The sequence below is a fragment of the Microbacterium sp. genome, from assembly GCF_044340635.1.
In the GTDB taxonomy this organism is placed as follows: domain Bacteria; phylum Actinomycetota; class Actinomycetes; order Actinomycetales; family Microbacteriaceae; genus Microbacterium.
In genome coordinates this window covers 1-111,484 of the sequence record NZ_JBIITF010000007.1, presented here as the reverse complement: position 1 = coordinate 111,484, position 111,484 = coordinate 1, and the positions used below count along the sequence as shown (strand labels likewise).

The window sequence follows — 111,484 nt, the reverse complement described above, 5'->3', positions numbered from 1 at the left end:
GTGGCGGGTCCTCCGTCGCGCGGCGCGGTCAAGAAGACCGGCTTCGGCGACGGCGGACAGTTCAGGGCGCACACCGTGCCCGCGTCCCCGAGCGTCGCGAACTGGATGTGGGGCAGCGCGGCGGCGTTGCGCCCCACGAGTGTCGAGAGCAGGTCGCGCAACCAGAGCTCGAACCGGTCGTGGTCGGGTGACCGGAGGGTCGCGAGGTCCCGTTCCAGGCCCCGCGCGACGCCGTCGTCGCTCGCGCCGATGACGAGCACCCCGCCGTTGCTGTTCAGGAATGCGGCGACGGTCTTCGCGATCGCGAGCTCCATCCGCGGATCCTTCTTGTTCTCACGGACGTTCCATCGCGCGGTCTCTTTGAACTCCACGTGGTCGGACTCGCCCGCGACCAGCAACGCAGCCACATCGACGTCGCCGTAGTTCGGCCGGATGAGCGCCGCGATCGACGCCGCGACGAATGCGAGCCCGACGCTCGATCCGAAGGCGAGCAGCAGCGTCGTGGGCATCCAGAGGTACTGGCCGTAGAAGAGCAACCCCGCAAGCAGGAGCCCGACGCTGATCCCGAGCAGCGAGATCACGGCCATCGTCGTGAGGCTCAGGCGCAGTCGACGACCGAACAGTCTGCGCACGACCCACGCGACGGCGTACGCGACGGCGAGCGCGATGGGCAGGGCGATCGCGAACTCGACCAGGAGGGGACTTGCCGGCATCCGCTCGGTCCCCGCCTCAGCGCAGGGCGCCGACGCTCGCCAGCGCGAGGCGGACGAGCGTGCCGCGGCCGCCCTCCATCTCGGCGGCGAGCGCATCGGACGCTGCCTCTTCGGGCGACATCCACGTGACCTCGAGCGCATCCTGGCGGGGCTCGCACGTCCCGGTCACCGGCACCACGAATGCGAGCGACACCGCGTGCTGACGATCGTCGTGGAAGGCGGTGATGCCGGGAATCGGGAGATACTCGGCGACCGTGAAAGGCGTCACCTGAGGGGGCAGCAGGGGGAACGCCATCGGCCCGAGATCGTTCTCGAGGTGACGGAAAAGGGCGTCCCGCACCGTCTCGCCATGCCGCACCCGGCCGCTCACGAGAGAACGGGTGATCTCTCCCACCGGTGTGGCGCGCAGCAGGATGCCGACCTCGGTCACGGAGCCCACGCCATCCGTCCGCACGGGCACCGCCTCGACGTAGAGCATCGGCAGCCGACGCCGAGCCTCGGCCAGTTCGACCTCGCTCAGCCAGCCGGGGTTCGTCGCGCTTCCCGTGGTCGGTGAACCGAAGGAACCGTCGTCGCGCGGATCGCTCGAGCGTCCGTACGACGCTCCCATACCGCTCAACCGATCGCGCCCCTCGGGGCCGTCGTCTTCGGAGGGATCGGGGTCAGGTGTGCGCACCGGCATGTCTCTTGTATACCTCAGCCTTCCGCGCGACCCCGTACATGCGAGAGGAACGGTGGGACGGATGTGTCGGATGTGGCGCTCGCGGAGCCTCTCCAGCCCCGTGGGCCACAGCAGTCCTTCGAGATGTCCGCTCACGTGGTGTCGGCGGGGTTTGCGAGGATGGGAGTCATGTCGCCCGAGTCGCCGCCACCCGAGTCGCCCCAGCCACCCGAGCCCACCACCCCGCCTGCGCTCGATCCGCCGCACCTCGATGCCGATGCCGCGCTCTGGTCGGATGCTCCGGCCGGGCATCCCCTGCTGGTGCTGCTGCACGGCTACGGGTCGGACGAACGCGACCTCTTCGGTCTGGTGCCGCATCTCCCGCCCGCCTTCGTGTTCGCGGCGCCCCGCGCGCCCCTGACCCCGCCGTGGCCGGCGCCCGGGTACTCGTGGTACCCCCTCGACGGTCTGAACGGTCGAGACGCTGCGACCGTCACGCGGGCGGCCGAACGACTCTGCGCCTGGCTCGACGAGCACGCGGTCGGTGCGACCTCGATCGGTCTGCTCGGGTTCTCCCAAGGTGCCGCGATAGCCCTGCAAGCGCTGCGACTGCAGCCCGAACGGTTCGCCTTCGCGGTCAACCTCAGCGGATACGCCAGCGCCGGGACGCTCCCGGGCGACGAAATGCTCGCCGCCACCAAGCCCCCGGTCTTCTGGGGTCGCGGAACACACGACGACGTCATCCCCGAACCGCTCATCGCGCAGACGACCGCCTGGCTCCCCGAGCACAGCACGCTCAGCGGATCGGTTTACCCGGGCCTGACGCACAGCGTCTCGCAGACCGAGCTCGACGATGTGACGGCCTTTCTCGAGGCACGCCTGAAGCAGCTCGCGGCCTGACCGGCGCCGCGCGGGAGCTCGGCGGGGATGTTCAGCCGCGCCGAGCCGCATGACGCCGCGCGATGAGCACGAGCGCGAGGCCCCCGGCGATCAGCGACACGGGAATCGGCCACGGCAGGGCGCCGCCGCCCGTGTCCGGAAGCGATGACGGGGTGGGGGGCGCGGTCGGCGACGGCACGGGCACGGGGGTCGGCGTGGGTGTGGGGCCGGGCACGGCGAAGCTCTGCGTGACCACGATCGTCGCGGTCGCCTGATCCGTGATCGTGACGGAAGCCGGAACCGTCGTGGAGCTCGCAAGCGCAGCGGACGCATTCGCACCGCTCGATGTCGTCGACACGGTGCATGTCGTGCCCGCAGCGAGCGGGCTCACGGTGATCACCGGGTAGCTTGCGGCGGCGCTTTCCGCGGGCACGGTTCCCGTCCCCGTCGTGATCGTCCCGCCCGTATCGCAACGGGCTTCGACGGTGACGGCCGATTGTCGCCCGGCTGCGGCCCCGCCGATCGCGATGTCGACCTGCAGGGTGCCGGCTGCGAGGGGCGTGATCGCGGCAGCCGCCCGCACGGGCACGTTCGCCTGCACGGCGAGGATCAGTTTTTGCGCGCTGGTTCGCCCCGGATTGCCGCCGTCGTAGAGGAACACGTTTCCTCCGACGACGGACTCGACGGCCGAGAGCGCAAAACCTTCGCTCGCGGTCGGCGAAACGTGTCGGGCCCAGAGCTCTGCGCCCTGGGCGACGCTGTCGCCGGGCGAGATCGGGATCGTGCCGTCCGCGTCGGCGAAGACCTCGACGCCCGACGTACTGAGGGTCGAGGACGCGACGTTGCCCCCGACGGCGAACGGACCGACGAGTTGGCCGGTGGTCGGCGCATCCGCAGCATCCGGGGTCAGTGTGAGCGTCGGCGGGATGGGAGCCGGAGCGGGCGCCGGCGGCGGGCCGTTCACCGCCGTGAGGGCCTCGTCGACGATCGCCTTGATCGCATTGTGCTCGGACGGGTAGGACGTCGGCACGACGAAGCTGTCGGTGAAATACCAGATCGCACCCTGGACCGCCTGGACCTTCTCGACAGCCGTGCCCGTCGACGGCGCCCCGGGCACCGCCGGGTAGTAGTTCTCGAGGATGTGCGTGACGTACGCCAGGTTCGGGACGTTCGCGTCCGTCCAGTCGCCGAGTTCGTAGTGCACGCCGATCTCGGTCTCCGTGGCGAGGTCGATGCAGTACGTCAACAGGTCCTGGCGCCCGGGTGCACCGGGGTCATCGAGCACGATCTGCGCCGTCTCGACCGGTCGGAAGTTCGTGATGCCGGTCGTCGGGTAGGGGGTTGCTGCGGGATCGACCGCGACGTCCCCGCCGTACAGCCCGCCCTGGTGCAGCATCTCGACGATGGTCGCTTCCGTCGAGGGACCCGGCGGATCCGTGACACCGACGCCGCCCGCGTCGGGAACGGCCAGCGCGGGACCGGCAACGGTTCCGGTCAGCACGAGTGCGATCAGGACGGATGCCGCAACCGTGACTCGGGCGGGTAGACGGAACGCGAACATGACACTCCTGAACGAGACGCTCCCGAACCCGACGCTCCTGAGCCCGCGAAGACAGCGGCCGGACAGCTCCGGCGACCTACCGCTTCACTCTTCCAGCGATATACCGGCTCCGTGGCACGACGCACCGCGAATCGTCGTTCAGCGCAAGAGCCGCGCCGATGTCGGTGCGGGGGACGAAGATGTATGGATGGCCGATGTCTGGGCGAAGTTCGGTCCTGCCACGCAGGACTGGTTTCGTGGCGCCTTCCTCGAGCCGACTCCCGCACAGGTCGGTGCGTGGGATGCGATCTCGGCGGGGCGGCACGCGCTCGTCGTGGCGCCGACCGGTTCAGGCAAGACCCTGTCCGCTTTCCTCTGGGCGATCGACCGGGTCTTCCGCGAGAAGCCGCTCGAGGCGGAGCCCCGCGCGGGCGGACGAAGAAAACGGGCGGATGCCCCGCAGCCGACCACCGGCATCCTGTACATCTCTCCGCTGAAGGCGCTCGGCGTCGATGTCGAGCGCAACCTGCGGTCGCCGCTCGTGGGCATCGCCCAGTCGGCGCGTCGGCTGGGTATCGCGCTGCCCGACGTCACGGTGGGAGTGCGCTCGGGCGACACCCCGTCGAACGAGCGGCGACGACTGGTGCAGGATCCGCCCGACATCCTGATCACGACGCCCGAGTCGCTGTACCTGATGCTGACGAGCCAAGCGGGCGAGACCCTGCGGGGTGTGCACACCGTGATCGTCGACGAGGTCCACGCCGTAGCGGCCACCAAACGCGGAGCGCATCTGGCTGTCAGCCTCGAGCGACTCGACGCGATGCTCGAGCATCCGGCGCAGCGCATCGGACTGTCGGCGACCGTGCGGCCGATCGACGAGGTCGCGCGCTTCCTCGGCGGCGCGGCGCCCGTCGACATCGTGGCGCCACCCGCGTCGAAAACCTTCGATCTGCGCGTGACCGTGCCGATCGACGACATGCTCAATCCCCCGCCCCCGCCCGGTTCGGGTGCGCCCGGCTCCGGGGGTCCGGATGGCAGAACGGATGCCTCGGGTTCCCCGCGCGCAGGGGCCAGCGCCGCGGATACGGGCGACGGGCATACCGGCAACGGCGACGGCGACGGCGGCGACGGCGACGGCGACGGCGACGGCGACGGACCGGAGTGGTACGCCGCCGACAGTCGCCTGCGTCCCGAGGCGACGGAGATGACGGGGTCGGTCTGGCCGCATGTCGAAGAGGCGATCGTCGACCGCATCCTCGAGAATCGCTCGACGATCGTGTTCTCGAACTCGCGCCGACTGGCCGAGCGCCTGACCGGGCGGCTCAACGAGATCTACGCCGAGAGACTCAGGCTCGAACTCCCCGACCCCGCGGTTCCGGCTGCTCTCATGGCGCAGGCGGGCTCGACCGGCGGCGCCGACCCGGTGCTCGCCCGCGCGCACCACGGTTCGGTGTCGAAGGAGCAGCGCGCTCAGGTCGAAGAAGAGCTGAAGGCCGGTCGCCTGCGCTGCGTCGTCGCGACAAGCAGCCTCGAACTCGGAATCGACATGGGCGCGGTCGACCTCGTGATCCAGGTCGAATCTCCCCCGTCTGCCGCGAGCGGACTGCAGCGGATCGGACGCGCCGGCCACCAGGTCGGCGAGGTCAGCCGCGCGTTCCTCTTCCCCAAGCACCGCGCCGATGTGCTGCACACCGCGATCGTGACCGAGCGCATGCTCGCCGGGCGCATCGAGTCGATCTCCGTGCCGCAGAATCCGCTCGACATCCTGGCACAGCAGACCGTTGCGGCATGCGCGCTCGGAGCGATCGACGTCGAGGACTGGTACGACGCGGTGCGCAAGAGCGCCCCTTTCCGCACGCTGCCGCGCTCGGCCTACGAGGCGACGCTCGACCTGCTGGCCGGGCGTTACCCCTCGGACGAGTTCGCCGAACTCCGGCCCCGCGTCGTCTGGGACCGCGACGCCGGCACGCTGACGGGACGCCCCGGCGCCCAGCGCCTCGCGGTGACGAGCGGCGGGACGATCCCCGACCGCGGTCTGTTCGGCGTCTTCGTCGCGGGCGAATCACGCGGGGGTCGCGTGGGCGAGCTCGACGAAGAGATGGTCTACGAGTCACGCGTCAACGACGTCTTCACCCTCGGCACGACGAGCTGGCGAATCGTCGAGATCACCCACGATCGCGTCAATGTCGTGCCGGCCTTCGGGCAGCCGGGCAAGCTGCCGTTCTGGCACGGTGATGGACTGGGACGCCCCGCCGAGCTCGGCGAGGCGCTCGGAAAGTTCTCGAAGGACGTGTCCGAGGCGACACCCGACGCGGCCCGCGAACGGCTGCGCGACGGGGGTCTCGACGAGCGCGCCAGCGATAACCTTCTCGCCTACCTGGCGGAGCAGCGTGAGGCGACGGGCACGCTGCCGACCGACACGACCTTCACCGTCGAGCGCGGGCGCGACGAGGTCGGCGACTGGCGAATCATCCTGCATTCCCCGTACGGCATGAGTGTGCACGCACCGTGGGCGCTCGCGGTCAACGCGCGCATCCGCGAACGCCTCGGCGTCGAGGGATCCGCGGTCGCGAGTGACGACGGCATCATCGCGCGGGTGCCGGATGCCGCGGCCGAACCGCCCGGCGCCGAACTCTTCGTCTTCGAGGCGGACGAGCTCGAGCAGATCGTCGCCGACGAGGTGGGCGGGTCGGCGCTGTTCGCGTCCCGCTTCCGCGAGTGCGCCGCACGCGCGCTGCTCATGCCCCGCGTCAACCCCAACAAGCGCAGCCCTCTCTGGCAGCAGCGCCAGCGATCGGCACAATTGCTCGAGGTCGCGCGCAGGCATCCGACGTTCCCGATCATCCTCGAGACGCTCCGGGAAGTGCTGCAGGACGTCTACGACCTGCCCGCTCTGCTCGCGCTCGCACGGGGGATCGCCGAGCGACGCATCCGCCTGATCGAGACGACGACGACCCAGCCCTCGCCGTTCGCACGAGACCTGCTCTTCGGATATGTCGGCGCGTTCATGTACGAGGGCGACTCGCCCCTCGCCGAACGCCGCGCGGCGGCCCTGTCGGTCGATCCCGCGCTTCTCTCGGAGTTGCTCGGTCGGATCGAGATGCGCGAACTGCTCGACCCCGACGTCATCGCGCAGTTCGAGCGCGAGGCGCAGCGGCTCGATCCCACGCGCCGCGTCAACGGCCTCGAGGGCGTAGCGGATCTGCTGCGGATGCTGGGACCCCTGGACGCCGCGGAGGTCGCCGCGCGCCTCATCCCGGCCGATGTCGACGGTTCGGTCGTGCGCGCGTTGCGGGCGGATCCGGCCGACCCCGATGCTGATGCGCCGACGGAGGATGCGGCACCGGCGCTGCCCGATGCGACAGCAGCCGAGGCATCCGCTCTCCTGACCGCGCTCGTCGACGCCCGGCGCGCGATCCCCATCACGATCGGAGGCACGCACCGCATCGCCGCGATCGAGGACGCCGGTCGCCTGCGCGACGCGCTCGGTGCGGCGTTGCCCGTCGGCATCCCGCTGGCGTTCCTCGAGCCGACCGAGGACCCGCTCGGCGATCTCGTCGCTCGTTACGCCCGCACGCACGCTCCGTTCACCGTGGATGCGCTCGCCGAAAGGCTCGGGATCGGTTCCGCCGTGGCACGTCATACGCTTCTGCGACTGGAGTCGCAGGGGCGCGTGACGAGCGGATTCTTCCTTCCCGCCGGTGTCGACCGGCGCGACGAGACGGAGTGGTGCGACGCCGAGGTGCTGCGCCGCCTACGCATGCGTTCGCTCGCGGCCATTCGCGGGAGCGTCGAGCCCGTCCCGCCCGAGGCCTTCGCGCGGTTCCTGCCCGTGTGGCAGCACGTCGCCCGGCCGCTGTCGGGGATCGATGGCGTGGTGGCGGCGATCGACCAGCTCGCGGGAGTACCGCTGCCGGCGAGCGCGTGGGAGTCGCTCGTGCTGCCCTCGCGCGTGTCCGACTACCACCCCGGGTTGCTCGACGAGTTGACGGCGGCCGGCGAGGTCATCTGGTCGGGTCAGGGCTCGCTGCCCGGTCGTGACGGGTGGGTGGCTCTGCACCCCGCGGATGCCGCGCCGTACACGCTGGCCCCGCCCGAGGGCGAGCCCGCCGCAGACTCGCTCGATCGGCGTGTGCTCGATGCGCTGGCGGTCGGGGGTGCCTACTTCGCCTCTCAGCTGCGCCATGCGGCCGGGGCCGAGAACGAGCAGTCCGTGACGGATGCCCTGTGGCGCCTGACCTGGTCGGGTCATGTCACGAACGACACGTTCGCGCCGCTCCGTGCCCTGACGGCCGGGGGATCGCAGGCGCACCGTACGACGCGGCGCCCACCCCGCGCGCGCCTCTTCCGTGGCGCCGCTCTGCCCCGCCCGGCCGCTCCCCCTCGTCCCACAGGGGTCGGCGGGCGCTGGTCACTGCTGCCCGAACCGGAATCGGATGCCTCGGCTCGGGCAACGGCATCCGCGGCGCTGCTGCTCGACCGCTACGGCGTCGTCACGCGCGGGTCCGTCCAGGCCGAGGGCATGCCCGGCGGTTTCGCGCAGGCCTACCGGGTGCTCGCGGGCTTCGAGCAGGCCGGTCACTGCCGCCGGGGCTACCTCATCGAAGGGTTGGGCGCGGCACAGTTCGCGGCATCCGCCACGATCGACCGACTCCGGGAATTCGCGGCGCTGCCCGATCCCGCACCCTTTCGTGCCGTCACTCTCGCCGCAACCGACCCCGCGAATCCGTACGGCGCAGCCCTCCCCTGGCCCGTGATCGACGGGGTCACCCACCGACCGGGACGCAAGGCCGGCGGCATCGTCGTGCTGGTCGACGGGGCGTTGGCCGTATACCTCGAGCGGGGCGGCAAGAGCGCGCTCGTCTTCACGGAGAACGACGATGTGCTCGCGGCGGCCGCTCTGGATCTGGCGACGACCGCGCGGGCACGACGCCTCGACACGCTCACGGTCGAGCAGGTCAACGGCGCTTTCGTCTACGGCTCTTCGACCGCTCGCGCCCTCCGTGACGCGGGCTTCGTCGAGTCGCCCCGCGGCCTGACGCTGCGGCGGACGACCGCGGGTGACGCGATCCGAGCGGGCGCTCGTGCCTGAGGGCGACACCGTCTTCCGCGCGGCGCGACGGCTGTCCGAGGCTCTTGCGGGTTCGGTCGTGACGCGATTCGACATCCGAGTGCCCGGCAGCGCGACCGCCGACCTGCGGGGCGAGACCGTGCACGACGTCGTTCCGCGGGGCAAACACCTGTTGCACCGGATCGGTGACTTCTCGCTGCACTCGCACCTCAAGATGGAGGGCGAGTGGCACGTCTACCGCCGGGGTGAGAAGTGGCGAAAACCGGCGTTCAAGGCGCGCGCGATCGTCGGCAACGCGGACTGGGATGCCGTGGGTTTCGACCTGGCGATGGTCGAGGTGCTGCCCACCAGCGATGAGGAGCGCGTCGTCGGGCACCTGGGTCCCGACCCCCTCGCCGACGATTGGGATCCGGTCGAAGCCGCGCGGGTGCTCGCGGCCGACCCTCGAGCGATACACGTCGCGCTGCTGGATCAGCGCACCGTGGCGGGTTTCGGCAACGAGTACGCGAACGAAATCCTGTTCGTGCGAGGCATCCTGCCCTCGCGTCCGGCGACCAAGGTCGACACCGCCGCCGTGATCGATGTGGGCGCACGGATGCTCCGCGCCAACCGCGACCGCACGCCACGAACGTTCACGGGAGATGCGCGAGCGGGTCGCACGACGTGGGTGTACGGGCGGGCACGACGGCCGTGCCGGCGGTGCGGCACGGCTATCCGCGAGGGGTCGCTCGGGGCTACGGCGACGTCCGAGCGCAACGTTTTCTGGTGCCCGAACTGCCAGCGCTGACCTCAGGCATCACGGTTGTCAGTGGCCGACGTAGCGACCGGGCCGGTGGTTGAGCGCGAGCACGAGGCTCAGGAGCACCGCCCCGGCGGCCGAGAGCAACACGAGCGGCCAGGGAACGACCCAGAGAGCGGCGACGATGATCGCGACATCGAAGATCATCTGCACCCAGCCGGCACGGAATCCCCACCGCTCCTGGACGATCAGCGCGATGATCGTGATGCCGCCGAGGCTCGCGCGATGCCGGAAGAGGATGAGAAGTCCGATGCCGACGAGCAGGTTACCCCCGAAGGTGCCGTAGACGGGATCGATCTGCGGGATCGGGAACGCCAGGTTGTGCAGCACAGAGAACGCCGAGACGAGACCGATCGACACGGCCGTCCGGAGCGTGAAGTCCAGCCCCTTCTTCCAGAGCGCGAGCACGGCGAACGGGAGGTTGACGATCGCGAAGAGCGCCCAGAAGGGCAGCGACGTCGCGTAGTCGAGCAGCAGGGCAACGCCTGCGGTGCCGCCCGTGACCGCGCCGCTCGCTTGCAGCAGGTGGAGGCCGAGCGAAGCGGTGAACGTTCCCGTCAGCAATCCCAGGATGTCTTCGGGCACGGTGTGCGCCAGGGCCTGGTCGCCGAAGACCGGGTCGGCCGGGGCGGCCTCGTCGCCGGAGGGGGTGGCGTGTGCGTGTGTCACGGGGTCCTTCGTGAGGTTCGTGGGTCTGGACAGGAGGGGTCATCCGTCCGAACTCATCTTCGCAAACCCGGCGTCCTCCGAAAACGGCACCCTCGCGGACCCGAACGGGCACCCTCGCGCAAAAAAGTTCAGGATCGGCCCATCCGGAATACGCATGCCTACGAATGAGTTATATCCGGTGACTTCGGCTTTATATACCGCCGTAGGAGGGAATCGTGGGTAAGAACTACGTGGACATCGAACGCGATAACGGAGAGACCCTTCGTTACCGCAAGCACGTCAATGGTCGCGGACTGATCGCGCACGGCGCGAAGGTACACGCGAGCGCGCTGATCGAAGCGGGCGCATACGTCGAACCCGGGGCACAGGTTGCCGCCGGAGCTCGTGTGCTTCGTGGCGCGTGGATCGAGGCGGACGCCGTGATCGGACCCGACGCCATCATCGAGGAGCACGCGCACATCGGCGCGGGTGCAGCGATCGGTTCCGCCGCACGCATCGGCGTCCGCGCGTCCGTGGGTGACCGCGCACGTGTCGCGGGCGGTGCGAAGATCCGCGACGACGAAATCGTTGCGGACGGCCAGATCATTGCTACCGACAAGCGCGGATTGCGCTTGGCGGCGTAAGACACTCAAGCGCGGATTGCGCTTGGCGGCGTAAGACACTCAAGCGCGGGCTACGCTGGCCGGATGGCGAAGGGTGGCGGGGTTCCGAGACGCCCGCGCCGCCCTGTGCGTGCGGCATCCATCCGTCCCGCGACTCCGAAGAAGGCGGCACGCTCGAAGCCGGCGCCTCCGGTAGAAGAACCGACCGGTCCCGTTCTGGTCGGTCCGCTTCGGCTGGGCGTGTTCCCGGGTGCAGCGCCCGGGATCTGGGTCGATCGTTGGCGGGAGCGTCTGCCCGACGTACCCCTCGAGCTCGTCCCGACCGAGGCGGCGAATCAGGAGCATGCGCTCCGTGCGGGTGAGATCGACGCGGCGCTGGTCCGACTTCCCGTCGAGCGCGACGGGTTGCACGTCATCCCCCTCTACGAAGAGACGACGGTTGTGGCGTTCGGCTCGGATTCGTCGCTCGGCGCCGCGGAAGAACTGGCATTCGATGACCTGGCGGGCGAAATCGTCTTCGTTCCCGACGACGATGTGCTGGGTCCGCTCACGATCCCCGACGTCGTCCCGGCTCGCGGGCCGCAGCTTGCGACCACGGCCGACGCGTTGGAGACGGTCGCCGCGGGCGTGGGAATCGTGATCCTGCCGCTGTCGCTCGTGCGTCTGCACCAGCGCCGCGATGTGGCGCACCGCCCGCTCGCGGGTGCCCCGACATCCGCCGTCGCGCTGGCATGGCTCGCTGAGAGCACGAGCCCCGAGATCGAGGCGCTGGTCGGCATCGTTCGGGGCCGCACGGCTCGCTCGTCGCGGGGTTGACCGTGCCCGCCGATTACACTCGGGCAACATGACCTATGCCGGCACGGGGACCGATGGCGCCCGACCCCTGCTGTACCTGTGCGTGCGTCCCCAGGCCGGTGCCGCCGAGGGCGAATACCGCTCGTTCCGCGAGGCGGCGCACCTCGACGAGGACCGCCTGCACGCCCACGATCTGGTGCGTGAGCCCCTGCCGGCCGACGCTCTCGACACGTACGCGGGATTCCTCGTGGGCGGCAGCCCGTTCAACGTCGCCGACCCCACGGGTACGAAGACCGACGTGCAGCGCCGCCTCGAGGCGGACCTCGAACGGATCGCGGGTGCCGCGGCATCCGGTGTCACGTCGGGGTTATTCACCTGCTACGGCATCGGTATCGTGACGCGCATGCTCGGTGGTGAGGTCACCCGGGCCTACCCCGAAGACACGGGGCCTGCGACCATCAGCCTCACCGACGCTGCAGCGCAGGACCCGCTCTTCGGGATGCTCCCCACGCACTTCTCGGCCCTCACCGCGCACAAAGAGGGAGCGGCCACGCCGCCTCCGGGCGCCGAGCTCCTCGCCACCAACGATGACTGCCCCGTGCAGGCGTACCGCGTGGGCAACACCCTGTACGCCACGCAGTTCCATCCCGAACCGACGGGCCGCGCGTTCACCGAGCGGATGGTCGTCTACCGCAACGACGGATACTTCGATGCCCGCGCGTTCGACGAGATCGCTGCTCGCGTGCTCGGTGCGTCGATCAGCGAGCCCTCGCGCATCGTCCGCGCATTCGCGGCACGTCTCGCCTGAGGGCCGCGGGTCGCCCGCCCTGAGGGTCAGTCGCCCTGCGGCCGGAGGGACCGGAGCCCCGCCGTGGCGAGGGGCGCTCCCACGACGAGCACAGCCGCGACGATCGCGGCGATGCCGATCGCCTCGCTGCGCGGCTGGTCGGCCAGGCGCCCGACGGCGATCCAGACGAGTCCCCACCCGAGGGCGAGGCCGGGCGCGACGCGCCATCCGCTCGCCCAGGCGATCACGAGACCGATGACCGCGACGACGACGATGACTGCGATGCCCCACGCCTCCGCATGATCCGCCCAGCCGGTCGGGCCGATGGCGGTCAACCAGGCCGTGACGTTGGCCACGGAAGCGACGGCGACCCAGCCGAGATGCAGCCCCGTCACTCCGTCGATCAGCAGCGAGTCACGGATCCCGCCGCGAGGAAGACGCGTCACCACGGCGCGCTGGAAGGTGATGCAGAGCGCGGCCAGCAGCACGAAGATCGCCAGTGTCGTGCCCCAGAGCGTGAACACCTGTACCGTGACGATCCACAGGCCGTTCAGCACCATCGTCAGCGCTATCCACCAACCCATGGCCCGTTGGCGCATCGAGGCGCGCTGCGCGGGCAGGGCCTGCCAGAGCGTGTAGGCCGCGAGTCCTGTGTAGATGACCGACCAGATCGAGAACGCGGGCGTGGCCGGCGCCAGCAGGGTCGCATCCGCCGCGAGCGCGCCCCCCTGGGCCTCGGCGATCGGTGTTCCACCGAAAACCCCGACACCCACCATCGCGGCGATGAGCATGAAGACGAGCGACGAGATCACGACGATCTGGCGCACCAGATCGAGGCTCTGCGGCTTGGTCGGCCGTCCGGGAATGGTCATCTCCTCAGCCTATGCCGGGCCTGGCGGCGAGGCACGGTGGGGCGGCACGGTTGACAATTCAGTCTGCGCGGTGCTTCGACGGGGGACGGCGCGCGGAAAAACCGCGGGCCGGACGGGGGCCCGACCCCGCACAGACTGAGTTGTGAACCGGCAAAACGCCTCAGCGGAGCGGACCCACGACCACGGCGGCCTCGCTCGGCACGACGGCCTCGCCGTCGGCGACGAGCGCCGTCGCATCCGTTGTCAGCAGGATGCCGCGGCCGGACGCCACATCCCACGACACGGCCTCGCCCGTGAGGTTGACGAGCACCGACAGGTCGCCACGTCCCAGTGCGAAGGCGCGCGCCCCGACCTCGCCCGCAGCGCCCTCCGCCGATGCCGCACGCACCGCCGCGAACGACGGGTCGGTGAGTTCTGGCCACTCTCTGCGCAGGGCCGCGAGGTCGCGATAGAGCTGCAGCAGACGCTCATGATCGCCCTCGGATGCCTCGGCCCAGTCGAGCTTCGACCGTTCGAACGTCTCGGGATCCTGCGGGTTCGGCACGACGGACTCGTCCCAGCCCATGCGGGTGAACTCCTCGAGTCGGCCCTTCGCCGTCGCCTCGCCGAGCTCGGGCTCGGGGTGCGAGGTGAAGAACTGCCAGGGCGTCGAGGCGCCCCACTCCTCGCCCATGAAGAGCATCGGGGTGCCGGGCGCGGTCAGGGTCAACACCGCGGTCACGGCGAGGCGCCCGTATGACAGCGACTGCGAGAGCCGGTCGCCGGCAGCGCGGTTTCCGATCTGGTCGTGGTCCTGAGCGAACGTCACGAGGCGCCAGGTCGGCACCTCCGCCGGTATCGGGAAGCCGTGCTCCCGCTCGCGGAAAGACGAGTAGGTTCCGTTGTGGAAGAACCCGTCGGTCCAGACCTTCGGCAGTGCATCAAGCGCGCCGAAGTCCTCGTAGTAGCCGACGGTCTCGCCGGTCACGGCGACGTGCGTGGCATGGTGCCAGTCGTCGCTCCACTGCGCGGTCAGCCCGTATCCGCCTGCCTCGCGCGGCAGGATGAGCTTCGGGTCGTTCATGTCCGATTCGGCGATGAGCGTCAGCGGACGACCCAGGTGTGCCGAGAGGGCGTCGGATGCCTCGGCCAACTCCTGCAGGATGTGCTTGTCGCCGCTGTCGAGCAACGCGTGCACGGCATCCAGGCGCAGCCCGTCGACGTGGTAGTCGCGCAGCCACATCAGGGCGTTGTCGACGATGTACGACCGCACGGCGGACTCGTCGAGGTTGAGGGAATCGCCCCACGTGTTCCGTTCACCGGTGCGCAGATAGGGTCCGAACTCGGGCAGGTAGTTGCCGCTCGGTCCGAGGTGGTTGTAGACGACGTCCTGGATGACCGCGAGCCCGACGGCATGGGCGGCATCGACGAAGCGCTGGTAGGCGCGCGGGCCCCCGTACGCCTCGTGGACGGTGTACCAGAGCACCCCGTCGTACCCCCAGTTGTGCACGCCGTTGAAGCCGTTGACGGGCAGCAACTCGATGTGCGTCACGCCCAGTTCGATCAGGTGCGGGAAGCGCTCGGTCGCGGCATCCAGCGTCCCCTCCGGCGTGAAGGTTCCGATGTGGAGTTCGTAGATCAGTCCCCCCGCGAGCTGGCGACCCGTCCAGTCGGCGTCGGTCCACCCGAAGTCGCTCAGATCGACGTGCGCGGATGCCTCGTGCACGCCCCGCGGTTGGCGCTTGGAGCGCGGGTCGGGCCGGAGCGACCCGCCGTCGATCACGAAGCCGTACTCCTCACCGTCGGCGAGGTCGGCATCGCTCGACCACCATCCGCCGGTACCGCTTTCGAGGTCGAGTTCGCTCGCGTCCCCGCGACGGAGTCGGACCTGGCGTGCGTTCGGTGCCCAAACCTCGATGCTCATGTTCCCAGCCTGTCATCCGGACCGGAATCATCCCACCTCTTGACGCGCCGCTCCGCGGTCAGTAGCGACCTCGCGCGCCGCGCCAGGCTGCTCGGGCCGGCGAGAGGACGCAACATGCCGTGTACGTCTGGCCCGACACGGCATGTTGCGTCCGTTCGCTGCGGCTCGAGTGCACATTTCACGAGATCGATACATCCCGGAAAATCGCGGGGCGGTTTGCGTCGACAACATGGGTTTCTATCGCCTGACAGAAACCCACCGACCTCACCACAACGTTCTCGAAAGGGAGTCGCCATGATCATCTTCGGAGTCGCACTGACCGTGCTCGTGATTCTCGTCGTCGGGATCGTCGTGGCCCGGCGAATAGACGGCGATAGTGCCAACTTCCTCGTCGCGGGTCGTCGCCTCGGCGTTCCCCTCGTGGCGGCGTCGCTCACCGCCGCCGCCGTCGACGCGAACGCCACCGTCGGCAACACCGATCTCACCGCCGACTTCGGGTTCTGGTCGGGCGCGTCTCTCGCCCTCGGCTTGGCGATCTGCCTGACCCTCGTGGGCCTGTTCCTCGCGAAACCCCTCAACGCGATGAAGCTCTTCACGCTCGGCGATTACTTCCGCATCCGCTATGGACGCACGAACGAGGTCTTCGCGAGCGTGATCATGGTCATCGCCTTCACGATCCTGCTCGCGGGAAACCTCGTCGCCTGCGGGTACCTCATGGAACGCTTCGCCCGCATCCCCTACGCGTGGGGCGTCATCATCGCGGTCGTGCTGGTGCTGTCGTACACGATCGCCGGCGGGCTCGTCTCGGACGCCTACACGGGCGCCATCCAGACCACCATCACGGTCGTGGCCTCGGTCGCGCTGTTGATCTGGACGGCCTTCAGTTTCGGCATCATCATCCCCGAGGGCATGGGGCCCTTCGACTTCGAACAGCTCACCAGCGCCGAGTTCGGTGCTCCGATCAACTGGGCCACCCTGATCGCCCTCGGCATCGGCGACATCGTCGCGATCGACTTCATGCAGCGCATCTTCGGGGCGCGGAACCCCCAGGTGGCGCGCCGCGCCTGCCTGAGCGCCGCCGCCTTGACCGCCGGCGTCGGCATCATCTTCGCCCTGGTCGCGCTCACGGCATCCGCCGCTCTCGGTCTCACCGCCGCCGACGGTCCCGTGCTCTACCAGCTGCTGGATGGCTGGGCTCCCCCGCTGCTCTCGATCCTGGTGCTCTCGGGCATCGTCGCGGCCTCGTTCTCGACCGCGTCCGGCGCGATCCTCGCGACCTCGGCCGTGACGGTGCGCAACATCTTCCGCGTGCGTCGCCCGGCGGACTCCGAGCGCGACCCGCTCCTGCGATGGACGCGCGTGGCGATGTTCCCGGTCGTCATCATCGGCTCGCTCCTGGCGATCCAGACCAGCCAGACCGCGATCCTGCTGACCCTCGCCTTCGACCTGATGCTCGCGTGCCTCGCCGGTCCGTTCATCATCGGCATTTTCTGGAACCGTCCGGGCCGCAATGCGCTGTTCATCTCGGCCGCCGTCGGTCTGGTGGTCCGGATCGCGCTGCTCGGCGTGCAGCCGACGCTCTACGGGCTCGAGAACAACATCTTCTACATCCCGAACACCCTGTTCGACACGAGCATCGACGGGTGGGCGACACTCATCGCCTTCGCCGTGAGCCTCTCGGTGTTCTTCCTCGTCTCGTGGCTTTCGCCGCGGACCGAGGCCGAACTCGGCGACGAACGCGACGCCGTCGAGGCCCTGCGCCTCGAGCAGAGTGACGTCCTGGGTCTGCCCGCAGGCGCGGCGGGCGCCGCATCCGACGATCCCGTGCGGGCCTGATCACGGCCCGCGGCGGTCTGCCTCAGCCTGCGTCTTCGACCAGGGCGCCTTCGACCAGGCGCAGGCAGGCCGCCGCGATGCGGTCGGGCAGGTCGTCGGGTACCGCGCCCTCCTGACGGAACCGCACGACGACATCGACCAGCTGGATGCAGCACGTGCCGAGGAACAGGGCATCCGCGTCCGGGTTGATGCGCGTCGCGAGCTCACCGTAGATCCGGATCAGCTCGTCGCGAGCCGCGCGAAATGGTGCGAAGGCGTCGCCGGCGATCTCGGGAGAGAGGTACATCGTGCCGATGTTGTGCGGTTCGGCGAGCAGGGTCTCGACGTCGGCGCGGGCAAGGGCGTAGAGCGCGCGGCGCGCGTCCGGTTCGGCCAGATACTCGGCCGCGCGATCGAGAGTCGGATCGATGGATGCCTGGAGCAGCTCGAGCAGGATCTCTTCTTTGCCCGCGAAGTAGTAGTACATGCTGGCCTGTCGCATGCCGGCTCGCTCGGCGATGCGTCGGGTGCTCGTCGCCGCGTACCCCCGTTCGGCGAAGAGGGACGCCGCGGCATCAACGAGCTGCTGGCGGGACTCGACGCCGGGCTCGCCCGGCTGGAGGCGCGGACGGCCCGGCATCGACGTCGTCATCCGTCTATTCTGCGCTCTGATCACGGCCGAGGTAGGCCACCCATCCGCCGTGCTCGCTGATGTCGGGCGCGCCCTCGAGGGCAACGGGCTCGGCGAGGAATCCGGCCACACTGCTGCCATCCTCGAGCGTGACGCGGCCGATGGTCATGGGCTGCGGCAGCGCCGCGACGAACGAGCCGAAGCCGTGCGCGGGGAGCGTCCAGACCTCGCCCGCGATCGCGAAGCCGTCCTGGTCGACTCGTCGCATCCCTGGCTTGGCCGGAACCGTCGGCAGGGCGTGCAGACGATACGACGGCGCCGTTCGCACGCTCCGCGAGAAACGCCCACCGGCAGAGACGAGTTGATGGTTGAGCGGCTGGCCGCCGAGGTGCGCCCCGACGACCAGGATGTCGAGCTCGGCGTCCACGATCCGCCCGGCCAACTCGGCCAGGCGCCGGTCGGCGAAGGCCGGAGCGGTGAGCATGACGCCGAACGGGAAACCATCGACCGCGCCCGCAGGTACGGCGAGCGAGGCGTAATCGAGCAGGTTGGCGAAGTTCGTGTAGCGCCCCATGCGCGCGTTGGCGCCGATCGGGTCGGCCGCGACCTCGGCCAGCGTGGGGTGCCACGTCGTCGTCGGCGTCAGCAGCGCCGCGGTGCCCTCGAGCAGGCGCGCTCCCGCGAGACCCAGACGACGCAGGCGCTCGCGGTCGCGGAAGGCGTCGACCGCGGAGAACCGCTCGCCGCCCCCGACGATCGTCGCGACCGTCGGGTCGATATCACTACCGATCAGGTCGGCGTTCTCCCTGATGAAGTCCCCCACGGCCGCGGTGCGTTCCGCGACGAACGCCCCGCCGTAGAGCAGTGCGGCGGCCTCGAGCAGGGGCGCGATGTCGACCTCGACGATCTCGACTCCGGATGCCGCCAGCCGATCGACGACCCCGCGGAACGCGTCGACCCAACCGGGCGCCAGCCCTTCGAGGTGCTCGGCGGTCGGAATGGCGACGCGAGGTGCGGGCTCGAGACCGGGGAGGGGATCGGCGACCCGGATGAGCGGGTCGATCCCGTCCGCACCCTCCATCGTCTCGGCGGCGAGGCGTCCGAGCCCGAGGTCGCGCGCGAAGACCGTGACGACATCGATCGACCAGCACGCCGGCACGACCCCCGTCGTGGGCACGAGACCGACGGTCGGTTTGATGCCGAAGACGCCGTTCAGCGCCGCGGGAACACGTCCGGAACCGGCGGTGTCGGTGCCCAGGGCGATGTCGACGAAGCTCAGGGCGACCGCGACGGCGGATCCCGAGCTCGATCCCCCGGAGATTCGGTCGGGCTGCCACGCGTTGCGGACGGCGCCGTACGGGCTCCGCGTACCGACCAGGCCGGTCGCGAACTGGTCGAGGTTGGTCTTGCCGAGCACGATCGCGCCCGCGGCGCGCAGCCGGGCCACGGATGGCGCATCCACCTCGGGCGCGTACGCGAATGCGGGGCATCCGGCCGTCGTCGAAAGCCCTGCGACATCGATGTTGTCCTTCACGGCGACCAGCACACCGGCGAGCGGCAGGCGCTCACCCGAGGCGACGCGCGCGTCGAGGTCGCCGGCCTCGGTGAGCACCTCGGACTCGTCGCGCAGGGCGATCCAGACCTCGGGGCGGTCGGCAGCGGCGATCCGCTCGTACGCCCGCTGAACCTTGAGAACGGCACTCATCACGAAACCTCCACTGCTGCCAGAACCTGACCGGCGACGACACGCTCGCCGGGTGAGACATAGACGGCGGCGACGCGACCCGCCGCCGGGGTCAGGACGGGCGACTCCATCTTCATCGCCTCCAGGACGACGACTCGGTCGTCGACGGCGACACGGGACCCCTGCTCGACGTCAACACGCCACACGCTCGCCGCGAAGGGAGCCGTCACGGCTTCGCATCCGTCGGGTACGACGATGTCGGGGGCCGGAGCGGAGGGAGCGTCGTAGGTGCGCTCGAACTCACCCGATGCGCGCCACGCATCCTTCTCGGCCGCGAACGCAGCTTGCTGGGTCGCCCGGAACGCCTCGATCGAGTCGGCCTCGGCCGTAAGGAACTGCTCGTACTCGGCGAGCGCGAACCGGCCCTCTTCCGTCCGGAAGTCGCCGCGCCCGGCATCCACTTCGGCGCGCAGGTCGAGCAGTTCCTCGGCGGAGACCGGGTACCACTTGATGCGGTCGAAGGGCCGCAGCGCCCAGGGGTTCTGATCGAAGAGCCCCCCGCGTCGGAAGCGATTCCAGATCTGCACCGTGCGGCCGACGAACTGGTATCCGCCGGGGCCCTCCATGCCGTAGATGCACATGTACGCGCCGCCGATTCCGACCGAGTTCTCGGCGGTCCACGTGCGGGCCGGGTTGTATTTCGTCGTCACGAGACGGTGCCGCGGATCGACGGGCGTCGCGACGGGCGCACCCAGGTAGACATCACCGAGCCCGAGCACGAGGTAGTCCGCCTCGAAGACGATGCGCTTGACGTCGTCGACGCTGTCGAGCCCGTTCACCCGCCGGATGAATTCGATGTTCGACGGCGTCCAGGGGGCGTCGTCGCGCACGCTCGACATGTACCGGTCGATCGCGAGCTGCGTCGCCGGGTCATCCCACGACAGTGGCAGATGGACGATTCGCGAGGGCACGGTCAGCTCGCGGGTCGCCGGGAGGGCGGCCTCGATGCTCTGCAATTCGCCGAGCAGCTGCGACGCGCGGAGCACCAGCGGATCGGTCTGGATCTGCAGCGAACGGATGCCCGGGGTGACATCTCGCACGCCCGCTATGCCGCGAGCCAGCACGGCCTCTTCCAGAGCGTGCACCCGCATCCGAAGCCCCAGATCCAGCACGTTGTCGCCGTACTCGATGAGGATGTTGGCGTCTCCGTCACGCCGGTAGGTCACAGCCGGAGCGAGAAGGTCATCGCCCTCGGTGATCGCGGCACGCCGGGCGAGGATGCCGTCATCTCCGTCTCCGCCGCCTGAACCGGCCGTCGCGGCGAGCGGCGCGGCGAACGCCATCGCGTCTTCCTCACGGATGGCGACGAAGCGGACCGTGTCGCCGGGGCGGAGCTGCCCGACCTTCCAGAACTCGCCGCTGGCGACGACGGCGGGGCAGACGAATCCCCCGAGGCTCGGGCCGTCGAGCCCCAGGATGATCGGGGTGTCGCCCGTGAAGTCGAGAGCCCCGACGGCGTACGGGGTGTCGTGGATGTTGGAGGGATGCAGGCCCGCCTCTCCGCCGTCCTCGCGCGCCCACTGCGGCTTCGGCCCGCGCAGCCGCACACCGGTGCGGGCGGATTGCACATCGACCTCGTAGACCGCCCGGTACAGCTCGTCGATGTCGTCGCGCGTGAAGAACTCCGGAGCGGCGTGCGGCCCCTCGAGCACCCCGATGACCCATTCGTGCGTCAGGCGAGGCCGCCGCTCGAGCGGAGTCGATATCGGATCGGCGATCCGCTCGCTGGCTCCCGGTCGCAGGACGTCCCCGGCGATCAGGGCGCGACCTCCGTGTCCCCCGAACCCGCCGAGCGTGAACGTCGAGGCGCTACCGAGATAGGACGGCACGTCGAACCCGCCGCGTACCGCGAGATAGGCGCGCATGCCGAGGGTCATCGCCCCGACCGCCACGACCCCACCGGCGGGTACGTCGAACGGTTCCCACGCCGCAACCGCACGGCCATCGACCGTCACCGGGGCGTCGGCGCCCGTGACGCACACCACACCGGGCGAGGAGAACCGCAGGCGCGGTCCCGACATCGTGATCTCGAGCGCCGGGGCATCCGCGTCGTTCCCGACGGCGAGGTTGGCCTCACGGAACGACACCGGATCCATGGGCCCCGAGGGCGGCACGCCGACATTCCAGAGCCCGACCCGACCCGGCAGATCCTGCACGGTCGTCATCAGGCCCGGTGTCAGCACATCGATGCGGGGTCGCGGGTCGTCCGGGTCACCGAGGGTGCCGGTGTCATGGGCCACGGCGCGCACCACGGGATCGTTGCACAGCGCCTCGAGCATCCCGATCCCGGTCACGATGCCATCGATCCGGGTCTCGGCGAGGGCGTCGCCGAGCAGGTCGAGGGCCGCGTCGCGGTCCTCCGCGTGCACGATGACCTTCGCGAGCATGGGGTCGTAGTCGGGGGTGACCTCGAGCCCCGTCTCGATCCAGGCGTCGACGCGGATGCCGTCGCCCGCGGGAAACGATGCGTTCGTCACGAGCCCGGGCGACGGGGCGAACCCGCGCGCGGGGTCCTCGGCGTACACACGGGCCTCGAAGGCGTGACCGCTCGGTTCGTGGGCGGCCTCGAACACCGCGTCGTCGATCGCGCCCGCGCCTCCCTGCCCGAGCGTCAGCATGAGCGCGACGAGGTCGATGCCGAAGACCGCCTCGGTGACCGGATGCTCGACCTGCAGGCGCGTGTTGACCTCGAGGAAGGCCGCCTCCTCGCGCACCGGGTCGTAGATGAACTCGACGGTTCCCGCGGAGCGATAGTTGACGGATGCCGCGAGCCGGCGTGCGGCGTCGTGCATCTGCCGTCGGACCGAATCGGGGAGGTTCGGCGCCGGGGCCTCCTCGATCACCTTCTGGTTGCGGCGCTGCAGCGAGCAGTCGCGGTCGCCGAAGACGGCCACGCGCCCCTCGCCGTCACCGAAGACCTGCACCTCGACGTGGCGCGCGTTCGTGACCAGGCGCTCGAGGAACACCCCGCCCGCCCCGAAGCTGCGCGCGGCGATCGCGGCGACCGCCGCGTACCCCTCGCGCACCTCGTCGGCGCTGGAGCAGACGCGCATCCCGATCCCGCCGCCCCCGCCCGTCGCCTTGAGCATGACGGGCAGGCCGATGCGCTCAACCTCTGCCACCGCCTCCTCGGCGGAGGACAGCAGGCCCGTTCCGGCCAGCATCGGCACCCCGGCCGCCTCGGCGTGCTCACGGGCGGTGTGCTTGAGACCGAACGTCTCGATCTGCTCGGGCGTCGGGCCGATCCAGACGAGCCCCGCCGCCTCGGCTGCGCGTGCCGCCTCGACTTTCTCGGACAGGAAGCCGTAGCCCGGATGAATCGCCCCGGCGCCGTGCTCGAGGGCCGCGGCGATGATCGCATCGGCGCGCAGGTACGACTCAGCGGCCGGCGCGGGCCCCAGGCGCACGGCGACATCGGCCTCACGCACGTGGGGAGCTGCCCGGTCGGCGTCCGAGTAGACGGCGACGGTGTGAAGGCCGAGTTCTTTCGCGGAACGGATGATGCGGCGTGCGATCTCGCCGCGGTTCGCGACGAGCAGGGTGTCGAAAGACATCGGAGGCCTCAGGGCTGGGTGATGGGCTCGGTAACGATGGCCCGCAGCGGCGTGACGTTGAAGTCGTTGCACGGGTTGTTCATCTGCGGGCAGTTGGAGATGACGACGATGACGTCCTTCTCGGCGCAGCAGGCGACGCGTCGGCCGGGAGCCGACATCCCGTCGACGATCCCGAGCGCGCCGTCCTGTTCGACCGGCACGTTCATGAACCAGTTCAGGTTCGACACGAGGTCGCGCGCCCCGAGTCCCCACTTCGTGCCCTCGAAGAGGAAGTTCTCGCGGCACGCGTGCTGGTACGCGGTGTGGTGGCCGTACCGCAGCGTGTTGGATTCCTTGCTGCAGGCGCCGCCGATCGTGTCCTGGCGCTCGATCTCGTTGCCCACGACGCTCATGAGGGGCTCACCGAGGTTCGAGCGCAGAACCGTTCCGACGTCGACGTAGGCGTTGCCCTGCCAAGCCAGGGTGTCGGGCACGCTGTAGCGCTCGGAAGTGTCATCGAGGGCGAAGATCAGGCAGTCGCCCGACTGGTTGCCCCCGACATCCACGAGCGTGAACACCTGACCGGCGCGGACGACGGCGGACCAGGATGCGCGGGGCGCGATGACGTCGTCGACGACGTTCTCACCGGGGATGAAGGCCTCGGACCAGTCGAGCAGGCTGCCCTCGGCGAAGACGGGGCGCGGGGGGACGGTCGTCTGAACGGTCGTGTCAACCATGAGGTACTTCCCTTCAGAGCCCGGCGAGGCCGGCGTAGGCGATGGAGTTGGCGTACGCGCGCTGACGCTCCGGGGTGGCGTCGACGTGCGCGTCGCCGCTCCGGCTCGCCCGCTCGGCCCACGCATGCACGCGCAGGGGCGAGACGATGTAGTCGGTTCGGGGATCCCGCGGGTGCGGCGCGTTCGCGATCAGGACGATCAGCGGCAGCTCGGCCAGCAGATCGACCCGCGTGCCCGCGCCGGCGGACCCGCGCCACTCCAGCGTGCCGTCCTCGAGCACGTGCACGCCCTGGAAGAACGACACGGCCGGGGGGATGTCGCGCCGGTCGAGCCCGTGCTTCGATCCCGCCATGCGCAGCAGAGCATGGCCCGACGGTGTCGGGCCCTCGGGCGTCGCATCGCCGTACTTGTGCACGTTCCAGGCGTCGCCCGAGGCGCCGCAGAACGCGTCATGGTGACTCGACGTGTCTTCGAGGATCGTCGCGAGCACGCGCCCGTCGCCGGAGAGCAGCGGATGCTCGGCGCCGAGGTAGGCCTGCCAGGGGATCTTCTGGGTGTCGGCGACGTTCAGCCGCTCGCCGGTGTGGGCCGCGTTGAAGAGGACGACGCTCGCCGAGGCATCCCCTTCGGGATCCTCGAGACGGATGCGTGTGCCCCGCGCCACCCGCAGGTGCGTGTATCCGCCGGGGGCAACGGTCTCGGACCACAGGAGTGCCGCCGTGTCGATCCCCTCGGGAGGCGTGGGGGTCGTGCTCGCGGGAACGTGCGGCATCCACTTCGACTGCGTCGCTCGGCCGCGCGCATCCGCACGCGCCTGCTCCACGCTGCCCAGGGCGTCCGTGCGGCCCATGTTGTCCAGCCCGGTGTTGTCGCTCGCCACGATCGGACCCCTTTTCTATCGACTGACAGAAATGGAACCAGATCTACGTTTCGCCCACGTTTCGCAGCTCGCCGGGGCCCACGATATTGTCGGATCGGGCCCGTCAGACACGCCCCGAACGGACGCAACTCGCCGCGCGTACGCAAACCGAACGGCGTGTTGGGTCCGTTCGACGAGAAGCGCCGCGCTAGTCGTTGGCGAGCAGGGCGACCGGGTAGGTCTCGAGCAGCGCCGCGAGCGGCACCTCGCCACCCTCGTATCGGCGACCGGTCAACAGGTCGATCGCGGGTACCGACGGACGCAACAGGATCGTGTCCCGCCATCCGCCGAGAGCCTCCAGCCCCACGGGCAGGCGCGTCGCGACGGTCTGAACGCCGCCCCGATCGAACCCGATCGCGTGCTGAGCAGCGGGTCCGATGAACGTCAGGGGGGTGTAGCGGGTGAAGAGCTCCGGCCGGTAGCGACGCGTGCGAAGCGCACGAGAGGTCACGAGCAACTTGGCGGCGCCCGAGGCATCCACCGCCGGCAATTCGCCCGCCTCGAACCCGGCATCGATCCCCGCGAGCATCTCGGCGCGCGCACCGAAGTCCACGGCGCGGCGGTTGTCGGGGTCGACGAGACTCGTCTCCCACAATTCCGACCCCTGATACACGTCGGGCACGCCGGGCGCGGTCAGCTGCAGCAGCTTCGCCGAGAGCGAGTTCGACCACCCGTAGGGCGCGATCTCGGCGACGAGAGCCTCCAGGATCGCGGATGCCTCGGCGTTGTCGAACGCGGCATCCACCACCGTGTGCATCCGGGCTTCGAAGGCCTCGTCATGGTCCCACCAGCCGGTCGATTCGGAAGCCTCGCGGGCCGCCTTCTCGGCATACGCATGAAGGCGCTCGCGCGAGGCGGGCCAGGCACCGACGATCGCCTGCCAGAGCAGGTTGTCGAAGCCGCCATGCCCGGTCGAGGCGATGGCGCGGAGCGCAGTGAGCGACTCGAGCCACCGTGCGGGGAGCTCAGAGAGCACCGACAGGCGAGCACGCACGTCCTCGCCGCGCTTCGTGTCGTGCGTCGAGAGGGTCGTCATGGCGTGCGGCCAGGATGCCTCGCGCGCGACCTGTGCGGCATGGAACCCGGCCACGTCGAGCGCGAACTCGGACGGGTCGGCGCCGACCTCGGTCAGGGTGCCGAGACGCGAGGCGCGGTAGAACGCGGTGTCTTCGACACCCTTCGCCATCACGGGCCCGGTCGTCTGCTCGAATCGTCGTGCCACTTCGAGCGAGGCATCCGCCAGCTGCGGCAGCACCCGGTCGAATGCGCCGGCGAGGTCGGGCCGCCGACGCATGGCCTCTCCGGCGGCGTCGTCGAACGCTTCGCGACCGGCGGGAAGGTACGAGCGGTACACGGGGAAGCAGGCCAGCAGCTCGGCGATCGCTTCGGCGGCTCCCGTGACCGGTTCGTCGAGCAGTCGCACCAGGCGCGCCACCTCGGCGCCCTGGATCGTCTCGGCGATCGTGCGCTTGGTGTCGTGGATGAGATCGCCCCACGACGACTGCGGTTCCAGGCCGTCCTCGGCGCGGACCGCGGCATCGATCGCATCCAGCGCACCTTCGCCCGCGGGGTCGATGAGCGCCCGGTCGATCACGGCGAGCGCGTCGTACCCGGTCGTCCCATCGGTCCGCCACCAGCTGGGGAGGGTCTCGCCGTGCTCGAGGATCTTCTCCACGAGCACGTACACGCCCCCGGTCGCCTCGGCGAGCCGGTCGAGGTAGGCGCCGGGATCGAGCAGGCCGTCCGGGTGGTCGACCCGGATCCCGTCCACGAGTCCTTCGTGCACCCAGCGGAGGATCTCGGCGTGGGACTCGTCGAACACCCACGGCACCTCGACGCGCACGCCGGCCAATGTCGTCACGGCGAAGAAGCGCCGGTAATTCAACTCGGCCGCCTCGCGCCGCCAGAACATCAGCTCGTAGTGCTGGCGGTCCACGATCGCGCGCACGACCTCGGGGTTTCCGAGATCGGCGGCCTCGTTACCCTGCACCGAGTCCGGCGCGAGCGGCAGGACGTTGTCGAAGTAGTGCAGCGTGCCGTGCGGGGCCGCCTCCGTCGCCGCCGCATCGATGCGGATGTCGCCCGCGCCGATGATGTCGTCGAGATCGCCACCCAGCACCGGGATACGAACACGGCCGCCGCCGAACTCCCAGTCCACGTCGAACGCCTCGGCGTAGCGCGAGTCGCGCCCGTAGGTCAGCAGGTCCCACCACCACGGGTTCTGCGACGGAACCGCGACCCCCATGTGGTTGGGGACCGTGTCGACCAGGATGCCGAGTCCCGCATCGCGGGCGGATGCGGCAAACCGGTCGAGTCCCTCGGCTCCCCCGCGGGCGGGGTCGACGAGGCTGGGGTCGACGACGTCGTAGCCGTGATCCGATCCCTCGGTCGCCTTCAGCAGCGGTGACAGGTAGGCCCAGTCGACCCCGAGGTTACGGAGATATGCCGTCACGGATGCCGCGGCATCCAGGTCGAAGGAGGCACGGATCTGCAACCGGTACGTGGACAGGGGTCGTTGGGTCACTGCAACTCCGAGCGGATCGGGTCACCCGAAGTCTCGTCGACCTGACTCTGAGCCAAGACGGACAGGGACGCGGCGACGGAGTGGTCGCTTTCCGGCTCGGGCACGGTGTGGGCGCGCAACACGACAAGCGAAGTCGCGGCGAGGTTCAGCACGCCACCGGGTTCGACCGGCTCGCTGTCGGCGAGCACGCCCGCCGTGTCGACGATGATGTCCCACTTCGGCGAGTAGGCCACGTCGGGGATCTGGAAGTCGACGACCTCATCACTGGCGTTGAAGAGGATCAGGAAGTGCTTGTCCACGATGGGTTCGCCGCGACGATCGCGCTCGCGGATGCCCCCACCGTTGAGGAACACGCCCACCGCGCGCCCGAACCCGGAGTCCCAGTCCTCGGGCTGCATGGCGGATCCGTCGGGACGCATCCACACGATGTCGGGGATCGGCGCCCCCTCCTCCATCTTCACCGGGCGTCCGTCGAAGAAGCGGCTGCGGCGGAAGGTCGGGTGGTCCTTCCGCAGGCGCACGAGGGCGGCGGTGAACTCCAGCAGGGGCTGGTCGACGGCGGCCCAATCGATCCAGGTCAGCTCGTTGTCCTGCGCGTAGCCGTTGTTGTTGCCCTGCTGCGTACGACCCAGTTCGTCGCCGTGCAGCAGCATGGGCACACCCTGCGAGAGCAGCAGGGTCGCGATGAAGTTGCGCTGCTGGCGGGCACGCAGAGTCAGCACTTCGGGATCATCCGTCGGCCCTTCCACGCCGAAGTTGGATGACCTGTTGTGCGACTCGCCGTCGTTGTTGTCTTCGCCGTTCGCCTCGTTGTGCTTCTCGTTGTAGCTGACGAGATCGCGCAGGGTGAACCCGTCGTGGGCCGTCACGAAGTTGATGGACGCCACCGGCCGGCGACCCGAGTGCTCGTACAGGTCGGCGGATCCCGTCAGGCGCGAGGCGAACTCGCCCAGGGCCTGCGGCTCTCCGCGCCAGAAATCGCGCACCGTGTCGCGGTACTTGCCGTTCCACTCGGTCCACTGGGGCGGGAAGTTGCCGACCTGGTAGCCGCCGGGCCCGATGTCCCACGGCTCGGCGATCAGCTTCACCTGCGAAACCACCGGATCCTGCTGCACGAGCTCGAAGAACGTCGCGAGACGGTCGACCTCGTAGAACTCACGCGCCAGCGTGGAGGCGAGGTCGAACCGGAAGCCGTCGACGTGCATCTCGAGCACCCAGTAGCGCAGCGAATCCATGATCAGCTGCAGCGTGTGGGGGTTGCCGACATTCATGCTGTTGCCGGTGCCGGTGTAGTCGGTGTAGTACCGCTTGTCGTCGTCCTCGAGGCGGTAGTACGCGTTGTTGTCGATCCCCCGCATCGAGAGCATCGGGCCCATGTGATTGCCCTCGGCCGTGTGGTTGTAGACGACGTCCAGAATGACCTCGATGCCCGCCGCGTGGAGCGAGCGCACCATCCCCTTGAACTCCTGCACCTGCTGCCCGAGGTCGCCCTGGGACGCATAGGTGTTCTGCGGCGCCAGGAACGCGATCGTGTTGTAACCCCAGTAGTTCGAGAGTCCGTTCTCCTGGAGCGTGCTGTCATTGACGAACTGGTGCACCGGCATGAGTTCGATGGCCGTGACCCCGAGCTTGATGAGGTGGTCGATCATCGCCGGGTGGCCGATGGCACTGTAGGTGCCGCGAATCTCTTCGGGGATGCCCGGGTGCTTCATCGTCAGCCCCTTGACGTGGCCCTCGTAGATGAAGGTGGACGCGTAGGGCGTCTTGGGCTGGCGGTCACCGGCCCAGTCGAAGAAGGGATTGACCACGACGCCCATCATCATGTCGGCGGCCGAATCCTCGTCGTTGCGAGAATCGGGATCGCCGAAGTTGTAGCCGAAAACCGATTGGCCCCAGTTCACCTGCCCGGCGACCGCCTTGGCGTAGGGATCGAGGAGCAGCTTGTTCGGGTTGAACCGGTGCCCTTCCTCGACATCGCTCGGGCCGTGCACGCGGTAGCCGTAGCGCTGACCGGGCCCGACCTGCGGAAGGTAGGCGTGCCAGACGAAGGCATCGAGGTCGATGAGCTCGACGCGCGTTTCGGTTCCGTCCTCCTCGAAGAGGCAGAGCTCTACGCGCTCCGCCGCCTCACTGAACAACGCGAAATTCGTGCCGTTCCCGTCATATGTCGCACCGAGTGGGTAGGTCGAGCCAGGCCATGTTTGCACTGCCAAAGACTACCCATCGACGCACGATGGCGCTGTGGCTTGCGCAACGCCAGCGGGTGCCCTATAGCGGTGCCGAGGGTCCTCAGCTGAGTTCCGTGGCCGCGTCCCAGGCACGGGAATGGGGACCGCGTGGCAAGAGTTCGCCCTCGACGATCTCGTAATCGATGCCCCCGTCGAAGAAGTCCTGGGGCAGGCTCGTCGAAGATCGGTTCGCGCCCATCGGATTCTTGCCGGTCATTTAGCACCCCTGACTTGTCCCGCCCTGCTGACCTGTCCAGCTCTTACTGTGCGGCACGGGTCGCGATAGCGGAACCCGATTGACTTCGCGGCGACAGACGCGTACGGAGAAACCCGTCGGTATGGCAGCAGACAACGATTAGTCTGATGGGGTGGGCACCATTTACTACGGCGGGGACGCTTCCGCCATCGACATCGAAGACCGTGCGCTGGCGCACCTCAAGGTCGTCATCGCGACCAAGCTGCGCCGCGGCGAGAGCTTCACGCTCACGTGGCGCCACCCCGAAGACCAGCCGCGCGGGCGCAGCACCGTATGGCTCAGCCCGTCGATCCCTCTGCGGTTCGTCTTCGACGACCCCGAGCCCGCGGTCCTGAGCCGGGAGTGGATGGAAGAGCTCGCTCAGTCGGCCAACTCGTCGGGCGGCATCATGCTCGTCGCTGAGCACTTCGACGTGGATCCTTCCGAGAATGAGTCGACGATCGAGGTCGGCGCGATCGTCGCGAAAGAAGTGGACGTCGAGAACGCCACGGTCGGTTCCGTTCAGCAGGAGGCTCGGGCGAAGGCGAAGTCCAAAGCAAAGGTCGACGCCGGCGACTGATCAGCCGACTCTCCCCCGCGCCTCCGTCAGGAGTCGAACGGCATTTCTTCTTGCGGCTCTGAGACCACGAAAAGGCCGTTGGGGCTGCTCGCCGACACCATGAGCGATTCGATCCACAGACGGTTGAGTCGCGGTTCACGGCTGCCGTGGAACGCGAACTGCATCGGAACGGACGGATGCATCCAGAAGCTCCGTCGCGAGATGCCCTCGCTGTCGAGGTCCACCGTGAACATGAACGACTCCGAGCGGCGCAGCTTGTTCATGATCACGATCCGCAGGTGGGCGAGGGTGCGGTCCTCGATGTCGATCGAGTTGTTCAGCGTGTCGTAAATGAAGCGGCCCATGCCTTGAGCCTAATGGCGTCCACGGGCCCGCAATAACGTGATCACGTCCCCGGCGGCGGCTGCAGGAGAAGCGCTATTCGTTCGTCGAGGTAGCCGGCCAGCGGCACGTGTGCGGCAGCCGGACTCCAGCGGACGCTGGGGGTTCCGTCCACGAGGGCGAGCGGTCCCGCCGTTTCGCCTCGTCCCAATGCGGCGAGGTCGAGCACTTTCCAATCCAGATGCACGGTTTCGCCGTCACCGAAGCCGCCACGGGTCGCGGCAGCTGCCACGTCTGCGCGGGCGCGTGCCGCATCCGAGGCGAACCCGCGGCGGCCGGGGTCGCCGGCGCGCACCACATTTCCGGCCCCGTACACGGCGCTCTCGCCGATCAGTAGGACACCCAGGCGCCAGGCGTCGCCCCGGGGCACGATCTTCGGCGAGCGGAGCCCCGCCAGGACCCGCGGCCGCACGACCTCACCCAGTCGCTCGCGCGGCGCGTCGGCGGCCGCGAGGCGAGCGCGGGCCGCATCCAGGAGAGTCGCCGCGTCATCCGTCACAACATGCCTCAGCCGAGGCCGGCGCGGTCCTCGTGGCCGTCGTCCGGCAGCACGTGACCCGCGACCGGCTTGCGCGAGAGGCCGACCGCTCCGGCCTCCGGGCCCTTCGCGGTTGCGGCGGCGACGGCGACGGACTCGTCGACGTCGATGTAGCGCGGGCGTAGCTGCACGGCCTGGAGCCGCTTCTGCTCGCGCTTGGCCTTGCGTGACGAGTACGTGAGGTTGAGCGCCTCGACCAGGATCGCGAACGCCATCGGTGCGTAGATCAGGGCCTTGTCGATCGAGACGCCGAAGCCTTCGGCGATCAGGAACACACCGATCAGCAACAGGAACGACAGCGCCAGCATCTTCACCGTCGGGTGCTTGTTCACGAACGTGAAGATGAACCGTGCGGCGAACAGCATGATGCCGAACGACAGCACGACGACCGTGATGATCACGAGCAGGTTCTCGGTCATCCCGACTGCCGTGATGACCGAGTCGAGCGAGAAGACGATATCGAGCAGCAGGATCTGCGTTAGCACCGACGCGAACGTGATGGTCTTCGGGCCCACGCCGCCGTGCTCTTCTTCGGCACCCTCGAGCTTGTGGTGGATCTCGGTGACGGCCTTGTAGACCAGGAACAGACCACCGGCGATCAGGATGAAGTCCTTCACCGAGAAGCCCATGCCGAAGAGCACGACCACGTCGTCCTTCAGGGTGATGATCCAGCCGGCGAAGAACACCAGGACGACGCGGATCACCATCGCCAGCGTCAGGCCGAGGTTGCGGGCCTTGGCCTGCTGCTCGACCGGCAGCTTCGACGCAAGGATCGAGATGAAGATGACGTTGTCGACACCGAGAACGATCTCGAGAACGAACAGGGTCAGGAAGACGGCGATCAGGTCGGGCGTCAGGTCCAGGGAGAAGTCCACTCGCTCATGTTAGGCGGATGCCTCGACCGATCTCAGCCGACATCCTCATCGACCACGTCCCGGTCGACGGTGATCGCGCCGCGCAGCATCGTTCCCATGAGCGGATACAGCAGCACGGAGAGCATCCCGGCGCCCACGAGCGCCGCGGCGAGGCCCGGCGAAAGCAGCTCCTCCGACATCCCGATATTCGTGACGGCGACGATGACGGGCAGCCCCGTCGCGCCGAGGAAGGCCAGTGCCAGGCGGTCGCGGGGTGTCGATCGCGCGGGGGCCGACAGCATGGACGGCAGGCCGCGGATGATGAGCAGCAGCACCAGGAACACGGGGACGAGCGCGACCGTCGCGCCGTCCTCGAGCAGGGCGTCGAGGTCAAACGTGACGCCGGTGTAGATGAAGAAGATGGGGACGAGCAGGCCGAACGCGACGGCCTCGACCTTCGATTCGACCTGCGCCCGGTCCTCGGCCGGCGCGTTGCGCATGATCAGCTGCCAGATGACCCCGGCGACGAATGCGCCGAGCAGCATGTCGAGGTCGAGCAGCAGACTCAGCGCGACCAGCAACGCGAGGATCAGCACGATCATGCGCACGGCGAACTGACCCGACGTGTGCAGCGTCGCCGTCACGATGCGGTGCAGGCGTCCGTGCGGCATCCGCGAGGCGAGAAACACGGATGTCGCCGCGACCACGACGAAGAAGAAGAGAACGATCGACGCGACGCCGAAATCGCGTCCGCCGAGAAACAGCGAGATCGCCACGAGCGGGCCGAACTCCCCCACCGCACCGACACCCATGACCGCACGCCCGAATGGCGTCGGAAGCATCCCCGCGTCGCGCATGATCGGCAGCAGCATCCCCAACGCGGTCGAGCACAGGGCGATGCCGATCACGACCGCAGCCTCGCCCGGCGCGATCACGAAGCCCACAGCGACGCCGGCGATCAGCCCGATCAGCCAGCCGCCGACGGCGCGAGCACCATTCCGGCCGCGGAGCACACGGAAGTCGATCTCATTGCCGGCCATGAAGAACAACAGTGCGAGGCCGAAGTCCGCGAGGCGCTCCGTGATCGGCCCCTCCTGGATCCAGCCGAGCACGCTCGGCCCGGCGATGATGCCCAGTACGAGCTCGAACACCACGATCGGAATCCGCAGGCGGGTCGAGAGCCCGCGGACGATCAGCGGGGCGATGACCGCGATCGCCGCGATGACAACGAAGTCGAGATCGCTGAGCTGCACGGCCTCACGCTATCGTCTGCGGCTCCCCGACAACGCGGCCCCCAGGCGACACCCACACACGACACCGCCGCGGCACGGCCACGACACAGCCGCGACCCGAGACCGGAGTCAGCGCCAGACGTCGTCCGCGATGGCCACGACCTCGCGGATCTTCGCCCACTGCTCGTCCTCGGTCAGCACGTTGCCCTCTTCGGTCGAGGCGAATCCGCACTGCGGGCTCAGAGCGAGCTGGCCGAGCGGGGCGAAGACGGATGCCTCGTCGATCCGGTTCTTGATCGCGTCGACGTCTTCCAACTCGCCCGATTTCGACGTGATGAGGCCGAGCACCACCGTCTGGTCGCCCTCGGGCAGGAAGCGCAGCGGCTCGAAGCCACCGGCACGTTCGCTGTCGTACTCCAAGAAGAACCCGTCGTAGGCGACCTCACCGAGGAGTTGCTCGGCGACGGGTTCGTAGCCGCCGGACGAGATCCAGGTCGAGCGGAAGTTGCCGCGACAGACGTGTGTCGTGATGACCATGTCATCGGGCTTCGCCTCGAGAACGCGGTTCAGCAGGCCGGCGTATCGCTCAGCGAGTCCGTCCGTCCGGATGCCGCGGTCCCGCGCCTTCGTCAGTTCCTCGTCCGAGCAGAGGTACGCCCAGGCGGTGTCGTCGAACTGGAGGTAGCGGCAGCCGGCGTCGTAGAACGCGGTCACGGCGTCGCGGTACGCCTGCACCAGATCGTCCACGATGTCGTCACGACCGGTGTACACGTTCGGGTCGATGTGGTCAGGCTCGAGCCGGAAGTCCAGGACGGTGGGTGCCGGGATGGTCGCCTTCGCCAACGCACCGGTACCGGCCGTCAGCGCCTGCAGCGAACGGTAGTGCTCGAGGAACGGATGCGTGTCGGAGAACCCGACCGGCCCGCTCAGGTGCAGGCCGCGGGGACGCGTCTGCACACCCCGGAACTGGATGCCATGGTCGAGTTCGACGACGTCGACCCCGTCGAGCATCCCGAAGAAATCGAAGTGCCACCACGAACGGCGGAACTCGCCGTCCGTCGCGACCCGCAGGCCGTTGTCGGCCTCTTTGCCCACGAGGTCGGCGATCTCGGCGTCCTCGACTGCGCGAAGCGCATCCGCGTCGATCTGACCGGCGGCGTGGGCGGCACGCGCGCGTTTGAGTGCTTCGGGACGCAGGAAGGAGCCGACGATATCGGCACGATAGGGCGGGTTGATGCTCACCCCGACACTTTATCGACGCGCCCGCCGCGTCGCTCCCCGCGCGTCATACGGCGAAGCACTCCACGCCGGAGCATCGGCCTGTCAGCGCTTCCGCGCGGGCGGGGTCTCGCGCGGCACACGCACCGCCGCTCCCGCGACGGCGAACAGCGCGGCGACACCCAGGTGCGCGACGATCCACCACGGTCCCTCGGTCGGCACGGGAAAGACCGGGTTCCAGACGATCGCGACGGCGAAGAACACGAGCGTCCACCACCACTGCGCACCCTGGAGCGCGTACCAGGCGATGATCAGCGCCATGATCGCGACGATGAAGCGGATCAGCAGGTACCAGTCCGCCTCGAGCAGCGGGATTCCCGAGAGCAGTGCCGCGGCGGCGATCAGGCTCGGGATGAACGCGGGACGGTATGTCTCGCTCTTCGGGGGTGTGGCGGCCATGGGTCCATCCTCACAGACCCACGTGCTCGTCGAGCCAGGCCATCAGTCCCGACAGCGAGAAGTAGGCGATCGTCGCGTGTGTCGCGTTCGGAACCTCGGACAGCGTCACGTCCATGCCGAGGGATGCCTCGCGCTTCGCGAATTCTCGGGTGTCGTCGGGATGGATGAGTGTGTCCTCGAGGCCCTGCGCGATGTAGAGCGGGGCGTCGAAGGCGACGCTCCCGGCGGAATTCTGGGTGAGAAGGTCATCCCACGGCGGCGTGGTCGTCGGGTCGCTCACCACGAAGTTCCCGACGAGCGGCTGGCCGATCGCGTGCAATTCTTTCGTGTGCGTCAGCAGGCACAGTTCGTTCATCTCGGGTGCGGCCGCGACCGCCGCGGGGGTCAGGATGTCTGCGAGTTGCGCTCCGGGCACCGTATCGCCGTAGACCCCCGCGTAGGCCGTGAACGCATACGAGCCGATCGTGACGCCCGAGATGTCGTCGATGTCCGCGTCGAGCAGGGCCGTCAGGTCTGCCGCAGGTGCGGCGACCACGACCGCCCGCACGTCCAGTTCGGGCGCGTAGTCCGCGGCGCGCTCGGCGGCGAAGAGGACGGCCTGGCCACCTTGCGAGTGTCCCCAGAGAACGACGGACGCACCCGCATCCGCCGCGGGGATCGACTGTGCAGCTCGGACGGCGTCGAGCACATTGTTGCCCTCGGTTGCGCCCACCAGATACGAGTCCGGGCCGGGATAGCCCATGCCTGCGTAGTCCGTCGCGACGACGACATAGCCGCGATCGATCATCAGCCGCAGCCCCTCGATGTCGACGAAGGGGTCGGCGGCGAGCGACGGTGCGCAATCGCGCGCGGAGCCCGTCGTCGGGTGACCCCACGACAGCACCGTCCGCCCCCCGGCGGGCGCGGGACCGAGCGGCGCGACGACGATGCCCGAGACGATCAGCGGTTCGCCGTTGAGGTCGGTCGAGCGGTACAGGATCCGCCACGCCCGCGTGTCGAAAGGCAGGCCGATGAGGTCTTCCGAGCGGACGATCTCGCCCGGAGCGCCCGAGCTCTCGGGTACGGGGTCGAGATAGAACTCCTCGAGTCCCGGCCGCTCGAGCAGGTCGCCGACGATGCGAGCCTCGAGCACCGCGACACCGCCGCCGATGAGCGTCAGGACGGCGGCGCAGAACGGAATCACCCAGCGCATCCGATAGCGACGCGTACGTCCGGGGCTCGGACGCTCTGCTGTCACACGGCTACGGTCTCACGGCGGCGGGGGACGGCGCTAGACGTCGACCGGAGTCGCGCCCGCACGCTCTCCGCCGTGGACTTCCCCGCCGTGGACTTCACGGTGCAGGCGCTCCATCCGCTCATCGAGCTCGGCGGCCGTCTCGGCGGCATCGCGCAACGAATCGAGCAGCGGCGAGGGCACCTGCTTGTCGTACTTGTAGTAGATCTTGTGCTCGAGGCTCGCCCAGAAGTCCATCGCGATCGTCCGGAACTGCACCTCGACGGGCACATCGACGCGCCCGCTGGAGAGGAATACCGGCACCTCGACGATCGCGTGCAGGCTCTTGTAGCCGTTGTCCTTCGGCACGGCGATGTAATCCTTGACGGCACGCACCGTGATGTCGTCCTGCGTCGTCAGCAGATCGAACAGGCGGTACGCGTCCGCGACGAAGCTGCAGGTGACACGGATGCCGGCGACGTCGGTGATGTGCTGCCGGATCGTCGGGAAGTCCGGTTCGATGCCCCGTCGCGCGACCTTCTCGGCGAGGCTGTCGGGCGTCTTGACCCGGCTCGAGACGTGCTCGATGGGATTGTAATCGTGCATCAGCTGGAATTCATCCCGCAGGATCGTGATCTTCGTCTCGACCTCCTGCAGACCGAAGCGGTACTCGAGCAGGAAGCGCTGGAACTCGTCGCGCATCGCCCTCATCTCGGCGAGTGTCGCGGTGAAGGGTTGCTCGCCAGTGGGCATACTCATGGCTCCACGGTAGGACGCGGGACTATGAGGGCCCCGTGAGTCGCGCCGCCTCCCGGTTCGCCGTGTGCAGGCGCTCAGCGCTGGCATCGCGCGCGCGCTCGGCCTCTTCGCGTTCGGCGGTCGCGGCATCGGCGTCGGCACGAATCCGCGCGAGTTCGCTCTCGAGGGCTTCGACCCGCTCTTGCAACAGCGCTTCACGCTCTCGCGCGGTGGCCATCCGTGCCTCGGCGCGCGCGGCTTCCCGCTCGGCATCCGCCGCCTCACGCCGTACCGCGGCGGCAGCGCGTTCGGCATCACGGCGAGCGCGACGCTCGGCGAGATCATCGCGCCCGCGGGCGGGCACGGGCGCCGCCGCGACGGGCGCGTCACCCGCGACGGCGTCCGTCAGATCGACGGGGTCGACGCCGGATGCTTCCAGCGGACGCAGCAATCGGCCGGTCCGGACGGCGGATGCCGCGGCCTCATCCCGCGCTGCGGCCCCGAGCGTGCGCTCGACCTCGGCCACGATGCCCGCCCCGGTCGCGACGCCCTCGCGCTCGGCGAGGTCCGTCGCGGTGCGGACGAGCTCGGCCACGAGCATCCGCCGCTCTTTGTTGAGGGACGTCAGACGGGCCGCGTCGCGATCATCCTGCGCCTCGCGCATCTCGGCCGCGAGGGTGGACAGCTTGCCGACGTCATCTGCCGCGCGCCGAGAGAGCAGGTTGACGACCCACACCGAGGTCGGGGGCTTGCGAAGGCCCCGGATCCGCGCCGCTGTCTCGCGATCCGGCGCGGCGGCCGCCAGCGTCTTCCGTGCCGCGATGAAATCGGCCGGCGCGAGCCCGTACAGCTCTTCGGCTGCTTCCTCGAACGTCTTGTCCGCCATCCGGCCATTCTGACTGATCGCCGTCGGTAGCAGCCCGGACGCTCCCCGGCAACCCCTGCCGCCCGCCGGGGCAGCGGCCATAGCGTGGATCCGTTCGAAAGGACCAGCGGCCTCCGGCCGCTCGAAAGGAGAAGTCCGATGGCTAACGCATCGACCAAGACCGCCACACAGGACAAGGCGCAGGCCACCACGCGAGGACGCCGCCGGCCCGCGAAGGCTGACGCCGGGGCCGCGCTGACCGACGAGCAGAACGCCGAGAGCGGCTTCCAGGCATCGAAGGAACTCAGCGACAACCTGCAGAAGGTGCTCGTCGATCTGCTCGAGCTGCAGCTGCAGGGCAAGCAGGCCCACTGGAACGTCGTGGGAACGAACTTCCGCGACACCCACCGCCAGCTCGACGAGATCATCGAGGCAGCGCGCGGGTTCAGCGACACGGTGGCCGAGCGGATGCGGGCGCTTCACGCCGTTCCCGACGGTCGCTCCGACACGGTGGCCGAGACCACGACCCTGCCCGAGTTCCCGCACGGCGAGGTCGACACCACCGAAACGATCGACCTGATCACCGAGCGCCTCGAGGCGACGATCTCGACCGTGCGCGAGGTGCACGACCCCGTCGACGACGAAGACCCGACGAGCGCCGACATCCTGCACGCCGTTCTCGAGAGCCTCGAGCAGTTCGCCTGGATGGTCAGCGCCGAGAACCGCACGCCCGCCAGATGACAGGACCTCTGGTCGCCACCGACGCCGACCTCGCGGTACCGCTCGAGGACGGCGAGGCGGGGGCGGCTGCGCACAGAGCGGAGGCGACCCTTCGGTCGGTCGTCGCGTTCGGCACCCACGTCGATGCGACGCTCGACTGGGCCGTCGAACTCGGGAGCGCGGTGCCCGTGCCCGGACGCGGTCGCACGCGCGAACGTTGGGAAGCGCTCGCGACGGCGGCACGGGCGGATGTCGCGGGCGCGCGTGTTCTCGAACCGCACCTGGACGCGATCGCGATCCTGGCCGAAGCCTCGGCGCAGGGCTGGGTGACACCGGCCGATCTCGTTCGGATGGGCGTCGACGCGAACTCATCGTGGGGCGTATTCGCCGCCGAGAGTGCCGGCGTCCGCGTGGAGGCGCGCCAGGCCGAGGACGGGTCGTGGACGCTCAACGGCGTCAAGCCGTGGTGCTCGCTCGCCGACTGCGTGTCGCACGCGCTCGTCACCGCGTGGACGGGTCGTGACGAACGTCGCCTGTTCGTGGTGGCGATGCGGGACCCGGCAGTTCGGCCGCAGCGCGACACCTGGGTCTCTCGCGGCCTCGCACAGATCAGAAGCACCCCGGTCGAGTTCGACGACGCGGTCGCTCTGCCGGTCGGCGACGACGGCTGGTACCTGCGACGCGAGGGCTTCTGGTGGGGTGGCGTCGGCGTTGCCGCGTGCTGGTGGGGCGGCGCGCTTCCCCTGCTCGATGCCCTCGCCCTCGCGTCCGCGCGGCCCGACGCGGATCAGCTCGCACACACCTACTACGGCACCGCGGACGCGCGCCTGTGGGCTGCGCGTCTCGCTCTCGCGGACGCCGCACGGCTCGCGGATCATATGGATCCGGTGGCCGCACGGGTAATCAGCGAACGCGTGCGTGCGATCGTGGCCGACGCCGTCGAGACCGTTCTGACGATCGCCGACCGAGCTCTCGGCCCGGCACCCCTGGCATCCGACGAGGCGCACGCCCGCCGCGTCGGCGACCTGCGCATCTACCTGCGCCAACATCACGCCGAGCGGGACCTGGCTCGGCTCGGTCGCGCGCTGGCGCACTCCGATGCGTCCCCGCGAACGACGTGAGCGTCGCGTTCGACCACCGGGAACCGGGCACACCCGAGTCGGAGTGGCAGAGGGCGCGTCCGTGGGCGGCGGCGCGGGCGCTTGATCACGACGTCGATCTCGATATCGACGTATTGATCGTGCTGGCCGCGCACCCCGACGACGAAACTCTGGGCGCGGGCGGCCTCATGGCGACGGCGGCGGCCCGGGGAATCCGCGTCGTCGTCGTGGTCGCGACGGACGGTGACGCCTCGCACCCCGATTCCCCGACGTGGCCTCGACAGGCGCTCGCGCGCGAGCGCCGCGTCGAGCTCGCGCGGGCGGTTGATTCGCTCGCGCCGGGTAGCGCCCTCAGCTTCCTCGGCCTGCCGGACGGCCAGCTCCGGGAGCGAAGGAAGAACCTGACCCGACGCGTTCGCTCCGCGATCCTCGACGAAACGGGGGAAGACCCGCCGCGCGCCCTGGTCGTCGCGCCCTGGAGCGGGGATGGGCATCGCGATCACCGCATTCTTGGCGAGGTCGCCGAGGATCTCTCCGCCGAACTCGGCCATCGGGCCCTGGGATATCCGATCTGGTTCTGGCATTGGGCGCATCCGTCCGAAATCGACACCAAGGCCTGGGCCGTGCTGACGCTCGAGCCGACCGCGCTGGCGGCGAAACGCCGGGCGCTCCACGAGCATGCGACACAGGTGCGTCCGCTCTCCCCCGCACCCGGCGACGAGGCACTCATCCACGAAGACATGCGCGCGCACTTCGAACGCGACGTCGAGGTGTTCGTGGTTCCCGCGTCGGGCGGGGGCGGCGGCGAGAGCCTTGCGCCCTCATTCTTCGAGGATTTCTATGCGCGCCACGACGACCCGTGGGGGTTCGACACGCGCTGGTACGAGGAGCGCAAGCGAGCGCTCGTGATGGCTGTTCTGCCGCGGGCGCGCTTCCGCGACGTCGTCGAGCTCGGCTGCGCGACCGGAGCGCTGACGGTCGAGCTGGCAACGCGTGCCGATCGCGTACTCGGGCTCGACGCATCCGACGAAGCCCTCGCCCGCGCCCGCCAGCGCCTCGAGCGGCAGGGCAACGCGGAACACGTCACGCTCGAGCGCGCCACCCTGCCCGCCGAGTGGCCCGAGGGCACGTTCGACCTGATCGTGATGTCCGAGATCGGCTACTACTGGAGCCGGCCGGACCTGCTCGATGCCGCGCGGCGAACTCTCGCGGGCCTGTCGCCCGACGGCGTTCTGGTCGTCTGCCACTGGCGCCACCTCGTCGCCGAGTATCCCGGCACCGCCCACGACGTGCACGCGGTCCTCCGCGCGCTGCCGGGTCTCCGGCTGCTTGCGCGCCACGAAGAAGAAGACTTCTTCCTCAACGTTCTGGTGCGAAGCGATGCCCCGTCCGTGGCTCGTGCCGCCGGACTCGTCCGATGACGGGCCCCACCGCGATGGCGGTCGTGATCCCCGCGCACGAGGAGGAAGAGCTGATCGGTGCGTGCCTGGACTCGATACGCGCCGCCGTCGCCGCGGCACGTAGCGTCATCAGCCGCGTCAGCGTCCACGTCGCGTTGGATGCGTGTACCGACGCGACCGCGCGGATCGTGCAGGAAGCGGGAGCAGACCTGGTCGTCCCCACAGCCCGCGGCGTCGGCGCGGCTCGGGACGCGGGCGTAGCCGCAGCTCTCGCGGCGCACGCGCGCACGCCCCTCCGCCGTCTGTGGATCGCGCACACGGACGCCGACTCGGTGGTTCCCATGAACTGGCTGACGCACCAATGGCAGCTGGCGTCGGCCGGCGCGGATGTCGTGGTGGGAACGGTCCGGCCCGACTTCCGTGACCTGTCCGCCGCTCAGACGACGGCCTGGTGGGCGACGCATGTCCCCGGCACGGCCAACGGACACGTCCATGGGGCGAACCTCGGCACGCGCGCGAGCACGCTCGTCGCGGCGGGCGGGTTCGAGCCGGTTCTCGAGCACGAGGACGTCCTGCTCGTCGCCGAGACGAGAGCACGCGGGGCCCGGGTCGCGGCCTCCGACGCCGCGTGGGTGCAGACGAGCGGTCGGCCGGTTGGCCGCACCGCCGGCGGGTATGCGGGGTATCTCCGCGAGCGGCTCATCCCACTCGCGCTCTCCCGCGCGGCGTACGCCCCCACTGCCTGAACAGTCTGCCGAAAACAGGAGATCCCTCGGGAACAGGACAATCCTGCATATATCGTCCTGTTCCCGGCGGATCTCCTGTTCTCAGCGAAGAAGGACCCGCACCGCGCTATGCGATGCGGGTCCCCGAGTACGAGCCGGATCAGCCCAGGATGTCGCCGAGCATGCCGTCGACGTCGGATCCGATGTCTCCGGTGACACCATCGACGAGGTCACCCACCTCGGCGCCGATGTCACCCGCTCCATCGATGTCGCCGATCGAGGTGTCGGTGTCGTTGCCCGAACCCACGGGCGCCTCAACGGGCGCCTCGACGGGAACATCGATGTCGTTGCCCGAGCCGACGGGGGCCTGCACGTCGTTGCCGGAGCCGACGGGGGTGTCGTTGCCCGACAGCACGTCGCCGTTCAGCGAGTCGCTGACGACCGGCCCGTTCACGAGAGGAGCGTCGACCAGGGGCGCGTTGACGATGCCGCCGTCCACGCCGACATTGCCGGCGTTCGTGTCGGGCGAAACCAGCACGTCGCCGGCGGAGACACCGGCGAGGAGGTCGTCGACGATGTCGAACATTCCCGTGACATTCGTCTGCGTCGACGTGTCTTCCGTGGTGGATTCCGCCGCGTTCGCGGGGATCGCGAAGCCGGCCACGGCGAGAGCCGCCGCCCCGAGTCCGGCGGCGCTCATCATTCCGATTCGAGTCGTGTTCTTGCGCATGAGTTTTCTCCTTCACATCGCTTTCGTGACGTGCGACTTGCGCCGCACGAGGGGTCATCCGACGCAGGTCGATGATCGGATGGGTCGCATCGGCGCGCGGCGCACCCAGACGCACGGACGCGCCGGCAGACACCCGCAGAACGACGGGGATCGGTGCGGTTTCCTGGCAGATTCGTGTGAGCGTCGATCCGTCCCTGCGGCGCGCCTCAGGTGATGGCGGAGACGGCGCGGGCGATCACGAGCACCGACATGATGAATCCGGCGAGCGCCTCGACCGCCATGAACGCCTTCGCACGACGTGTGATCGGAAGCGCGTCGGCCGCGGAGAACGCCATCCCGGCCGTCAACGAGATGTACAGGTAGTCGAAGTACCGAGGTCGCCACGCGCCGCATTCCGGGGTGGAGTCCTGCGGAAAGATGAAGTCGGCCTTCGAGACGTCGCGCGACCCGCGGGCACGAGCCACCGGGCCGCCGAGGTCGAGCTCCCAATACAGCAGTCCAAACGCGATGGCGTTGGTCACCCACAGTTGCAGGGCAGCGAGCAGGATGCTGATGCCCTCGGCATCCGGTGCCGTCAGCAGTTCGTAGACCAGCTGCACGAGCAGCGCCTGCGTCACCAGCAGGAGCAGAACCCCGAGGATCAACGAGAACCAGCGGGACCACGTCGTCTGCCGGACGAGATGGTGAGGGTTCAGGACGATCAACGGGATGACGAGCAGGGCGCACACGCCGACGGCAACCCATCGCAGGGGCTCCAGGAAGAAGCTCGGCAGCAGCAACCAGAGCACGAGAACGGTGAGGACGGCCGCGATGGCCGGCCACCGGTGTTCGTAAGGCGCCCGGGTCTTCTCGGCCGTGGTCATGCGCTCATTCTGTCGGAACGGCGGCCCGGAGCCGCGCCGCCGTTCCGACAGGGTATGCGTTCAACTGGCGAGCTGGTCGGCCTCGCGCAGGTGGCGATACGAGCCCTTGAAATAGAGCAGCGGCTCGCGCGTGTGCCATTCGGGCGCGCTCATTTCGACGACCTTCCCGATCACGATCAGGTGGTCTCCGGCGACGTACTCGTCCCACAGCTCGCAGTCCACCCACATCAGGGTGTCGTGGATGACGGGATTGCCGGATGCGGCGGGTGTCCAATCGATCCCGGCCCATTTGTCCGTCCCCTTGCGGGCGAACTGGTTGGAGACGTGGAGCTGATCGTGCGCGAGCACGTTGACGGCGAAGCGCCCGCTCTGCTTGATCCGCGGATAGGTCGTCGAGGTCAGCATGACGCTGAACGAGACAAGGGGCGGATCCATCGAAACGCTGTAGAACGACTGGCAGGTGAAGCCGACGGGTACGTCCGCCTCCAGCCCGCTGATGACCGTGATGCCCGATGCGTAATGCCCGAGCGTGTCACGGAACAGACGTGCGTCGATCGCGGTGGGCGCAGAGATGGGTGCCGGGGTGAGTGCTGACTCGTGCATGGTGTTCCTCCTATCAGTGACGACGCAATCGGGTTCAGGGGAGAGGTGTTGCCGTCGCGTCGGCCACCAGCGCCAGGCGCGCGAGGTTCGCCGCATACTCGGTCGCTGCCGCGCTCACGACGTCCTCGAGCTGATCCATCTGGGTCAGCGAGAGGTAGAAGCCGCGACCCGGAACCATCGCGCCCAGCTCGACGAGCAGGGGCGCGAGGTTGTAGGTCGGACCCATCGCGTGGCTGAAGTCCGCGCCGGTATGCACCGGGATCGCCGTGACGCCCGCGAGGCCGTTCGCCGGGTACCGGTCGAGGAACGCCTTGAGCAGACCGGTGTAGGTGGCCTTGTACGTCGGGGACGCGAAGACCACCAGGTCGCTCTCGGCGACGGAGGCGTTGAGCGCCGCCATCCCTTCCGAGGGCCAGGCGAAGATCTCGGCCGTGTGATCGGCGAGATCGATCACCTCGAGCGAGTACGCGCCCGGAGCGAGGAGCTTCTCGACGAGGAGCTCCGCGACCTTGCGCGTGCGGGATGCCGGCTTGGGATTGCCGACGACGATCGTGACTTTGAGCGACATTTCACTTCTCACATCTGTACCGATTGACAGGAAATCGAAGGTGTCGTGTCACCGCGCACACGCATGCCAAGCCGGGAACGAGGCTGACGACGCCTTCACACCACCGGGATTTTTTGGCCCGGCGGGCCCGCAACGGCTTACGCTGCGCCATCAGTATGCACGCGGTTTGTTTCGCCCGTGTCACAGATTCCCGAATATGGACGGGCACATTACGTCGAGCGTCGCGAACGCGGAGCCGCTGCCCGATACGGGAGATAGCGTGTGAGGATGACGACCGAATCCGAGCCGACCGCCGACCGGATCGCGCTCACAGAGGGCGCGACCGCCTTTCCCTCGTTGTCGGCCGACGATTTCAAGGCCGTGTTCCGCGGGCACCCGGGGGGCGTTGCGGTGATCACCGCCGACGACGGCACCGGTCCCGTCGCGCTGACCGCGACATCCGTCTCGTCCGTGAGCGCCGACCCGCCCCTGCTCGTGTTCTCGGTTTCCGCCCAGTCCTCCAGTGCTCGCGCCCTGGCCGCCGCGGACACCGTCGTCGTGCACCTGCTGGACGCGCAGGATCTGCCCCTCGCCCGCCTGGGCGCGACGAGCGGCGTCGATCGTTTCGCCGATACCGATTCGTGGTCGCGCCTGGTCACCGGAGAACCGGTCTATCACGGCGTTCGCGCGTGGATCCGGGGCGCCGTCGTGAATCGGATGGATGCCGGCGGCTCCACCATCTTCGCGGTGCATGCCCTGCAGTCGAGCCTGTCGCGGGATCCGGCCGAGGGCGAGGCGGGCGACGCGCTGGTCTACCACAATCGCACCTGGCATCGCCTCGGCGACCACTCGCGCATCGACTGAGCGCTCGCCCGAACCGAAGGCGTCGGCGTGTCAACCCCCTGACCCCGCCCGACGTCGGCGCGTAGGTTGGGCTCTTCCCGATGAGGAGGTGGCCCGTGGCCGAAATCCGCGCACTCGCGCTCAACTGCACGCTGACGAAGTCCCCCGAGCCCTCGAGCACCGAGTTGCTCACGACCCAGATCCTGCGGGCCCTGTCCGACCTCGGTGCCGAGACCGCTCAGGTGCGTGTCATCGACGAGAACGTCGCACCCGGTGTCGAGAAGGACATGGGCGAGGGCGACGGTTGGCCGCGCATCCGGGAACAGATCCTGGCATCCGACATCCTGGTCGTCTGCACACCCATCTGGATGGGTCACATGTCGAGCGTGGCTCAGGGGGTGCTCGAACGGCTGGATGCCGAGCTGTCGGAGACGGACGACGCGGGCCGCCCGATCCTCTTCGGCAAGGTCGCCGTGACCGGGATCGTCGGCAACGAGGACGGCGCACACAAGGCGACGTCGGACCTGTACCAGGGTCTTTCGGACGTCGGTTTCACCCTGCCCGCGCAGGGCGGCACCTACTGGGTCGGTGAGGCGATGCAGACGGTCGACTACCGGGATCTCGACGAGACACCCGAGGCCGTGTCGAGCGCCACCACCACACTGGCCCAGAACGCGTTCCATCTCGCGACGCTGTTGCGGGCGCATCCGTACCCCTAAGTTCGAAGGCACCGAAGGGTGCACGGACGAGAACGGGAGTCGGACATGAGCGATCCGTCGAGCTTCATCAACGCCGAGATCCCCCCGAGCGGAACCGGATGCGTCGAGTGCGACGAATCGGGCAGCTGGTGGGTTCACCTGCGCCGGTGCACGGCATGCGGCCACATCGGTTGCTGCGACGATTCGTTGGGCCGCCACGCGACCGCTCACTGGCACGGAACGGGTCATCGCGTCATCCGGTCGTTCGAACCCGGCGAGGACTGGTTCTGGGATTACGAGACCGAGAGCGGTATCGACGGACAGTCCCTCGCACCGCCGCAGGCGCATCCGCTCGATCAGACAGCCCCGGGACCCGCGTCGCGCGTTCCGGGCGATTGGCAGCGGATCCTCATGCGGCGGGCGCGCTAGCCATCGTCTGAAGCACCACCGCCGGTGTCTCGATCGCGGCGAAGTGCTCCGCATCGGGTACCCGCTGCTCACGGAAGTCCGGAATCGTCCGAGCGAAGAACACACTGTCCGATTCGGAAGAGAAGGCGTCTCGCTGCCCGCGCACGGAACGGACGGGGCACCGGATCTGCTCGAAGGCCCGCAGGTCGTAGACCGCCGCGGCGCGTGCCGCGTGCACGAATGCGGAGGGTCGCAGTTCGTCGGGAAGAGCGTCGATCACGCTGGCGTCGATCGCGCCGCGGTCCGCGAACAGCGGAGCGGAAAGCAGACGGAGCATCCCGAGCCGGCGGAGCCCCCGGACGATACCCACGCTCCCGAGGCCGGCGAGGATCCGCATCGCGAGCAGCATCCCGGCGAACCACGGCAGACGGATCCCGCCTCGCACCGGCCGCCGCACCGCGTCGATGACAGCGGGTCCGGTGGGTGAAACCAGCACAACGGATGTCGTCGCCTCCGGTGTGTGCGCGGCCAGATCGAGCGCCAAGAAACCGCCGAGCGAGTGACCGACGAGACGCCAGCGCCGGTAGCCGAGCGCGCGCGCGACCTCGGCTATGGCCCCGGCGTACGCGCCGATGCTCGCTTCCCGCCAGTCGGGAGCGGTGGAGTCGCCCCAGCCCGGAAGATCCGGAATCACCAGATCAACAAGCGGCAGGCTCCGTCCGTCGGCGTATGCGATCAGGGGCGTCCACGTCGTCCACGATCCCGCGGCGCCGTGCACGAGGATCGTCGCGATCTGGCCGGTGCGGCGACCGGCTCGCGCGACGACCAGACCGAGCGACGTGTCAACGACGAGGCGCTCCAGTCCGAGCTCGCTCTCATCGAGGTTCAGCTCCATACCTGCTTATTCGGAGCGGATCTCGGTCGGGATTGCTCGACCCGGATGCGTGTCAGGCTATTGACGCGCAGGTGTCGATCGCGCATCGAAAAGGCCGGATTCCCCCGTGGCGTCCCGCGCCGTGGTAGCTATTGGTATAGGTAGACGTGTTTGACCGGGGTCCTCGGCGTTTCCCTCCTGACTAGGAAGGGACCTCGACCATGGTCCAAAAGTTCGCTCACCGCAGCGCAGTCCTCCTCGCCTCCATCGCCGTCATCGGCATCGCGATCCTGCCGACCGCAGCGTACGCAGCCGATGGGCCTATCGATCTCGGTACGGCGGACACGTTCGCGGTGCTGGGTGGATCGGAAGTCACGTTCGCGGCGACCGGCCCGACCACCGTCATCGGTGACGTCGGCGTGAGCCCGGGCACATCCGTCACCGGCCAGGAGAACCTGGTCCAGACGGGGGGCTCGGTCTACGCTCCGCCGTCCCTGGTCGACCAAGCGAAGAGCGACCTCGGCACCGCGTATGGCGTTGCGGACGGTCTCAGTCCGGACGTGATCGATCTCGGAGACCTGGCCGGACAGTCACTCGACCCAGGAGTTTACGAGGGCGAGCTCTCGCTCACTGGCACGCTAACGCTCGCAGGCGACGCGAACTCGTACTGGGTTTTCCAAGCCCGCTCGAGTCTCATCGTCGGCAGTGACGCCGAAGTCATCCTGACCGGCGGCGCGAACTCGTGCAACGTGTTCTGGCAGGTACCCACCTCTGCGACGATCGATGGCAGCGAGCTCTTCGTCGGCACCGTCATGGCCAACCAGGCAATTACCGTCACGTCGGGCGCGACGATCCAGGGACGACTGCTTGCCCTCAACGCCGCGGTTACTCTCGACAACGACACGATCACCCGTCCCTCCGATTGTGACAACGTCAGCCCGACGATCACGTCGGCCGGCCCCACGGCGGGCACCGCGGGCACGGAGTACTCGTACACCGTCACCGCGTCTGGAACGCCGACCCCCACCTACACGATCTCGGGCGGCACGCTGCCGACGGGCCTCGGCCTGGACGCGACGAGCGGCACCATCTCGGGAACCCCGACCACTCCGGGCACCTACACCTTCGCGGTGACCGCATCGAACGGGACAACTCCCGATGCATCCGCGACGTACACCGTCGTGATCGCCGCGCCCCTGATCGCCGCGCAGCCCGCGGCGGCGGAGGCCGTGGCGGCGGGCGAACAACTCGCGGAGTCGGGCTCCGATCTGACACTTCCGATCGTGCTCGGCGGCGCGCTCCTGGCCGCCGGTGCGGCATTCTTCTTCATCGCGCGGGGTGCGCGAATCGCCCGTCGACGCTAGGGCCGTCGCGGACCGGCCTGCGGGCCGGTTCGCAACGAAAGCCTTGTCATTTATGACAGGTTTCTCATATAGTTCTCATATACCTACCGGCTCTGGGGAGTTTACGGGGAGAAAGTGACGGCGTTCCATGTCGTCTATCGTCACGAGCGAACCCGCCCGCGTCACCCCCACCGAGGCGTGGGTTCGCGAGTACGCCGTCGAGCGGGCCGAGGGCACCTCGGCGCTCCGCGGACTCGTCGTCGGAGCCGTACTCAGCCTTCCCCTGTGGGCACTTCTCATCGTGGGCGGCAGCGCGCTGCTTTCGAACCTGTCCTGATCCCTCACTCAACGAAGAAGCCCGCCGCAGAGTGTGCGGCGGGCTTCTTCGTTCACGCTTCAGGCGACGTGCGTGCGTGCGTCAGACGCTGGCGGATGCCTCGCGCTTCGGCAGCACCCATCCCCGGCGGGGGAAGTGGCAGGTGTAACCGTTCGGGATGCGCAGCAGGTAGTCCTGGTGCTCGGGCTCGGCCTCCCAGAACGGACCCGCGGGCTCGATCGTCGTGACGGCCTTGCCCGGCCAGAGACCCGAGGCGTCCACGTCGGCGATCGTGTCGCGCGCGACGCTCTCCTGCTCGGGGCTGAGGGGGAAGATCGTCGAGCGGTAGCTCGATCCGATGTCGTTGCCCTGGCGGTTCAGGGTTGACGGGTCGTGGATCTGGAAGAAGAACGCGAGGATGTCGCGGTACGTCGTCTTCGTCGGGTCGAACACGATCTCGACCGCCTCAGCGTGACCCGGGTGGTTGCGGTAGGTCGCGTGCTCGTTCTGCCCACCCGTGTAGCCGACACGCGTGTCGAGCACACCGGGCTGGCGGCGGATCAGGTCCTCCATGCCCCAGAAACAGCCACCGGCAAGGACGGCCGTCTCGGTTCCAGGGGTGCGGGTGATGCTTCCGTCATCGGTCATGATGTCTGCTCCTGAGTTGTCGTCGTGGTGTCGGTAGCGCCGGTGCCGCCGAAGAGGGCGCGGAACTCACCGTAACCCTCGGCCTCGAGCTGCGCGACGGGGATGAATCGCAGCGCGGCCGAGTTCATGCAATAGCGCAGCCCGCCCGCGTCGCGGGGACCGTCGTCGAAGACGTGGCCCAGGTGGCTGTCGGCACCGGCCGAGCGCACCTCGGTGCGCTTCATCCACAGCGTCCGGTCGACCTTCTCGGTGACGGCAGCCGAGTCGATCGGGCGGGTGAAGCTCGGCCAACCGCTCCGACTGTCGTACTTGTCGGTGGACGAGAAGAGCGGCTGCCCCGACACGACGTCGACGTAGATGCCCTGCTCGTGGTGATCCCAGTACTTGTTGCGGAAGGCGGGCTCGGTGCCCTCTTCCTGCGTCACCCGGTACTGCTCCGGGGTGAGGCGCGAAAGCGCCTCGGGAGTCTTGCGATAGTCGTTCGCCACGGTTCCTCCTCGCTCAGACGCGGCTGGCTGTCGCGTCATAGAAGAGAACGGAAGAGTGCGCCATTTTGGTCCCGCGAAGCTGGGAGCGAGCCGTGAGTTCGGATGCGCCCACTCAGCCCGCCGCTTCGTGCACATCGCGCGCCCTCAGCGTGCGGAAGGTCGTGACCATGTTCGTCCCGATCAGCACCTTTCCCCGCGAGTGCAGCTTCTGCAGGTCGGCGTAGGCCTCCCTGATCTCGTCCAGCGGGTAGAGGCCGGAGATCAGGAGCGTGAAACCCCGAGCCTGCGCGAGGACCGCCAAGCGCGACAACAGCTGCGTGCCGTACGCGACGGACTCGGGGTCGGCCTGCAGCAGCCGCAGCTCGGTTTCGCGGCGATCCGCGCTCGATCGGTGCCGTTTCTCGGGCAGCCCGAGCTCTTCGGCGAGCGTTGACCCATCCTGACCGAAATTGTCGATCAACGCCGTGATGGGTGCGCCCGCCGCGGCCTTGCGGATCCGGTCGGCGATCCCGTCCCCGTACCGCACGGGCTTGATGCCGAGCTGGCGCAGGTAGTCGAAGTTCCGGTCGCCGCACGTGCCGATCACCGTCGCTCCGCGGTGCTTCGCGAGTTGCGCTTGGATGCTTCCCACTCCCCCCGCGGCCGCCGAGATGACGACGGTGTCGGACGGTCCGATCTTGAGCTGATCCAGGATGTCGAGCGCCGTCGCCCCCGCCAGGAACATGCCGCCCGCCGCTTCCCAGCTGACGCCTCGAGGCTTCGGCACGAGCGCGGCGACGGGGACGTTCACGAACGTCGCGTGGGCTCCGGATCGGACGTGACCGATGACATCCGATCCCACCCGAAACGGCGCGGCCTGGTCGCCGACCGCGACCACGACGCCGGAGAAGTCGCTGCCGGATCTGCGCGGCCACGGTTCATCCCAGTCCGCCTCGTTGCCCGACCGGATGAAACCGTCGATGTGGCTGATCCCGGCGCAGATGATCCGGACGGTCACCTCGCGATGCCCGGGCGGCGGCAGCGGGCGCGGTCGCGATTCGAGCACCTCGACCCCTCCCGCGCGGTCGTACTCGACGGTGGTCGTCTGATCCGGCTTCTTTGCCATGATCATCCCTACCTTTCGGTCTGGGCTGCAGTGAGGTCTCAGAGAGTTATTCGGCGCGAGCGGCCGTTTCGGATGCAGGCTTTCGACGAAAAGAGGAATCTGCCAGCATCCGTTCCCCACCCGCTGCGCGTGACTACCCTGTGCACATGGGTTCAGAAATCCAGATGCCGACGCTGACGACCGCGCAGTGGCAACGGATGCTCACGTACGGGACCGCGCAGCAGACGGAGGTCGGAGACTTCGTCTTCCGTTCGGGAGATGCCGAGTACGACCTGATCCTGGTCGATTCCGGCGAGGTGGAGGTCGTGCGCGACGCCCTGGGGTGGCTCGACGAAGCGGTGATCGCTCCGATGGGTCCGCGGAGCTTCGTGGGCGAGCTGGGATTGCTCAACGGCCAGGGCGCGTTCCTCTCCGCGCGGGTCACCCGGGCGGGCACCGTTTATCGCGTCACCCGTGCCGGCCTTCGCCGGCTCATGGCCGAGGACGACGAGTTGTGCGACATCGTCCTCCACGCGCTCTGGGCTCGGCGAGAAGGCCTGCGACGCGGGCCGGCGGCGCTCACCCTCAAACTGGTGGGCACGGGTTCATCACCCGAACTGATGTCGCTCCGCCGCTTCGCCGAGCGACTCGACCTGGTGTATTCGGCGCACGAGATCACACCTGACGACCGTGAGTACTTCAACCACCATGACTTCGCCGAAGACGACCTGCCCGTCGCCTTCATCCAGGGCGAACCCCTCGTGCGTGCCACCCCGGGACTCGTCGCGGACCGCCTCGGGCTGAGCTACCAGGGCGTGGCGGACGCTGTCGTCGACCTGGTCGTCGTCGGGGCCGGTCCCGCGGGTCTCGCCGCCGCGATCTACGGCGCGTCCGAGGGCCTGTCGACCGTCCTGCTCGACGCGGTTGCACCGGGAGGGCAAGCGGCCACGACCTCGCGCATCGAGAACTTTCTGGGCTTTCCGTTCGGCGTGAGCGGCGAGGATCTGATCGGGCAGGCGTCGCTGCAGGCCCTCAAGTTCGGGGTGCGCGTCTACGCCCCCTGTGAGGCGGTCGACCTCACGCCCGTCGGCGACCTGCTCGACGTCACGCTGACCGATGGCCGCGTCATCCGTGCCCGCAGTGCGATCGTGACCTCGGGCGCCGCGTATCGGCGGCTCCCGCTCGAGCGCTGGCCGGACTTCGAAGGGGCGGGCATCTACTACGCCGCGACTCAGCTCGAGCTGCGCCAGGTGCTCGAATCCCCCGTGGTCGTCGTGGGCGGGGCGAACTCGGCCGGGCAGGCGTCGCTGTATCTGGCGGCGAACGGCTGCCCCGTGCGCCTGGTCGTCCGAGGCGATCACCTCGGCGGCCGGATGTCGTCGTACCTGGTCGATCGTCTGCTCGAGGACCCTCGGGTCGAGGTCCACACCGAATCCCGCGTCATCGGGCTGGGCGGCGACTCGTCGCTCGAACGGGTCAGTATCGACAGTGTCGGAGAGGTGAGCGCGCGCGGCCTCTTCTGCTTCATCGGTGCAGATCCCGCCACGTCGTGGCTGTCGTCGCTCGATCGCGACGGCGACGGATTCTTGCGGACGGGCGTCGACATCTCGGCGCTCGGCATGCAGTGGCGCGCGCTGGGCCGCGAACCCCTCCCCTTCGAGACATCCCTGCCCCGCGTGTTCGCCGCCGGGGACGTGCGGCGCGGGTCGATGAAGCGGGTCGCGGCCGCCGTCGGCGAGGGGTCGAGCGCCGTCGCCTCCGTGCACCGGGCGCTGGCGGGCTGACCCGGTCAGGTCACGACAGGTCGAGCTCGATCGTCGCGAACGAGTGCGGCGGCATCCGGAGCCGCAGCACACCGCCCTCGAGGGTCGTGTCGAGCGGTCGGGGCGCGACCCGCGGATTGTCGCCCGGCGCGTTGAACGCGTCCGGCGCGTCGCCCGTCAACACCCGCGCCCGGCGCACGCTCGCCCCACGGCCCCGCAGGTCGATCGACACGTCGAGCGAGTCGTCGACCGCGAGGTGCGTGAGCGAGATGAGCGCCCCCTCGTCCTTCGTCGACGCCGACATCGACAGCAGCGCCAGCTCCGTGCTCGCGACCGGCGCCGCGGGCACCTCGAGCACGTGCGCGCTCAGCTGCGCCGCATCCTGGTGCCCCTTGTTCATCTCGAACACGTGGTACGTCGGGGTCAGCACGAGCTTGTCGCCGTCCGTCAGTACCATCGCCTGCAGCACGTTGACGGTCTGGGCGATGTTCGCCATCGAGATCCGGCGGGCGTGGCGATGGAAGGCGTCGAAATGGATGCCCGCGACGAGAGCGTCTCGCACGGTGTTCTGCTGGAACAGGAAGCCGGGGTTCGTTCCCTCTTCGACGTTCCACCACGTGCCCCACTCATCGCAGACGAGCCCGATGCGGCCGTCGGGATCGTACGAGTCCATCACCGCGACATGTCCGCGGATGAGCCGTTCGATCTCGGAGGCGTAGGCGAGCGTCGCGTAGTACTGCTCGGTGGTGAAGCCGGCGGCATCCTCCGTGTTTATGCCCGTACCGGAATGCGTATAGAAGTGGAACGAGATCGCCTGGTAAACGGGCTCGGCCCCCATCGTGCACCCCGCGCACTCGGTCACCGATTTCATCAGCGTGCGGGTCCACTCCAGGTCACCTTCGTTCGCACCCGCGGCGATCCGCGTCAGCGTGTTGCCCCCGTGGTCGCGGCAGAACGTGGCGTAACGCCGGGCCTCGTCCGCGTAGTGTCCGGCGGACATGTTGCCGCCGCATCCCCAGGCCTCGTTCCCCAGGCCCCAGAACGGCACCTTCCACGGTTCGGCGCGACCGTTCTCGCGCCGAAGACGGGCCATCGGACTGTCGTCGTCGCGCGTCAGGTACTCGACCCAGTCAGCCATCTCCTGCACGGTGCCGCTACCGAGGTTGCCGTTCACATACGCATCGGTGCCGAGCAGATCACACAGGTCCATGAACTCGTGGGTGCCGAAGTGGTTGTTCTCGAGCACGTCACCCCAGTTGGTGTTCGCGATCGCCGGACGTGACTCACGAGGCCCGACGCCGTCCTTCCAGTGATACGTGTCGGCGAAGCATCCGCCGGGCCAACGCAGGTTCGGGATGTCGAGCGCCCGCAGCGCCTCGACGATGTCGAGACGGATGCCGCGCTCGTTCGGAATCGGTGAATCCTCGCCCACCCAGAATCCGTCGTAGATGCACCGGCCCAGGTGCTCGGCGAAGTGGCCGTAGATGTGCCGGTTGATCCGGTGACCGGTCACGTCGAGGTCGATGACGGCGCGTGCGTAGGAGGTCATGTCGTGCTCCATTCGTCGTGGGACGTGAGGGGGACGAGCGGGGGACGCGGGGCGGTCGTCCGCAGGGTGATCCGGCGGCCCTCGCGGGCGGAATCGAGGAGGGCCGTCATGATCTCGAGGACGTGCAGCGCCATCGCTCCGCTCGCGCGATCGCCGCCGCGCAGGAAGTCGATGACGCCGATCCCGCGTCCGGCGCCCTCATATCCAGCGCTCGGCGGAAGTGCGGTCCAGGACTCCTGACCGAGACCTCGCACGCGTACTTCGCCCTCGAACAGGTTCGGGTCCGGGGCCGTCAGGCTTCCCGCCTCGCCGTGGACCTCGAGCGGTGCCGCGGTGGTCGCCGCCGCGTCGAAGCTGAACGTGACGGTCGACACGGCGCCGCCGACATGCTCGAGCACGCCGGCCACATGCGTGTCGACCTCGACCGGGATGATCTCGCCGAGGCGCGGCCCCGAACCGATGCGCCGGGCGTCGCGCGTGCGCGACGACGACCCCGATACCCGCGCGACCGGCCCCAGCAGGTGCACGAGCGAGGTGAGGTAGTAGGGGCCCATATCCAACAGGGGGCCGCCGCCGTCGCGGTAGTAGAAGTCGGGGTGCGGATGCCATGCCTCGTGCCCCGCTGAGACCCACGTCGCCGAGGCAGCCGTGGGACGGCCGATGGCGCCCGAGTCGACCGCGTCGCGCGCGGTCTGGATCCCCGTGCCGAGCACGGTGTCGGGTGCCGCCCCGATCCACGCGGTACCCGCGGCATCCATCATCCCGGCCGTCTCGACGAACGTCGCCGCGAGCGGCTTCTCGCCGTACACGTTCTTGTCGCGCGCCAGAGCGGCGAGCGCGACCTCGGCGTGGGCTGCGGGGATCGTGAGGTTGATCACCGTCTGCACGGCCGGGTCGGCGACGAGCTCACCGACGGTCAGGGCGCGACAGCCGGGGATCTCGGCAGCGACCGCTGCGGCACGGGCGGCATCCAGGTCGGCTGTCGCGACGATCCGGATGCCCGGCAGACCCTGCAGCGTCGCCAGGTACTGGCGCGAGATGACCCCCAGCCCGACTATGCCGATTCCGTGCGGCTGGCCCACAGCATCCCCCGTTCGATGATCGTCCGGACGTTGTCGTCGCGCAGGACATCGAGGCTGTGCCCGGGTGTCGCGACGAAAACACGACCCGCGCCCCACAGCCGCGTCCACACCGCGGGCGACGTGATGGGGCGATGCCACGGATGGTACGGCTGAACCGGATGCGTCGTGGTCGCGAGCACGTCGATCAGATCGTCGTGCAGCACCCAGTACTGCTCCGTGTTGAGCGTGAAGTCCTCGAGCCCGGCCATGATGTCGTGCTCGCGGCCCAGGTCGGTGAGTTCGATCGCGTGCGGCAGGAAGCTGTCGGTTTCATCCCCGGCACAGATGTCCGGATGCTTCGAGGGGTGGGTCGCGAACTGCCCCCCGATCAACTGCAGGTAATCGGAGGTGTTCCGGTACGAGTCGGCGATGCCGCCGTGCCATCCGGCGAGCCCCGTGCCACGCTCGACCGCCGTCCGTAAGCCAGCGAACGCCTCGCGCGAAATCTCGGACATCGTCACCGATTGCACGATGAGGTCCGTGTCGGACATCGCGGCCTCGTCGGCATACACCTCGTTCGAGCCCTCGATGCGAACCGCGAATCCGTGACTCTCGAGGAAGGGGACGAACAGGTCCGTCGCCTCCACCGGGCTGTGCCCGTCCCACCCCCCGCGGACGATGAGTGCCCTGCGTGCGGTCATGCGTTCTCTCCTTCGACGGCGACATACGTGCTCTGCTGGGCGGCGCTCCGTTCGACCGCGGCGAGCACCCGCTGCACGCGGGCCGCCTCGGCGAACGTCGGGGCGACCTCTCCGTCGCCCGCGATGGCGTTCACGAGGTCGACGACCTGGTGCGTGAACAGGTGCTCGTACCCGAGACCGTGGCCCGCGGGCCACCAGGCGTCGGCATACGGATGCTCCGGTTCGTTCGCTTGAATCCGTCGGAAACCCTGCTCGCCCAGCGGGTCCTCCGCGTCGTAGAAGTCGAGCTCGTTCATCGAGCGGAAGTCGAAAGCGACCGATCCGCGGTCGCCGTTGACCTCGATGCGGTTGGAGTTGCGGTGTCCGGTCGCCAGACGGGTCGCCTCGAACACGCCCAGAGCCCCACCGGCGAACTCCGCGGTGAACGCGGCCGCGTCATCGACGGTCACAGCACGACGCTGCGCATCGACCCGAGCCCGCCCGCCCAGCCCGACCTGCTCGTCCAGCACGGGTCGCGTGGGGACGAAGGTGCGGAGCATCGCCGAAACCCCGACGATGTCGTCGCCCGTCAGCCACTGCGCCGTATCGATGCTGTGCGCTCCGATGTCCCCGAGCGTGCCGGATCCCGCCCGATCCTTGTCGAGTCGCCACGTGAAGGGAGCCTCCGGATCCCTCAACCAGTCCTGCAGGTACTGGGCCCGCACGTGCCGGACTTCGCCGATCCGGCCGTCCGCCACCATTCGCCGCGCGAGAGCGAGCGCGGGCGTACGTCGATAGCTGAAACCGCACATGCTGACGATGCCGCGCGCGGTCGCGGCGTCCGCGGCGGCCACCATCCTCTCGGCATCGGCGACACCGTTCGCGAGCGGCTTCTCGCACATCACGTGTTTGCCCGCGGCGAGCGCGACGAGCGCGATCTCGGCGTGCGTGTCGCCCGGAGTGCAGATGTCGACGACGTCGATGTCATCGCGCTCAATCACACTCCGCCAGTCCGTCGCCGCCTCGTCGAAGCCCCAGCGCGACGCGGCCCCCGCGGTCCGTTCCGCATCCGTCCCCACGAGCACCCGCAAAGCAGGAGTCCGCGGCAGGTCGAAGAATCGATGGGCGCTCCGCCACGCATGGGCGTGCATCCGCCCCATGAATCCGGTGCCGATGACGGCGACGCGCAGATGCTCGGTCACAGGTGTTGTCCTCTCTGTAGCGCATGCATGAGCGCGCCGGGATTCTCTGTCGCCATCCTTCCCGACGAGAGGGGACGACGACCGGTGCTCAGACGCGCGTCGGGTCGCCTACCGCCGCGGTCTGGACCCGGACGATCAGACGATCCTCCGTACCGACGCGGTGATCCGGGCCGACGATGTCGACGACCGTCTCGGTCTCGCGTTCGGCGCAGGATGCCCCGACCCAGACCTCGATCGTTCCGGCCTCGACGATGCGAAACCCCTCCCGTCCGGTGAACGCCAGCCGCGAGGTCGGAACCGTGAAGGTCACGACGGCGGACTCCCCCGGCTCGAGGGAAATGCGCTCGAACGCGAGCAGTTGCGCGACCGGTCGGGTCACGCTGGCGTACACATCGTGCGCGTACAGCTGGACGACATCCGTCCCGGCGCGGGTACCGACGTTGGTCACGCGGACGCTCGCCTCGAATTCCCCCTCGGCGGGCACAGCCGCCGGGGTCGTGAGCGCCGAGCGCTCGAACCGGGTGTAGGTCAGGCCGTGTCCGAAGGGCAGGACGGGGGCGTTGTCTGCGCTCGTGACGGGACTCGGACCGCCGAGCATCGGGTGCAGGTACGAGTACGGCTGCGCCCCCGCCGAACGCGGCAGCGACACCGGCAGACGACCCGAGGGCGCAACTCGACCCGATAGGACGCCCGCGAGCGCCCCACCGCCCTCTTCACCGGGGAAGAATGCCTGCACGACCGCGGCCGGCGCATCAGCACCCTCGACGGCCCACGCGAGGGCGTAGGGGCGACCCGTGAGAAGCGTCAGGATGACCGGGGTCCCCGTTGCCGCGACCGCCTCGACGAGCTCGCGCTGCACGCCGGGCAGATCCAGCGACTCGACGTCGTTGCCCTCCCCCACCGTGCCTCGCCCGAACAACCCGGCGCGGTCGCCGACGACCACGATCGCAACGTCCGCAGACGCGGCCGCCTCGACAGCCGCAGCGAACCCCGTGCGGTCTTCTCCCTCGACCGCGCAACCGGCAGCGTGCGAGATCGACGCATCCGGAAACTCCGTCCGCAGCCGATCGAGGACGCTCGGGATCTCGAACCCGAGAGGCACCCCCGGGTGATGCGCGAGCACGTGGTTCGCGAACGAGTAGCACCCCATCAGAGCCTCGGGCGAGTCGGCGTTCGGACCGATGACCGCGATGCGCGACGGTGCCTGCAGGGGCAAGGTGCCGTCGTTGGTGAGCAGGACGAGGGATTCCTCGGCCAGCCGCCGAGCGAGAGCCCGGTGGCGGGGCGAGTCGAGGTCGACATCAGCGGGTGGCTCGTCGAAGGTCTCATCGAGCAACCCGAGTTCGTCCTTCTGCGCCAGCACCCGCAAGACGGCACGATCGACGAGTCCCTCGTCGGCGAGCCCCGCACGGATGCGTTCGGCCAACGGAGCCAGGAACGCGTGCCCGGTCGGGAGCTCGACGTCGATCCCGGCGGCGAGGGCCAACTCCGCGGCCTGCCCGAGGTCGGCGGCGATCGCGTGCATCGTGTGCAGGAACGCGACCGAGAAGTAGTCCGAGACCACGACGCCGTCGAATCCCCACTCGTCGCGGAGGATCCCCGTCAGGTAGTCGGGCACGCCGCCCACCGGCAGACCGTCGATCTCGGCGTAAGAGTTCATCACCGATCGCACCCCGCCCTCTCGAACGGCCATCTCGAACGGCGGCAGCAGGACGTCCCGCACCTCGCGGGATCCGGCGTGGACCGGGGCGTGGTTGCGTCCAGACCTCGACCCGGAATACCCGACGAAGTGCTTCAGCGTCGCGTGCACGCCCGCCGACTGCAGGCCGCGCACATAGGCCGTACCGAGCAGCCCGACGACGTAGGGGTCTTCGGCGATGCACTCATCGACCCGTCCCCACCGGGCGTCACGGATGACGTCGAGGACGGGCGCGAGTCCCTGATGGATGCCCAGCTCGCGCATCGACCCGCCGATCGCCTGTCCGACCTCCTCCACGAGCTCCGCATCGAACGAGGCCCCCCACGCCAGCGGCGTCGGGTATGTGGCGGCCTTCCATGCCGCAAGCCCCGTCAGACACTCTTCGTGCACGATCGCCGGGATGCCGAGGCGGGTGTTCTCACGCAGATACCGCTGCTGTTGCCACAGCCACTGCGCCCGCTCGACGGGGTCCACCGGCCGGGTGCCGTACACCCGGGTGAGATGGCCGATGCCGTCGACGATCGCCTGCTCGTACTGCGCCGCGACCGACATCTCGCCGGCCATCGGCGCGACGGCCTCATCACCCTTGTCGACCCAGAATCCGACCAGTTGCGCGAGCTTCTCTTCGAGCGTCATGCGCGCGAGAAGTTCCCGTACCCGGGCCGACGCCGCAGGTACATCCACCGTGCTCATCCCTTTACCGCTCCCGTCAGACCGCCGACGATGCGGCGCTCGAAAATGCTGAAGAACAGCAGGGCCGGCAGCATCGACAGCGCCGTGAACGCCATGACCTTCGCCGTATCGACCGAGTACTGCGACGAGAAGCTCTGCACCCCCAGCGGGAGCGTGAACATCGCGTCGTTGTTCAGGATGAACAGCGGCAGCAGGTACGCGTTCCAACTGCCGATGAACGCCAGGATGCCGGTGGTGATCACCCCGGGCATCGACAACCGCACCACCATCCGCCAGAAGAACCCCAGCCGGCTGCAGCCGTCGATGAACGCGGCCTCCTGGATCTCGTCCGGGATGGCACGCAGGAACGGCACCAGGATGATGATGGTGACCGGCAGGGCGAACGCGATCTGCGGCAGGATGATGCCCCCGAGCGAGTTCATCAGCCCGAGGTTTCTCACCATGATGTAGAGCGGTGTGATCGCCACCGTCAGGGGGAACATCAGCCCCGCGGCGAACAGCGCGTAGAGGACTCCGCGGCCACGGAACGAGTAACGCGCCAGCACGTAGCTCGCCATCAGCCCGAGGGTCACGGCACCGACGGCGGTTGCGACCGCGACGATCGTGGAGTTCAGCACCTGCTGCCAGAACACCCCGCCCGTGAGCACATCCAGGTAGTTGTTGACGTTCCACACGGAGGGGAACCCGGCCGGATCGGTCGTGATCTCGGAGTTCGTGCGGAACCCGCCGATGATGATGTAGATCACCGGACCGAGCATGAGCGCGATCACGACCAGCGCGACGAACCACACCCCGGGGTTTCCGCGGGCACGGTTGGCCGCACCGCGGCTGCGTCCGGTGCGGGATGTCGGACGGGAGACGGTCGGTGCAAGCGTGGCCATCATCGCTTCCCCTCGGTGATCGCGCCGGCCGTGTCACGGCGCAGCACGAAGCGTTGATAGATCAGGGCGACGATCAGCGAGATCACGAACAGCACGACCGCCACGGCATTGCCGTAGCCGAAGTTGCCGGCGTTGCGACCGGTCGCCACCATGTAGGTCGCCATCGTCGAGGTGCCCGCGGTCGCAGCGACGTACTGGCCCCAGATGATGTAGACGAGGTCGAACAGCTGCAGAGCGCCGATGATCGACAGGAACGCCCATATCCGGATGGTCGGGGCCAGCAGGGGAAGCGTGATCGTGCGCTGCATCTGCCAGAAGCTGGCGCCGTCGAGCGCCGCTGCCTCGTACAGCTCCTCGGGGATGCCCTGGAGCCCCGCGAGGAAGAGGATGACGGCGAACCCGATGTACTTCCACGTGATGATCACCATCAGCGTCCAGATCGCGATGTCCGGATTCGACAGCCAGTCCTGCTGGAACGCGCCCAGCCCGAGCTTTTCGAGCATGCCGTTCACGGCGCCGTTGGTCTGGAGCATGAGGCTCCAGCCCGTGCCGACGACGACCTCGGCGATCACGTAGGGAACGAAGATCAGCACACGGATGAGCGACTGCCCGCGCATCCGTCGGTTCAGGAGAAGGGCCAGCAGGATCGCAACGGGTCCCTGCAGGATCAGGGAGAAGACGACGATGAAGCCGTTGTGTCCGAGGGCTTCGATGAAGGCAGGGTCGGTCAGGATGTTGACGTAGTTGCGGAGCCCGATGAAATCGGTCGCCGGGCCGTACCCACCCCAGCTGAAGAAGCCGTAGTAGGCCGCCATCAGCACCGGGAAGATGACGAAGGCCAGGAAGACGACCAGGGCCGGGCCGACGAGGATGAGGACCTCGAGGCGACCCGCCCAGCCGAGCCCGCGCGAGCGGGGCCGGCGCGCCGGGGACGGGGGCGGCGTGTTACCGCCCCCGTCCCCGGCCGCGAGATCCGCCGTCGTGGTCTCCGCCTCGAGGGTGTTCTCGCGATGCGGCATGATGCTGAGCCTTAGGCCCGCGCTGCGGCGTCGTTGACGGCCTGCACGATGTCCTCGGGCGAACCGTTGCCCGCGAGCATGTCGACCACCGCGACGTTCAGAGCGTTGCCGACGTTCTGCCCGTAGCTCGTGTCGAGCCACTGCGGGGCGAACGGGGCCGCGTTGTACGCCTCGATGATCTGCTGCAGGTAGGGCTCGGTCACGGCCTCCTGCGCCACCGTGTTGACCGGCGGAGCGTTGAACGCCTTGTAGTAGTTCGTCTGCACCTCGGCGGTGCCCAGGTAGTTCAGGAAGTCGACGCACGCGTCGGGAGCATCGACCGAGCAGGAGTAGCCGTCTACACCGCCCATGATCGCGCCGGGCTCACCCTCGCCACCCGGAACCTCGGGGAACGGGAACCAGGCCAGGTCGGGCAGCGGCTGCTCGTCCGGCGTCAGACCCGCGATGACTCCCGGGTTCCAGGCGCCCATGAGTTCCATGCCCGCCTGGTGGTTGGCGATCAGACCCGCCGAGCTACCTGCACCCTGCTGGGCCGAGGTAGTCAGGAATCCCTGGTTGAACGGCTCGAGGGCGGCGAGTTCCTGCAGGTCTTCGCCCGCCGTGATCCAGCACTCATCGCTGAAGTCGAGGTCGTCGGCCGCCGACTGGAGCGTCTCGGTGCTGCACTCGCGCAGCGCGAACCAGTAGTACCAGTGCGCGGCCGGCCAGGCGTCCTTCGCGCCGAGAGCGATGGGCGCGATGCCCGCGCCCTTCAGCTGCTCGACCGTCGCGTCGAACTCTTCGATCGTGGTGGGGTTCTCGGTGATCCCGGCCTCGTCGAAGAGGTCCTGGCTGTAGAACAGTCCACCCGGCAGGACGGCGACGGGGAGGGCGTAGATCTTGTCGTCGATCATGCTCGCGTCGTAGGCGGTCTCGGGGATCTCGTCGACCGCGGCGCCCGAGAGGCCGTCGGTGAGGTCCTTCAGCTGCCCGGCCTGCACCATCTCCGCCATCTTGCCGCCGCCTCGCTGCAGGAAGATGTCGGGGGCGTCGCCCGAGTTGAGCGCCGTCTGGAGCTTGCCGTCGAGGTCTTCGTTCTGAACGGTCTGAACCTCGATCGTGACGCCGGGGTTGTCTGCCTCGAAAGCCGCGGCCGTCGTGTCCCAGAACTCCGAGCCGGGTCCGGTCGTGCTGTTGTGCCACAGCGTCATGGCCACGTCTCCGTCGTCTCCGCCGGAGCCGCCACCGCTACAACCGCTGAGCGCGAGAGCGCCGATAACTACTGCTGCTGATCCCACAAGGATCCTGGAAGGCTTCATGTGATTCACCTGTTCTCTTCATTGAGTGGCATCGACCACGCTGCGCGATGCCCTGGGGTACGGTGCCCCAGTGTTACAAGCCGGTCTGAGATCGTCAAACGTTTTCGAAAACAGTTTCCATGTGCGCTACGGTGAGCCGGTGAGCAAGCGAACGACGATCCACGACGTCGCGAAAGCGGCCGGCGTCTCGGTCGCGACCGTCTCGAAGGCGGTGAACGGTCGCTACGGCGTCGCCAGCGCGACGGTCGAGCGCGTCAACGAGGTCGTGCGCGAACTCGGGTACGAGTCGAGCCTCGTGGCAAGCAGCATGCGCTCGCGGGCAACCGGCGTCGTGGGCGTGCTGGTCGCCGATTTCGAACCCTTCAGCGCGGAGATTCTGAAGGGCGTCGGACTCGCGCTTCGCGATTCCCGCTTCGATCTGCTCGCGTACAGCGGTTCGAAGCACGGCCAGAGCGAGGGCTGGGAGCGCCGTTCGTTGTCGCGCCTGAGCGGCACACTGATCGACGCCGCGATCATCGTCACGCCGACCGTCGTGGGAGCATCATCCGAGATCCCCCTCGTCGCGATCGACCCGCACACGGGTCGCGCCGACCTGCCGACCGTCGAATCCGACAGCCTCGAGGGCGCACGGATGGCGACGCGCTATCTCGTCGAACTCGGGCACACCCGCATCGGCTTTCTCGCCGGGCGCCCGGACCTGCGCTCCGCCGTGCTGCGCGAATCGGGGTACCGGCTCGCGCTCAGCGAGGCAGGCATCACGTACGACCCCCATCTGACGCGTGTCGGCATGTACCACCCGCGCACCGCGCGCGACGCCGCGATGGCGCTGCTGCGCATTCCCCGCCCTCCGACGGCGATCTTCGCCGCAAACGACCTCTCGGCCATCGCGATCCTCGAGGTGGCGCATCAGATCGGGCTCGAGGTGCCGCGCGACCTTTCGGTCATCGGATTCGACGACATCCCCGAGGCGTCCCAGTTCTCCTCACCCCTCAGCACGATCCGTCAGCCGATGCGCCGGCTGGGGGCGGAGGCGGCGAAGATGCTCGTGCTGCTCCTGAACGGGGAGCCCTTGCCCGCCACGCATCTCGTGTTGCCGACCCGGCTGGTGCCGCGCGCGACGACCGCACCGCCCCGGACGGACTCCGCTCAGGCCGACTCGAGTCGCCGCCGGTAGTAGGGCCGCAGGATCGGGCGCAGCACGACGCGGGACGGAACACCGATGATCCAGACGACCGTGCCCGCGAGCGAGCGGTCGCGGGAACCGAGGGCCATCCGCCGCTCCCAGACATCCCGCAGCCGTCCGCCGCGACGTGCCCGACCGGGCTTCGCGGGCAACTCCCCCGCGCGACGAAGCTCGACCAGCTGCACGAGCTCCGCGATCCAGTCCTCGTCGACGGGATCGTGGAAATAGTTGCGGTTGAGCCACTCGGTGGGCGGCAGCCGGAAGTCCCTCCGCACCACGTCGTCCTCGGATCCGAGCAGACCACTCCCGACGAACACGGTGTTGATCAGGGAGTCGTCGACGCCGAACGTGTCGAGCGCGATCACCGGGATGCCGCGGGCGATCGCCTCGATCGCGGCCGTGGAGCTGACGGTGACCAGTCCCTCGGCCGCATCGAGGGCCCGAGCCATCGAGTCGGTCGAGATGACGAGGTTCGCCGGCAGCGGGCCCATCCGCCGCAGAAGATCGGGGTAGCCGTGCTTCTGGGCGTGCGTCTGATGCTCGCCCGCGACGGCGCGCTCCTTGACGACGACGCGCCTGCCGGGGTCGGCACGCGCCGCCTCGACCAGGAGGCGGGCGACACGCATCCGGTCGATGCGCTCGCGCGGGACGATCGCCTGTGAAGCGAAAACCAGGTCGGTACCCCGAGGCACGGTCGCTGAGCCTGTCGAAGCGACGACACCGGCGCGCCCTTCGACAGGCTCAGGGAGCGTTGATCGCTCACGGAGCGTTGATCGCTCACGGAGCGTTGGCCGCCCCGCCCTCGCGAAGGGCAGCCCCGCCAGCGCGAAACGTTGGGTCAGACCGCGCTGTCGCGCAAGTGCCGAGAACGCCGCGATCTCGCGCGTCGAGTGCAGCACGAAAAGATCGCACTGGGTGCGGTGCACCATGGCCGCCGTCGTGGCCGGGATCGAAATGCCGGGCAGCCCCGACACGATCACCGGACGCGGATCGAGCGCGGCGACGAGGGCGGTGAGCACACGCACGACGGGCCCGCGAGCGGCCACCAGCACGGCATCCGGGGCGAGCTCACCGAGCGCGCCCGAGAGATCGTCGTACACGATGCGTCGGACCCGCGCCGGATCGAGCCCACTCCCGTCCAGTGCCGCCGCCTGTTGTGCCGGGCTGACGACCAGCGCGGTCTCGACGATCAGCAACCGGACATCCGTTCCCGCGGGTAGCGAGCCGAGCAGCGCCGCCGCCCACTTCACGTACGAATCGGTGTCGGCGAGCGCGACGACCCGGAGCATACCCGCGCTCACGGACGAGCCTTCACGTCAGGACACGACTCTCATGTCAACACTCGCCGCAGCTTCGCCATGGGCGCCTGCTCGCCCGGGAAGACGCGCTTGACACCGTCGCCGAGCGCCTGCTCGATGATCCGGATGTCGCGGACGAGATGCTGCAGCCCCGCCGGTTCGAGAGAGGCGGCGTGATCGGATCCCCACATCGTGCGGTCCAGTGTGATGTGGCGCTCGACCGCGACGGCGCCGAGCGCCACCGCGGCAACCGAGATCTGCAGCCCGCGCTCGTGTCCCGAGTAGCCCACGGGAACACCCGGGTAACGATCGCGAAGGGTCGGGATGACGCGGAGGTTGGCCTCGTCCGGCTCCATCGGATACGTCGACGTGGCGTGCAGCAACACGAGTCGGTCCGTGCCGAGCACCTCCAGCGCGGCGTCGATCTGGGCGATCGTGGACATCCCGGTCGAGAGGATGATCGGCTTGCCCGTGTCGCGCAGCGCCTGCAGAAGCGGGATGTCGGTGAGGCAGGCAGAGGCGACCTTGTGCGCCACGACGTTGAGGTCCTCGAGGAACGCGACGCTCGGCACATCCCACGGCGAAGCGAACCAATCCAGCCCTCTGAGCAGCGCGTGGTCCGACACCTCGACGTACTGCTCGCGTGTGAACTCCACGCGATAGCGGTAGTCGAGGTACGTCATCGTGCCCCACGGCGTCTCGCGGAGTGTGTCGCGCATGTGCACGGGGGTGGAGATCTCGGGGGTGCGCTTCTGGAACTTCACCGCATCCACACCGGCGTCCGCCGCGACGTCGATGAGCTGCTTGGCGATCTCGACATCGCCGTTGTGGTTCAGACCGATCTCGGCGATGACGTAAGCGGGTCGACCGCCGCCGATCACGCGCGATCCGATGCTTACCGTCATGTTCTCTGCCTTTCGATGGGGATGAGTGATCGCAGAACGCGGTCGGAGAGTTCGCGGACCGCGCCGTCTCCTCCCGCCCGTGTGAGCACGACGCGCGCGGCGGCGAGCACGAGGGGGTGCGCGTCGGGCACGGCGACGGGCCAACCGACGAGGTTCAGGCAGGCCAGGTCGTTGATGTCGTTGCCGACGTAGGCGACGCTCGAGAGCGGTACGCCGGTTTCGGCCGCCCACTCGATCAGGGCGGCCGCCTTGTCGTCGACGCCCTGCCGCACGTCCACCCGCAGCTTGCGCGCGCGTGCCGACACGACGGGGTTCGTCTCGGTCGAGAGGATGAGCACCGGGATGCCGGCCCGTCGGAGTTCGGCGACACCCATGCCGTCCGACCGGCTCACGCGCACCGTTTCACGACCCTCGGCATCCGTCGTGGCGGTGTCGTCGGTGTGCACGCCGTCGAAGTCGGTCACGACGGCGACGGCATCGATCGACCCGGGCTGACCGCCGACGTCATGCAGGAGCGGAGCGATCGCGCTCGCCGTCACCATCGCCAGGGACAACTGCTCTTCCGTGTCGATCTCGAGGGCAGAGCGCTCGGCGACCTCCACAACCCCGACCCGCCCGAAGAACCGGTGGCGGGCCCCGCGAAAGCCGGGTGCGCGCATGACGTAGAACGCACCGGTCTCGAGGTAGTGCGGCTCACGGTCCTGGCGTCTCGGCCGCGTACTCGACTCGTGGTTGACTCCGCGCGCGATGCCGGATGCATCCGCCGACCACAGGAATCCGTAGGTCTCGATCGCCGAGAACACGGAGTCGAAGGATCCGTCCCGCACGAGCCCGATGGCGCGATCGAGATCGCGCGGATCGATGAAGGGCGACGTCGCCTGCAGGAAGACCAGGATGTCGGTCTCGACACCCGTTTCCGCGAGGGTGTCGAGGGTGTGCAGGAGCGCGCTCTCGCTGGTGGCCGTGTCGCCGGCGAGATCGGCCGGGCGGGCGACGACCTGCGCGCCCCATTCCTCGGCGACGGCCCCGATCTCGGCATCGTCCGTCGAGACCACGACCCGATCGATGGATGCGGTTGCCCGGGCTGCGGCTACCGCTCGGCCGACGAGCGGCACTCCCCCGACACGACGCACGTTCTTGCGCGGCACGCCCTTCGACCCCCCGCGCGCCGGGATGATCGCGACGACCTCGCCCCTCGCCGCGTTCACGACGTCGCTCACGCCCTCGCTCACGACGCCCCGCTCCGCAGCGCGACGCTGCGAACGGCACAGTCCGGCCGCAGCACAAGCGGCAACGTCGTCGTCGTCGAAGACGGCAACGTCACGATGTCGAGCCGCTCGATCGCGCCCGCCAGCACCATCTCGACGGGCAGCGACTGCCGGTCCAGGTGCACCCCGGCAATCGCCGCGACGGCGACGAGCTGGCTTTCCGGCTCACGTCGGTGCGGCAGGTAGGTGACGGGTGCTCGGGATGCCTCGACCCGAACCCACTCGAGATATTCCGCGAGCGGCATCCGTCCGTCCACGGGGCGAGCACTGCCGAGCAGGACGCGTCCGGCGGTCGTCGTGACGAACGCACGCGCGGTGCGGCGGGTCCACTCGAAGGCGTGGCGAGCCACCCGGTAGCCGTGCTCGTCGAGCTCGCTCGAGCGTTCCTCGCCGAAGTCGAAAGCCGTGAAGAAGTCGACCTGCCCAGACCGGGCGCGACCCGCGATCTGGTCCAGCGCGAACGGTGCCACCCTCGCGCCGAGGCCGTGTTCGGAGACACCGGGCCGAGCGAAGGGGCGGCGACCCACGAGTGTGTCGGCGAACGCGATGGCATTGGCCCCGTCGTCCAGGAACGTGATGCGCTGCGGGCGCAGGATGCTCGCGGCGAGACGGAACTGCCCCGAGAATCCGTCGCCGACGAGCCAGTGCTTGTGTCGTGCAAGAAGATTCCACGGAATGCCGAGGTAGGGCGCGCACTGCCCGAAGAGCGCACCCCGCGCGATGAGTTCGTCAGCCGTCTCGGGCATCTGCGGCGTCAGACGTCCCGCGATGGGCACACGGCGCCGATGCGCCGCCGCCCATTCCGCCGCGCCGACCAGTTGCAGCGGAGACTCCACCCAGGCCACGACCGGCGTCGGTTCCGGACTCATTCCCGCCTCCACTCCGTTGCGCGTTCGGACGGAGATTTCACGTTGCGGGGTCAACGTGAACGACGGGCACCACTCACGTGAAGCGCACCGATCGCCGACGTGAACGATCGGGACCGATGGCTCACCGCCTTCTGGTTGAGGCGACGTCCCCCGGTTGTGTGCACTAGTACATCGTTTGTGCAACAATGCACTCTGTGATGGATAGTGCACCCGAGTCTCTGCGTAGCCGTCAGTTGGCGGAGACCTCGCGACGTTTGCGGGCGGAGGCGCGGCGGCTGACCGCCGAGCGCGGCTTGGGCGGATTCACGGTCGAAGAAGTCTGCAGTGAGGTGGGGGTGTCCCGCCGCACGTTCTTCAACTATTTCGCGTCGAAAGAGAACGCCGTCCTCGGCATCGCCGCACGGACCGACATCTCGGACCTCGACGAGGCCTTCCTCGCTTCGCGCGAGGACGTTCTCGATGCCGTGGCGGAGCTGCACATCGCCCGCTGGGAGCGGATGGACATGAGCCCAGCGGAGGTACCCGCACTCGTCGCGGCGTTCACCCGCGCCCCGCAACTCGTGCAGCACCTGCTCGATATCGCCGCGATCGGCGAGCGTGAGGACGCTGCACTCGTGGCCCGCCGCGAGGGGTGGGCGGAGGATGATCCGCGTGCCGCGATCGCCGTACAGCTGATCACCGCACTCATCCGTCCGACCGTGTCCGAATACTTCGCCGACACGGGCGAAGACTTCCGAACCGTGATGATGCGCAAACTCGCCATCGCCCGCGCCTTCTTCGCCGCCTGACCCGAACGGATCGCATGTCTCAGACCATCCCCGCGCCCTTTCTGCTGACCAAGCGGCGCATCTGGATCATCTTCGGCGCGCTGCTGGCGGGCATGCTGCTTGCGAGCCTCGATCAGACCATCGTCTCGACCGCGATGCCGACGATCGTCGGCGAACTCGGCGGCGTCGAACACCAGGTGTGGATCACGACCGCGTACCTGCTCGCGACCACGATCGTGATGCCGATCTACGGCAAGTTCGGCGATGTCCTCGGCCGCCGCAACCTGTTCCTGCTCGCGATCGCGCTGTTCACGCTCGCCTCGGTGGGTTGCGCCCTGACGACCGATTTCTGGGCTTTCGTCGTCTTCCGTGCCATGCAGGGTCTCGGCGGCGGCGGACTGATGATCCTGTCGCAGGCCATCATCGCCGACATCGTGCCGGCCCGTGAGCGCGGCAAGTACCTCGGCGTCCTCGGTGCGGTCTTCGGTCTCGCCGCCGTCGGCGGGCCCCTCCTGGGCGGCTTCTTCGTCGACCACCTGACCTGGCAGTGGGCCTTCTGGATCAACATCCCGGTGGGTATCGCCGCGTTCGGGATCGCCCTCGGCGCCCTGACGCTGCCGAGCAAGAAAGCCACCGCACCCATCGACGTGCTGGGGGTCCTCTTCCTCTCGATCGCCACGACCTGCCTGATCTTCTTCACGGACTTCGGTGGCGACTCGGCTCACGGGTGGGCCGCCCTCGAGACGTGGGCTTGGGGCGTGGGGCTCCTGGCCGCGGCCGTCGCCTTCGTCGTCACGGAAGCGCGGGCGGCGGACCCGATCATCCCGCTGAGCCTGTTCCGCAACCCGATCTTCGTGAACGCGACCGCGATCGGGCTCACGCTGGGTCTCGGGATGTTCGCGGCGATCGGGTTCATCCCGACGTTCCTGCAGATGTCGTCCGGGACGTCCGCCGCGGCATCCGGACTGCTCATGCTGCCCATGATGATCGGCCTCATCGGCACCTCGATCGCGTCGGGGCTGCTGATCACCCGCACCGGGCGCTACAAGATCTTCCCGATCGTCGGGACACTCCTGACCGCGGCCGCAATGGTGGCGCTGACGACGCTGACCGCCGCGACGCCCATCTGGCTGATCTGCGTCTTCCTGTTCGTGTTCGGCGCGGGACTCGGCCTGATCATGCAGGTCGTCGTCCTCGTCGTCCAGAACGCGGTACCGTCGGCCCAGATCGGCACGGCCACGAGCACCAACAACTACTTCCGCGAGGTCGGCGCCGCCCTCGGCGTGGCCGTCTTCGGTGCGATCTTCACCAACCGGCTCACGCAGAACCTGACCGACGTCTTCACCGCGGCGGGCGCCTCACCCGAGGATGCCGCGAACTCGACGGCGACGATCGACCCCCGTGTTCTCGCCACCCTGCCGGACGATGTGCGCGACGGCATCGTCACCGCCTACGCGGACGCCTTGGCACCCGTCTTCTGGTACCTGCTGCCGTTCATCGGCCTGGCGTTCGTCCTGTCGCTATTCCTCAAGCAGATTCCGCTGTCGGATGTCGCGGGACTCGTCGCGCGTGGGGAAGCGGTCGGCGGCGACGAGGCCGAACGCCTCCAGGCCGAAAGAAACAAGGCCGAGCGAATCGACGCCGCGCGAATCGACGCCGCGCGCCGCGCCTGAAGCGCGGCCCGAACCTCAGTTCGCCTTCGGAGGCCGAGTGCCGCCCGCAGAACCGGTGTTCTGCGGTTTGTTGCCCCCGCCGTCGACCGACAGCACCTGACCCGTGATCCAGCGGGACTGGTCGGTCGTCAGGAAGAATGCGGCGGCGGCGATGTCCCAGTTGTTACCCTCGGTCTGCATGGCGACGTTCTGGCGACGGAACTCGCGCTGCTCTTCCGTCATGCCGCGCGCGGCGAACGCACCCCAGATCATCCCGACGCGAACGCAGTTGACACGGATGCCTCGATCCGCGAGCGTCCCGGCTGCGCCCACGCTGAGCTTCTCGAGCGCGGACTTCGCAATGCTGTACGGCATGCCCGGCCCGCGACCCTCCGCGGCGCCCGACGAGATCGTCACCATCGCTCCGCCACGGGTCATGTGCTTCTGCGCGGCGCGCAGGACGTACCAGACCGACTTCAGATTCAGGTCCATCGCGAGGTCCCACTGGTCTTCGGTGGCCTCGAAGATCGGCTGAACCCCCGTGCCGCCGACCGAGTCTGCGACGACGTCGAGCCGCCCGAAGTGCTCGTGCGCGGCGTCGATGGCCGCGGTTGTGGAATCGGGGTCGGTCAGGTCGGCGAGGAACGCCTCGGCCTGCCCGCCCGCGGAGCGGATCGCCTCGACCGTCCGCGCCGCGGCGGCCTCATCGCGGTCCACAACCGCGATCGCTGCCCCGTTGCGGGCGTACAGCCAGGCGAGGGCGAACCCCACACCACCGAGAGGCCCACTCAACCCGCCGCCCGCGACGAGGGCGACCTTGCCCTCGAGCCACGGCGCCTGGGCACTCGCCAACGGATCCGAGACCGGGGTCTCCCAGTTCTCTTCTGTGCTCATCGGTCGCGGTCCTCTCGTCGTGAATCGATCGGGAACGCCTGTCCCGACCAGGTGCCGAAGACCCGCAGGACCATCGACATCGCCGCGTTCCGCGACCCGGCCACGATGATCGGCAGGCTCTGCGGGGTTGCGTCGGCGAAGACCGGATGGAAGTGGTCGTCGTCGAAGGGCCCGTCGGCGTGGCGGCTCTGCGCCTTGCCGACGGCTGCCAGCTGCGCCTCGGTCTTGCCCGAGTGCTGCACGAGCCACTCGCGGACATCCTGTTTGCTCATCCCGGCCTCGGCGAAGACGCGGGCGTGATCGGGGTTGAGCAGGATGCCGACGGAGGCGGTGCGGAAGATCCAGGTACCGGATCGCGAAATCGTGTCGGCGAAGTCCCGGAGCACCTCGACCGGATCGGTGAAGTGCCGATTGTCGACGAACTCGCACGTTCGCAGCAACATGACGCTCACGGCATCCTGACCCGCGGCGAGCCCGCCGTCGACCGAGAACGGCTCCCACGGTGAACCCTCCTCATCCTCGCCGATACCGAGTTGCCAGCGTCCGGGTAGGCCCTGGGTGGCCTGCTCGAGCTCGTGCGGGATGATCCCGAAGCTGTTGCGCACCGTGAGGCCCAGGGCGCGCGGGATGGTCGCGTTGGCACGGAAGCCCGGTCCGAGCACACCCCCGGTCGAGTTGATCCCCAACCGCTCACGGATCGGTCCGTTCACCACGACCAGTGGGGAGGGCCCGCTCGTGCTCTGCCAGCCACCCCCTCCCGCCGCCCGGTCGGCGCCGAGGGCTTCCCACGCCGCGACCACGACCGGGAAGTATTCGGGGCGACATCCCGCCATGACCGCATGGACGGCGACGTCGCGCACCGTTGCCTCGCGGCCGAGCTGCGCGTGACGCGCGATGATCTCGTCGCTGTCGCGGTCGGTCCTCTCCAGAAAGAGCGCGACCGCGTCATCCGTGGCCGGAACGGCCGGAAGCCCGTCCGTCCAGCCGCGCTCGTACAGGTGTTCAATGACCTCGGTGGCCGCGACCGGGTCGAGTTCGATCGGTTCGCGCTCGATCGCCTGCGTACTCATGCCGCCCGCTCGTCGGCGGTGCCCGTCAGTCGCGACACGATCTCGCCCACGAGCTCACCCGCGCGCACGGCGATTCCGTCCGCTGCGAGGTTCGCAACCGGATGCTCCGTTACAAGGAACGGGTAGTCTGCGCGTCCCTTGAGCGCGGCCATCGCGGTCGAGGTCGCGACGAAGGCCTCCGTGCAGATGACCGCGGTGGGGATGCCGGCCCGCTCGAGGGCGATCCCGTCGGCGACCGCCGCCGCGCTGCAGGACCCGCAGTCGCCGACGCCCACGACGACGACGTCGCAGTCGCGCCGCAGGTCGTTCAGCATGTCGTCCGGCAGCGGCATCGCGAACTGCTTCTTCGTACGTCGCACCAGAGTCCCCGCGCCCTGCTCGGCCTCGAGGAGGGCGCCGACAGCGTCGAGGATCTCGGCCGCGTTGCGCTTGGTGTTCTCGAGAAGGCCCACCCGCAAGCCCGCGAGGCTCGCCACTCGGGGGGACACCATCGGGACCACTGTCGTGCTGTCTGTCGAGTTCGCCACCCGGCTCCGGGTGGGATCGATAATCGCAACGGGCATCATCAACCTCCGCTTCCCTGCGTTCGCTATGTGACTGCCACTATCTCGGGCCGGCGGCCACGCGTCGCCCTCCGATTCCGCGCGACGGAAGGTCGCCGCACTCACAACCGACGGCCGATCAGCTCAGCCCGGCGTGGCGGCGGTTGAAGTCGATCGTTCTCGGGTCGAGGCGCGTGTCGCGCTCGGCCAAGGTGTTGGTGATGCGCGCGGCCGCCATCACGACCATGTCGATGTAGCGTCCCGGGTCGTTCTGGCCCGTGACGTAGACGACGCCCACCGCCGTATCGACGGTGCCATCGGGGTTGAACACGGGCGCGGCGACGGAGCCGGCGCGGGGTGCGAGGTGCCCCTCGAGGACGACGTACCGTTGTCGCCTGATCTCGCTCAGTCGAGCGCACAGGGCGGCGGGATCGGTCAGAGTCCGGGACGTGTAGCGCTTGAGCGGTGCGGAGAGATACTCCTGCACGAAGGCATCCCGTGCGAACGCGAGCATGACCAGCCCGGTCCCGGCGACGTGCAGACGGAGGCGCCCACCGATGCGGTTCTCGCCCGTGTAGTTCGGGTGGGCGCGCAGCGCCTCGAGGTAGACGACGGAGTCGTCGTCGCGGGCCGCGAGATGAACCGTCAGCCCGCTCGAGCGGTGCAGCTCGACCAGGTGCGGCAAGGCCTGTTCGCGCAGACTCAAACCCTGGGTCGACGACGATGCCAGGTCGAGGAATTTGCGGCTCAGGCGATACCGGCCGTGCGCGTCGACCTCGAGCCCACCCCATTCGAGGACCTCGTGGACGAGTCGGTGCGTCGTCGTGAGCGTCAGTCGCGCGTGCCGACTGATCTCACTCAGAGTGAGGGCCCCACCGCCCTCCGCGAAGGCTCCCAAGAGGGCGAGAACCCGTCCCGCTGCGGTCCTCTTGTTCGAGTCGATCGGGGTCACGGCTTCCACCGGCATGCCTCCGCTTCATTGCGTAGACGCGGCGACTGTAGATGTCGCTGCGTCGCGAGCTATCCGTCCCCCATCGTGACGGAAGACACCCCCGGTACCGAGGGTGTCTTCCGTCAGGCGGAACGAGTTCCGCGCGAAGGCGGGTCAGCCGATGAGCTCCATCGACGTCCAGGGGGTCAGGTTGGTGGACGGCATCTGCTCGTCCATGCCTGACCAGCGCGAGGTGTTCAATGTGGGCAGCCAGCCCGTGTACCAGGCGAGCGGTGCGTAGAACATGAGCTCCTTCGCGCGCTCCTGCAGGTCGCGGAACGCCTCGCCGCGAGCCTCGCGATCCGTCGAGGAGAGCGCCGCATCTGCCGCCTCCGTGATGCCCTCGTCGCAGATCCCGGACGGGTTGGTGGCGGCCGCCTTGTTGGGATTGCACCCGTACCAGCGCACGATCCCGAGGCTCGGGTCGGCGCCGAGGGTCGAGCGGAGGAATGCCAGGTCGAAGTCGCTCTCGGTGTAGACCTTCTCGGTGTACACGGCCGAGGCGCTTCCCACGAGATTCAACTTGATGCCGACCTCTTCGAGCTGAGCGGCCGCCATCTCGGTGACCGAGGCGACCTCGCTGAGCTCGGTGATGTACCGGGCGTTCAGCGTGAAGCGGTAACCATCGGAGCCGACCGGGTACCCCGCGGCATCCAGTGCCTCGTTGATCTCGTCCACGTCATGCGGGAAGTCGTCCGAGAAGTTGATATCGGTGTTGACCGCCCAGTCGAGCGCTTCCGGGAAGAACGTCTCGGCCGCGGTGCCCTTGCCCCCCAGAGCGACGTCGACCATCTCTTCGCGATCCAGGGCCGCGAACACGAGCGCACGGACCTCGGGATCACTGAGGTTCGGGCTCAACGCGTTGAACATGACCGTGATGACCTGTGGGAATCCGCCGCCCGTCATCTGCTCGATGTTGTCGCGGCCATCGCCCTGAGACTGCTGTGCCGGGTCGAGCGCCGCCTGATCGACCTCGCCCGCGAACAGCGACAGCGCACGGCTGTTGGGGTCGGCCATGACGGGGTAGATCGCGCGATCGACCTGCACCTCGCCATCCCAATAGTTCGGATTCTTCACGAGGATGACTTCGGTGCCGGACTGAAACGACTCGAACATCATCGGGCCCGTCCCGATCGGTGCGAGGTTGGCGGGGTTGGTGACGTAGTCGGTGCCCTCGTAGACGTGCTTCGGCAGCATGTACTGCAGCGCGAGCGTCTCGATGGCCGGGCCGTACGTCTCCGTCAGGGCGACTTCGACCGTGGTGTCGTCCACGACCTCGACGGATCCGATCCGCGCGGCGAGTCCGGCGCCGAACGTCTGAAGTTCGACGATCTCTTCGAGGTTGAACTTCACATCCTCGGCCGTGAACGGCTCGCCGTCGTGCCACGTCACGCCCTCGCGAAGGGTCAGGGTGATCAGCGTGCCGTCGTCGCTGACCGCCCACTCTTCGGCGAGCCCGGGGCTCAGTTCATAGTCGTCCGAAATGCGGATCAGGGTGTCGAACATCTGGGCACTGAATGCGGTCGGCGATGCGCCGCTCGTCAGCTGGGCGTTGAAACTCTGGGGGTCTGCCCCGATGGCCTGGACGTAGATGCGCTCTTCGCCACCGGACGAGTCATCGCCTCCGTCGTCGCCGGAGCAGGCGGTGAGGACGAGCCCGACCGCCGCGATCGCGGCAAGGACTCCGATGCTGCGTTTGTGTGCTGTGAACACGTTCACTGCCTCTCTGCACGTGTCGTCTGTGACACGGTGCGATGTTGTGGTGCGGTTCAGGGGTTTTCGAGCGGGGCGAGTTCTGGCGACGCCGCCAGCAGGGTTCGCGTGTACGGATGCTGCGGGTCGGCGAAGAGCCGGTCTTTCGGGCCTTCCTCGACGATGTCGCCGGACTTCATCACGTATACGTAGTCGGCGACCTTGCGGACGACGGGCAGATCGTGGGTGATGAAGACGTAGCCGACGCCGATGGTCTGGGTCAGGTCTGCCATGACCCGCAGGACACCCGCTTTGACCGAGGCGTCGAGCGCCGAGACCGCCTCGTCGGCGACGATGATGCGGGGGTCGAGCGAGATCGCTCGCGCGATGAGCACGCGCTGGCGCTGACCGCCGCTGAGTTCGTGGGGGAAGCGGTCGAGGAAGCGCTCGGCGGGCTCCATCCCGACGAGCTCGAGCGCTTCCGTGACCTTCTGGCGGATGGCGTCGCGACCGCGGGCGATCTTGTGCAGCCGCACGACCTCGCCGATCGTCTGCTCCACCCGCTTGCGCGGATTGAGCGACCCGGCCGGGTCCTGCAGCACCGCCTGAACCCGGCGGCGATACTCGCGTCGCTCGGCGCGGGTGAGACGCGAGACGTCTTTGCCGTCGAGCTCGACCGATCCTCCGGTCGCGGGGATCAGGTCCAGCAGCAGCCGCGCGAGCGTGCTCTTGCCGCTCCCGCTCTCGCCGACGATCGCGACGAACTGACCGGGTTCCGCACGCAGCGTGGCCTCGCGAACGGCCACCACCTGCCCGCCGCCCCGACGGCCACGGAAGGACTTGGTCACCGATTTCGCCTCAAGAAGCACGGGCGGCCACCTCCTCCGAGAGTTCGCGGCGCAACTCCCACGGGATCGAGTAGAGGTCCACCGTGTCGTCCGAGAGACTCCGGACGCTGCGCAGCAGCGCCTGGGTGTACTTGTGCTTCGGGCGCATCAGGACGTCGCTGGTCGCGCCCTCCTCGACGACGTGGCCGTTGTACATGACGTAGATGCGGTCGGTCATACTCCCGACGACCGCGAGGTCGTGCGAGATCAGGATGAGCGAGTTGCCGAGCTGCGACACCGTCTCGTCGAGGGTCTTCAGAACGCGAGCCTGCACCGTAGCGTCGAGCGCCGTGGTCGGCTCGTCCGCGATGATCAGGTCGGGGAGTTTCGCGATGGCGATCGCGATCAGCACACGCTGACGCATCCCTCCGCTCAGTTCGTGGGGGAACTGCAACGCCACCTGCTCGGGCTTGTCGAGGCCGGCGAGAGTCAGGTAGCGCACCACCTCGGCCGAGCGCTCGCCGCGGATGCGCTTGGCCTTCGGATCGAGAGACTCCGCGACCTGCGCCCCGACCTTCATGGTCGGGTTCAGGAAGGTCAGCGGGTCCTGGAAGATCATGCCGATCCGCCGCGACCGCACCTCGGCCCAGGCCTCGGCCGAGGCGCCGTTCATCTCGTGCCCGGCAAACCGGATCGAACCCGCGACCCGCACCCGCGGCGACCCCGGCAACAGGCCCGAGATCGCCCGACCGGTGACCGACTTGCCCGATCCGGACTCGCCGACGATGCCGACGCGTTCGCCGTCGTGCACGGTGATGCTGACACGGCTCACAGCCTCGACCTCGGTGCGGTCGCCGGTCGGCAGGTGCACCTTGAGGTTCTGCACCCGCAGGATGGGCTCGGCACCCGCGACGCGTGTGTCGCGCTCGGCCTGCCGTTGTGTCGTGGTCAGGGACATCACTTCACCCGCCCGATCGTGGGGTTGAGCGCGTCGTTCAGGCCGTCGCCGAGGATGTTGACGGCGAGCACGACGAGGAAGATGCACATGCCGGGGAAGAGCGCGAGCCACCATGCCTGCTGCATATAGGGCTGCGCGGAGTTCAGCAGCGCGCCCCAGCTCGGGCGGTTCGTGTCGCCGATACCGAGATAGGCCAGGCCTGATTCGACCAGGATGGCGCGGCCGACGGTCATGCTGGTCGCCACCAGCACGGGCGGCATGGCGTTCGGGATGACGTCCGACCAGAGGATACGGATGCCTCCGAAGCCCGCCGCCTTCGCGGACTCGACGTACCCGAGCTTCGAGATCCGCATGGCTTCGGCCCGAACGATCCTCGCCCCGCTCGGCCACATCGTGATGGCGAGGATCGCGACGATGATGACGATGTTCGATCCAAGGAGCGCCGCCGCAACGAGCGCGAGGATCAGTCCCGGAAGCACCTGGAAGAACTCGGCGACCTTCACCAGGGCGGTGTCGATGAACCCGCCGTAGTACCCCGCGAGCCCGCCCACGACGATGCCGATCGTCATGCACAGCACCGCGACGCTGAAGCCGACGAGCAGTGAGATCTGGCCGCCGTAGACGACCCGTGCCAGGTAGTCGCGACCGAGCGCGTCCGTGCCGAGGGGGAACTCCCCGCTCGGCGGCAGCAAGGGCGGATTGCCGGTCGAGACCGGGCTGCCCACGAAGTACGGACCGACTACCGAGACGATCACGAAGATCAGCAGCATCGGAAGGAAGATCAGGGTGGAGGGCTTCCGGAGGAAGATCCCCCACACGGAGGGTCTGCTCGCGACCCGCCCCTCGGTGGGTGCCGGAGGAACGCCGCCCACCGGTGCATCAGCGCCGAGCTCGATTGCCTCGCCTGTCGTGGTCATGAGGCCACCTCGACCTTCCGCGTGCTGCTGATCTTTCGGGTGAGTTGCGACCGCAGGCGCGGATCGACGATGCCGTAGACGATGTCCGTGAGGATGTTGACGATGATGATCGTGACCGTGAGGACGATCACGACGCCCAGCACGACCTGGTTGTCCTGCCGCCCGATCGCGTCGATGAACAACAGACCCATGCCGGGCCACCCGAACACGCGCTCGACGAGCACGGACCCGGCCAGGATGAACCCGAGGCTGTACCCCGAGATCGTGACCATGGGCAGGAGCGCGTTCGGCAGCGCGTGACGCCAGAGCACGCGCCGCGGCGTCAGGCCTTTCGACCGGGCGGTGTCGATGAAGTCCTGGCTCAGCGACTCGATCATCGAGGCCCGCATGATGCGCGTCTTGTAGGCGACCTCGCTCGTGGCCATCGTGATGATCGGCAGCACCATGTACTGCAGCGCGATGCCCTCCTGCCCGTACGGCGCCTTGCCCTGCGTGGGCAACCAGCCGAGCGTGAGCGAGAAAATCATGATGAGCATCATGCCGAGCCAGAAGTTCGGCACGGAGAAGAGGGCCACGGCCGCGCCCGAGATGCCGCCGTCGAGCCAGCGGCGCCGGGTTCGTGCCGCGATCGACCCCAGGATGATCCCGAGGGTCGTCGAGATCAGGAACGACGGAACGGCCAGTGCCAGGGTGTTGCCCGCCCGTCCCAGGATGAGTTCGAGAACGGGCTCGTTGGTTCCGAACGAGTAGCCGAGGTTTCCGGTGAACACGTTGCCGAGGTAGATGAAATAGCGCTCCCAGAGGGGCTTGTCGAGTCCGAAAGCCGCGGTGATCTGCGCCTCGAAGGCGGGCGAGATGGGGACATCGCCGACGAGGCTCTGGATGGGGTTGCCGGGTGCGAGTTCGAGCAGGAGGAACAGCACGGTGATCACGGCGATGAACAGCAGCACCGAGGACACGATCAGGCGGGCGATGCGCCCCACGAGTGCGCGCATGTCAGCGACCCTCGCCCGTGTCGTCCGGGCCGATGAGGGGGAAGGCGCTGTTGCCTCCGCCGTCGATCTGCATGGTCTGGGCCGTCACGTGACTCGTCCGCTCATCGGCGAAGAAGGCCACGGCGTTCGCGATGTCGACGGGCATGCCGACCTTGCCGACGGCGACCTTGCGGGCACTCGCGCGGAGGTGCTCCTCGCGGTCCGCGTCCCGCCTTCCCAGCATCGATCGGCTCGTGCCGACGAGGCCGGGGGCGATCGCGTTCACCGTGATGCCCCACCGCGCGACATCCATCGACAGGGCGCGCGTGAGGCCCAGGATGCCGGCCTTCGCCGCCGAGTAGGGCACGGATCGCGGCGCTGCGGTGATGGCGGCCATGGACGAGATATTGACGATGCGGCCGTAACGACCGCGTCGCATCAGGGCGACACCCGCCTGGCACATCAGGAAGGTTCCGGTGAGATTGACGCGGATGAGTTCGTTCCAGGCGTCGAGGCTCAGTTCGCCGATGTCGGCGCGGTCGGGTCCCTGGGGAGCGGCGGCGTTGTTGACCAGGACGTCGAGGCGGCCGAAGCGCTCGTCGACCGTCTCGAGCATTCGGGTGACATCCGCGGGGTCGCCGATGTCCCCCACGAGGGCGACGGCGGTCCGGCCTTCCGCCTCGAGCGCGGCGACGAAGTCATCGATCCCGGTGCCGGGTGCGGCATCCGCATCCCCCTGATTACGGACGCCGCCCGGCTCCCGATCCGTCACGACCACCGCGAAACCGTCGTCTGAGAGGCGGCGCGCGATGGCCTGTCCGACCCCGTCGGATTTGCCACAGCCCGTGATGAGGGCGACGCGAACGTCGAGCATCGGATCTCCTTTGATTCACCGCTCGTAGAACAGTGGAATCACCCTCGCCGCCCTGCCCGGTGCGCTCAACGCCGCATTCCGCCGGACGGAAACTTTCAGTCCGACTGAATAGGCGAGCGCGCACGGCAGTGAGGAGGCGTGCACTCACGACGAATCCCGCGTCTGCTTACGCAGTTCACGCCGAGTCCGACGCATCCTCTCGCCGCATCCGCCCGCGCGCCCCGCCCTCGACGGTGTCACCCGCTTCGCTCGGTGCGTAGATCGTGCCCGCCGTCGGGGGCTGCGAGTCACCTTTCTCCGTCTCGGCATCGATGATACCTGCCGACACGCGCTTCGTGAGGTCGGGGGCGAGACGGTGCGACAGGGCGGCTCCGTGCGCCTTCCACCCGACCGGCTGCCGCTCGCGGGGATCGACGCACGCCTTCACGATCGCGTCGACGACGATGCTCGGGTCATCCATCGCGGCCATCCGCGCCGTGTGCCCGGTGTAGTTGGCGGCGTGCTGCCAGAACGGTGTGTCGATGGCCCACGGCATCACCGTGCCGACCGCGATGGTGTCGGAGTGGCCCGCGAGCCGCAGATCCTCGTTCAGAGATCTTCCCAGGCTGAGGATCGCCGCCTTCGTGGCGGCGTAGGTCGACTGGTAGGCCAGCGGCACCTCGCTCTCGACCGATCCGATGTTGACGAGGGTGCCGGTGCCGCGCTCGACGAAATGGCGCAGTGCGACGTGCGATCCGTAGACATATCCGTTCAGATTCACCTCGACGACGCGCGCATGATCCTCGACCGGCACATCCCAGAAGGCTCCGAGCGCGGCGATACCGACGTTGTTGACCCAGATCTCGAACCCGCCGAATCGCTCGAGCGCGACGCGCGCGATGCGCTGCACGTCCGCGAGGGAGCTGACATCGGCCACCACCGACACAGCCTCGCCGCCCGCGGTCGCGATCTCGGCGACGAGTTCGTCCAGTACGTCACCGCGCCGCGCGGCAACGACCACGCGCGCACCGGAGTGCGCCAATCGCAGTCCCGTACCGCGCCCCAGTCCGCTGGTGGCACCCGTCACGACGACGGTCCTGCCTGCGAGCTCCTCTCCGCGATTGCTCATCCTGCATACCTCCCGCCGGTGCGTGCGCTGCCCCATCGAGTCGCGATCCGGCGCGTCCAGCGCATCGGGGGGAAGTCCTCCGGCATGTGGCGCGCCACCGTGTAGAACCCCCGCCCGAACCGCACGGCGAACAATCGTGCGCTGCGGAACGGTCGGACCGCGATCCGCATGCCGAGCCCTGAGCGGTAGCGGATGCGGTGCTCACGACCGAGGTGGTAGGCGAGGTCGAAATCGTCGTGCACGCGTTGGTCGTGGCGATGCACCGACCCACGCACCGACCGCCAGGCATCCGCGCGCATGGCGAAATTCGAGCCGAAGAGCGAGGGATGGCCGAGCGCCGAAGCTGCGGCGAGGTGATACGCAGCGAGGTACATCCAGGCCAACGGGCTGCGGAGGCGCGGCGGCCCGTCGAGAAATCGCGCCCCGCCCGTGATGGCGTCGATATCCGGACCGTCTCGGAACGCGGCGCGGATCGTTGCCACCCACGTCGGGTCGGGAACGCCGTCGGCATCGAGGCGCGCGATGATCTCTCCGCGCGCCGCGTCATAACCGGCCGAACTGGCCGCGGGGATGCCCGGTTCATCGCACCGGATGACGGTCGCACCGTGCTCCGCCGCCACCCGTGCGCTGCCGTCTTGGGAGCCGTTGTCGACAACAATGATTTCATCGGGGGGCTCGCTCTGGCGGCGAAGCGCCCGCAAGCAGGCATCCAGCTCTGCGGCGTCGTCCTTGACGGGGATCACGACGCTCAGAGTCAAGACACTCACAGTCGGGACGCTCATGATCGGGACGCTCACGATCGGGCGGGCTGCGGATTCCACCTCACGACGGTATGCGGCGCGCAACCGAAGCGCGGACGCCTTGACGGAAGGCACGCGGAGAGTCAGAATGCGCGCCACGCGGGCGGATGCGATCCCATAATGTATGAGCGGCTGCCGACGCGCAGCCGTTCGCACGATGGAGAATGATGACCTACCGCAGCATCAGCACGCTGGAGTCCTGGCTCGGCGAATTCCGTCGGGGCGGACCCGCTCTGGTAGGTCGCGTACGCGTCATTCCGCAGGACGGCGCGGAACGCGCGGATGCGGGACTCGTCGTCGTCGATCTCGCCAATGCGCCGACGGTGACCTACCTGCAGCCGGACGCGGCGGATCCCGGGCGCTGGATCGTGACCATGGAGTCGCGGGAGGATGTCGTCACGGTCGACGCCGGCCAATTGCGCATCCTCGCCGCGGACCTCGAAGCAGTCAGCCGACTCTGCGTCTTTCTGGAGCAGAAGTCGCTGACGGGATAACCCCCGTTCAGCGCGCCGCGGCGACGAGTTCGTCGAGAGCGACTCCGAAGCGGTGACTCTCGTCCATTCCCATGGCTTCCGCAGCCTCGGCGAGTCGCGTATCGAAGCGGGTGAGCGCCGACCAGGGCTCCGCACTCAAGTCGACGGCAAGACTGATGCGATTGACGCGTCGGTCGTCGTCGTCGACGTCGCGGCGCACGACCCCGCGTCCGGCGAGACGGTCGATCATCGTGGTGATTCCCGCGGAGGTGATCCCGAGGTGATCGCGCAGATGGGTCGGGCGGGCGCCCGGGTTCGCGGCGATGAAGAGAAGGGCGCGCGCGTCGACCTCGTTGACCCCGAGCTCCTTGCGGGCGGCGATCATCGCGGCATTGCGCGCATCGGTGAAGCGCTGAAGCGCTTGATCTGCGGTCGTTGCGCTGTCGTGTTCGGTCATCGACACCTCCGGACTCCTCGGCGACTCTAGCAGCGTGCTCCACGAGGTAGTTAATTATCTTAACTAGATTTCCGTAATACCTGCTACGGTCGATCTCACGCCCTCTGATCCCCGTCGGATCGCACGGGCGAGGAGCGAGGGGACTCGCCGGAACGGAGCGCGCAATGGGTCACCTCTTCTACGGGAACACCGAGCGCCCCATCGACATCCCCGACCGGGTGCTCGCGCATGTCAAGGTCGTCGTGGCGACCAAGTTGCGCCGGAACGAAAGCTTCACGATCAGCTGGCGGCATTCCGACGGCGCACCGCGGGGCCGGTCCACCCTCTGGGTGCACCCGTCGATCCCCCTGCGGTTCGTCTTCGAGACGGCCGAGGCAGAGGTGCTGGATCGCGCCTACTTGCACGAACTCGCGCTCGCGGCGGGCTCCAGCGGTGGCATGGTGGTCGATCTCCATCTCGATCCGCTTCCGGCAGAGGTCAGGCAGCTCCCGGCAGCCGCGACAGCTCGCGACGGGGCACGGGAACTGGCCCCGGCCCACTGAGCCGCTGCCCTTCTGAGAAACGAACGACGGGGTCGGTCGTCACCAGGCGCCGGGCGCGTAGTCCTTCAAGAACACTCCGAACAGGTCCTCGCCGGCCTCGCCCCGGACGATCGGGTCGTACACACGAGCGGCACCGTCGACCAGGTCGAGGGGTGCATGGAACCCCTCTTCGGCCAGGCGCACCTTCGTCGGGTGCGGGCGCTCATCCGTGATCCAGCCGGTGTCGACGCTCGTCATGAGGATGCCGTCGGTCTCGAACATCTCGCGCGCGCTCGTGCGCGTCAGCATGTTCACGGCCGCCTTGGCCATGTTGGTGTGCGGATGCCCCGGGCCCTTGTACCCGCGGCCGAACACGCCCTCCATTGCGCTGACGTTGACGATGTAGGTCCGCGGCGAGGGGCTCGCGGCGAGCGCGGGGCGCAGCCGCGAGACGAGCAGGAACGGCGCTGTGGTGTTGGCGAGCTGCACCTCGAGCATCTCGAGCGGGTCGACCTGGTCGACGCGCTGCGTCCACGAGTTGATGTGATCGAGGTCGGGGACGAGACCGCCCGCATCGATCGCCGTGCCCGCGGCGAGGCGATCCAGCGAGCTCGAGCCGGCCGCCATCGCCTGCTCGGTCAACTCGTCGGCCCGCGACGCGGCCGCCGCGAGGATCGGATGCGCCGTCACCGAGCGCTCGAGGGCCTGCGGGTGCTGGTCGTTCGTGTGCCCGAACGTGATCAACTCGGGCAGCGGACCGTCCGGCAGCGGCGCGAGCTCCGCGTCGACCAACGGCTGGTATGCCCCCGGCGAGCGCCGCACGGTCTGCGTCGCGTTGTTGATCAGGATGTCGAGGGTTCCGGCCGCCGCGACATCATCCGCAAGCCCGATCACCTGGGCCGGGTCGCGCAGGTCGATGCCGACGATCTTGAGCCGGTCGATCCACTCGGCCGAGTCGGGCAGGCTGCTGAAACGGCGCACCGCATCGCGGGGGAAGCGCGTCGTGATCGTTGTGTGAGCACCGTCGCGGAGCAGCCGCAGGGCGATGTACATGCCGATCTTCGCCCGGCCGCCCGTCAGCAGTGCGCGCCGACCGGTCAGGTCGGTGCGCGCGTTGCGCTTGGCGTGGCTCATGGCCGCGCAGTCCGGGCAGAGCTGGTGGTAGAAGGCGTCCACGAGCGTGTACGGCTGCTTGCAGATGTAGCAGCCGCGCGCCTTGAGGAGCGTGCCGGCTGTCGGTGCGGTGGTCGCGGTGGTGATGGGGATGCCGCGGGTCTCGTCGTCGATCCGGTCGGGCGCACCGGTCGCGGTCGCGGCGACGACCTCGCGGTCGGCCTGTGCGATGGCATCGCGGATCTCGCGCCGACGGACCTTCTTGACGGCCTTGAACATCGCCGCCGTGGCCTGGCGAACCGCAACGTAATCCGGATGCGTCTGATCGACATCCGACATCCCCGCGAGAACCTTCAAGGTGGTGGCGAGCTCTGTGGGGTCGATGCCGCTCGGGGACAGGTCGGGCAGAGCGGGGGTCTCGTCGGGCACACACGATTCTACGTCGCACCTGTGCCCGGCCGCCGATCCGGCCCGGCCGGGATCGCGAACGGACGCAACACGCCGTGCACCATCGGCCTGCACGGCGTGTTGCGTCCGTCCGCGGGGTATCGCGGGCTGCCGCGGAGCACGGGAGCGCAGGTGTGGGACGATGGCGCCCGTGACCATCGAGCAGCCGATTCCCCGCAGCATCCGCGTCTCGGCCGCCGTCATCACCGACTCCGCGGGCCGGCTGCTCGTGGTCCGAAAGGCGGGGACGACCGCGTTCATGCAGCCGGGAGGCAAACCCGAGCCGGGCGAGAGCGCGGCCGAGACCCTCTCCCGGGAGTTGGCAGAAGAGGTTGGCATCCGGGTCCCGGCCGGCGACCTGCGCCCGCTCGGCGAGTTCACCGCCGCGGCCGCGAACGAGCCCGGATTCGTCGTCGTTGCGGATGTCTTCGGCGCCGACATCGGCAATCAGGAGCCGATTGCCGCGGCCGAGATCGCGGAGTTGCGTTGGATCACCCGCGCGGATGCGGACGCGCTCGAGATCGCCCCGCTCGCCCGCGAGTACTTCTTGCCCTCCTGATTCCCGTCCCGGCTGATTCGCCTCCCGGACGTGTAGCGTCAGCAACACAGGGTCACCGCGGCTCTCGAAGGAGCACGTCCATGGGTGACAAGTCCGCGCGTAAAGAAGGCGGCAAGACCGCAGCCTCCAAGACCCTCAAGGAGAAGCGCACCGCCAAGGCCGACAAGAAGGCCGCGAGCGGCCGGGTCGAGAACACCGACGCGGTGACGCGGGTGAAGAACCGCTAGCCGAGCACGGACCTACGGCACGAGCGCGTGGTCGTGCACCGCTGAGCTCGCGCTCGCGCCGTTCAGGTCGAGGTAGACCTGACGTTCGGTGACCGACAGGGTCATCGTGTTACGGCGGGCGAGCGCGGCAACGGCGTCGTCGATGAATCCCCTGTCGAAGCTGTGCAGCGTGATCGTGTCCGCGCGGTGGATCGGCTTGCCGGTCAGTGCTGCGAGCACCTTCGCGGGATCCCGGTGCGTGTAGACCGTGGTGCGGTCGGCGAGCTTGCTGCCGTAGTGCAGGCGGGCTGCATCCGGCGCCCCGATCTCGATCCAGGCGGTGATGTGGCCGGTCATGTCGCGGACGAGCACGGCGGGTTCATCCGTCGACGAGATCCCCTCGCTGAACGCGATGCCCTCTTCGAACTCGAGCAGATAGGCCAGCACGCGCGTCATCATGTAGGCGTCGGTCTCGGACGGATGCCTCGCCACCCGAAGCGTCAGATCGTCGTAGACACCGCGGTCGACATCGGCGAGTTGCACCGCGAACGTGTGGATTACTGCGCCTGCGGCCATAGCGTCCGAGTCTACGTCCGAGATATCTGCCGATTGATTTACTCCGGCCCTAAACGCGGCCGCGGGAGGCGCCGGCCTGCTCGGGCTTCTCACGCCCATCTGGCCGATCGCGTTCATCATCGTGATGGGCGGTGTGGCTGTACCGCCTGGCGGTGGCGAGCGGACGCTTCGATGTCATCCGCGGCTCGATCTGCGGCGTCTCACCCGATCAGCGTGTCGATGGCAGGTGTGTCACTTCCATCTCGGGAGTGCTCCCGTCGGCCGAAGCGGCTTCGCCCTGCGCCTGGATCGACGGCGGCGCCTCGGCATACGCCGACGAGAGGCGCCGGTAGGGCTTCGACACGAACGCGAGCAGAACGACGACGAGCAGGACGGCGCTCGCGGCCACGAAGGCCAGCGCGATACCGCGCGCCTCGCCCGGTCCGAGGAGCCATCCGAGCGAATCCTGGCCCGCCCGCGTGTTCATGAAGGGGATGAGCCAGAACTGCGCGAGGGGCCCGATCAGGAACGACGACAGGGGTGCCGCCGCGGACTCGATGCTCGCCGCGAACCCGAAGACACGGCCCTGCTTCTCGAACGGCACGACGCGCTGGATGATCGTCTGCTCGGCCGCCTCGGCGATCGGCATCAGGCACATGAACACCAGAATCCCGAGCCCGTACAGCCACCACCACTCGCGGATCGCGAAGGTCATACCGAGCAGCGCGATGCCGATGTTGACCAGGAGCATCGTGCGGACGGGGTTCTTGCCCAGCCCGAACTTCGCGACGAGTGCGCCACCGAGGATGAACCCGATGCTCGTGACGCCGAGCACCACACCCCACACCTCGACCGAGAACAGGGTCAGCCCGTACGGGTCCATCAGGGCCATGAACACGCCGCCGACGAGGTTGTTGAACGTCGAGAACAGGATCAGGGCGAGCAGCCCCGGCACCACCACGATCGCGGGGATGACGCCGCGGAATCCGAAGTCCTTCGGCGCCCCTTCGACATGGGCGATGCCGCGCTCGGGGATCGGCACGAAGAAAAGGTGGCAGAGCGCGAGCGCCGTCGCGACGATCGCGATCACGACGGTCCACCCCATGCCGAGCAGTCCGATCGACAGACCCGAGAACACGCTCGTGACCATGAAGGCGATACCCTGGACCGCGCCGACGAGCCCGTTTGCGCGGTCGCGACGATCGGAGGGCACGAGCAGCGTGACCGTCGTCGAGAGCGCGATGTTGCGGAGATTCTCGACCACACCGCCGACGAGGATCACGCCGGCGAAGACCCAGAACCAGGGGCCGCCCCAGTTGACCAGCACGCTCTCGGGGAAGGACAGGTACAGAGCACCCGCGAGCAGGTAGGTGACGAGCGTGATCATGCTCGACAGCACCATCACGGCCTTCTTCTTGGTGCGATCGACGATCACCCCGAACACGACACCGAAGACGGCGACCAGCAGCATGTACGACCCGCCGATGATCGCGGTCGCGAGCACCGACCGCGTTTCGAGATACGCCCAGAAGGTCAGCGCCCACCACAGGTAGCTCGAGGTCACGTTCGCGATCGCGGTGTTCGCGAGCACCTGATAGAAGGCGCGCACCGTGCCGTGATTCTGCAGGGCGACGGGCTCGGTCATGCGGATTCCTTCTTCGGTCTCGGGCGTCAGTCGCGTGAAATATTCGGCAGATCGCCGGAGAGGGATAGTCTGGATGTGTACACCGTTCACATCCAATGCTCACACCGTACACACCCGACATTCCGGACGCAATGGCGAAACGACAGACACCCGAGGCGCGGACCTATCATCACGGTGACCTCCGACACGCGCTCGTCGAGGAGGGCCTGCAGCGTGCTCGCGCGGGCGGCTTGGACGCCGTCACGATGCGCGAAGTGACGCGCGCCGTCGGGGTGTCGCCGAACGCCGCCTACCGGCACTTCGCGGATCGCCGAGACCTCATCCGCGCCGTGGCGGCCGAGGCGCAACTCGCGCTTGCCCGTGCGATCCGTGCCCGCATCGACGCGGCTCCCTCCGGCCTCTCCCCCGCCGACGCGGCCGTCGAGCGTCTGCGCCGGATCGGGCTCGCGTACATCGGCTTCGCCCGCAGCGAGCGCGGATGGTTCACGCTGGCCTTTGCGGTACAGGATGAGCAGCCGAGCGCCGGAATCGTGACGCTCGACGACGAGGTCGTGCCGCCGTTCCAGCTGCTGCTCGACGCGCTCGACGCCATGCGCGACACCGGCGCCCTCGATCCGGAGCGTCGCCCCCACGCCGAGTGGGCCTGCTGGGCAGCGGTCCACGGTTTCGCCGAGATCGCTGTGCATGGGCCGCTGCAGTGGCAGCCCGAACCCGTGATCGATGCGCTCGCTGCCGCTGTCGTCGAGGCGGCCATCACCGGGGCGCGAGGCGCACCGGCCCCGGCACCCGAACGCTGAGGCACACTGGATCGCATGGCGGACCGCAGCGAAAGCACGAAGACGTGCACATCCTGCGGGCGCGAGATGCAGTGGCGAGCCAAGTGGGCGAAGAACTGGGACGCCGTGAAGTACTGCTCGGATGCCTGTCGCACGCGTGGGGTGACGGCCCAGGACCGCGCGCTCGAGGCCACGATCCTGTCGCTGCTCGACGCCCGCGCCCGAACATCGACGATCTGTCCATCGGATGCGGCACGCTCCATCGGTGGCGAGAACTAGCGGGACCTCATGGAACCTGCGCGGCGCGCTGCTCGCCGCCTCGTCACCGCCGGCAAGGTCGACATCACGCAGGGCGGCCAGATCATCGATCCCTCGGCGGCGAAAGGTCCGATCCGGATCCGACGACGCCACAGCTAGACCCAGCGAGCTCATCCGCGAGCGCGAGCTTTAGCCTGAGTGGATGGGTACCTCGACGGACGTGACCGCGACATCTGCGCCCGCCACCCCTTTCCCCCTCCGCGCACTGCTTCTGCTGAGCTTCGGCGTGCTCGTGACGGTCACAGCCGAGTCCTTGCCCGCCGGGCTCATGCCGGAGCTCTCGGCCGACCTGGGTGTCTCGCATGCTCAGATCGGCCTGTTGATCTCGGTGTGGGCGCTGACCGTCATCGTCACGAGCATCCCGCTCACCCGCGCGGGCGCTCGGTTCGACCGCCGTCTGGTGATCGCGGGCGCGCTGGCGGCTTTCGCACTGGCGAACCTCGCGACCGCTTTCGCTCCCGGGTACGAGTTCGCCTTCGCGACGCGGATCCTCGCGGCTATCGCCCACGGCGCCTTCTGGGCCGTCGTCATGGTCTATGCCGCCGCCCTGCTCGCTCCTGCTCAACTCGGTCGGGGGCTGGCGATCGTGACCGGAGGCGGCACCGCGGCCACGATCATCGGGCTCCCGCTCGCGACCCTCGTCGCCCAGGGGCTCGGATGGCGCGCGACCTTCGTCGGACTGGGAGTCATCGCCCTTCTTCTCGGCGTCGTCGTGGTGCTCAAGATGCCCCCGCACGTGCCCTCGCCCGCGCCTCACGGCGAGCGCACGAGCGTGCTGCGCGATGAGTCCCTCCCCGCTCTGGCGGCATTCGGCGTCGTCGCCGTCCTGATCGCGACGGCCCAGTTCGCGTCCTTCACCTACATCCGGCCCTACCTCGAGGTCTCCGCGTCGATCGAGGCGGGTTGGGCCGCGGGGCTCCTGTTCGTTGCCGGCGCCGCGGGTCTGGTCGGCGTGGTGGCCGCAGGTGCCGCCGCGGACAGATATCCACGTGGGTCGCTCATCGTCGTGCTGATTCTGCTGGTCGTGTCTTTCGTCACGCTCACCGTCGCGTCTCGCAGCCTGCCGACGGTCATCGTCGCGCTCATGGTGTGGGGCTTCGCCCTCGGCGCGATCTTCCCCCTGCTCCAGACGATCCTGATACGGACCTCGACACCCCGCACGCGCAACCTCGCGGGCGCAGGCATCGTGGTGCTGTTCAACCTCGGGATCGCTGCGGGTCCGGCCATCGGAGCGGTCGTCGGTGGCGAGGACTCCCCCACCTCCATCACTGCCGCGTCCGCCGTCGCCATCGTGGTCGCCACGGGCTTCGCCCTCACGGGTTTCGCTCTCTCTCGTGAGCGGGAGCGACGAGCTCACGCTCGGTAGTCGACGCGGCACCCCGGACAGGCGAGGATGGGGCGATAGCCACTCCCGGAAAGGGTGATACCCGTGGGCACGACCGTCTTCGAACGCCAGAAGCCCCCCGCATCCCTCATCCGGCACGCCCTCACGGGCACGCGGCAGGGCGCGTTCTGGCTCGATGACCTGCCCGCGCAACCCGCGCACCCGACGCTGGCGGGCGGACGAACCGCCGATCTCGTGGTCGTGGGTGGCGGTTACACCGGCCTGTGGACCGCTCTTCTCGCCCGTCGGCGCAACCGGGGCGCGCGGATCGCCCTGCTGGAGGCGCGCAAGATCGGATGGGCCGCCTCGGGCCGCAACGGTGGGTTCTGCGAGGCGAGCCTGACGCACGGCCGCGAGAACGGACTCGCGCGCTGGCCCGACCAGCTCGACGAACTCGAACGCCTGGGGCTCGCGAACCTCGATGCGATCGGTTCCGACCTCGAAGAATGGGGTGTCGACGCCGATTTCGAACGGGTCGGTTCGATGGGCGTGGCGGTCGAAGAGCACCAGCTCGACTGGCTGGACGACTGGGTCGTGGATGCCGCCTCGCGGGGCGAGGGTGAGCACGTCGTCCGTCTCGACGAGACGCAGGTCCGCGCATCCGTCAACTCCCCGACGTACCTCGGCGGCGTGTGGGAGAAGCTTTCCACCGCGCTGGTTCACCCGGGCAAGCTGGCATCCGAACTCGCCCGCGTGGCGACCGAGCAGGGCATCGAGATCTTCGAGAACTCACTCGTGAAGCGGATCGACGAAGCGGATGCCGACGGCAACGTCCGCCTCGTCACCGCGTCCGGGGCGATCCGCGCACCCCGGATCGTGCTCGCGACGAACGTCTTTCCCGCGCTCCTCAAGCGCAATCGGCTGATGACGGTGCCGGTCTACGACTACGTGCTCATGACCGAACCGCTCAGCACCGAGCAGCTGGCCTCCATCGGGTGGAACGACCGCCAAGGTCTCAGCGACCTCGCGAACCAGTTCCACTACTACCGGCTGAGCGCCGACAATCGCATCCTCTTCGGTGGGTATGACGCGGTCTATCACTACGGCCGCGCGGTTCGCCCGGCGTACGAGAACCGACCGACGAGCTACGAGACCCTCGCGAGCCACTTCTTCACGACCTTCCCGCAGCTCGACGGCCTCACGTTCAGCCACAAGTGGGCGGGCGCGATCGACACGTCGACACAGTTCTGCGCGTTCTACGGCACGGCCCGCGACGGACGGATCGCCTACGCGGCGGGGTTCACGGGACTGGGCGTCGGAGCATCACGCTTCGCGGGCGAGGTGATGCTCGACCTTCTCGAGGGCGCCGACACCGAACGAACGCGCCTCGACATGGTGCGCAGGCGCCCCCTGCCGTTCCCGCCCGAGCCCGCGGCTGCGATCGGCATCAACATGACGCGTTGGTCACTCGACCGCGCCGACCACAACGGCGGCCGGCGCAACGTCCTGCTGAAGACCCTCGACGCGCTCGGTCTGGGATTCGACTCGTGACGGACGGTTCTGTCGGCCGGTTGCCCGCGGGAGAGGCGACGGATGCCTCGCGCCTCAACGCCGTGTTCACACACGTCCCGTTCGAACCGCTCGATCAGGCCAAGGTCATCGAGGGGACGCCCTCGACGCGCTACGTCGCCCTCGACACCACGGCCGAGCGCGAGGTCGGAGTGTGGGAGCACACTGTGGGCGTCTCGCGCGACGTCGAGGCCGACGAGGTCTTCGTCGTACTCGCGGGCGACGCCACCCTGGAGTTCGTCGAGCCCGTGCTGCCCCCGATCGAGTTGCGCCCGGGCGTCGTGGTCCGACTGGAAGCCGGCATGAGCACGATCTGGACGGTTCGCGAAACCATCCGCAAAGTCCTCGTCGCTCCTTGACCTCCCTCCTCGAACCCAACCCGAACAGGAACACCATGACCGCTACCCCCGACCCCGCGGCCGATGCCCGCGTCCGCGCGGATGACCGCGGCCACGTCTTCCACTCCTGGAGCGCTCAGGCGCTGATCGACCCCGTTCCGGTCGCGGGCGGGTCGGGCGCCACGTTCTGGGACTACGCGGGCAACAACTACCTCGACTTCTCGTCGCAGTTGGTCAACCTGAACCTCGGCCACCAACATCCGGATCTCGTCGCGGCGATCCAGCAGCAGGCCAGGCGCCTGGCGACCATCCAGCCCTCGATGGCGAACGATGTGCGAGGCGACCTGGCGCGCCGGATCGCGGAGGTCGCGCCCGACGGCATGAACAAGGTGTTCTTCACCAACGGCGGCGCCGACGCCAACGAGAACGCGGTGCGGATGGCGCGCCTGGTCACGGGCAAGCGCAAGGTGCTGTCGATGTATCGCAGTTACCACGGCAACACCTCGACCGCGATAACGCTGACGGGTGATCCGCGCCGCTGGGCGAACGAACCGGCCGACGGCTCGGTGGCGCACTTCTTCGGACCGTACGCGTACCGGTCCCCTTTCCACGCGTCGTCGCCCGAGGAGGAGTCGCAGCGCGCTCTGGAGCACCTCGAGCAGGTCATCGTCCTCGAGGGCGCATCGACGATCGGGGCGATCATCCTCGAGACGATCGTCGGCACCAACGGCGTACTCATGCCGCCCCCGGGGTACCTCTCCGGAGTGCGCGCGCTGTGCGACAAGTACGACATCGTGCTGATCGCCGACGAGGTGATGGTCGGCTTCGGTCGGGTCGGCGAGTGGTTCGCGTTCCAGGCGTTCGATGTCGTGCCCGATCTGATCACCTTCGCCAAGGGGATCAACTCGGGATACGTCCCGCTCGGCGGCGTCGTGATCTCGGACCGCATCGCGAAGCACTTCGACACCGTGGCGTTCCCCGGCGGCTTGACCTATTCGGGGCATCCGCTCGCCTGCGCCGCGGGGGTCGCGACGTTCGAGGTGTTCGAACGCGACGGGATCCTCGAGCGGGTCCGCGACCTCGGCGAGCGCGTCGTCGGCCCGCGGCTACGCGCGATCGCCGACCGGCACGCGTCGGTGGGCGAGGTGCGCGGGCTCGGGTTGTTCTGGGCGATCGAGCTCGTCAAGAACCCCGAAACGCGCGAGCCGCTCGTGCCGTTCAACGCGAGCGGGTCGGATGCTGCGCCCATGGGTGCCCTCGCCGCCGCGTGCAAGAGCGCGGGGCTCTGGCCGTTCACGCACTTCAACCGCATGCACGTGGCGCCGCCGCTGGTGATCTCGGAGACGGACCTGATCCGCGGCCTGGAGATCATCGACGACGCGCTCGATGTCGCCGATCAGTATGTGAGCTGAGTCCCGCGAGACCTGAGTCCCGCGTCGGCTGAGTCACGCGCCGGCTGAGTGTCTATTTCGAGGGCAGCCCGCGGCGCTCAAGCGCCGCGCGGAGCTTCTCTCGACCGCGCAGCGTCGTGGCAGAACGGATGCGGCCGAGGATCGTACCGATCCACCCGTGCGACATACCCTGGCCCGCGTAATACGTGCGAACCGCGTCGTCGTAGGCCACGATCGCCTCGTCCGGCGCCGGCCGATAGGTCTCCCGGTGGCGGACGACGTCCTGCGGCAGTCGCGGCTTGACGCCCGCCCGGTCCGTGGGATCCGGATGCCCGAGCGCCATCCCCATGACGGGGAATGCGCCCGGTGGCAGCTCGAGCAGATCCGCCAGTTCTTCGGGCCGGTTCCGCACGGCGCCGACGTAGACGGCGCCGAGCCCGAGCGACTCTGCCGCGATGGTCGCGTTCTGGGCGGCCAGCGCAGCGTCGATGAAGCCCACGAGCGTGCTCTCGATGTATTCGACACCCTCGGCCGCTTCTCCGCGATGCTCGGCGACCCCGCGGTGGCGCGCCCAGTCGGCGACGAAGATCAAGAACACCGGGGCCTGGCGAATGAACGCTTGGTCGCCTGCCAGCACCGAGATCGCAGCCTTGTGGTCGGGGTCGCGCACCTCGATGACCGACCACGCCTGCATGTTCGAGCTCGTCGCGGCGGACTGCGCGGCGGACACGATGAGGGTGACGGTGTCGTCGTCGATCCCCTCGTCCGTGAAGCTCCGCACCGAACGGTGGCGCTGCAGCAGGGCGATGACCTCGTTGGCGGGAGCGATGGATGCGGGGGCCCCGCCGCCGTAGCGCTGACCGAGCACGTTATCCGTCACGCCCCTGCCGTCAGACATCCGGGTCAGCCCGCCGCGGCGAGCGCCTGCTCGAGGTCCGCCAGCAGGTCGTCGCGGCTTTCGATGCCGACCGAGAGACGCACGACCTCTTCCGGCACGGCGAGCTCGGTTCCGCGGACGGATGCATGGGTCATCGCGTCGGGGTAGTTGAGGAGCGATTCGACCCCGCCGAGCGACTCGGCCAGCGTGAACAGGCGCGTGGATTCGGCGAAGCGGCGGGCGGTCGCGGCATCCGGCAGAGCGAGCGAGACGATCCCGCCGAAGCCCGACATCTGCGCCGCCGCGAGTTCGTGCCCGGGGTGGGATTCGAGGCCCGGATAGTAGACGCGGGCGACGCCCGGGTGCGCGTCGAGGAAGCGTGCGACAGCGTCGCCGTTCTCACTGTGGCGCTGCATCCGTACGCCGAGCGTCTTGATCCCGCGGGTCGTGAGCCAGGCGTCGAGCGGACCGGAAACCGCGCCGGCCGCGAACTGCAGGAAGCGCGCCTGCTCGGCGAGAGCGTCGTCGTTCATGACGAGCGCGCCACCCACGACATCCGAGTGTCCACCCAGGTATTTCGTCGTCGAGTGCACGACGACATCGGCCCCGAGCGAGAGTGGCCGCTGCAGCGCGGGCGACGCGAAGGTGTTGTCGACGACGACGACCGCACCAGCGGCGTGCCCGAGGCGCGCGAGGCCGGCGATGTCGGTGATGCGCAGGAGCGGGTTGCTCGGGGTCTCGACCCACAGCATCCGCGCGGGCCGTTCTTCGAGGGCGGCGGCGACCTGGTCGAGGTCGCTCATGTCGACGACCCGCAGACCCACGCCCCACGGTGCGAGCACTCGGGCGATCAGGCGATATGTGCCGCCGTAGACGTCGTTGCCGAGCAGCACCTCGTCACCGGGCTTGAGGACGGAGCGGAGCAGCGCGTCTTCGGCGGCGAGTCCGGACGCGAACGAGAGGCCGTGCCGTCCGCCCTCGATCGCGGCGAGCTGGGTCTCGAGCGCCGTGCGGGTCGGGTTGCCACTGCGACCGTACTCGTAACCGCCGCGGAGTCCGCCGATGCCGTCCTGCGCGTACGTGGTCGAGAAGTGCACGGGCGGGATGACGGCGCCCGTCGCGGGGTCGAACTCTTGGCCGGCGTGGATGGCGAGGCTTTCGAAGCCCGCGAACTCTGACGTGCTCATCGGATGCCTCCTGCGGCGTTGTTTGCGGTGTTGTCTGCTGTGTTCGTTGCGGATGTTTCGGATCGGTCGACAGGCGGGTCGACCGAGAAGCCGTTGTCGGTCATCCAGCCGTCGTCGAAGATCTTGCCGAGGTAGCCGCGGCCGTGATCGGGCAGAAGGACGACGACGACGTCGTCGGGTCCGAGTTCGCGGGCGGTGCGCAGTGCACCGACCACCGCCATCCCGCTCGATCCACCGACGAGCAGCCCTTCTTCCCGGGCGAGGCGGCGGGTCATCGCGAACGAGTCGGCGTCCGAGACGCGCTGCCATTCGTGCACGACCGAGGGGTCGAACGTCTCGGGCCAGAAGTCTTCGCCCACGCCCTCGACCTTGTAACCGTGAACGTCGGAGCTGGAGTAGATGGAGCCGATCGGGTCGACGCCGATGATCCGGGTCGCGCCGTCCGAGACCTCGCGCAGATAGCGGCCCGTTCCGGTGATCGTGCCACCGGTGCCGACGCCCGCGACGAAATGGGTGACGCGCCCCTCGGTGGCGCTCCAGATCTCGGGGCCGGTCGTCTCGTAGTGTGCGCGCGGGCCGTTCTGGTTCGCGAACTGGTTGGGTTTGAACGCGCCGGGGATCTCGCGGGCGAGCCGGTCGGAGACGCTGTAGTACGAGCGGGGGTCCTCCGGCGGGACGCTGGTGTCGGTGATGACGACCTCGGCCCCGTAAGCCTCGAGGACGGCGACCTTGGGTCCCGCGAACTTGTCGGGAACGACGAAGATCATGCGGTAGCCGCGTTGCTGGGCGACGAGCGCGAGCCCGACGCCGGTGTTACCGCTGGTGGGTTCGACGATCGTGCCGCCCGGACCGATCAATCCGTCACGCTCCGCGGCGTCGAGGATGTTGGCGGCGATGCGGTCTTTGGATGAGCCGCCGGGGTTGAAGTATTCGATCTTCGCCAGAACCGTGGCCGTGATGCCATCGGTGACGTGGTTCAGGCGGACAAGGGGTGTGTTGCCGATGAGGTCGGTGACGCTCTGCGCGTATCGCACGTGATGTGTCCAAGCTGCGGGGCCGCGACGTTATCGCGGGGTGTTGTCAGGGGTCGTTGAAGGCGAGTGCGAGGCACTCAGCGGCAACAACGACAGGACAGCACGCGGCCAGTTTACATAGGCGAGCTGCGGGATGCCTAGCTGCACGCCGATTCGAGCGCCGCGCCGCCCGAGCCCGCACCCCGCTCCCCGCTCCCTGCTCCCTGCTCCCTGAGCCTGTCGAAGGGCGCACCGGAACCGCGCGCAGCACCGCTGGTCGTTTCGACAAGCTCGATGACTGGGCTGGGGCGGTCGTTGAGTGAGCGCAGCGAGACGAAACGCTCGGGCGGGCGGGGGTGCTCTAGAACGGGGGTGGATCCGTGTTCGGGACGAAGTGGATCGCCGAGGGCGGTTTGTCGATATAGACGTGACCGCCCGGCGAGGTCCACTCCAGGACCCCGCCGCCGAGTTGTCGGACCGTCCAGGCTGTTTCGCCCTTGAGGGTGTGGTGTCGTTTGCAGAGGCAGGCGAGGTTGCAGGTGCTGGTTTCGCCGCCGAGGGCGTAGTCGAGGGTGTGGTCCCGATCGCACCGGTGTGCCGGTTGTCGGCATCCGGGGAATCGGCAGTGCTGATCCCTGGCTCGCAGGAACCGTTTCATGTCCGCGGATGGCGTGTACCGGTCGACCGCGAGAACGCACCCGCTGATCGGATCGGCCAGGACCCGATCCCATCCTGTTGCGTGCCCGGCCAATGCGCGGGCAGTGGCAGGGTCGATCGGGCACCGGCCCACGAGCTCCGCGGGCTCGTCTGTCACACCCGCCAACGCGAGAGCAGGAACCGTGACGTTCACGATCCCGCGGATCGCACCCAGCCCGCTAAACCCATCCGAGAAGCCGGCACCCGTCTCCACGCTGGGCGTCGTGGTGAGCATCATGTCCGCCACCAGGTCGGCGCGAATCTGATCCAGAGTCCGCGCATCCGTCGGGTCGGCGTCCCTGATCGCTCGAGCCTGCTGCGTGATCCGGTCATGCATCGCATGCGCCAAAACCGCCGGTTGGGTCGAGATGAACTCCGCCATCCCATCGCCGATATCCCGCACACACGCACCCCGTGACGCCCGAGCCTCCTTGTGACGCTCCGCCAGCGGGCGCGGCTGCAGCGACTCCGCCAAACTCGCGAGCGATGCCCCGAGCCGTCCGGGCGTGGTCCCCTCGGCTCGCACCAACGCCTCGCGTTCGAACTCAGCGCGTACTTCCGGATCGGTGAGGGGGAGTCCGTGTTCCATGATCACCGCGACATGCCCGCGAGCGATCCGCCCCGCTTCCCACGCCGCGAAGGTCGCGGGAAAGGACTCATCCAACGCGGCGGCATCGTTCATGCGGCGCTGCACGGTCCGGTCGGACATGTTCATCGCCGCACCGAGTTCCGCCGCCAAAGCACGAAACGGCAACTCCGCCTCACGGGAGGACGGGGAGGCGAGTTCCGCAACCCGGCGCGCACCGACGTGCGCGGCTTTCGCGAACACTCGCGCCATCGCGGCCTCGGTACGCGCGTGCGCGCGCCACGCGTCCATGCCCTCCCCGGCGAGCTCGCGCGCGATCGCGTCCACTCCCGTCGTTTCGACGTCGCCATAGTTCGAATGCATGTTCGAAACTCTACGGACAGCCACCGACATCCCAACCCCGAAAAGCACCCATAAACCGCGGAAATCAGGCCGGAGACATGAGAGTTCTCACATCTTGTGTCGGTCCAGCGAATAGCCGAAACGCGCGTGCGCGAGCTTCAGTTGGTCACTTCGACAGGCTCAGTGACCGGCACTTCGACAGGCTCAGTGACCGTGGGGAATGCCCGACGGCGCGGGCCGGTTGCCCCCACCATGCGCGCCATCGTCTACTCCCAGACCGGATCATCCGACGTCCTCCGCGAGATCGACACGCAGATCCCCGAACCCGGCGAGGGCGAGGTCCGAGTTCGCGTGACCGTCTCGGGCGTCAATCCGACGGACTGGAAGAGCCGGGCGGGCGGCGGCCCAGCCCCGACGCGCTTCCCGGATCAGGTGCCCAATCAAGACGGTGCAGGCGTCGTCGACGCCGTCGGTCCTCACGTCGAGCACCTCGCTCCCGGCGATCGGGTCTGGATGCTTCTCGCAGCATTCGACCGGCCGTCCGGCACCGCGCAGGAGTACACGGTCGTGCCCGCTCATCTCGTCGCGCCGCTCCCCGAAGGCGTCTCGTTCGATGTCGGCGCATCGCTGGGGGTGCCGGCTCTGACGGCGCATCGGGCGCTCACCGTGCACGACGGAGGACCGTCGCGTCTGGCCCCCGGAGCACTCGTTGGCCGCACCGTGCTCGTCGCGGGCGGGGCGGGTGCCGTCGGACACGCCGCGATCCAGCTCGCACGCTGGGCCGGCGCGACCGTCGTCACGACCGTCTCCTCCGACGTCAAGGCAGACCTCGCGATCGCGGCCGGAGCGCACAGCGTCGTCAATTATCGGGAGCAGGACGCCGCCGCCGAGATCCGCACCGTCGCCCCCGACGGGGTAGACATCGTCGTCGAGGTCTCCCCCGCACGCAACGCTGAACTGAATTCCGCCGTCTTGGCCAACCAGGGCTCCGTCGCCGTCTACGCAACCGACGGCGGAACCCAGATGAGCCTCGACATCCGCACGCACTTCGCCCTGAACATCCGGTACCAGTTCTTGCTGCTCTACACGATGGGGACGGATGCGATCACCGCGGCCGTCGAGGATGTCACGGCCGCCCTCCGCGACGGAGCGCTGCCCGTCGGTCGGGATTCCGGATTGCCGATCACGCGGTTCGCCCTGGACCAGACCGCCGCTGCGCACGACGCGGTCGAGGGTGGACTCGTCGGCAAGGCGCTCATCGATGTAGCAACGAGCTGACCCGCCCGTCACCGTCCCGCGAGCGCGACCCCCAACCACCCGGCGAGATCACGAATCTCGGCCTCGACCATCTCGCGCTCGTCGTCGTCGAATGGTGTCACCTCGTGCACGGCGTGCACGACCAGCGTCAACTTTTTCTTGTCGAGTTCGGCGTCCAGCAGCCCGATGAAGCGATCACCAACGAGAATCGGATGCGCGAAGTAGCCGTACTTCCGCTGCCCTTTCGGCTTGAACTGCTCGAGGACGTAGGTGAAATCGAACAACTCCGTCAGACGCGGGCGATCGAAGAGCATGCGGTCGTACGGATTCAGGATTGCGGCGCGCCCGCCCGGGTCGTCGTCGAGGGCGGCGAGCGCCTCGGGATCCACCCGCCACTTCCAGGCGCTGCCCTCGACCTCGGCGGGATCGCCCACCATTCCCACGGGCGTCCACGGTGATTTCTGCCGCGCGATGCCCGCGGCCTGCAGGCGCCGCTGCTGCAACAACTCCTCGGCCTCGGCCGGCTCGAACACCGGCAGATCGGCCGGATAGACCCGCTCGGGCAGGTCCCACAGGCGCTGGCGTCCGACCCGCCCGGCGATCGCGACCTCGCCGATCCACGCGAGGATCTCGAGCATCCGCGGCACTTCGTTGGGTCCGTACCAGCCACTCGAGCGGTCGCGCTGCACGACGCTCGTGTCGGTGAAATCGGATGACACGAGGGGGCCGTCAGCGCGAAGCCGGGACAGGATGTCTCGTCGAAACGCGTCGTTCGCCTCGAGGTACTCGACCGTCGACTGCCGGCGCGGGCCGTGGCGCATGATCGAGAGCTTTGGGGCGAGCAGACTTCCTGCCCAGAAGGACCCGTCGTGCTCGAAGAGTAGCCGATCGGTCTCGACGGCTTTGCGCAGCTGACCCGGTTCGTATCCCCAGCCGATCCGGCTCCACGGGACGGTCTGCTCGGCGGGGGCGATCGTGGCCGTGGGGTCGATCTTGATCGCGCCGATCTGCTCGGCGATCTCGACCACGTCGCCCGGCCGATCGGCATCGAGCAGCTGCGCGCGGACGGCGATGCGGCGCGCTTCGTCGCGGGTCAGCCGGTGCATGGGGCGAGGGTACCCGCTACCGCAGCGACTGCGCCCCGATGACCGAGAGCAGACCGAGCTTCTCGTAACTCTCACTGCCGGGCACCGCGGTGTACACCATCAGCGAGTGCGCCTGATCGGGATCGATCAGGCGCTGGCAGTGCAGCTCGAGGGCGCCGACCTCAGGGTGCACGAAGTGCTTCACCTCGTGCGGGCGCAGGCCCACCTCGTGTTCTGCCTAGAGGCGACGGAACTCTTCGCTGCGTTCCAGCAGCGTCTCGGCCAGGCGCGCCGCGCGGGAATTCGGACCCCGCACCCCCGAGATCTCCCGAAGACCCGACGCGTACATCTGACTGAGGAAGTCGTGTTCCTCGGGAGCGTAGAAATCCCGTGACGACGCGTCGGTGAACCAGCGGTACCCGATGCTCCGCTCCGGCCCCGTGAGGGCGGCCTTGTCGCCCATGAGCGCGACGCCCATCCGGCTCTGCTTGAGCGTTTCGCCGAGTTCCGTGACGATCTCGGCCGGAGTGTCGTCCAGTCGATCCAGGATGCGCAGCAGACCCGGGCTGATGTGATCGCGGCTTGCGCCTCTCGCTGGGGGCGTGTGACCCGCGAGGTGGAACAGGTGGTCGCGTTCCTCGCGCGACAGGTGCAGCCCCTGCGCGATCGAGGCCAGCATCTGCTCGGATGGCTGCGGCCCGCGCTCGCGCTCGAGGCGGGAGTAGTAATCGGTGGACATGTGACTGAGCGCGGACACTTCCTCCCGACGCAGTCCGGCGGTCCGGCGTCGCGCACCGCGCGTCAGACCCACGTCCTCGGGTTGGAGCGCTTCGCGGCGCGTCCGGAGGAACTCGGCCAATCCTCTGCGGTCGATCACAGTCATCCTTCGTATCGGCTTCGCCGTTTCGACGGCTCCGTCATGTCTACCCCCTGCATCCGACCCGAGCCACGGCCTGACGGTCCCCCTTTCGCAGCGGGGGATCGCCAGGCCCTGGATGCGGTCGAGACGACCGGCGAGCGTAGGGAAACCACCCGACGAACCCCACGAACCCGCCGAGGAGCAGACCATGGCACGCAAGAAGATCGACATCACCCTTCCGGATCTCACCGGCAAACGCGCCCTGATCACCGGCGCGAGCGACGGTATGGGGCTGATCATGGCAGAGCGCCTCGCGGCGGCCGGAGCCGTGGTGATCGTGCCGGTCCGCAATCGGGCGAAGGGCGAGCGCGCCCTCGCCACGATCCGCGGAGCGGTCCCGACGGCCGAGGTGACGCTGCGCGATCTCGATCTGTCCTCCCTCGAATCCATCGATGCGCTCGGTCGGACGCTCCGAGCCGAGGGCGACCCGATCCATCTGCTCATCAACAACGCCGGCGTCATGACCCCGCCGGAGCGACAGACGACGGTCGACGGATTCGAACTGCAGTTCGGCACCAACCACCTCGGGCACTTCGCCCTCGTCGGCCACCTGCTCCCGCTCCTGCGGGCGGGTCGGGCGCGGGTGACGTCGCAGATCAGCATCGCGGCGCGTTCGGGCCGGATCAACGGGGACGACCTCAATGGGACGCGCAGCTACTCGGGCGGGCGGGCGTACAGCCAGTCCAAGATCGCGTTCGGTCTGTTCGGGCTCGAACTCGACCGCCGCAGCAAGCAACTCGGGTGGGGCATCACGAGCAACCTCGCGCACCCCGGCGTCGCACCGACGAGCCTGCTCGCGGCGCGTCCCGAGCTCGGCAGAAGCGGAGACACCTCGTCGATTCGCGTCATCCGCTGGCTGTCGGCTCGGGGGATACTGACGGGCACGGTCGAGTCGGCCGGCTTGCCGGCGCTGATGGCGGTCACCGCGCCCGACTCGAAGCGCGGACTCATGTTCGGCCCGAGCGGTCCGGGTCGCGTCGGAGGCGCCCCGGCGGAGCAGCCGCTGTTCCCTCCGCTCCGAAGCGTCGACGATGCGACGAGCATCTGGGAGCGATCCGAAGAACTCACCCGGGTTTCGCTGCCGGTTGCCTGATCGAGAGCCGCCGATGGATGCTGTCACCGTGACCTCGAACGAATCCTCCGGCCGGGCACCGACCGTGGCGATCGCCGCCCTCGGCGTCCTCTACACGTGCGCGGTGCTGTGGGTGACGCTTCGACCGCTCCCCTGGGCGACTGACGGGAACCAGGAGCCGCTCGGAATCCTGAGTCCGCGCGCGTGGGTCGGGTGGTCGACGTGGGCGGCCGGGTCGCCGCTCGAGGTCGTGGCCAACGTCGCGATGTTCGTGCCGCTCGGCCTTGTCGCAGGCCTGCTGTTCCGCGGCGCGGCCGGTTTCATCGTGCCCGTCGCGTTGACCCTGGCGATCGAGCTGGCCCAGATTCCGCTGAGCGACCGCATCTCGCACCCGCGCGACCTCGTGGCCAACGCGACCGGAGCCGCGCTCGGTGTGATGATCGTCGTGCTGGTGCGCCGCCGCCGGAGCCCGGCACCCGCGCGCGATCGACGACGACCGGGCGCGGGCACCTGAGTCAGCCGAACGTCAGCACCGGCTTGACCACCTCGCCCGACTCGCTGTCCGTGAACGCCTGGTCGATCTCGGCGAACGGGTACGTCCGGGCCAGCTTGTCGAACGGGAACTCGCCCGCGAGGTACAGCTCGATCATCTCGGGGATGAACAGGTGCGGGATGACGCCGCCCTCGACCACGGAAGTGATCCGGATGACCCGCGCCACGGCTTGCGACAGGTTGATCCGTGACTCGGCCTCGGGGTTCGCCGCGGCCAGGAGAGCCGCATGCCCCCGGTGCCCCAGCGACTTCAGCATCCCCTCGACGACGGCGGCGTTGCCCGTCGTGTCGACCGCGTAGTCCACGCCGGTTCCACTGATCGCGGCGAGCTCCTCGACGGTGTCGACCTCTTTCGCATTGACGGTGTGCGTGGCACCCAGCTGGCGAGCCAGTTCGAGTCGTCCGGGGACGACATCCACCGCGACGATCGTTCGCACGCGAGCGACCCGGGCGCCCAGGATCGCGGCCATGCCCACGGCCCCGGTCCCGAAGACGACGAGGGTGCTGTCCATCGGCGGCTGGAGGACCTTCAGAACCGTTCCCGCCCCGGTCTGAACGCCGCACCCGAGCGGAGCGAGCAGCTCGAGCGGGATGTCCTTCCGCACCTTGACGACGCTGCGGGTGGGCACATTCGCATAGGTGGCGAACGCGGACTGTCCGAAGAAGTGGGAGTTGATCTGCTTACCCTCGGCGTCGCTCAACGAGGTCGAGCCGTCGGGGCGCCCGCCCGCGAAGTTCTGCTCGTAGGAATTCGCGCAGAACGACGGGTCGCCGCTCAGGCAATCGACGCAGATGCCACAGCTGGCGACCGTCAGGACGACGTGGTCGCCGACCTCCAGATGCGTCACACCGTCGCCCACCCGCTCGATGACGCCAGCGCCCTCGTGACCGAGCACGATCGGGAACGTCGTGGGGATTCATCCGTCTCGAACGGCCATGTCGGTGTGGCACACACCCGTGGCGACCAGGCGCACCTGGACCTCTCCGGCACGCGGGTCGTCGAGCGTGACCTGCGCCATCTCGAACTCGCCGTGAAGCTCGGGCATGACGGCTGCGGTGATCGTGGTGGAACTCATCAGGAATCCTCTCGTCGGGCCGGTGGGCGACCGCCAGGCATGGACGGGAGCCGGGGAGGATCCCAGTGTGTGCCGCCGCCGTCCGAATGTCCGCCCCCTTCCCCTTTGGGTCGAAAGGAGGTACGCGACGCCGCTATCGGCTTTCGCTCAGGAAGCGACTCAGAATCCCTCCTAGGCTGGACACACCAAGGGGAGTACTCCGACACGGTCGGCTCGTCATTACGGATGCATCGCATCCCGGGTCACCGGTCCTCGATCTGAGGATGGAGAAGACCTTGGCGTCGATTCGCTCACGCCACGGTTGGGAACCCTCTTGAACATCACGCCGCTCATCTGGATCATCACGATCGCCGTCACGATCGCGTTCTTCGTCTACGAGTTCTTCGCGCACGTGCGCAAACCGCACGAGCCGACGATCGGAGAATCCGCCCGCTGGTCGGCCTTCTACATTGGCCTCGCGCTGCTGTTCGGCGTCGGCATCGGCGTCGTCAGCGGCTGGACCTACGGCGGTGAATACTTCGCCGGCTACCTGACCGAGAAGGCCCTGTCGATCGACAACCTCTTCGTCTTCCTGATCGTCATGACCGGCTTTGCGGTGCCGAAGATCTACCAGCAGAAGGTGCTCATGATCGGCATCGTCATCGCGCTCATCCTGCGCGGAATCTTCATCGCGGTCGGCGCCACGCTGATCGAGAACTTCTCGTGGATCTTCTACCTGTTCGGCGCGCTGTTGCTCTTCCTCGCGTACCGCCAGGCGTTCGCGCACGGTGAATCGAACCCCGCGGACGGAAAGTTCATGCGCTTCGTCCGGCGCCACCTCCCCGTCACCGACGAGTACCACGGCGACAAGTTGACCGTCCGCAAGGGTGGCCGACGCTGGGTCACGCCGATGTTCCTCACGATCATCGCGATCGGATTCGTCGACCTGATCTTTGCCGTGGACTCGATCCCCGCCATCTACGGCCTGACGGAAGAGGCGTACATCGTGTTCACCGCGAACGCGTTCGCGCTGATGGGCCTGCGCCAGTTGTTCTTCCTCATCGGCGGACTGCTCGAGCGTCTCGTCTACCTGGCCCAGGGGCTGGCCGTCATCCTCGCCTTCATCGGCGTCAAGCTCGTGCTGCACGCCATGCACGTCAATGAGCTGCCGTTCATCAATGGCGGCGAACCGATGCTGTGGGCCCCCGAGATCCCGATCTGGTTCTCGCTGCTCTTCATCGCCGCGACGATCGCGGTGGCGACGATCGCGAGCCTTATGAAGACTCGCAACGACAACCGACCCGTCGCCGAGAAGGTGGAAGAGCAGCTGCCCGAGAAGGGCTCAGCCCTGTAACTAGCTCGGCCCTGTAACTCAGCCCTGTAGCTGGCTCAGCAGCTCGATGTGGTCGGCGGTGCCCGTGAACTCGGTGATCCGCCCGTTCACGATCCGGTACATCCCGAACTCGGCGACATTCACGTGTCGCCGGGTCGGGGTGATCCCACGGAACTCACCGACATGGGTGCCACCCGCTCGCACGTGCGCGGCCACACGATCGTCTTCGACGACGAGTTGGATGCGTCGCCACTGCCAATCCGGGAACGCCCGGAGCAGCTCGGCGACGCCGTCGATCCATGCATCCGCGCCACCCGGCAGATGCGCGCGCCGAACCGCCGGGTCGAGGAACGAACGGATCGCCTCGAGATCGTGCCGGTTGCACGCCTCGAGATACTCGGCGAACCACTCACGCATCTGCCACGGTTCCACTCCCCCATTATCCGAGGAGCCCGCCGGGAGGGCCCCGCTCAGCGGAGTTCGAGAACCCTGGCCGCGGAGACCCGACCACCGACCTCGACCTGTTGCCCGAGATATCGCAGGTGGGTGTGCAACAGCGAACCCGCGCCCTGAACGATCTCGAGGTCTTGGCCGAGCTCGGCCGACAGACGCACCGCTGCCGAACCCGTCGCCTCGTCTTCGCGGATGCCGAGCTCGGGCGCGAACATGCGTGCCCGAACGCGCTTTCGCGTCTCGTCGAACCACGCCCATACGTAGTGCATGCCGAGGCCATAGGCATCCGGATCCACCGCTTCGACCTCGTCTGGGTTCGCGAGCTGGTCGAGCTCGAACGGTGGGGCCCACTCCGGAAGCGCGGTCGCGAAGACGAGGTCGCGATCGAACCGCACCCGCACGCTCCCCGCTGGCACGTCGATGTGTTTGATCTCGTCGCCGTTGTCGCGCAACCATGCGGCGAGCCCGACCGTGGGATGCCCTGCGAAGGGCAGCTCGCGAGTGGGCGTGTAGATCCGCGCGGTAGCGGCACCAGCCTCGACCGCATCGATGAAGATGGTTTCGCTGAACCCGAGATCGGCCGCTATCGCCTGCTCGCGCTTACGGGTTGAAGAAGACGCCCAGACGATTCCGAGCTGGTTGCCGTGTGCGCCCGCCGCGTCGACGAACACGTCCACGACGTTCACGAGAAGGCTCACGACGGCCCATTCTGACAGGGAACGGCCGGAATCGTCTGCGTCCTTCCCGCCTGTTCTGCGAACGTGATGGACGGTACCCTATGGGTGCTGTTCACCGACGAGCGGAGGCCCTTCATGACGCGCGAGATCACGGACGAGGACGCGGTCATGGACCAGATAGCGGAGCGACTCGCCGCACGATTCCCCTCGACGCCGATCGAGCAGATCTCAGCCGTCGTGCGAGAAGCGCACCTCGCTCTGGCGGGCGCCCATGTGCGCGATTTCGTTCCGGTCCTGGTCGAGCGAGAGGCCACGTCGCGATTGAAGTCTGCGGCGACCTGAGACGGCATCGTCGTCGCACTCACGCGGCCAGGTGACGGGACTCGCGCAATCGGCGGACCACGCCGTTCTCCACAAGCACGGGCACGTAGTGACGCAGCCGTGCACCATCGAGGGATTCGAGCTCTTCCGCGATCAGGGCGAAAACGGCATCCTCGCCGAGTACGGGGAACCGTCGTCGAAGTCGCTCCGCGAGATGAACGAGCGCCTCGAACTCGTTATCGGGATGGGTGCAACTCATCTGTCAATTCTCGCGGACATCGAGGTCCGCGGGCCCGAATCGTCCTTCATCGTGTCCGCCGCGGCTCGGGAACGACGACTGCTGCAGGTGAAACCGAAAGTGAAGGGTGGTGTCGCCGCCCTCGTGGCCGGCGACAGCAAGGTCAGCGGAGCCATCCGTTCCACCGCGTACGACAACCTCGATGTGCTGCCCGGGAACGCGAGCTATCGCGATCTGGACCTCGTGCTCGACCACGCGAAGAAGTCCGAGCAGCGGGTCGCGAAGATCCTCGAACAGGTCGAGCGCGACTACGACGTCGTGATCCTCGACTGCCCGCCCGGCGCGTCGCTCGTCGCCGATAACGCCGTGTTCTCGGCGGATGCCGTCGTCGTTCCCCTCGTGCCGTCGCCGCTGTCGATGCGTTCCCTCGAGCAGGTCGTGGAGTTCGTCGGCGCATCCGTCTCGAAGGCCCGCATCGTCGGATTTCTCTCGATGGTCGATCGGCGCAAGACCCTGCATCGGACGACCGTCGAGCAGCTGCCTCCGGCGCAGAAGGCGGTCACGGATGTGGTCGTCCCCGCGACCGTTCATGTCGAGCGCATGGGCACCGAGCGGGCACCGATCGGGAGTTATGCGCCCGGCGTCGAAGCTGCGCAGGCCTACGGCGAACTCTGGGCGCTGATCCGGGGAGCGGTCAAGCCGAAGGCGCGCCGCAAGAAGAGCTGAGCGGCACGCCGCCTATATCGAACAACGTGGCCCGGATGGAGCGCGAGCACGCCGGCGCCCGTCGCACCTGCGCCCCCATGGAGTGGCTATTCGTCGACGGGTTCGTCGGCCGGCAGGCTGTGCCAGATGTCGAAAGTCACCGACTCCGCCCCGTGCACATCTCCGACGGAGAGCAGTTCGATGAGTTGCTCGTGCCGCTCGACCGACGCGCGTCCGTCAAGCGTGAACCGCACCAGCTCGGCGCGACGCACCAGCGGACCGAACTGCTCGAGCACAGCCTCGAGAGCACGATTCTCGAGTGCGGTGACCGGGATCATGTGGAACTCATCGTCCGCATCCAACGCCGCCGCCAGGTCATCGGCACGGAGAGCCTCGGCGAAGCGGTGATTCGCCTCTCGCATGCGACCGACATCCTCGACACTCAGCTTGCCGGCCGTCTCGCGTACAGCCAACCCGTGCATCGAGGCGATGACGTCCCGGGCATCCCGGACGACCCGCGGATCGATCGTACTGACGGCCGTTGACCTACCGGGCACCGCGACCACGAGTCCGCTTGCGCCGAGACGCAGGAGGGCCTCGCGCACAGGTGTGCGACTGACGCCGAGCCATTCTGCGAGATCGCCGTCGCGCAGCTGCTCCCCTGGCTCGAAGGTGCCGTCCGCGATGGCGTCGCGCAGACGCCGATACACATCGTCGCGAAGGAGGGAGCGGTCAACGCCAGAGCGGCCCGTGGGAATCGGCATGCAATACATTGCGCACAGCCCGGGCATGGACGCAAGTCCTGGATCATCCGTTGCACGTGTGTACTACATGCAATATATTAATCCTCACGAGCGATCATCAACTCACACCGCACGGGCGAGTCCGGCGGGCGACCCGAAAGGAAGAGCATCATGAGCACCACGTCTGAGGCAATCACGAACGTCGTCCTCGTCCACGGAGCGTTCGCCGACGGCTCGGGATGGCGGGGCGTCTACGACAACCTGACCACCCGGGGCTATCGGGTCACGATCGTGCAGAACCCGCTGACGTCGCTGGCCGACGACGTCGCCGCGACGATACGGGCGCTAGAAGCCCAGGACGGACCGACGATCCTGGTCGGCCACTCGTGGGGAGGAACAGTCATCACCGAGGCGGGCATTCACCCGAATGTCGCGGGGCTCGTCTATGTCTCAGCGCTTGCTCCCGATGCGGGCGAGTCGTCGGCCCAGCAGTACGAGGGCTTCGCCCCCACCCCGGAGTTCGTGATCGACGTCGCGGAGGATGGCTACGGCTTCGTCCGCGCGGACACGTTCCAGGCGGGATTCGCCGCCGACGTCAGCGACGCCGACGCCGCCTTCCTCAGCGACTCGCAGGTCCCGATCAACATGTCCGTCTTCGGGACCGCGGTGCAGAATGCGGCATGGCGCACGAAGCCGAGCTGGGCGGTCATCGCGAAGGAAGACAAGGCCTTCGATCAGGCGATGCTGAACCACATGGCCGAGCGCATGGGCGCGACGATCACCCACGTCGCGGGCAGCCACGCCCTGTTCATCACGCAGGCGGGCGTCGTCTCCGACGTGATCGTCGACGCGGCTCGGAATGCCCTCGTCAGCGCCGCGTGACCGCCTGACGACGACTACACTCCCCTACGTCGCGGCGACCCGCGGGCGAGCCTGCCGCACCCGGAACCACAAGCTCAGCTCGCGCGTGGCGCGCAGAACGGCATCCGCATCGTCGACCGCCTCGAGGTCGTCGAACGTGCTGCGGAAGCCGGCGGGAAGAGCTGTACGCGCCTCATCGATCGGCTCGTAACCCATCGTCCATTCCGCGAGCTGCCGTGCCGGGGGCCTGCTGTCGACCAGTACCCGGACATCCGCATGCCGAGGATCGGCCGTGATGCGGGCGAGCAGCGCGCGCACCGGGAGTTCGGAACCCTCGAGGTACTGGATGAACCGACCGTTGCGGTAGAGAAGCATCCCCGTGATGTCCGCCTGAGCGTTCGCCGCCCGACTCTGTGTCAGCAGCTCTTCGAGTTCGGACTCGTCGAACAGGGTCACGGCAAAGCTCGTGTAGACGAGCGAGTACAGTCCGTCCGCTGGTTCGCCGGACGCGTCCGCACGGGTCATGCGTCACCCACTGGGGTCGCGGTCTCGTGCGTGCCGCTCACGTACGCGGCGGCCACGGCTTCCATGGCATCAGCGAGATGAGCGAAGGTGCCGATGGGTTGGGTGTGCGTGTCGAGGGCAACGAAGTGTCCGTCGTCCTGCCGGTCGATGCACCCGAGAAAATGACCCGGTCGGCTGCCCACGTAAAAACCATCATCGACGCGTGCCCACACGACATCGCGCTCTTGTGTCTCGATCTGCACTGCTTTTCAGTCCTTCTCTGGCGCAGGAAGGACCCGAGCCGCATTACTTGTGGCTCTCACGCTAGCCGCAGTAGGCAGACGACCGGCGGGGCTTGCGTGTTCGCGGCGGATTGGGTACCTGTCCCGCAAAGTGATTGCGGCGCCGACGGATGTCCCGCCCGCGCCGCAACTCGACCACCTACGACGCCGTGTGGTCGGCGGCGACGCCGAGGATCCAGGTCACACCGAACCGGTCGGTGAGCATGCCGAATCCGGCACTCCACGCCGACGCCGCGAGAGGCTCGACGATCGACGCACCGGACGAGAGCTTCTCCCAGTAGCCCTGCACCTCGTCGAGACTGGCGCCCTCGACCGAAACGAAAAACGGCGCAGCCAGAGGATCTTCTCCACGACTTCCGCGTCCGTCGCGGTCGGTGAGTGGTGCGGGGCGCTGGAGCGGTCCTTCAACCCCTCGAAGCCTTCCGCCCCGTAGCGTTTGAGCCAGGCGTAGTACG

108 protein-coding genes and 4 pseudogenes (1 of these 112 cut by a window edge) are annotated in these 111,484 nt (G+C 68.5%); 38 read left to right on the top strand and 74 right to left on the bottom strand.

Annotation, left to right across the window (positions count from 1 at the left end):
- Both ACIQ0W_RS08430 and ACIQ0W_RS08425 read right to left on the bottom strand, forming a co-directional pair.
- A protein-coding gene (locus ACIQ0W_RS08430; protein WP_396642323.1) for a helix-turn-helix domain-containing protein crosses the window boundary here: on the bottom strand, window positions 1-713 show its 5' portion. The gene continues 139 nt to the left of window position 1, outside the view; 713 of the gene's 852 nt are visible here — the first part of the coding sequence; the start codon lies at window positions 711-713; its stop codon lies off the left edge, out of view.
- Between the two features lie 16 nt (window positions 714-729).
- Window positions 730-1,395 carry an NUDIX hydrolase family protein gene (locus tag ACIQ0W_RS08425; RefSeq protein ID WP_396642322.1) on the bottom strand — a complete coding sequence of 222 codons (666 nt, stop codon included), beginning with the start codon at window positions 1,393-1,395 and terminating at the stop codon, window positions 730-732.
- Between the two features lie 168 nt (window positions 1,396-1,563).
- Here ACIQ0W_RS08425 and ACIQ0W_RS08420 point away from each other — a divergent pair, with 168 nt between their 5' ends.
- A complete protein-coding gene (locus ACIQ0W_RS08420; RefSeq protein WP_396642321.1) occupies window positions 1,564-2,274 on the top strand; it encodes an alpha/beta hydrolase in 711 nt (236 codons plus the stop codon).
- A gap of 31 nt (window positions 2,275-2,305) precedes the next feature.
- Here ACIQ0W_RS08420 and ACIQ0W_RS08415 read toward each other — a convergent pair whose 3' ends face one another.
- Complete coding sequence (locus tag ACIQ0W_RS08415) at window positions 2,306-3,814, bottom strand: thioester domain-containing protein (RefSeq protein WP_396642320.1); 1,509 nt, start codon at window positions 3,812-3,814, stop codon at window positions 2,306-2,308.
- A 187-nt stretch (window positions 3,815-4,001) separates the two neighbouring features.
- On the opposite strand from ACIQ0W_RS08415, the gene ACIQ0W_RS08410 reads away from it, so the two are divergent.
- Both ACIQ0W_RS08410 and ACIQ0W_RS08405 read left to right on the top strand, forming a co-directional pair.
- Window positions 4,002-8,885 carry a DEAD/DEAH box helicase gene (locus tag ACIQ0W_RS08410; RefSeq protein ID WP_396642319.1) on the top strand — a complete coding sequence of 1,628 codons (4,884 nt, stop codon included), beginning with the start codon at window positions 4,002-4,004 and terminating at the stop codon, window positions 8,883-8,885.
- A complete protein-coding gene (locus ACIQ0W_RS08405) occupies window positions 8,878-9,651 on the top strand; it encodes a DNA-formamidopyrimidine glycosylase family protein (protein WP_396642318.1) in 774 nt (257 codons plus the stop codon). The genes ACIQ0W_RS08410 and ACIQ0W_RS08405 overlap by 8 nt, the downstream gene beginning before the upstream one ends.
- Window positions 9,652-9,669: 18 nt before the next feature.
- Here the strand turns inward: ACIQ0W_RS08405 and ACIQ0W_RS08400 are convergent, their stop codons facing one another.
- Window positions 9,670-10,332: a YitT family protein gene (locus ACIQ0W_RS08400; RefSeq protein WP_396642317.1), complete on the bottom strand. Its 663-nt coding sequence runs from the start codon at window positions 10,330-10,332 to the stop codon at window positions 9,670-9,672.
- A 215-nt stretch (window positions 10,333-10,547) separates the two neighbouring features.
- On the opposite strand from ACIQ0W_RS08400, the gene ACIQ0W_RS08395 reads away from it, so the two are divergent.
- From ACIQ0W_RS08395 to ACIQ0W_RS08385, 3 genes are all read left to right on the top strand, one after another.
- Window positions 10,548-10,955 carry a transferase gene (locus tag ACIQ0W_RS08395; protein ID WP_396642316.1) on the top strand — a complete coding sequence of 136 codons (408 nt, stop codon included), beginning with the start codon at window positions 10,548-10,550 and terminating at the stop codon, window positions 10,953-10,955.
- Between the two features lie 63 nt (window positions 10,956-11,018).
- Window positions 11,019-11,750: a LysR family substrate-binding domain-containing protein gene (locus tag ACIQ0W_RS08390; RefSeq protein WP_396642314.1), complete on the top strand. Its 732-nt coding sequence runs from the start codon at window positions 11,019-11,021 to the stop codon at window positions 11,748-11,750.
- Window positions 11,751-11,778: 28 nt separating this feature from the next.
- Window positions 11,779-12,537: a GMP synthase gene (locus ACIQ0W_RS08385; protein ID WP_396642313.1), complete on the top strand. Its 759-nt coding sequence runs from the start codon at window positions 11,779-11,781 to the stop codon at window positions 12,535-12,537.
- Between the two features lie 26 nt (window positions 12,538-12,563).
- On the opposite strand, the gene ACIQ0W_RS08380 is transcribed toward ACIQ0W_RS08385, so the two are convergent.
- Together ACIQ0W_RS08380 and treZ are read right to left on the bottom strand one after the other, a co-directional pair.
- On the bottom strand, window positions 12,564-13,388 hold the full coding sequence (locus ACIQ0W_RS08380) for a tryptophan-rich sensory protein (RefSeq protein WP_396642312.1): 825 nt from the start codon (window positions 13,386-13,388) through the stop codon (window positions 12,564-12,566).
- A gap of 160 nt (window positions 13,389-13,548) precedes the next feature.
- Entirely contained in the window at window positions 13,549-15,291 is a 1,743-nt protein-coding gene (gene treZ / locus ACIQ0W_RS08375; RefSeq protein ID WP_396642311.1) for a malto-oligosyltrehalose trehalohydrolase, read from the bottom strand.
- Between the two features lie 294 nt (window positions 15,292-15,585).
- Between treZ and ACIQ0W_RS08370 the strand changes: the two genes are divergently transcribed.
- Window positions 15,586-17,127 carry a sodium:solute symporter family protein gene (locus ACIQ0W_RS08370; protein ID WP_396642310.1) on the top strand — a complete coding sequence of 514 codons (1,542 nt, stop codon included), beginning with the start codon at window positions 15,586-15,588 and terminating at the stop codon, window positions 17,125-17,127.
- 22 nt (window positions 17,128-17,149) lie between these two features.
- On the opposite strand, the gene ACIQ0W_RS08365 is transcribed toward ACIQ0W_RS08370, so the two are convergent.
- From ACIQ0W_RS08365 to ACIQ0W_RS08330, 8 genes are all read right to left on the bottom strand, one after another.
- Complete coding sequence (locus ACIQ0W_RS08365; protein ID WP_396642309.1) at window positions 17,150-17,758, bottom strand: TetR/AcrR family transcriptional regulator; 609 nt, start codon at window positions 17,756-17,758, stop codon at window positions 17,150-17,152.
- Between the two features lie 4 nt (window positions 17,759-17,762).
- Window positions 17,763-19,442, bottom strand: coding sequence for an allophanate hydrolase (locus ACIQ0W_RS08360; RefSeq protein WP_396642308.1), 1,680 nt, complete (start codon window positions 19,440-19,442; stop codon window positions 17,763-17,765).
- A complete protein-coding gene (gene uca / locus ACIQ0W_RS08355) occupies window positions 19,442-23,035 on the bottom strand; it encodes an urea carboxylase (RefSeq protein ID WP_396642307.1) in 3,594 nt (1,197 codons plus the stop codon). Before uca ends, ACIQ0W_RS08360 begins: the two co-directional genes overlap by 1 nt.
- Before the next feature lie 8 nt (window positions 23,036-23,043).
- Entirely contained in the window at window positions 23,044-23,751 is a 708-nt protein-coding gene (locus ACIQ0W_RS08350) for an urea amidolyase associated protein UAAP2 (protein ID WP_396642305.1), read from the bottom strand.
- Window positions 23,752-23,764: 13 nt separating this feature from the next.
- Window positions 23,765-24,631 (bottom strand): urea amidolyase associated protein UAAP1, encoded by an 867-nt coding sequence (locus ACIQ0W_RS08345; protein WP_396642304.1) that lies wholly within the window; start codon window positions 24,629-24,631, stop codon window positions 23,765-23,767.
- Window positions 24,632-24,818: 187 nt separating this feature from the next.
- Window positions 24,819-27,194, bottom strand: a complete 2,376-nt coding sequence (gene treY, locus ACIQ0W_RS08340; protein ID WP_396642302.1) for a malto-oligosyltrehalose synthase — start codon at window positions 27,192-27,194, stop codon at window positions 24,819-24,821.
- Window positions 27,191-29,401 carry a glycogen debranching protein GlgX gene (gene glgX, locus ACIQ0W_RS08335; protein WP_396642301.1) on the bottom strand — a complete coding sequence of 737 codons (2,211 nt, stop codon included), beginning with the start codon at window positions 29,399-29,401 and terminating at the stop codon, window positions 27,191-27,193. Before glgX ends, treY begins: the two co-directional genes overlap by 4 nt.
- A gap of 82 nt (window positions 29,402-29,483) precedes the next feature.
- On the bottom strand, window positions 29,484-29,639 hold the full coding sequence (locus ACIQ0W_RS08330; RefSeq protein WP_157811332.1) for a hypothetical protein: 156 nt from the start codon (window positions 29,637-29,639) through the stop codon (window positions 29,484-29,486).
- Window positions 29,640-29,790: 151 nt separating this feature from the next.
- On the opposite strand from ACIQ0W_RS08330, the pseudogene ACIQ0W_RS08325 reads away from it, so the two are divergent.
- Window positions 29,791-30,090 (top strand): annotated as a pseudogene (locus tag ACIQ0W_RS08325) (hypothetical protein); the annotation flags it as partial.
- A 173-nt stretch (window positions 30,091-30,263) separates the two neighbouring features.
- Here ACIQ0W_RS08325 and ACIQ0W_RS08320 read toward each other — a convergent pair.
- The 9 genes from ACIQ0W_RS08320 to ACIQ0W_RS08280 all read right to left on the bottom strand — a co-directional run bounded on the left by ACIQ0W_RS08320 (window position 30,264) and on the right by ACIQ0W_RS08280 (window position 37,756).
- Window positions 30,264-30,581 carry an ATP-dependent DNA ligase gene (locus tag ACIQ0W_RS08320; protein ID WP_396642300.1) on the bottom strand — a complete coding sequence of 106 codons (318 nt, stop codon included), beginning with the start codon at window positions 30,579-30,581 and terminating at the stop codon, window positions 30,264-30,266.
- 41 nt (window positions 30,582-30,622) lie between these two features.
- A complete protein-coding gene (locus ACIQ0W_RS08315; protein WP_396642299.1) occupies window positions 30,623-31,117 on the bottom strand; it encodes a glutaminase in 495 nt (164 codons plus the stop codon).
- 8 nt (window positions 31,118-31,125) lie between these two features.
- Entirely contained in the window at window positions 31,126-32,031 is a 906-nt protein-coding gene (locus ACIQ0W_RS08310; RefSeq protein ID WP_396642297.1) for a TerC family protein, read from the bottom strand.
- Between the two features lie 32 nt (window positions 32,032-32,063).
- Complete coding sequence (locus ACIQ0W_RS08305; RefSeq protein WP_396642296.1) at window positions 32,064-33,263, bottom strand: cation:proton antiporter; 1,200 nt, start codon at window positions 33,261-33,263, stop codon at window positions 32,064-32,066.
- A gap of 108 nt (window positions 33,264-33,371) precedes the next feature.
- Window positions 33,372-34,484, bottom strand: coding sequence for a 5-methyltetrahydropteroyltriglutamate--homocysteine S-methyltransferase (locus ACIQ0W_RS08300; protein WP_396642295.1), 1,113 nt, complete (start codon window positions 34,482-34,484; stop codon window positions 33,372-33,374).
- Between the two features lie 81 nt (window positions 34,485-34,565).
- Entirely contained in the window at window positions 34,566-34,919 is a 354-nt protein-coding gene (locus ACIQ0W_RS08295) for a DUF6804 family protein (RefSeq protein ID WP_396642294.1), read from the bottom strand.
- A gap of 10 nt (window positions 34,920-34,929) precedes the next feature.
- A complete protein-coding gene (locus tag ACIQ0W_RS08290) occupies window positions 34,930-36,156 on the bottom strand; it encodes an alpha/beta fold hydrolase (RefSeq protein WP_396642293.1) in 1,227 nt (408 codons plus the stop codon).
- Between the two features lie 33 nt (window positions 36,157-36,189).
- On the bottom strand, window positions 36,190-36,891 hold the full coding sequence (locus ACIQ0W_RS08285; RefSeq protein ID WP_396642292.1) for a GTP pyrophosphokinase family protein: 702 nt from the start codon (window positions 36,889-36,891) through the stop codon (window positions 36,190-36,192).
- Window positions 36,892-36,913: 22 nt separating this feature from the next.
- The gene (locus ACIQ0W_RS08280) at window positions 36,914-37,756 is read right to left on the bottom strand and encodes a transposase (protein ID WP_396642291.1); all 843 of its coding nucleotides are present in this window, start codon (window positions 37,754-37,756) and stop codon (window positions 36,914-36,916) included.
- 138 nt (window positions 37,757-37,894) lie between these two features.
- On the opposite strand from ACIQ0W_RS08280, the gene ACIQ0W_RS08275 reads away from it, so the two are divergent.
- From ACIQ0W_RS08275 to ACIQ0W_RS08260, 4 genes are read left to right on the top strand one after another with little or no spacing between them, the layout of a single operon-like run.
- Window positions 37,895-38,476 (top strand): Dps family protein, encoded by a 582-nt coding sequence (locus tag ACIQ0W_RS08275; RefSeq protein WP_396642290.1) that lies wholly within the window; start codon window positions 37,895-37,897, stop codon window positions 38,474-38,476.
- Entirely contained in the window at window positions 38,473-39,576 is a 1,104-nt protein-coding gene (locus ACIQ0W_RS08270; protein WP_396642288.1) for an acyl-CoA dehydrogenase, read from the top strand. Before ACIQ0W_RS08275 ends, ACIQ0W_RS08270 begins: the two co-directional genes overlap by 4 nt.
- Entirely contained in the window at window positions 39,573-40,976 is a 1,404-nt protein-coding gene (locus tag ACIQ0W_RS08265) for a PIG-L family deacetylase (RefSeq protein ID WP_396642287.1), read from the top strand. The genes ACIQ0W_RS08270 and ACIQ0W_RS08265 overlap by 4 nt, the downstream gene beginning before the upstream one ends.
- Window positions 40,973-41,701 carry a glycosyltransferase gene (locus tag ACIQ0W_RS08260; protein WP_396642286.1) on the top strand — a complete coding sequence of 243 codons (729 nt, stop codon included), beginning with the start codon at window positions 40,973-40,975 and terminating at the stop codon, window positions 41,699-41,701. Before ACIQ0W_RS08265 ends, ACIQ0W_RS08260 begins: the two co-directional genes overlap by 4 nt.
- A gap of 139 nt (window positions 41,702-41,840) precedes the next feature.
- On the opposite strand, the gene ACIQ0W_RS08255 is transcribed toward ACIQ0W_RS08260, so the two are convergent.
- The 4 genes from ACIQ0W_RS08255 to ACIQ0W_RS08240 all read right to left on the bottom strand — a co-directional run bounded on the left by ACIQ0W_RS08255 (window position 41,841) and on the right by ACIQ0W_RS08240 (window position 44,444).
- On the bottom strand, window positions 41,841-42,410 hold the full coding sequence (locus ACIQ0W_RS08255) for a hypothetical protein (protein ID WP_396642285.1): 570 nt from the start codon (window positions 42,408-42,410) through the stop codon (window positions 41,841-41,843).
- A 206-nt stretch (window positions 42,411-42,616) separates the two neighbouring features.
- Window positions 42,617-43,273 (bottom strand): DUF1345 domain-containing protein, encoded by a 657-nt coding sequence (locus ACIQ0W_RS08250; RefSeq protein WP_396642284.1) that lies wholly within the window; start codon window positions 43,271-43,273, stop codon window positions 42,617-42,619.
- 60 nt (window positions 43,274-43,333) lie between these two features.
- On the bottom strand, window positions 43,334-43,876 hold the full coding sequence (locus ACIQ0W_RS08245; RefSeq protein ID WP_396642283.1) for a flavin reductase family protein: 543 nt from the start codon (window positions 43,874-43,876) through the stop codon (window positions 43,334-43,336).
- Between the two features lie 34 nt (window positions 43,877-43,910).
- Window positions 43,911-44,444 (bottom strand): NADPH-dependent FMN reductase, encoded by a 534-nt coding sequence (locus tag ACIQ0W_RS08240; protein ID WP_396642282.1) that lies wholly within the window; start codon window positions 44,442-44,444, stop codon window positions 43,911-43,913.
- A gap of 267 nt (window positions 44,445-44,711) precedes the next feature.
- Between ACIQ0W_RS08240 and ACIQ0W_RS08235 the strand changes: the two genes are divergently transcribed.
- The 3 genes from ACIQ0W_RS08235 (at window position 44,712) to ACIQ0W_RS08225 (ending at window position 46,393) form a co-directional block, all read left to right on the top strand.
- On the top strand, window positions 44,712-45,287 hold the full coding sequence (locus ACIQ0W_RS08235) for a flavin reductase family protein (RefSeq protein ID WP_396642281.1): 576 nt from the start codon (window positions 44,712-44,714) through the stop codon (window positions 45,285-45,287).
- 80 nt (window positions 45,288-45,367) lie between these two features.
- Window positions 45,368-45,985, top strand: coding sequence for a flavodoxin family protein (locus ACIQ0W_RS08230; protein WP_396642280.1), 618 nt, complete (start codon window positions 45,368-45,370; stop codon window positions 45,983-45,985).
- A 45-nt stretch (window positions 45,986-46,030) separates the two neighbouring features.
- A complete protein-coding gene (locus ACIQ0W_RS08225; RefSeq protein WP_396642279.1) occupies window positions 46,031-46,393 on the top strand; it encodes a UBP-type zinc finger domain-containing protein in 363 nt (120 codons plus the stop codon).
- Here the strand turns inward: ACIQ0W_RS08225 and ACIQ0W_RS08220 are convergent.
- Window positions 46,374-47,267: an alpha/beta fold hydrolase gene (locus ACIQ0W_RS08220; RefSeq protein ID WP_396642278.1), complete on the bottom strand. Its 894-nt coding sequence runs from the start codon at window positions 47,265-47,267 to the stop codon at window positions 46,374-46,376. The two genes, ACIQ0W_RS08225 and ACIQ0W_RS08220, sit on opposite strands and share 20 nt — an antisense overlap.
- Window positions 47,268-47,467: 200 nt before the next feature.
- On the opposite strand from ACIQ0W_RS08220, the gene ACIQ0W_RS08215 reads away from it, so the two are divergent.
- Window positions 47,468-48,610 carry an ice-binding family protein gene (locus tag ACIQ0W_RS08215; RefSeq protein ID WP_396642277.1) on the top strand — a complete coding sequence of 381 codons (1,143 nt, stop codon included), beginning with the start codon at window positions 47,468-47,470 and terminating at the stop codon, window positions 48,608-48,610.
- Between the two features lie 127 nt (window positions 48,611-48,737).
- On the top strand, window positions 48,738-48,926 hold the full coding sequence (locus ACIQ0W_RS08210) for a hypothetical protein (RefSeq protein WP_396642276.1): 189 nt from the start codon (window positions 48,738-48,740) through the stop codon (window positions 48,924-48,926).
- A gap of 81 nt (window positions 48,927-49,007) precedes the next feature.
- Here the strand turns inward: ACIQ0W_RS08210 and msrA are convergent, their stop codons facing one another.
- The 3 genes from msrA to ACIQ0W_RS08195 form a co-directional block, all read right to left on the bottom strand.
- Window positions 49,008-49,553 carry a peptide-methionine (S)-S-oxide reductase MsrA gene (msrA, locus tag ACIQ0W_RS08205; RefSeq protein ID WP_396642275.1) on the bottom strand — a complete coding sequence of 182 codons (546 nt, stop codon included), beginning with the start codon at window positions 49,551-49,553 and terminating at the stop codon, window positions 49,008-49,010.
- Entirely contained in the window at window positions 49,550-50,041 is a 492-nt protein-coding gene (gene msrB / locus ACIQ0W_RS08200) for a peptide-methionine (R)-S-oxide reductase MsrB (RefSeq protein WP_396642274.1), read from the bottom strand. Before msrB ends, msrA begins: the two co-directional genes overlap by 4 nt.
- A gap of 112 nt (window positions 50,042-50,153) precedes the next feature.
- Window positions 50,154-51,146, bottom strand: coding sequence for an NADP-dependent oxidoreductase (locus ACIQ0W_RS08195; RefSeq protein WP_396642273.1), 993 nt, complete (start codon window positions 51,144-51,146; stop codon window positions 50,154-50,156).
- Between the two features lie 146 nt (window positions 51,147-51,292).
- Between ACIQ0W_RS08195 and ACIQ0W_RS08190 the strand changes: the two genes are divergently transcribed.
- A complete protein-coding gene (locus ACIQ0W_RS08190) occupies window positions 51,293-52,909 on the top strand; it encodes an FAD-dependent oxidoreductase (protein ID WP_396642272.1) in 1,617 nt (538 codons plus the stop codon).
- Window positions 52,910-52,919: 10 nt separating this feature from the next.
- Here ACIQ0W_RS08190 and ACIQ0W_RS08185 read toward each other — a convergent pair whose 3' ends face one another.
- The 8 genes from ACIQ0W_RS08185 to ACIQ0W_RS08150 all read right to left on the bottom strand — a co-directional run bounded on the left by ACIQ0W_RS08185 (window position 52,920) and on the right by ACIQ0W_RS08150 (window position 62,970).
- Window positions 52,920-54,437, bottom strand: a complete 1,518-nt coding sequence (locus ACIQ0W_RS08185; RefSeq protein WP_396642271.1) for an alpha-N-arabinofuranosidase — start codon at window positions 54,435-54,437, stop codon at window positions 52,920-52,922.
- Window positions 54,434-55,519 (bottom strand): Gfo/Idh/MocA family protein, encoded by a 1,086-nt coding sequence (locus ACIQ0W_RS08180; protein ID WP_396642270.1) that lies wholly within the window; start codon window positions 55,517-55,519, stop codon window positions 54,434-54,436. The genes ACIQ0W_RS08185 and ACIQ0W_RS08180 overlap by 4 nt, the downstream gene beginning before the upstream one ends.
- Complete coding sequence (locus ACIQ0W_RS08175) at window positions 55,492-56,199, bottom strand: ThuA domain-containing protein (protein ID WP_396642269.1); 708 nt, start codon at window positions 56,197-56,199, stop codon at window positions 55,492-55,494. The genes ACIQ0W_RS08180 and ACIQ0W_RS08175 overlap by 28 nt, the downstream gene beginning before the upstream one ends.
- A complete protein-coding gene (locus tag ACIQ0W_RS08170) occupies window positions 56,196-57,380 on the bottom strand; it encodes a Gfo/Idh/MocA family protein (RefSeq protein ID WP_396642268.1) in 1,185 nt (394 codons plus the stop codon). The genes ACIQ0W_RS08175 and ACIQ0W_RS08170 overlap by 4 nt, the downstream gene beginning before the upstream one ends.
- Before the next feature lie 88 nt (window positions 57,381-57,468).
- A complete protein-coding gene (locus tag ACIQ0W_RS08165) occupies window positions 57,469-59,772 on the bottom strand; it encodes a glycoside hydrolase family 3 N-terminal domain-containing protein (RefSeq protein ID WP_396642267.1) in 2,304 nt (767 codons plus the stop codon).
- Window positions 59,769-60,656: a carbohydrate ABC transporter permease gene (locus ACIQ0W_RS08160; RefSeq protein ID WP_396642266.1), complete on the bottom strand. Its 888-nt coding sequence runs from the start codon at window positions 60,654-60,656 to the stop codon at window positions 59,769-59,771. Before ACIQ0W_RS08160 ends, ACIQ0W_RS08165 begins: the two co-directional genes overlap by 4 nt.
- The gene (locus tag ACIQ0W_RS08155; protein ID WP_396642265.1) at window positions 60,653-61,672 is read right to left on the bottom strand and encodes a carbohydrate ABC transporter permease; all 1,020 of its coding nucleotides are present in this window, start codon (window positions 61,670-61,672) and stop codon (window positions 60,653-60,655) included. Before ACIQ0W_RS08155 ends, ACIQ0W_RS08160 begins: the two co-directional genes overlap by 4 nt.
- Window positions 61,673-61,683: 11 nt before the next feature.
- Window positions 61,684-62,970: an ABC transporter substrate-binding protein gene (locus tag ACIQ0W_RS08150; RefSeq protein WP_396642264.1), complete on the bottom strand. Its 1,287-nt coding sequence runs from the start codon at window positions 62,968-62,970 to the stop codon at window positions 61,684-61,686.
- Window positions 62,971-63,109: 139 nt separating this feature from the next.
- Between ACIQ0W_RS08150 and ACIQ0W_RS08145 the strand changes: the two genes are divergently transcribed.
- Window positions 63,110-64,144 carry a LacI family DNA-binding transcriptional regulator gene (locus tag ACIQ0W_RS08145; RefSeq protein ID WP_396642263.1) on the top strand — a complete coding sequence of 345 codons (1,035 nt, stop codon included), beginning with the start codon at window positions 63,110-63,112 and terminating at the stop codon, window positions 64,142-64,144.
- Here the strand turns inward: ACIQ0W_RS08145 and ACIQ0W_RS08140 are convergent.
- The 4 genes from ACIQ0W_RS08140 to ACIQ0W_RS08125 are packed head-to-tail and all read right to left on the bottom strand — an operon-like array spanning window position 64,117 to window position 68,493.
- A complete protein-coding gene (locus ACIQ0W_RS08140) occupies window positions 64,117-65,454 on the bottom strand; it encodes a DUF6716 putative glycosyltransferase (RefSeq protein ID WP_396642262.1) in 1,338 nt (445 codons plus the stop codon). The genes ACIQ0W_RS08145 and ACIQ0W_RS08140 overlap by 28 nt on opposite strands.
- A gap of 29 nt (window positions 65,455-65,483) precedes the next feature.
- On the bottom strand, window positions 65,484-66,356 hold the full coding sequence (locus ACIQ0W_RS08135) for an N-acetylneuraminate synthase family protein (protein WP_396642260.1): 873 nt from the start codon (window positions 66,354-66,356) through the stop codon (window positions 65,484-65,486).
- On the bottom strand, window positions 66,353-67,588 hold the full coding sequence (locus ACIQ0W_RS08130) for a cytidylyltransferase domain-containing protein (protein WP_396642259.1): 1,236 nt from the start codon (window positions 67,586-67,588) through the stop codon (window positions 66,353-66,355). Before ACIQ0W_RS08130 ends, ACIQ0W_RS08135 begins: the two co-directional genes overlap by 4 nt.
- Window positions 67,585-68,493: a hypothetical protein gene (locus tag ACIQ0W_RS08125; RefSeq protein ID WP_396642258.1), complete on the bottom strand. Its 909-nt coding sequence runs from the start codon at window positions 68,491-68,493 to the stop codon at window positions 67,585-67,587. Before ACIQ0W_RS08125 ends, ACIQ0W_RS08130 begins: the two co-directional genes overlap by 4 nt.
- 197 nt (window positions 68,494-68,690) lie before the next feature.
- On the opposite strand from ACIQ0W_RS08125, the gene ACIQ0W_RS08120 reads away from it, so the two are divergent.
- Window positions 68,691-69,281 carry a TetR/AcrR family transcriptional regulator gene (locus ACIQ0W_RS08120; RefSeq protein WP_396642257.1) on the top strand — a complete coding sequence of 197 codons (591 nt, stop codon included), beginning with the start codon at window positions 68,691-68,693 and terminating at the stop codon, window positions 69,279-69,281.
- A 14-nt stretch (window positions 69,282-69,295) separates the two neighbouring features.
- On the top strand, window positions 69,296-70,933 hold the full coding sequence (locus ACIQ0W_RS08115; protein WP_396642256.1) for an MDR family MFS transporter: 1,638 nt from the start codon (window positions 69,296-69,298) through the stop codon (window positions 70,931-70,933).
- A gap of 15 nt (window positions 70,934-70,948) precedes the next feature.
- Here the strand turns inward: ACIQ0W_RS08115 and ACIQ0W_RS08110 are convergent, their stop codons facing one another.
- From ACIQ0W_RS08110 to ACIQ0W_RS08055, 12 genes are all read right to left on the bottom strand, one after another.
- Complete coding sequence (locus ACIQ0W_RS08110) at window positions 70,949-71,806, bottom strand: SDR family NAD(P)-dependent oxidoreductase (RefSeq protein WP_396642254.1); 858 nt, start codon at window positions 71,804-71,806, stop codon at window positions 70,949-70,951.
- A complete protein-coding gene (locus ACIQ0W_RS08105) occupies window positions 71,803-72,876 on the bottom strand; it encodes a hypothetical protein (protein WP_396642253.1) in 1,074 nt (357 codons plus the stop codon). Before ACIQ0W_RS08105 ends, ACIQ0W_RS08110 begins: the two co-directional genes overlap by 4 nt.
- On the bottom strand, window positions 72,873-73,367 hold the full coding sequence (locus tag ACIQ0W_RS08100; protein ID WP_396642252.1) for a UGSC family (seleno)protein: 495 nt from the start codon (window positions 73,365-73,367) through the stop codon (window positions 72,873-72,875). The genes ACIQ0W_RS08105 and ACIQ0W_RS08100 overlap by 4 nt, the downstream gene beginning before the upstream one ends.
- A gap of 190 nt (window positions 73,368-73,557) precedes the next feature.
- Entirely contained in the window at window positions 73,558-74,385 is an 828-nt protein-coding gene (locus ACIQ0W_RS08095) for an IclR family transcriptional regulator (protein ID WP_396642251.1), read from the bottom strand.
- A 138-nt stretch (window positions 74,386-74,523) separates the two neighbouring features.
- The gene (locus ACIQ0W_RS08090; protein ID WP_396642250.1) at window positions 74,524-76,122 is read right to left on the bottom strand and encodes an ABC transporter substrate-binding protein; all 1,599 of its coding nucleotides are present in this window, start codon (window positions 76,120-76,122) and stop codon (window positions 74,524-74,526) included.
- A gap of 56 nt (window positions 76,123-76,178) precedes the next feature.
- Window positions 76,179-76,949: an ABC transporter ATP-binding protein gene (locus ACIQ0W_RS08085; protein ID WP_396642249.1), complete on the bottom strand. Its 771-nt coding sequence runs from the start codon at window positions 76,947-76,949 to the stop codon at window positions 76,179-76,181.
- Window positions 76,950-76,959: 10 nt separating this feature from the next.
- A complete protein-coding gene (locus tag ACIQ0W_RS08080) occupies window positions 76,960-77,886 on the bottom strand; it encodes an ABC transporter ATP-binding protein (protein ID WP_396642248.1) in 927 nt (308 codons plus the stop codon).
- Window positions 77,886-78,803: an ABC transporter permease gene (locus ACIQ0W_RS08075; protein WP_396642246.1), complete on the bottom strand. Its 918-nt coding sequence runs from the start codon at window positions 78,801-78,803 to the stop codon at window positions 77,886-77,888. Before ACIQ0W_RS08075 ends, ACIQ0W_RS08080 begins: the two co-directional genes overlap by 1 nt.
- Window positions 78,800-79,798 carry an ABC transporter permease gene (locus ACIQ0W_RS08070; RefSeq protein WP_396642245.1) on the bottom strand — a complete coding sequence of 333 codons (999 nt, stop codon included), beginning with the start codon at window positions 79,796-79,798 and terminating at the stop codon, window positions 78,800-78,802. The genes ACIQ0W_RS08075 and ACIQ0W_RS08070 overlap by 4 nt, the downstream gene beginning before the upstream one ends.
- A gap of 1 nt (window position 79,799) precedes the next feature.
- A complete protein-coding gene (locus ACIQ0W_RS08065; RefSeq protein WP_396642244.1) occupies window positions 79,800-80,651 on the bottom strand; it encodes an SDR family NAD(P)-dependent oxidoreductase in 852 nt (283 codons plus the stop codon).
- 175 nt (window positions 80,652-80,826) lie between these two features.
- Window positions 80,827-81,759, bottom strand: coding sequence for an SDR family NAD(P)-dependent oxidoreductase (locus ACIQ0W_RS08060; protein WP_396642243.1), 933 nt, complete (start codon window positions 81,757-81,759; stop codon window positions 80,827-80,829).
- On the bottom strand, window positions 81,756-82,541 hold the full coding sequence (locus ACIQ0W_RS08055; RefSeq protein ID WP_396642242.1) for a glycosyltransferase family A protein: 786 nt from the start codon (window positions 82,539-82,541) through the stop codon (window positions 81,756-81,758). Before ACIQ0W_RS08055 ends, ACIQ0W_RS08060 begins: the two co-directional genes overlap by 4 nt.
- Before the next feature lie 185 nt (window positions 82,542-82,726).
- On the opposite strand from ACIQ0W_RS08055, the gene ACIQ0W_RS08050 reads away from it, so the two are divergent.
- Window positions 82,727-83,053 (top strand): hypothetical protein, encoded by a 327-nt coding sequence (locus tag ACIQ0W_RS08050; RefSeq protein ID WP_396642241.1) that lies wholly within the window; start codon window positions 82,727-82,729, stop codon window positions 83,051-83,053.
- 7 nt (window positions 83,054-83,060) lie between these two features.
- Here ACIQ0W_RS08050 and ACIQ0W_RS08045 read toward each other — a convergent pair whose 3' ends face one another.
- Window positions 83,061-83,489, bottom strand: coding sequence for a MarR family transcriptional regulator (locus tag ACIQ0W_RS08045; protein WP_396642240.1), 429 nt, complete (start codon window positions 83,487-83,489; stop codon window positions 83,061-83,063).
- A 164-nt stretch (window positions 83,490-83,653) separates the two neighbouring features.
- Here ACIQ0W_RS08045 and ACIQ0W_RS08040 point away from each other — a divergent pair, with 164 nt between their 5' ends.
- Window positions 83,654-84,031, top strand: a complete 378-nt coding sequence (locus ACIQ0W_RS08040) for a hypothetical protein (protein ID WP_396642239.1) — start codon at window positions 83,654-83,656, stop codon at window positions 84,029-84,031.
- Window positions 84,032-84,070: 39 nt separating this feature from the next.
- On the opposite strand, the gene ACIQ0W_RS08035 is transcribed toward ACIQ0W_RS08040, so the two are convergent.
- Window positions 84,071-85,552 (bottom strand): SDR family NAD(P)-dependent oxidoreductase, encoded by a 1,482-nt coding sequence (locus ACIQ0W_RS08035; protein WP_396642238.1) that lies wholly within the window; start codon window positions 85,550-85,552, stop codon window positions 84,071-84,073.
- A 169-nt stretch (window positions 85,553-85,721) separates the two neighbouring features.
- On the opposite strand from ACIQ0W_RS08035, the gene ACIQ0W_RS08030 reads away from it, so the two are divergent.
- Window positions 85,722-86,129 carry an NUDIX domain-containing protein gene (locus tag ACIQ0W_RS08030; protein ID WP_396642236.1) on the top strand — a complete coding sequence of 136 codons (408 nt, stop codon included), beginning with the start codon at window positions 85,722-85,724 and terminating at the stop codon, window positions 86,127-86,129.
- A gap of 80 nt (window positions 86,130-86,209) precedes the next feature.
- Window positions 86,210-86,356: a hypothetical protein gene (locus ACIQ0W_RS08025; protein ID WP_396642234.1), complete on the top strand. Its 147-nt coding sequence runs from the start codon at window positions 86,210-86,212 to the stop codon at window positions 86,354-86,356.
- Window positions 86,357-86,368: 12 nt separating this feature from the next.
- Here the strand turns inward: ACIQ0W_RS08025 and ACIQ0W_RS08020 are convergent, their stop codons facing one another.
- Both ACIQ0W_RS08020 and ACIQ0W_RS08015 read right to left on the bottom strand, forming a co-directional pair.
- Window positions 86,369-86,911: a YaeQ family protein gene (locus ACIQ0W_RS08020; RefSeq protein WP_396642232.1), complete on the bottom strand. Its 543-nt coding sequence runs from the start codon at window positions 86,909-86,911 to the stop codon at window positions 86,369-86,371.
- 208 nt (window positions 86,912-87,119) lie between these two features.
- A complete protein-coding gene (locus tag ACIQ0W_RS08015) occupies window positions 87,120-88,535 on the bottom strand; it encodes an MFS transporter (protein WP_396642230.1) in 1,416 nt (471 codons plus the stop codon).
- A gap of 131 nt (window positions 88,536-88,666) precedes the next feature.
- Between ACIQ0W_RS08015 and ACIQ0W_RS08010 the strand changes: the two genes are divergently transcribed.
- The 6 genes and pseudogenes from ACIQ0W_RS08010 (at window position 88,667) to ACIQ0W_RS07985 (ending at window position 94,272) form a co-directional block, all read left to right on the top strand.
- Complete coding sequence (locus ACIQ0W_RS08010) at window positions 88,667-89,332, top strand: TetR/AcrR family transcriptional regulator (protein ID WP_396642229.1); 666 nt, start codon at window positions 88,667-88,669, stop codon at window positions 89,330-89,332.
- 15 nt (window positions 89,333-89,347) lie between these two features.
- Window positions 89,348-89,728, top strand: a pseudogene (locus ACIQ0W_RS08005) (DUF3253 domain-containing protein).
- 43 nt (window positions 89,729-89,771) lie between these two features.
- The gene (locus tag ACIQ0W_RS08000) at window positions 89,772-90,995 is read left to right on the top strand and encodes an MFS transporter (RefSeq protein WP_396642228.1); all 1,224 of its coding nucleotides are present in this window, start codon (window positions 89,772-89,774) and stop codon (window positions 90,993-90,995) included.
- A gap of 63 nt (window positions 90,996-91,058) precedes the next feature.
- Window positions 91,059-92,504 (top strand): NAD(P)/FAD-dependent oxidoreductase, encoded by a 1,446-nt coding sequence (locus ACIQ0W_RS07995; protein ID WP_396642227.1) that lies wholly within the window; start codon window positions 91,059-91,061, stop codon window positions 92,502-92,504.
- A complete protein-coding gene (locus tag ACIQ0W_RS07990) occupies window positions 92,501-92,881 on the top strand; it encodes a cupin domain-containing protein (RefSeq protein ID WP_396642226.1) in 381 nt (126 codons plus the stop codon). The genes ACIQ0W_RS07995 and ACIQ0W_RS07990 overlap by 4 nt, the downstream gene beginning before the upstream one ends.
- A gap of 35 nt (window positions 92,882-92,916) precedes the next feature.
- Window positions 92,917-94,272: an aspartate aminotransferase family protein gene (locus ACIQ0W_RS07985; RefSeq protein WP_396642225.1), complete on the top strand. Its 1,356-nt coding sequence runs from the start codon at window positions 92,917-92,919 to the stop codon at window positions 94,270-94,272.
- Between the two features lie 52 nt (window positions 94,273-94,324).
- Here ACIQ0W_RS07985 and ACIQ0W_RS07980 read toward each other — a convergent pair whose 3' ends face one another.
- The 4 genes from ACIQ0W_RS07980 to ACIQ0W_RS07965 form a co-directional block, all read right to left on the bottom strand.
- Window positions 94,325-95,149 (bottom strand): NADPH-dependent oxidoreductase, encoded by an 825-nt coding sequence (locus ACIQ0W_RS07980; protein WP_396642224.1) that lies wholly within the window; start codon window positions 95,147-95,149, stop codon window positions 94,325-94,327.
- Window positions 95,150-95,154: 5 nt separating this feature from the next.
- Window positions 95,155-96,315: a cystathionine gamma-synthase gene (locus ACIQ0W_RS07975; protein WP_396642223.1), complete on the bottom strand. Its 1,161-nt coding sequence runs from the start codon at window positions 96,313-96,315 to the stop codon at window positions 95,155-95,157.
- Window positions 96,312-97,349: a pyridoxal-phosphate dependent enzyme gene (locus tag ACIQ0W_RS07970; protein WP_396642221.1), complete on the bottom strand. Its 1,038-nt coding sequence runs from the start codon at window positions 97,347-97,349 to the stop codon at window positions 96,312-96,314. Before ACIQ0W_RS07970 ends, ACIQ0W_RS07975 begins: the two co-directional genes overlap by 4 nt.
- A 340-nt stretch (window positions 97,350-97,689) precedes the next feature.
- Window positions 97,690-98,973 carry a DUF222 domain-containing protein gene (locus ACIQ0W_RS07965; protein WP_396642220.1) on the bottom strand — a complete coding sequence of 428 codons (1,284 nt, stop codon included), beginning with the start codon at window positions 98,971-98,973 and terminating at the stop codon, window positions 97,690-97,692.
- Window positions 98,974-99,204: 231 nt separating this feature from the next.
- Between ACIQ0W_RS07965 and ACIQ0W_RS07960 the strand changes: the two genes are divergently transcribed.
- The gene (locus ACIQ0W_RS07960) at window positions 99,205-100,230 is read left to right on the top strand and encodes an NADPH:quinone reductase (protein ID WP_396642354.1); all 1,026 of its coding nucleotides are present in this window, start codon (window positions 99,205-99,207) and stop codon (window positions 100,228-100,230) included.
- An 8-nt stretch (window positions 100,231-100,238) separates the two neighbouring features.
- Here the strand turns inward: ACIQ0W_RS07960 and ACIQ0W_RS07955 are convergent, their stop codons facing one another.
- The gene (locus tag ACIQ0W_RS07955) at window positions 100,239-101,315 is read right to left on the bottom strand and encodes a DNA glycosylase AlkZ-like family protein (protein ID WP_396642219.1); all 1,077 of its coding nucleotides are present in this window, start codon (window positions 101,313-101,315) and stop codon (window positions 100,239-100,241) included.
- Window positions 101,316-101,331: 16 nt separating this feature from the next.
- Window positions 101,332-102,171: pseudogene (locus tag ACIQ0W_RS07950) on the bottom strand (helix-turn-helix transcriptional regulator).
- Window positions 102,172-102,361: 190 nt separating this feature from the next.
- Here ACIQ0W_RS07950 and ACIQ0W_RS07945 point away from each other — a divergent pair.
- Together ACIQ0W_RS07945 and ACIQ0W_RS07940 are read left to right on the top strand one after the other, a co-directional pair.
- On the top strand, window positions 102,362-103,306 hold the full coding sequence (locus ACIQ0W_RS07945) for an SDR family oxidoreductase (protein WP_396642218.1): 945 nt from the start codon (window positions 102,362-102,364) through the stop codon (window positions 103,304-103,306).
- Window positions 103,307-103,334: 28 nt separating this feature from the next.
- Window positions 103,335-103,799: a VanZ family protein gene (locus tag ACIQ0W_RS07940; protein ID WP_396642217.1), complete on the top strand. Its 465-nt coding sequence runs from the start codon at window positions 103,335-103,337 to the stop codon at window positions 103,797-103,799.
- 1 nt (window position 103,800) lies between these two features.
- Here the strand turns inward: ACIQ0W_RS07940 and ACIQ0W_RS07935 are convergent, their stop codons facing one another.
- Both ACIQ0W_RS07935 and ACIQ0W_RS07930 read right to left on the bottom strand, forming a co-directional pair.
- Window positions 103,801-104,733, bottom strand: coding sequence for an NAD(P)-dependent alcohol dehydrogenase (locus tag ACIQ0W_RS07935; RefSeq protein ID WP_396642216.1), 933 nt, complete (start codon window positions 104,731-104,733; stop codon window positions 103,801-103,803).
- A gap of 21 nt (window positions 104,734-104,754) precedes the next feature.
- Window positions 104,755-104,913 (bottom strand): hypothetical protein, encoded by a 159-nt coding sequence (locus ACIQ0W_RS07930; protein ID WP_396642215.1) that lies wholly within the window; start codon window positions 104,911-104,913, stop codon window positions 104,755-104,757.
- 313 nt (window positions 104,914-105,226) lie between these two features.
- Here ACIQ0W_RS07930 and ACIQ0W_RS07925 point away from each other — a divergent pair, with 313 nt between their 5' ends.
- Window positions 105,227-106,246 (top strand): TerC family protein, encoded by a 1,020-nt coding sequence (locus ACIQ0W_RS07925; RefSeq protein ID WP_051513961.1) that lies wholly within the window; start codon window positions 105,227-105,229, stop codon window positions 106,244-106,246.
- A gap of 18 nt (window positions 106,247-106,264) precedes the next feature.
- Here ACIQ0W_RS07925 and ACIQ0W_RS07920 read toward each other — a convergent pair whose 3' ends face one another.
- Window positions 106,265-106,657, bottom strand: a complete 393-nt coding sequence (locus ACIQ0W_RS07920) for an ester cyclase (protein ID WP_100814495.1) — start codon at window positions 106,655-106,657, stop codon at window positions 106,265-106,267.
- Window positions 106,658-106,695: 38 nt separating this feature from the next.
- Window positions 106,696-107,376 (bottom strand): PhzF family phenazine biosynthesis protein, encoded by a 681-nt coding sequence (locus ACIQ0W_RS07915; RefSeq protein ID WP_100814496.1) that lies wholly within the window; start codon window positions 107,374-107,376, stop codon window positions 106,696-106,698.
- A 66-nt stretch (window positions 107,377-107,442) separates the two neighbouring features.
- On the opposite strand from ACIQ0W_RS07915, the gene ACIQ0W_RS07910 reads away from it, so the two are divergent.
- Window positions 107,443-107,697, top strand: a complete 255-nt coding sequence (locus ACIQ0W_RS07910) for a three-helix bundle dimerization domain-containing protein (protein WP_199484454.1) — start codon at window positions 107,443-107,445, stop codon at window positions 107,695-107,697.
- Between the two features lie 19 nt (window positions 107,698-107,716).
- Here ACIQ0W_RS07910 and ACIQ0W_RS07905 read toward each other — a convergent pair whose 3' ends face one another.
- Window positions 107,717-107,935, bottom strand: a complete 219-nt coding sequence (locus tag ACIQ0W_RS07905; protein WP_157811336.1) for a three-helix bundle dimerization domain-containing protein — start codon at window positions 107,933-107,935, stop codon at window positions 107,717-107,719.
- Window positions 107,936-108,022: 87 nt separating this feature from the next.
- Here ACIQ0W_RS07905 and ACIQ0W_RS07900 point away from each other — a divergent pair, with 87 nt between their 5' ends.
- Window positions 108,023-108,640 carry a ParA family protein gene (locus tag ACIQ0W_RS07900; protein ID WP_396642214.1) on the top strand — a complete coding sequence of 206 codons (618 nt, stop codon included), beginning with the start codon at window positions 108,023-108,025 and terminating at the stop codon, window positions 108,638-108,640.
- Between the two features lie 86 nt (window positions 108,641-108,726).
- Here ACIQ0W_RS07900 and ACIQ0W_RS07895 read toward each other — a convergent pair whose 3' ends face one another.
- Entirely contained in the window at window positions 108,727-109,383 is a 657-nt protein-coding gene (locus ACIQ0W_RS07895) for a GntR family transcriptional regulator (protein WP_396642213.1), read from the bottom strand.
- A gap of 150 nt (window positions 109,384-109,533) precedes the next feature.
- On the opposite strand from ACIQ0W_RS07895, the gene ACIQ0W_RS07890 reads away from it, so the two are divergent.
- Window positions 109,534-110,244, top strand: a complete 711-nt coding sequence (locus tag ACIQ0W_RS07890; protein ID WP_396642212.1) for an alpha/beta fold hydrolase — start codon at window positions 109,534-109,536, stop codon at window positions 110,242-110,244.
- Between the two features lie 24 nt (window positions 110,245-110,268).
- On the opposite strand, the gene ACIQ0W_RS07885 is transcribed toward ACIQ0W_RS07890, so the two are convergent.
- The 3 genes and pseudogenes from ACIQ0W_RS07885 to ACIQ0W_RS07875 all read right to left on the bottom strand — a co-directional run.
- Complete coding sequence (locus ACIQ0W_RS07885; protein WP_396642211.1) at window positions 110,269-110,748, bottom strand: BLUF domain-containing protein; 480 nt, start codon at window positions 110,746-110,748, stop codon at window positions 110,269-110,271.
- Window positions 110,745-110,990: a hypothetical protein gene (locus ACIQ0W_RS07880; protein ID WP_396642210.1), complete on the bottom strand. Its 246-nt coding sequence runs from the start codon at window positions 110,988-110,990 to the stop codon at window positions 110,745-110,747. Before ACIQ0W_RS07880 ends, ACIQ0W_RS07885 begins: the two co-directional genes overlap by 4 nt.
- Window positions 110,991-111,168: 178 nt before the next feature.
- Window positions 111,169-111,357, bottom strand: a pseudogene (locus ACIQ0W_RS07875) (VOC family protein); the annotation flags it as partial.
- Between the last annotated feature and the right edge of the window lie 127 nt (window positions 111,358-111,484).

Coding starts and splice junctions, on each gene's coding strand:
- ACIQ0W_RS08050 (WP_396642241.1), top strand. CDS start 82,727: ATGACCTACCGCAGCATCAGCACGCTGGAGTCCTGGCTCGGCGAATTC.
- ACIQ0W_RS08380 (WP_396642312.1), bottom strand. CDS start 13,388: ATGACCATTCCCGGACGGCCGACCAAGCCGCAGAGCCTCGATCTGGTG.
- ACIQ0W_RS08220 (WP_396642278.1), bottom strand. CDS start 47,267: ATGGAGCTGAACCTCGATGAGAGCGAGCTCGGACTGGAGCGCCTCGTC.
- ACIQ0W_RS08060 (WP_396642243.1), bottom strand. CDS start 81,759: ATGAGCAATCGCGGAGAGGAGCTCGCAGGCAGGACCGTCGTCGTGACG.
- msrA (WP_396642275.1), bottom strand. CDS start 49,553: ATGACCGATGACGGAAGCATCACCCGCACCCCTGGAACCGAGACGGCC.
- ACIQ0W_RS07955 (WP_396642219.1), bottom strand. CDS start 101,315: ATGCACCGGCTGACCCGCGACGAAGCGCGCCGCATCGCCGTCCGCGCG.
- ACIQ0W_RS08350 (WP_396642305.1), bottom strand. CDS start 23,751: ATGGTTGACACGACCGTTCAGACGACCGTCCCCCCGCGCCCCGTCTTC.
- ACIQ0W_RS08095 (WP_396642251.1), bottom strand. CDS start 74,385: ATGCCGGTGGAAGCCGTGACCCCGATCGACTCGAACAAGAGGACCGCA.
- treZ (WP_396642311.1), bottom strand. CDS start 15,291: ATGAGCATCGAGGTTTGGGCACCGAACGCACGCCAGGTCCGACTCCGT.
- ACIQ0W_RS07885 (WP_396642211.1), bottom strand. CDS start 110,748: ATGACCCGTGCGGACGCGTCCGGCGAACCAGCGGACGGACTGTACTCG.
- ACIQ0W_RS08160 (WP_396642266.1), bottom strand. CDS start 60,656: ATGATGGCCACGCTTGCACCGACCGTCTCCCGTCCGACATCCCGCACC.
- ACIQ0W_RS08240 (WP_396642282.1), bottom strand. CDS start 44,444: ATGTCGCTCAAAGTCACGATCGTCGTCGGCAATCCCAAGCCGGCATCC.
- ACIQ0W_RS08155 (WP_396642265.1), bottom strand. CDS start 61,672: ATGCCGCATCGCGAGAACACCCTCGAGGCGGAGACCACGACGGCGGAT.
- ACIQ0W_RS08150 (WP_396642264.1), bottom strand. CDS start 62,970: ATGAAGCCTTCCAGGATCCTTGTGGGATCAGCAGCAGTAGTTATCGGC.
- ACIQ0W_RS08045 (WP_396642240.1), bottom strand. CDS start 83,489: ATGACCGAACACGACAGCGCAACGACCGCAGATCAAGCGCTTCAGCGC.
- ACIQ0W_RS08075 (WP_396642246.1), bottom strand. CDS start 78,803: ATGACCACGACAGGCGAGGCAATCGAGCTCGGCGCTGATGCACCGGTG.
- ACIQ0W_RS08235 (WP_396642281.1), top strand. CDS start 44,712: ATGACGACCGAATCCGAGCCGACCGCCGACCGGATCGCGCTCACAGAG.
- ACIQ0W_RS07985 (WP_396642225.1), top strand. CDS start 92,917: ATGACCGCTACCCCCGACCCCGCGGCCGATGCCCGCGTCCGCGCGGAT.
- uca (WP_396642307.1), bottom strand. CDS start 23,035: ATGTCTTTCGACACCCTGCTCGTCGCGAACCGCGGCGAGATCGCACGC.
- ACIQ0W_RS08295 (WP_396642294.1), bottom strand. CDS start 34,919: ATGGCCGCCACACCCCCGAAGAGCGAGACATACCGTCCCGCGTTCATC.
- ACIQ0W_RS08065 (WP_396642244.1), bottom strand. CDS start 80,651: ATGCTCGACGTTCGCGTCGCCCTCATCACGGGCTGTGGCAAATCCGAC.
- ACIQ0W_RS08360 (WP_396642308.1), bottom strand. CDS start 19,442: ATGAGTGCCGTTCTCAAGGTTCAGCGGGCGTACGAGCGGATCGCCGCT.
- ACIQ0W_RS07895 (WP_396642213.1), bottom strand. CDS start 109,383: ATGCCGATTCCCACGGGCCGCTCTGGCGTTGACCGCTCCCTCCTTCGC.
- ACIQ0W_RS08115 (WP_396642256.1), top strand. CDS start 69,296: ATGTCTCAGACCATCCCCGCGCCCTTTCTGCTGACCAAGCGGCGCATC.
- ACIQ0W_RS08120 (WP_396642257.1), top strand. CDS start 68,691: ATGGATAGTGCACCCGAGTCTCTGCGTAGCCGTCAGTTGGCGGAGACC.
- ACIQ0W_RS08025 (WP_396642234.1), top strand. CDS start 86,210: ATGGGTGACAAGTCCGCGCGTAAAGAAGGCGGCAAGACCGCAGCCTCC.
- ACIQ0W_RS08370 (WP_396642310.1), top strand. CDS start 15,586: ATGATCATCTTCGGAGTCGCACTGACCGTGCTCGTGATTCTCGTCGTC.
- ACIQ0W_RS08330 (WP_157811332.1), bottom strand. CDS start 29,639: ATGACCGGCAAGAATCCGATGGGCGCGAACCGATCTTCGACGAGCCTG.
- ACIQ0W_RS07965 (WP_396642220.1), bottom strand. CDS start 98,973: ATGCATTCGAACTATGGCGACGTCGAAACGACGGGAGTGGACGCGATC.
- ACIQ0W_RS07960 (WP_396642354.1), top strand. CDS start 99,205: ATGCGCGCCATCGTCTACTCCCAGACCGGATCATCCGACGTCCTCCGC.
- ACIQ0W_RS08185 (WP_396642271.1), bottom strand. CDS start 54,437: ATGACCTCCTACGCACGCGCCGTCATCGACCTCGACGTGACCGGTCAC.
- ACIQ0W_RS08410 (WP_396642319.1), top strand. CDS start 4,002: ATGGCCGATGTCTGGGCGAAGTTCGGTCCTGCCACGCAGGACTGGTTT.
- ACIQ0W_RS07945 (WP_396642218.1), top strand. CDS start 102,362: ATGGCACGCAAGAAGATCGACATCACCCTTCCGGATCTCACCGGCAAA.
- ACIQ0W_RS07905 (WP_157811336.1), bottom strand. CDS start 107,935: ATGAGTTGCACCCATCCCGATAACGAGTTCGAGGCGCTCGTTCATCTC.
- ACIQ0W_RS08285 (WP_396642292.1), bottom strand. CDS start 36,891: ATGAGTATGCCCACTGGCGAGCAACCCTTCACCGCGACACTCGCCGAG.
- ACIQ0W_RS08210 (WP_396642276.1), top strand. CDS start 48,738: ATGTCGTCTATCGTCACGAGCGAACCCGCCCGCGTCACCCCCACCGAG.
- ACIQ0W_RS08425 (WP_396642322.1), bottom strand. CDS start 1,395: ATGCCGGTGCGCACACCTGACCCCGATCCCTCCGAAGACGACGGCCCC.
- ACIQ0W_RS08275 (WP_396642290.1), top strand. CDS start 37,895: ATGGCTAACGCATCGACCAAGACCGCCACACAGGACAAGGCGCAGGCC.
- ACIQ0W_RS08070 (WP_396642245.1), bottom strand. CDS start 79,798: ATGCGCGCACTCGTGGGGCGCATCGCCCGCCTGATCGTGTCCTCGGTG.
- ACIQ0W_RS07910 (WP_199484454.1), top strand. CDS start 107,443: ATGGACGGTACCCTATGGGTGCTGTTCACCGACGAGCGGAGGCCCTTC.
- ACIQ0W_RS08020 (WP_396642232.1), bottom strand. CDS start 86,911: ATGGCCGCAGGCGCAGTAATCCACACGTTCGCGGTGCAACTCGCCGAT.
- ACIQ0W_RS08230 (WP_396642280.1), top strand. CDS start 45,368: ATGAGGAGGTGGCCCGTGGCCGAAATCCGCGCACTCGCGCTCAACTGC.
- ACIQ0W_RS08105 (WP_396642253.1), bottom strand. CDS start 72,876: ATGAGTACGCAGGCGATCGAGCGCGAACCGATCGAACTCGACCCGGTC.
- ACIQ0W_RS08255 (WP_396642285.1), bottom strand. CDS start 42,410: ATGCGCAAGAACACGACTCGAATCGGAATGATGAGCGCCGCCGGACTC.
- ACIQ0W_RS08080 (WP_396642248.1), bottom strand. CDS start 77,886: ATGTCCCTGACCACGACACAACGGCAGGCCGAGCGCGACACACGCGTC.
- ACIQ0W_RS08280 (WP_396642291.1), bottom strand. CDS start 37,756: ATGGCGGACAAGACGTTCGAGGAAGCAGCCGAAGAGCTGTACGGGCTC.
- ACIQ0W_RS08055 (WP_396642242.1), bottom strand. CDS start 82,541: ATGAGCGTCCCGACTGTGAGTGTCTTGACTCTGAGCGTCGTGATCCCC.
- ACIQ0W_RS08175 (WP_396642269.1), bottom strand. CDS start 56,199: ATGACCGCACGCAGGGCACTCATCGTCCGCGGGGGGTGGGACGGGCAC.
- ACIQ0W_RS08010 (WP_396642229.1), top strand. CDS start 88,667: ATGGCGAAACGACAGACACCCGAGGCGCGGACCTATCATCACGGTGAC.
- ACIQ0W_RS08260 (WP_396642286.1), top strand. CDS start 40,973: ATGACGGGCCCCACCGCGATGGCGGTCGTGATCCCCGCGCACGAGGAG.
- ACIQ0W_RS08135 (WP_396642260.1), bottom strand. CDS start 66,356: ATGACGGTAAGCATCGGATCGCGCGTGATCGGCGGCGGTCGACCCGCT.
- ACIQ0W_RS08245 (WP_396642283.1), bottom strand. CDS start 43,876: ATGCACGAGTCAGCACTCACCCCGGCACCCATCTCTGCGCCCACCGCG.
- ACIQ0W_RS08040 (WP_396642239.1), top strand. CDS start 83,654: ATGGGTCACCTCTTCTACGGGAACACCGAGCGCCCCATCGACATCCCC.
- ACIQ0W_RS08390 (WP_396642314.1), top strand. CDS start 11,019: ATGGCGAAGGGTGGCGGGGTTCCGAGACGCCCGCGCCGCCCTGTGCGT.
- ACIQ0W_RS07980 (WP_396642224.1), bottom strand. CDS start 95,149: ATGTCTGACGGCAGGGGCGTGACGGATAACGTGCTCGGTCAGCGCTAC.
- ACIQ0W_RS08250 (WP_396642284.1), bottom strand. CDS start 43,273: ATGACCACGGCCGAGAAGACCCGGGCGCCTTACGAACACCGGTGGCCG.
- ACIQ0W_RS08190 (WP_396642272.1), top strand. CDS start 51,293: ATGGGTTCAGAAATCCAGATGCCGACGCTGACGACCGCGCAGTGGCAA.
- ACIQ0W_RS08415 (WP_396642320.1), bottom strand. CDS start 3,814: ATGTTCGCGTTCCGTCTACCCGCCCGAGTCACGGTTGCGGCATCCGTC.
- ACIQ0W_RS08225 (WP_396642279.1), top strand. CDS start 46,031: ATGAGCGATCCGTCGAGCTTCATCAACGCCGAGATCCCCCCGAGCGGA.
- ACIQ0W_RS08195 (WP_396642273.1), bottom strand. CDS start 51,146: ATGGCAAAGAAGCCGGATCAGACGACCACCGTCGAGTACGACCGCGCG.
- ACIQ0W_RS07930 (WP_396642215.1), bottom strand. CDS start 104,913: ATGAGTTCCACCACGATCACCGCAGCCGTCATGCCCGAGCTTCACGGC.
- ACIQ0W_RS08000 (WP_396642228.1), top strand. CDS start 89,772: ATGGGTACCTCGACGGACGTGACCGCGACATCTGCGCCCGCCACCCCT.
- ACIQ0W_RS08100 (WP_396642252.1), bottom strand. CDS start 73,367: ATGGTGTCCCCCCGAGTGGCGAGCCTCGCGGGCTTGCGGGTGGGCCTT.
- ACIQ0W_RS08125 (WP_396642258.1), bottom strand. CDS start 68,493: ATGAGTCCGGAACCGACGCCGGTCGTGGCCTGGGTGGAGTCTCCGCTG.
- ACIQ0W_RS08015 (WP_396642230.1), bottom strand. CDS start 88,535: ATGACCGAGCCCGTCGCCCTGCAGAATCACGGCACGGTGCGCGCCTTC.
- ACIQ0W_RS08165 (WP_396642267.1), bottom strand. CDS start 59,772: ATGAGCACGGTGGATGTACCTGCGGCGTCGGCCCGGGTACGGGAACTT.
- ACIQ0W_RS08270 (WP_396642288.1), top strand. CDS start 38,473: ATGACAGGACCTCTGGTCGCCACCGACGCCGACCTCGCGGTACCGCTC.
- ACIQ0W_RS08215 (WP_396642277.1), top strand. CDS start 47,468: ATGGTCCAAAAGTTCGCTCACCGCAGCGCAGTCCTCCTCGCCTCCATC.
- ACIQ0W_RS08365 (WP_396642309.1), bottom strand. CDS start 17,758: ATGACGACGTCGATGCCGGGCCGTCCGCGCCTCCAGCCGGGCGAGCCC.
- ACIQ0W_RS07975 (WP_396642223.1), bottom strand. CDS start 96,315: ATGAGCACGTCAGAGTTCGCGGGCTTCGAAAGCCTCGCCATCCACGCC.
- ACIQ0W_RS08385 (WP_396642313.1), top strand. CDS start 11,779: ATGACCTATGCCGGCACGGGGACCGATGGCGCCCGACCCCTGCTGTAC.
- ACIQ0W_RS08320 (WP_396642300.1), bottom strand. CDS start 30,581: ATGGGCCGCTTCATTTACGACACGCTGAACAACTCGATCGACATCGAG.
- ACIQ0W_RS08110 (WP_396642254.1), bottom strand. CDS start 71,806: ATGAGCACAGAAGAGAACTGGGAGACCCCGGTCTCGGATCCGTTGGCG.
- ACIQ0W_RS07890 (WP_396642212.1), top strand. CDS start 109,534: ATGAGCACCACGTCTGAGGCAATCACGAACGTCGTCCTCGTCCACGGA.
- ACIQ0W_RS08420 (WP_396642321.1), top strand. CDS start 1,564: ATGTCGCCCGAGTCGCCGCCACCCGAGTCGCCCCAGCCACCCGAGCCC.